Source organism: Hymenobacter convexus, from assembly GCF_030580955.1.
In the GTDB taxonomy this organism is placed as follows: Bacteria; Bacteroidota; Bacteroidia; order Cytophagales; family Hymenobacteraceae; genus Hymenobacter.
Genome location: NZ_JAUQON010000003.1, coordinates 286,316 through 398,562, shown reverse-complemented (window position 1 = coordinate 398,562; position 112,247 = coordinate 286,316). Strand labels below are relative to the sequence as shown.

General features: G+C 62.4%; 113 protein-coding genes and 1 tRNA gene (1 of these 114 cut by a window edge). 79 read left to right on the top strand and 35 right to left on the bottom strand.

The window, feature by feature from the left end; all coding sequences use genetic code 11:
* From Q4S41_RS08415 to Q4S41_RS08395, 5 genes are all read right to left on the bottom strand, one after another.
* A protein-coding gene (locus tag Q4S41_RS08415) for a glycoside hydrolase family 2 TIM barrel-domain containing protein (RefSeq protein WP_305030665.1) crosses the window boundary here: on the bottom strand, positions 1-1,754 show its 5' portion. The gene continues 727 nt to the left of window position 1, outside the view; 1,754 of the gene's 2,481 nt are visible here — the first part of the coding sequence; its start codon is at positions 1,752-1,754; its stop codon lies off the left edge, out of view.
* A gap of 160 nt (positions 1,755-1,914) precedes the next feature.
* On the bottom strand, positions 1,915-2,796 hold the full coding sequence (locus tag Q4S41_RS08410; protein WP_305030664.1) for an SDR family oxidoreductase: 882 nt from the start codon (positions 2,794-2,796) through the stop codon (positions 1,915-1,917).
* Positions 2,784-3,977, bottom strand: coding sequence for an alginate lyase family protein (locus tag Q4S41_RS08405; RefSeq protein WP_305030663.1), 1,194 nt, complete (start codon positions 3,975-3,977; stop codon positions 2,784-2,786). Before Q4S41_RS08405 ends, Q4S41_RS08410 begins: the two co-directional genes overlap by 13 nt.
* 154 nt (positions 3,978-4,131) lie before the next feature.
* Positions 4,132-5,559: a RagB/SusD family nutrient uptake outer membrane protein gene (locus tag Q4S41_RS08400; protein ID WP_305030662.1), complete on the bottom strand. Its 1,428-nt coding sequence runs from the start codon at positions 5,557-5,559 to the stop codon at positions 4,132-4,134.
* A 191-nt stretch (positions 5,560-5,750) separates the two neighbouring features.
* Complete coding sequence (locus Q4S41_RS08395) at positions 5,751-8,795, bottom strand: SusC/RagA family TonB-linked outer membrane protein (protein ID WP_305030661.1); 3,045 nt, start codon at positions 8,793-8,795, stop codon at positions 5,751-5,753.
* A 376-nt stretch (positions 8,796-9,171) separates the two neighbouring features.
* On the opposite strand from Q4S41_RS08395, the gene Q4S41_RS08390 reads away from it, so the two are divergent.
* Together Q4S41_RS08390 and Q4S41_RS08385 are read left to right on the top strand one after the other, a co-directional pair.
* Positions 9,172-11,958 (top strand): substrate-binding domain-containing protein, encoded by a 2,787-nt coding sequence (locus Q4S41_RS08390; RefSeq protein ID WP_305030660.1) that lies wholly within the window; start codon positions 9,172-9,174, stop codon positions 11,956-11,958.
* A 269-nt stretch (positions 11,959-12,227) separates the two neighbouring features.
* Positions 12,228-13,295, top strand: a complete 1,068-nt coding sequence (locus Q4S41_RS08385) for a LacI family DNA-binding transcriptional regulator (RefSeq protein WP_305030659.1) — start codon at positions 12,228-12,230, stop codon at positions 13,293-13,295.
* 68 nt (positions 13,296-13,363) lie between these two features.
* Here Q4S41_RS08385 and Q4S41_RS08380 read toward each other — a convergent pair whose 3' ends face one another.
* The 9 genes from Q4S41_RS08380 to Q4S41_RS08340 form a co-directional block, all read right to left on the bottom strand.
* Entirely contained in the window at positions 13,364-13,492 is a 129-nt protein-coding gene (locus Q4S41_RS08380; protein ID WP_305030658.1) for a hypothetical protein, read from the bottom strand.
* A 48-nt stretch (positions 13,493-13,540) separates the two neighbouring features.
* Positions 13,541-14,335: a DUF4468 domain-containing protein gene (locus Q4S41_RS08375; RefSeq protein WP_305030657.1), complete on the bottom strand. Its 795-nt coding sequence runs from the start codon at positions 14,333-14,335 to the stop codon at positions 13,541-13,543.
* 331 nt (positions 14,336-14,666) lie between these two features.
* The gene (locus Q4S41_RS08370) at positions 14,667-15,995 is read right to left on the bottom strand and encodes a hypothetical protein (RefSeq protein ID WP_305030656.1); all 1,329 of its coding nucleotides are present in this window, start codon (positions 15,993-15,995) and stop codon (positions 14,667-14,669) included.
* Positions 15,996-16,052: 57 nt separating this feature from the next.
* Positions 16,053-16,919: a DNA adenine methylase gene (locus tag Q4S41_RS08365; RefSeq protein ID WP_305030655.1), complete on the bottom strand. Its 867-nt coding sequence runs from the start codon at positions 16,917-16,919 to the stop codon at positions 16,053-16,055.
* Positions 16,920-16,956: 37 nt separating this feature from the next.
* Entirely contained in the window at positions 16,957-18,240 is a 1,284-nt protein-coding gene (locus Q4S41_RS08360; RefSeq protein WP_305030654.1) for a hypothetical protein, read from the bottom strand.
* A gap of 110 nt (positions 18,241-18,350) precedes the next feature.
* Complete coding sequence (locus tag Q4S41_RS08355; RefSeq protein ID WP_305030653.1) at positions 18,351-19,838, bottom strand: hypothetical protein; 1,488 nt, start codon at positions 19,836-19,838, stop codon at positions 18,351-18,353.
* A 211-nt stretch (positions 19,839-20,049) separates the two neighbouring features.
* Positions 20,050-21,204, bottom strand: a complete 1,155-nt coding sequence (locus Q4S41_RS08350; protein WP_305030652.1) for a DUF6932 family protein — start codon at positions 21,202-21,204, stop codon at positions 20,050-20,052.
* A 67-nt stretch (positions 21,205-21,271) separates the two neighbouring features.
* Positions 21,272-22,459 (bottom strand): RES domain-containing protein, encoded by a 1,188-nt coding sequence (locus Q4S41_RS08345; RefSeq protein WP_305030651.1) that lies wholly within the window; start codon positions 22,457-22,459, stop codon positions 21,272-21,274.
* 9 nt (positions 22,460-22,468) lie between these two features.
* Positions 22,469-22,933: a hypothetical protein gene (locus Q4S41_RS08340; protein ID WP_305030649.1), complete on the bottom strand. Its 465-nt coding sequence runs from the start codon at positions 22,931-22,933 to the stop codon at positions 22,469-22,471.
* A 170-nt stretch (positions 22,934-23,103) separates the two neighbouring features.
* Between Q4S41_RS08340 and Q4S41_RS08335 the strand changes: the two genes are divergently transcribed.
* The 10 genes from Q4S41_RS08335 to Q4S41_RS08290 all read left to right on the top strand — a co-directional run bounded on the left by Q4S41_RS08335 (position 23,104) and on the right by Q4S41_RS08290 (position 27,743).
* Positions 23,104-23,355 carry a hypothetical protein gene (locus tag Q4S41_RS08335; protein WP_305030648.1) on the top strand — a complete coding sequence of 84 codons (252 nt, stop codon included), beginning with the start codon at positions 23,104-23,106 and terminating at the stop codon, positions 23,353-23,355.
* A gap of 24 nt (positions 23,356-23,379) precedes the next feature.
* On the top strand, positions 23,380-23,676 hold the full coding sequence (locus Q4S41_RS08330; protein WP_305030647.1) for a hypothetical protein: 297 nt from the start codon (positions 23,380-23,382) through the stop codon (positions 23,674-23,676).
* Between the two features lie 4 nt (positions 23,677-23,680).
* The gene (locus tag Q4S41_RS08325) at positions 23,681-23,962 is read left to right on the top strand and encodes a hypothetical protein (protein WP_305030646.1); all 282 of its coding nucleotides are present in this window, start codon (positions 23,681-23,683) and stop codon (positions 23,960-23,962) included.
* Between the two features lies 1 nt (position 23,963).
* Positions 23,964-24,374, top strand: coding sequence for a hypothetical protein (locus Q4S41_RS08320; RefSeq protein WP_305030645.1), 411 nt, complete (start codon positions 23,964-23,966; stop codon positions 24,372-24,374).
* 2 nt (positions 24,375-24,376) lie between these two features.
* Positions 24,377-24,778 (top strand): helix-turn-helix domain-containing protein, encoded by a 402-nt coding sequence (locus tag Q4S41_RS08315; RefSeq protein WP_305030644.1) that lies wholly within the window; start codon positions 24,377-24,379, stop codon positions 24,776-24,778.
* Between the two features lie 26 nt (positions 24,779-24,804).
* Positions 24,805-25,143, top strand: coding sequence for a hypothetical protein (locus tag Q4S41_RS08310; protein ID WP_305030643.1), 339 nt, complete (start codon positions 24,805-24,807; stop codon positions 25,141-25,143).
* Positions 25,136-25,393, top strand: coding sequence for a hypothetical protein (locus tag Q4S41_RS08305; RefSeq protein ID WP_305030642.1), 258 nt, complete (start codon positions 25,136-25,138; stop codon positions 25,391-25,393). Before Q4S41_RS08310 ends, Q4S41_RS08305 begins: the two co-directional genes overlap by 8 nt.
* Before the next feature lie 272 nt (positions 25,394-25,665).
* Positions 25,666-27,054: a hypothetical protein gene (locus tag Q4S41_RS08300; protein ID WP_305030641.1), complete on the top strand. Its 1,389-nt coding sequence runs from the start codon at positions 25,666-25,668 to the stop codon at positions 27,052-27,054.
* A gap of 27 nt (positions 27,055-27,081) precedes the next feature.
* Positions 27,082-27,360 (top strand): hypothetical protein, encoded by a 279-nt coding sequence (locus Q4S41_RS08295; RefSeq protein WP_305030640.1) that lies wholly within the window; start codon positions 27,082-27,084, stop codon positions 27,358-27,360.
* Positions 27,348-27,743, top strand: coding sequence for a hypothetical protein (locus Q4S41_RS08290; RefSeq protein ID WP_305030639.1), 396 nt, complete (start codon positions 27,348-27,350; stop codon positions 27,741-27,743). Before Q4S41_RS08295 ends, Q4S41_RS08290 begins: the two co-directional genes overlap by 13 nt.
* Here the strand turns inward: Q4S41_RS08290 and Q4S41_RS08285 are convergent.
* Complete coding sequence (locus Q4S41_RS08285) at positions 27,641-28,150, bottom strand: hypothetical protein (protein ID WP_305030638.1); 510 nt, start codon at positions 28,148-28,150, stop codon at positions 27,641-27,643. The genes Q4S41_RS08290 and Q4S41_RS08285 overlap by 103 nt on opposite strands.
* Positions 28,151-28,348: 198 nt before the next feature.
* Between Q4S41_RS08285 and Q4S41_RS08280 the strand changes: the two genes are divergently transcribed.
* The 35 genes from Q4S41_RS08280 to Q4S41_RS08110 all read left to right on the top strand — a co-directional run bounded on the left by Q4S41_RS08280 (position 28,349) and on the right by Q4S41_RS08110 (position 60,161).
* Positions 28,349-28,999: a recombinase family protein gene (locus Q4S41_RS08280; protein WP_305030637.1), complete on the top strand. Its 651-nt coding sequence runs from the start codon at positions 28,349-28,351 to the stop codon at positions 28,997-28,999.
* 55 nt (positions 29,000-29,054) lie between these two features.
* Positions 29,055-29,567: a hypothetical protein gene (locus Q4S41_RS08275; protein ID WP_305030636.1), complete on the top strand. Its 513-nt coding sequence runs from the start codon at positions 29,055-29,057 to the stop codon at positions 29,565-29,567.
* A 43-nt stretch (positions 29,568-29,610) separates the two neighbouring features.
* Complete coding sequence (locus tag Q4S41_RS08270) at positions 29,611-30,099, top strand: hypothetical protein (protein WP_305030635.1); 489 nt, start codon at positions 29,611-29,613, stop codon at positions 30,097-30,099.
* A gap of 9 nt (positions 30,100-30,108) precedes the next feature.
* Positions 30,109-31,803, top strand: a complete 1,695-nt coding sequence (locus Q4S41_RS08265) for a hypothetical protein (RefSeq protein ID WP_305030634.1) — start codon at positions 30,109-30,111, stop codon at positions 31,801-31,803.
* Positions 31,803-33,605 carry a hypothetical protein gene (locus Q4S41_RS08260; RefSeq protein WP_305030633.1) on the top strand — a complete coding sequence of 601 codons (1,803 nt, stop codon included), beginning with the start codon at positions 31,803-31,805 and terminating at the stop codon, positions 33,603-33,605. Before Q4S41_RS08265 ends, Q4S41_RS08260 begins: the two co-directional genes overlap by 1 nt.
* A 244-nt stretch (positions 33,606-33,849) precedes the next feature.
* Positions 33,850-34,230, top strand: a complete 381-nt coding sequence (locus Q4S41_RS08255; protein WP_305030632.1) for a DUF5675 family protein — start codon at positions 33,850-33,852, stop codon at positions 34,228-34,230.
* Entirely contained in the window at positions 34,230-34,775 is a 546-nt protein-coding gene (locus Q4S41_RS08250) for a hypothetical protein (protein ID WP_305030631.1), read from the top strand. Before Q4S41_RS08255 ends, Q4S41_RS08250 begins: the two co-directional genes overlap by 1 nt.
* On the top strand, positions 34,775-37,054 hold the full coding sequence (locus Q4S41_RS08245; protein ID WP_305030630.1) for a hypothetical protein: 2,280 nt from the start codon (positions 34,775-34,777) through the stop codon (positions 37,052-37,054). The genes Q4S41_RS08250 and Q4S41_RS08245 overlap by 1 nt, the downstream gene beginning before the upstream one ends.
* A 4-nt stretch (positions 37,055-37,058) precedes the next feature.
* Positions 37,059-37,550 carry a hypothetical protein gene (locus Q4S41_RS08240; RefSeq protein ID WP_305030629.1) on the top strand — a complete coding sequence of 164 codons (492 nt, stop codon included), beginning with the start codon at positions 37,059-37,061 and terminating at the stop codon, positions 37,548-37,550.
* A 206-nt stretch (positions 37,551-37,756) separates the two neighbouring features.
* Complete coding sequence (locus Q4S41_RS08235) at positions 37,757-38,764, top strand: S49 family peptidase (protein ID WP_305030628.1); 1,008 nt, start codon at positions 37,757-37,759, stop codon at positions 38,762-38,764.
* On the top strand, positions 38,754-39,182 hold the full coding sequence (locus Q4S41_RS08230; RefSeq protein ID WP_305030627.1) for a hypothetical protein: 429 nt from the start codon (positions 38,754-38,756) through the stop codon (positions 39,180-39,182). Before Q4S41_RS08235 ends, Q4S41_RS08230 begins: the two co-directional genes overlap by 11 nt.
* A 63-nt stretch (positions 39,183-39,245) precedes the next feature.
* Entirely contained in the window at positions 39,246-40,250 is a 1,005-nt protein-coding gene (locus Q4S41_RS08225) for a hypothetical protein (RefSeq protein WP_305030626.1), read from the top strand.
* Between the two features lie 113 nt (positions 40,251-40,363).
* A complete protein-coding gene (locus Q4S41_RS08220) occupies positions 40,364-41,035 on the top strand; it encodes a hypothetical protein (protein WP_305030625.1) in 672 nt (223 codons plus the stop codon).
* A gap of 52 nt (positions 41,036-41,087) precedes the next feature.
* Positions 41,088-41,282: a hypothetical protein gene (locus tag Q4S41_RS08215; RefSeq protein WP_305030624.1), complete on the top strand. Its 195-nt coding sequence runs from the start codon at positions 41,088-41,090 to the stop codon at positions 41,280-41,282.
* Positions 41,283-41,509: 227 nt separating this feature from the next.
* Positions 41,510-41,728, top strand: coding sequence for a hypothetical protein (locus tag Q4S41_RS08210; RefSeq protein WP_305030623.1), 219 nt, complete (start codon positions 41,510-41,512; stop codon positions 41,726-41,728).
* Between the two features lie 73 nt (positions 41,729-41,801).
* Positions 41,802-42,521, top strand: coding sequence for a hypothetical protein (locus tag Q4S41_RS08205; protein ID WP_305030622.1), 720 nt, complete (start codon positions 41,802-41,804; stop codon positions 42,519-42,521).
* Complete coding sequence (locus Q4S41_RS08200) at positions 42,518-42,700, top strand: hypothetical protein (RefSeq protein ID WP_305030621.1); 183 nt, start codon at positions 42,518-42,520, stop codon at positions 42,698-42,700. The genes Q4S41_RS08205 and Q4S41_RS08200 overlap by 4 nt, the downstream gene beginning before the upstream one ends.
* The gene (locus Q4S41_RS08195) at positions 42,700-43,323 is read left to right on the top strand and encodes a hypothetical protein (RefSeq protein WP_305030620.1); all 624 of its coding nucleotides are present in this window, start codon (positions 42,700-42,702) and stop codon (positions 43,321-43,323) included. Before Q4S41_RS08200 ends, Q4S41_RS08195 begins: the two co-directional genes overlap by 1 nt.
* Entirely contained in the window at positions 43,308-44,045 is a 738-nt protein-coding gene (locus Q4S41_RS08190) for a GREB1-related protein (protein ID WP_305030619.1), read from the top strand. Before Q4S41_RS08195 ends, Q4S41_RS08190 begins: the two co-directional genes overlap by 16 nt.
* A 61-nt stretch (positions 44,046-44,106) precedes the next feature.
* Entirely contained in the window at positions 44,107-44,670 is a 564-nt protein-coding gene (locus Q4S41_RS08185) for a hypothetical protein (protein WP_305030618.1), read from the top strand.
* Positions 44,671-44,796: 126 nt separating this feature from the next.
* Positions 44,797-45,996: a DUF932 domain-containing protein gene (locus Q4S41_RS08180; protein WP_305030617.1), complete on the top strand. Its 1,200-nt coding sequence runs from the start codon at positions 44,797-44,799 to the stop codon at positions 45,994-45,996.
* A 78-nt stretch (positions 45,997-46,074) separates the two neighbouring features.
* On the top strand, positions 46,075-46,731 hold the full coding sequence (locus tag Q4S41_RS08175; RefSeq protein WP_305030616.1) for an AAA family ATPase: 657 nt from the start codon (positions 46,075-46,077) through the stop codon (positions 46,729-46,731).
* Positions 46,718-47,383, top strand: coding sequence for a hypothetical protein (locus tag Q4S41_RS08170; RefSeq protein WP_305030615.1), 666 nt, complete (start codon positions 46,718-46,720; stop codon positions 47,381-47,383). Before Q4S41_RS08175 ends, Q4S41_RS08170 begins: the two co-directional genes overlap by 14 nt.
* A gap of 138 nt (positions 47,384-47,521) precedes the next feature.
* A complete protein-coding gene (locus Q4S41_RS08165) occupies positions 47,522-47,722 on the top strand; it encodes a SymE family type I addiction module toxin (protein ID WP_305030614.1) in 201 nt (66 codons plus the stop codon).
* 57 nt (positions 47,723-47,779) lie between these two features.
* Positions 47,780-48,295 carry a hypothetical protein gene (locus tag Q4S41_RS08160; RefSeq protein ID WP_305030613.1) on the top strand — a complete coding sequence of 172 codons (516 nt, stop codon included), beginning with the start codon at positions 47,780-47,782 and terminating at the stop codon, positions 48,293-48,295.
* Entirely contained in the window at positions 48,282-49,778 is a 1,497-nt protein-coding gene (locus tag Q4S41_RS08155) for a terminase large subunit domain-containing protein (protein WP_305030612.1), read from the top strand. Before Q4S41_RS08160 ends, Q4S41_RS08155 begins: the two co-directional genes overlap by 14 nt.
* Positions 49,779-50,375: 597 nt before the next feature.
* Positions 50,376-50,678 (top strand): hypothetical protein, encoded by a 303-nt coding sequence (locus Q4S41_RS08150; protein WP_305030611.1) that lies wholly within the window; start codon positions 50,376-50,378, stop codon positions 50,676-50,678.
* A gap of 6 nt (positions 50,679-50,684) precedes the next feature.
* Positions 50,685-51,953, top strand: a complete 1,269-nt coding sequence (locus Q4S41_RS08145) for a hypothetical protein (RefSeq protein ID WP_305030610.1) — start codon at positions 50,685-50,687, stop codon at positions 51,951-51,953.
* A 30-nt stretch (positions 51,954-51,983) separates the two neighbouring features.
* Positions 51,984-52,928: a DUF6712 family protein gene (locus tag Q4S41_RS08140; protein WP_305030609.1), complete on the top strand. Its 945-nt coding sequence runs from the start codon at positions 51,984-51,986 to the stop codon at positions 52,926-52,928.
* A 2-nt stretch (positions 52,929-52,930) separates the two neighbouring features.
* Entirely contained in the window at positions 52,931-53,401 is a 471-nt protein-coding gene (locus Q4S41_RS08135; protein ID WP_305030608.1) for a hypothetical protein, read from the top strand.
* Positions 53,398-54,210, top strand: coding sequence for a hypothetical protein (locus Q4S41_RS08130; protein WP_305030607.1), 813 nt, complete (start codon positions 53,398-53,400; stop codon positions 54,208-54,210). Before Q4S41_RS08135 ends, Q4S41_RS08130 begins: the two co-directional genes overlap by 4 nt.
* 1 nt (position 54,211) lies before the next feature.
* Positions 54,212-54,715 carry a lysozyme gene (locus tag Q4S41_RS08125; RefSeq protein WP_305030606.1) on the top strand — a complete coding sequence of 168 codons (504 nt, stop codon included), beginning with the start codon at positions 54,212-54,214 and terminating at the stop codon, positions 54,713-54,715.
* Positions 54,716-54,725: 10 nt separating this feature from the next.
* A complete protein-coding gene (locus tag Q4S41_RS08120; RefSeq protein ID WP_305030605.1) occupies positions 54,726-55,226 on the top strand; it encodes a hypothetical protein in 501 nt (166 codons plus the stop codon).
* Between the two features lie 811 nt (positions 55,227-56,037).
* Positions 56,038-56,568, top strand: coding sequence for a hypothetical protein (locus Q4S41_RS08115; RefSeq protein ID WP_305030604.1), 531 nt, complete (start codon positions 56,038-56,040; stop codon positions 56,566-56,568).
* A complete protein-coding gene (locus Q4S41_RS08110; protein ID WP_305030603.1) occupies positions 56,568-60,161 on the top strand; it encodes a hypothetical protein in 3,594 nt (1,197 codons plus the stop codon). The genes Q4S41_RS08115 and Q4S41_RS08110 overlap by 1 nt, the downstream gene beginning before the upstream one ends.
* A gap of 68 nt (positions 60,162-60,229) precedes the next feature.
* Here Q4S41_RS08110 and Q4S41_RS08105 read toward each other — a convergent pair.
* A tRNA-Glu gene (locus Q4S41_RS08105) sits at positions 60,230-60,301 on the bottom strand.
* 316 nt (positions 60,302-60,617) lie between these two features.
* Here Q4S41_RS08105 and gap point away from each other — a divergent pair.
* From gap to Q4S41_RS08085, 4 genes are all read left to right on the top strand, one after another.
* Positions 60,618-61,625, top strand: coding sequence for a type I glyceraldehyde-3-phosphate dehydrogenase (gap, locus tag Q4S41_RS08100; protein WP_305030602.1), 1,008 nt, complete (start codon positions 60,618-60,620; stop codon positions 61,623-61,625).
* 132 nt (positions 61,626-61,757) lie between these two features.
* Complete coding sequence (locus Q4S41_RS08095; RefSeq protein ID WP_305030601.1) at positions 61,758-62,627, top strand: diacylglycerol/lipid kinase family protein; 870 nt, start codon at positions 61,758-61,760, stop codon at positions 62,625-62,627.
* Between the two features lie 144 nt (positions 62,628-62,771).
* The gene (locus tag Q4S41_RS08090) at positions 62,772-63,110 is read left to right on the top strand and encodes a translation initiation factor (RefSeq protein ID WP_305030600.1); all 339 of its coding nucleotides are present in this window, start codon (positions 62,772-62,774) and stop codon (positions 63,108-63,110) included.
* 46 nt (positions 63,111-63,156) lie between these two features.
* Positions 63,157-63,588: a DUF1622 domain-containing protein gene (locus Q4S41_RS08085; protein WP_305030599.1), complete on the top strand. Its 432-nt coding sequence runs from the start codon at positions 63,157-63,159 to the stop codon at positions 63,586-63,588.
* 81 nt (positions 63,589-63,669) lie between these two features.
* On the opposite strand, the gene kdsB is transcribed toward Q4S41_RS08085, so the two are convergent.
* Entirely contained in the window at positions 63,670-64,419 is a 750-nt protein-coding gene (kdsB, locus tag Q4S41_RS08080; RefSeq protein WP_305030598.1) for a 3-deoxy-manno-octulosonate cytidylyltransferase, read from the bottom strand.
* 181 nt (positions 64,420-64,600) lie between these two features.
* Here kdsB and Q4S41_RS08075 point away from each other — a divergent pair, with 181 nt between their 5' ends.
* The 9 genes from Q4S41_RS08075 to Q4S41_RS08035 all read left to right on the top strand — a co-directional run bounded on the left by Q4S41_RS08075 (position 64,601) and on the right by Q4S41_RS08035 (position 72,281).
* Positions 64,601-65,551: a LysM peptidoglycan-binding domain-containing protein gene (locus Q4S41_RS08075; protein ID WP_305030597.1), complete on the top strand. Its 951-nt coding sequence runs from the start codon at positions 64,601-64,603 to the stop codon at positions 65,549-65,551.
* A 175-nt stretch (positions 65,552-65,726) separates the two neighbouring features.
* Positions 65,727-66,479 carry a TIGR02757 family protein gene (locus Q4S41_RS08070; protein WP_305030596.1) on the top strand — a complete coding sequence of 251 codons (753 nt, stop codon included), beginning with the start codon at positions 65,727-65,729 and terminating at the stop codon, positions 66,477-66,479.
* Positions 66,480-66,508: 29 nt separating this feature from the next.
* Positions 66,509-67,195 (top strand): hypothetical protein, encoded by a 687-nt coding sequence (locus Q4S41_RS08065; protein ID WP_305030595.1) that lies wholly within the window; start codon positions 66,509-66,511, stop codon positions 67,193-67,195.
* A 151-nt stretch (positions 67,196-67,346) separates the two neighbouring features.
* Positions 67,347-68,093, top strand: a complete 747-nt coding sequence (locus Q4S41_RS08060; protein WP_305030594.1) for a hypothetical protein — start codon at positions 67,347-67,349, stop codon at positions 68,091-68,093.
* A 105-nt stretch (positions 68,094-68,198) separates the two neighbouring features.
* Positions 68,199-70,643, top strand: a complete 2,445-nt coding sequence (locus Q4S41_RS08055) for an endonuclease MutS2 (RefSeq protein ID WP_305030593.1) — start codon at positions 68,199-68,201, stop codon at positions 70,641-70,643.
* A 69-nt stretch (positions 70,644-70,712) separates the two neighbouring features.
* Positions 70,713-70,919: a hypothetical protein gene (locus Q4S41_RS08050; RefSeq protein ID WP_305030592.1), complete on the top strand. Its 207-nt coding sequence runs from the start codon at positions 70,713-70,715 to the stop codon at positions 70,917-70,919.
* Between the two features lie 276 nt (positions 70,920-71,195).
* A complete protein-coding gene (yiaA, locus tag Q4S41_RS08045) occupies positions 71,196-71,636 on the top strand; it encodes an inner membrane protein YiaA (RefSeq protein ID WP_305030591.1) in 441 nt (146 codons plus the stop codon).
* A gap of 42 nt (positions 71,637-71,678) precedes the next feature.
* The gene (locus Q4S41_RS08040; RefSeq protein WP_305030590.1) at positions 71,679-71,891 is read left to right on the top strand and encodes a CDP-alcohol phosphatidyltransferase family protein; all 213 of its coding nucleotides are present in this window, start codon (positions 71,679-71,681) and stop codon (positions 71,889-71,891) included.
* Positions 71,892-72,281 carry a hypothetical protein gene (locus Q4S41_RS08035; RefSeq protein ID WP_305030589.1) on the top strand — a complete coding sequence of 130 codons (390 nt, stop codon included), beginning with the start codon at positions 71,892-71,894 and terminating at the stop codon, positions 72,279-72,281.
* Positions 72,282-72,354: 73 nt separating this feature from the next.
* On the opposite strand, the gene Q4S41_RS08030 is transcribed toward Q4S41_RS08035, so the two are convergent.
* From Q4S41_RS08030 to murB, 4 genes are all read right to left on the bottom strand, one after another.
* Entirely contained in the window at positions 72,355-73,044 is a 690-nt protein-coding gene (locus Q4S41_RS08030) for a DUF4919 domain-containing protein (protein ID WP_305030588.1), read from the bottom strand.
* Positions 73,045-73,165: 121 nt separating this feature from the next.
* Positions 73,166-75,538, bottom strand: a complete 2,373-nt coding sequence (locus Q4S41_RS08025; protein ID WP_305030587.1) for a phospholipase D-like domain-containing protein — start codon at positions 75,536-75,538, stop codon at positions 73,166-73,168.
* 120 nt (positions 75,539-75,658) lie between these two features.
* A complete protein-coding gene (locus Q4S41_RS08020; RefSeq protein WP_305030586.1) occupies positions 75,659-76,657 on the bottom strand; it encodes a fibronectin type III domain-containing protein in 999 nt (332 codons plus the stop codon).
* A 120-nt stretch (positions 76,658-76,777) separates the two neighbouring features.
* Positions 76,778-77,815 carry a UDP-N-acetylmuramate dehydrogenase gene (gene murB / locus Q4S41_RS08015; protein ID WP_305030828.1) on the bottom strand — a complete coding sequence of 346 codons (1,038 nt, stop codon included), beginning with the start codon at positions 77,813-77,815 and terminating at the stop codon, positions 76,778-76,780.
* A 167-nt stretch (positions 77,816-77,982) separates the two neighbouring features.
* Between murB and Q4S41_RS08010 the strand changes: the two genes are divergently transcribed.
* Positions 77,983-78,423 (top strand): RNA 2'-phosphotransferase, encoded by a 441-nt coding sequence (locus tag Q4S41_RS08010; protein ID WP_305030585.1) that lies wholly within the window; start codon positions 77,983-77,985, stop codon positions 78,421-78,423.
* A gap of 83 nt (positions 78,424-78,506) precedes the next feature.
* Here the strand turns inward: Q4S41_RS08010 and Q4S41_RS08005 are convergent, their stop codons facing one another.
* Both Q4S41_RS08005 and Q4S41_RS08000 read right to left on the bottom strand, forming a co-directional pair.
* The gene (locus tag Q4S41_RS08005; RefSeq protein WP_305030584.1) at positions 78,507-79,106 is read right to left on the bottom strand and encodes a hypothetical protein; all 600 of its coding nucleotides are present in this window, start codon (positions 79,104-79,106) and stop codon (positions 78,507-78,509) included.
* Positions 79,107-79,274: 168 nt separating this feature from the next.
* Positions 79,275-80,684, bottom strand: coding sequence for a sugar MFS transporter (locus Q4S41_RS08000; RefSeq protein WP_305030583.1), 1,410 nt, complete (start codon positions 80,682-80,684; stop codon positions 79,275-79,277).
* A 127-nt stretch (positions 80,685-80,811) separates the two neighbouring features.
* Between Q4S41_RS08000 and Q4S41_RS07995 the strand changes: the two genes are divergently transcribed.
* The 10 genes from Q4S41_RS07995 to Q4S41_RS07950 all read left to right on the top strand — a co-directional run bounded on the left by Q4S41_RS07995 (position 80,812) and on the right by Q4S41_RS07950 (position 90,221).
* Positions 80,812-81,990 (top strand): THUMP domain-containing class I SAM-dependent RNA methyltransferase, encoded by a 1,179-nt coding sequence (locus Q4S41_RS07995; RefSeq protein WP_305030582.1) that lies wholly within the window; start codon positions 80,812-80,814, stop codon positions 81,988-81,990.
* Between the two features lie 57 nt (positions 81,991-82,047).
* Complete coding sequence (recQ, locus tag Q4S41_RS07990; protein WP_305030581.1) at positions 82,048-84,306, top strand: DNA helicase RecQ; 2,259 nt, start codon at positions 82,048-82,050, stop codon at positions 84,304-84,306.
* Positions 84,307-84,337: 31 nt separating this feature from the next.
* Positions 84,338-84,571 (top strand): DUF433 domain-containing protein, encoded by a 234-nt coding sequence (locus tag Q4S41_RS07985; RefSeq protein WP_305030580.1) that lies wholly within the window; start codon positions 84,338-84,340, stop codon positions 84,569-84,571.
* Positions 84,568-84,915: a DUF5615 family PIN-like protein gene (locus Q4S41_RS07980; RefSeq protein ID WP_305030579.1), complete on the top strand. Its 348-nt coding sequence runs from the start codon at positions 84,568-84,570 to the stop codon at positions 84,913-84,915. The genes Q4S41_RS07985 and Q4S41_RS07980 overlap by 4 nt, the downstream gene beginning before the upstream one ends.
* A gap of 4 nt (positions 84,916-84,919) precedes the next feature.
* Positions 84,920-85,630 (top strand): DUF2306 domain-containing protein, encoded by a 711-nt coding sequence (locus Q4S41_RS07975; RefSeq protein WP_305030578.1) that lies wholly within the window; start codon positions 84,920-84,922, stop codon positions 85,628-85,630.
* Positions 85,627-86,544: a hypothetical protein gene (locus Q4S41_RS07970; protein WP_305030577.1), complete on the top strand. Its 918-nt coding sequence runs from the start codon at positions 85,627-85,629 to the stop codon at positions 86,542-86,544. Before Q4S41_RS07975 ends, Q4S41_RS07970 begins: the two co-directional genes overlap by 4 nt.
* Before the next feature lie 25 nt (positions 86,545-86,569).
* Complete coding sequence (locus Q4S41_RS07965; protein WP_305030576.1) at positions 86,570-87,502, top strand: hypothetical protein; 933 nt, start codon at positions 86,570-86,572, stop codon at positions 87,500-87,502.
* An 88-nt stretch (positions 87,503-87,590) separates the two neighbouring features.
* The gene (locus Q4S41_RS07960) at positions 87,591-88,406 is read left to right on the top strand and encodes a hypothetical protein (RefSeq protein ID WP_305030575.1); all 816 of its coding nucleotides are present in this window, start codon (positions 87,591-87,593) and stop codon (positions 88,404-88,406) included.
* A gap of 117 nt (positions 88,407-88,523) precedes the next feature.
* Positions 88,524-89,345, top strand: a complete 822-nt coding sequence (locus Q4S41_RS07955) for a helix-turn-helix domain-containing protein (protein WP_305030574.1) — start codon at positions 88,524-88,526, stop codon at positions 89,343-89,345.
* Positions 89,346-89,495: 150 nt separating this feature from the next.
* Entirely contained in the window at positions 89,496-90,221 is a 726-nt protein-coding gene (locus Q4S41_RS07950; RefSeq protein WP_305030573.1) for a pirin family protein, read from the top strand.
* A gap of 73 nt (positions 90,222-90,294) precedes the next feature.
* Here the strand turns inward: Q4S41_RS07950 and Q4S41_RS07945 are convergent, their stop codons facing one another.
* Positions 90,295-91,200, bottom strand: coding sequence for a hypothetical protein (locus Q4S41_RS07945; RefSeq protein ID WP_305030572.1), 906 nt, complete (start codon positions 91,198-91,200; stop codon positions 90,295-90,297).
* Between the two features lie 201 nt (positions 91,201-91,401).
* Between Q4S41_RS07945 and Q4S41_RS07940 the strand changes: the two genes are divergently transcribed.
* A complete protein-coding gene (locus Q4S41_RS07940) occupies positions 91,402-92,394 on the top strand; it encodes a fasciclin domain-containing protein (protein WP_305030571.1) in 993 nt (330 codons plus the stop codon).
* Between the two features lie 84 nt (positions 92,395-92,478).
* Here the strand turns inward: Q4S41_RS07940 and Q4S41_RS07935 are convergent, their stop codons facing one another.
* The 6 genes from Q4S41_RS07935 to Q4S41_RS07910 all read right to left on the bottom strand — a co-directional run bounded on the left by Q4S41_RS07935 (position 92,479) and on the right by Q4S41_RS07910 (position 99,865).
* Entirely contained in the window at positions 92,479-94,329 is a 1,851-nt protein-coding gene (locus tag Q4S41_RS07935; protein ID WP_305030570.1) for a M2 family metallopeptidase, read from the bottom strand.
* Between the two features lie 93 nt (positions 94,330-94,422).
* Positions 94,423-95,364: a zinc-dependent peptidase gene (locus Q4S41_RS07930; RefSeq protein ID WP_305030569.1), complete on the bottom strand. Its 942-nt coding sequence runs from the start codon at positions 95,362-95,364 to the stop codon at positions 94,423-94,425.
* A gap of 55 nt (positions 95,365-95,419) precedes the next feature.
* Complete coding sequence (locus Q4S41_RS07925; RefSeq protein ID WP_305030568.1) at positions 95,420-96,718, bottom strand: hypothetical protein; 1,299 nt, start codon at positions 96,716-96,718, stop codon at positions 95,420-95,422.
* Positions 96,719-96,742: 24 nt separating this feature from the next.
* Positions 96,743-97,072, bottom strand: coding sequence for a low molecular weight protein tyrosine phosphatase family protein (locus Q4S41_RS07920; RefSeq protein WP_305030567.1), 330 nt, complete (start codon positions 97,070-97,072; stop codon positions 96,743-96,745).
* Positions 97,073-97,216: 144 nt separating this feature from the next.
* Complete coding sequence (locus Q4S41_RS07915) at positions 97,217-98,668, bottom strand: DEAD/DEAH box helicase (protein ID WP_305030566.1); 1,452 nt, start codon at positions 98,666-98,668, stop codon at positions 97,217-97,219.
* Positions 98,669-98,929: 261 nt separating this feature from the next.
* On the bottom strand, positions 98,930-99,865 hold the full coding sequence (locus Q4S41_RS07910; protein WP_305030565.1) for a YihY/virulence factor BrkB family protein: 936 nt from the start codon (positions 99,863-99,865) through the stop codon (positions 98,930-98,932).
* 107 nt (positions 99,866-99,972) lie between these two features.
* On the opposite strand from Q4S41_RS07910, the gene Q4S41_RS07905 reads away from it, so the two are divergent.
* Positions 99,973-100,512, top strand: a complete 540-nt coding sequence (locus Q4S41_RS07905; protein WP_305030564.1) for a DUF2062 domain-containing protein — start codon at positions 99,973-99,975, stop codon at positions 100,510-100,512.
* Positions 100,513-100,633: 121 nt separating this feature from the next.
* Here the strand turns inward: Q4S41_RS07905 and Q4S41_RS07900 are convergent, their stop codons facing one another.
* Positions 100,634-101,161 carry an NADPH-dependent FMN reductase gene (locus tag Q4S41_RS07900; RefSeq protein ID WP_305030563.1) on the bottom strand — a complete coding sequence of 176 codons (528 nt, stop codon included), beginning with the start codon at positions 101,159-101,161 and terminating at the stop codon, positions 100,634-100,636.
* Between the two features lie 619 nt (positions 101,162-101,780).
* Here Q4S41_RS07900 and Q4S41_RS07895 point away from each other — a divergent pair.
* The 4 genes from Q4S41_RS07895 (at position 101,781) to Q4S41_RS07880 (ending at position 105,174) form a co-directional block, all read left to right on the top strand.
* On the top strand, positions 101,781-102,482 hold the full coding sequence (locus Q4S41_RS07895) for a carboxypeptidase-like regulatory domain-containing protein (RefSeq protein WP_305030562.1): 702 nt from the start codon (positions 101,781-101,783) through the stop codon (positions 102,480-102,482).
* Between the two features lie 298 nt (positions 102,483-102,780).
* Entirely contained in the window at positions 102,781-103,203 is a 423-nt protein-coding gene (locus Q4S41_RS07890; protein WP_305030561.1) for a hypothetical protein, read from the top strand.
* A gap of 46 nt (positions 103,204-103,249) precedes the next feature.
* Positions 103,250-103,624 carry a hypothetical protein gene (locus Q4S41_RS07885; RefSeq protein WP_305030560.1) on the top strand — a complete coding sequence of 125 codons (375 nt, stop codon included), beginning with the start codon at positions 103,250-103,252 and terminating at the stop codon, positions 103,622-103,624.
* Positions 103,625-103,749: 125 nt separating this feature from the next.
* On the top strand, positions 103,750-105,174 hold the full coding sequence (locus Q4S41_RS07880; RefSeq protein ID WP_305030559.1) for an MATE family efflux transporter: 1,425 nt from the start codon (positions 103,750-103,752) through the stop codon (positions 105,172-105,174).
* Positions 105,175-105,184: 10 nt separating this feature from the next.
* On the opposite strand, the gene Q4S41_RS07875 is transcribed toward Q4S41_RS07880, so the two are convergent.
* Positions 105,185-106,435, bottom strand: coding sequence for an MFS transporter (locus Q4S41_RS07875; protein WP_305030558.1), 1,251 nt, complete (start codon positions 106,433-106,435; stop codon positions 105,185-105,187).
* Between the two features lie 79 nt (positions 106,436-106,514).
* Between Q4S41_RS07875 and Q4S41_RS07870 the strand changes: the two genes are divergently transcribed.
* Both Q4S41_RS07870 and Q4S41_RS07865 read left to right on the top strand, forming a co-directional pair.
* Positions 106,515-107,012 carry a hypothetical protein gene (locus tag Q4S41_RS07870; RefSeq protein ID WP_305030557.1) on the top strand — a complete coding sequence of 166 codons (498 nt, stop codon included), beginning with the start codon at positions 106,515-106,517 and terminating at the stop codon, positions 107,010-107,012.
* A gap of 213 nt (positions 107,013-107,225) precedes the next feature.
* Entirely contained in the window at positions 107,226-108,395 is a 1,170-nt protein-coding gene (locus Q4S41_RS07865; RefSeq protein ID WP_305030556.1) for an MFS transporter, read from the top strand.
* Positions 108,396-108,448: 53 nt separating this feature from the next.
* Here Q4S41_RS07865 and Q4S41_RS07860 read toward each other — a convergent pair whose 3' ends face one another.
* The 3 genes from Q4S41_RS07860 to Q4S41_RS07850 form a co-directional block, all read right to left on the bottom strand.
* The gene (locus tag Q4S41_RS07860; protein WP_305011082.1) at positions 108,449-109,204 is read right to left on the bottom strand and encodes a succinate dehydrogenase/fumarate reductase iron-sulfur subunit; all 756 of its coding nucleotides are present in this window, start codon (positions 109,202-109,204) and stop codon (positions 108,449-108,451) included.
* 156 nt (positions 109,205-109,360) lie between these two features.
* Positions 109,361-111,295 (bottom strand): fumarate reductase/succinate dehydrogenase flavoprotein subunit, encoded by a 1,935-nt coding sequence (locus Q4S41_RS07855; protein WP_305030555.1) that lies wholly within the window; start codon positions 111,293-111,295, stop codon positions 109,361-109,363.
* A gap of 100 nt (positions 111,296-111,395) precedes the next feature.
* Positions 111,396-112,154, bottom strand: coding sequence for a succinate dehydrogenase cytochrome b subunit (locus Q4S41_RS07850; protein ID WP_305030554.1), 759 nt, complete (start codon positions 112,152-112,154; stop codon positions 111,396-111,398).
* Positions 112,155-112,247: the final 93 nt, after the last annotated feature.

Sequence of the window (112,247 nt, the reverse complement as noted above, 5' to 3'; positions counted from 1 at the left end):
GGCATGGTTTCCTGCTCCTTGAGGTGCCAGTCGACGAGGTTGCAGAGGTAGGTTTCGCTCCAGTCGCCGTCCTTCGAGACGCGGGCGCTGCCGCCGAACAGGGAGGCGTCGCCGGCCCGCTCGTCGGCGCCCCGGCCGGCCGTGATTTTGGCCAGCGCGTTGTCGGGGTTTTCGGCGTGGCGGCCGGCATGGCTGTCGCCGCCCCATTCCACGTGCAGAAAGCGCTTCACGCCTTTGAATTCTTCTTCTGTCGCGGCCTTGTAATCGGTGTAGATGCCTCGGTACCAGCCCGCCCAGATGGAGGGCGAGTACACATCGGGAATGTCCTTGCAGAAGTCGCAGCGCCGGATGGCCGTGTAGCGCGAGGCGTCGAGCTGGTGGGCTAAGTCATTGAGGCTTTTCATGAAGGCGCGAATCCTCTCCTTGTCGAACTCGGGAAAATCGCCGGGCCAGTCGTTCTCATTGCCCAGCCCCCAGATGATGACGGCCGGGTGGTTGTAATGCTGCTGCACCATGTTGGTCAGCATGCGGCGGGCCTGCGCCTGGTACACCGGGCCGCCCAGCCCACCCCGGCACCACGGAATTTCCTCCCACACCAAAATGCCCAGCGAGTCGCACAGATTCAGCACGATGCGCGACTGTTGGTAGTGGCCGAGGCGGATGAAGTTGACGCCCATCTGCTTCATCAGCCGCATTTCCTGCCGAATCTGCGGCTCGGTCATGGCGGCGGCCACGCCGGCGTGGTCTTCGTGCCGGTGGGTGCCGCGCAGCAGCAGGCGCTGGCCGTTCAGCCGGTAGGGCCCGTGCTCCACAAACTCGCTGTGGCGAAAGCCCACCTTCTCGGTCTGCCGGAAGGCCTGCGGCCCGGTGCCCACCGTCACTTCCACCGTATAGAGCTGCGGCCGGTCGGGCGACCACAGCCGCGGGCTTTTTACCTTGAACTGGTGCAGGTCCAATTCGCCGGCTTTCACACTTAGCGTGCCTTCATATTTGCCCACGGCCTTGCCCAGTGGGTCGAGCAGGCGCACTGTAACTTTTGTATCGGCTGCGGCCGGGGTGTTTTCGAGAAAGGTGGCTTTGAGCGTGAGCAAGCCGTTTTTGCCAGCTGGGTCCACCTCTGCTTTAGCCGAAAGGTGCTCCAGCGCCACGGCCGGCAGGTATTCCAGATTTACGTAGCGGTAGAGGCCGCCGTAAATATTAAAGTCCGACAAGTCGGACGGTATCATCTCCAAATCGCGCGAATTGTCACAGCGAATGCTGAGCGGAATTTTGCCCTTGAACTGCTTCTGAAACGCTTCTATTTGTTGGAAATCGGCCACCGCTTGCGTGACGTCCACGGTCCATTCGTCGTAGCCGCCCACGTGGCTGCCCACTTTGGTGGTGTTGAGGTAGACTTCCGTTTTCTGGCCGGCGCCCTCGAAATGCAGGCGGGTGTGGCCGCCGGGGTAGGGGTTTTGCACCGCGAGTTGGATGCGGTACCAGCCGGGGCCCTGGTAGTAATTCACGTCCGGGTCCACGGCGTCGCGGGCGTTGAAGCAGTGAGGGAGGGTGACAGCTTGCCACAGTGGCACGCTTTCGGGGTTGCCGGCCACCACGGGGCGCACGGCCTCCCAGACGCCGCCCAGGTCCTGCCGCACAAATTCCCAGCCGGCCGTGAGGCGTCTACGCTGCTGGGCGCGCGAGGAAAGGGCAGTGAGCAGGAACAGCAGAATCAGCAGCAACTGAGGGGGCTGGCTGGTTCGGGGGAGGGGCATGGAGTTGGACTTGGAAAGATGTTTAGGTTGCGCGTACGGGGCGCCTCATCCCCTGACTCCCTCTCCTAAGGGAGAGGGGGCACCGGAATAGCTTCATACGAAAACCGTCTGGCTCCCCTCTCCCAAGGGGGAGGGGCCGGGGGTGAGGCGCCCGCCAGAACTACACCCCGCCGAAAATCGAAAAGCCGCCATCCACGCATATCATGGAGCCGGTCACGAACTGCGAGGCGTCGCTCAGCAGCCAGACCAGCGCGCCCTTCAGCTCGTCGGGGTGGCCGAAGCGCTTGAAGGGCGTTTGGCGGATAACCAACTCGCCGCGGGGCGTGAAGCCGCCTTCGGGGGTGGTGAGCAGGGCACGGTTTTGCTCGGTTAGGAAGAAGCCGGGCGCCAGCGCGTTCATGCGAATGCGGTCGCCGTAGCGGTTGGCCATTTCCACGGCAAACCATTGGTTATAGCAGTCCAGAGCCGCTTTGCCCATGTTGTAGCCCAGCACTTTGGTGATGGCCCGCTTCGAGTTCATCGAGGAAATGTTCACGATGCTGGCCTTGCCGGGCGCCTGCGCCAGCGCCTCGCCAAACACCTGCGTGGGCACAATGGCGCCCCACAAGTTCAGCTCCATCACGCGCTTCATGCCGGCCAGGTTCATCTGAAAAACGTCCTCGGCGGGGTCGAGCACGCCGTCGGCGCCGTTGCCGCCGGCTGCGTTCACCAGCCCATCAATGTGCCCGAACGTGTCGAGCACCTGCTGGCAAGCGACGCGGAGTTGGGCTTCGTCCAGCACATCGGCCACTAGCGCCAGGGCCTGCCCGCCCCGCGCGGTGATGGCATCGGCGCGCCGGTGGGCTTCGTCGGCGTTGCGGCCCAGGATGCCCACCGTACCGCCGGCCGCCACGATGCCGTCAATGAAAGCCTGGCCCAGAATGCCGGTGCCGCCGGTCACGACGACGACTTTGCCGCGGAGCGAAAAAGCCTCGTTTAGGCTGGCCGTGTCAGGATTTGCAAGGGCAGCAGCTTCGGGTAAAGTCTGGTTTAGTAGGTCCACGGAAGGGGAGTGAAAGTGGGGAATTTGGCGAAAACCGGGGCTGCGTTCAGGTCGGGGTAGGCGCGGGCAGCCTGGGCGTAGGCGTCGAGGGCCGGGGTGTTGGAAGTGCCGGCCACGTCGGCTTTCTCCATCTTTTTTTCGCCCAGCAGGTAGGGCCGGAACCACTCCACGGTAGGGCGCAGGCCGCGGCCATCGGGCGTAGTATAGTGCCACAGGTCGAGGCCGACGTGTGGGGCCATCAGGGCCAGGCGCACCCAGCCTTGCAGGTTCATGCTCACGTAGTTCCAGGGGCGGGTGCGGGCTAGCTCCAGGGGCTGGGCGCCGTCGGGGGCCAGCTGCACGGCCACGCGGGGCCAGGTTTGCTGCTGGAGGGTGCGTTTGGCCAGGGCGTCATCGCCGGTGAAGAGCGCGAAATCGACCACCTGTGTGTCGTAGAAGGTGCCGTGGTTGTTCTTGGCCTGGCCTTCGGGCAGCGCAATGGGGCTGGTGGTGAGCCAGGTGTTGAAGGCCTTAAACCAGGCTTTCAGGCCCGAAGTCAGGCTTGCATCTACGCTTTTGCTGTCGTTCATCAAGGCCAGCGCCTCCGGAATATTCACCAGATGGCGCGTTTCGATGATGCCAAAATTCCGGCCCGAATTGATGCCCGGAATGCCCTGCCCGAAGTTCAGGTTGGGGTTCATGCGAGTAGCAGGGTCCAGAAAAAACGTGCGCAGCTGGCGCGTGGCCTGCTGCGCGTATTTCTCCTCGGCCGAGAAATAATAGGCCAGGCTCAGCGCCTGCACATCGGTGCAGAGCTTGCTCAGGGCCTCGCTATCCTTCATAGCTTCGGCCTCGGGGTTGTGCAGGCCGTCTTTCTGAATGTAGGGCAGGCCGTTGGGCTTGCTGGGGTCGGGCCACCAGTAGGGCGCCTGCGAGATGTAGTCGTGCTTGTCGCCGCTAGGGGGCGTCTGGGGCTTGGTGGCAATGGTGTAGGGGGCAGTTTTCAGGGCGCGGTCGGCCCGGCTCAGCAGGGTCTTTACCTGCGCGGCTTCGGGCTGGTGGCCGGCTTTATAGGCCGTTTTGTAGGCGGCCATAGCGGCCGGGTCGAGCAGGATGAACGCAGCCGGCGCGGCGGTTGCAGCCGCGCGCGCCGGTGCGCTCATCACCCACCACAGCATTAGGAAAAGAAGGAAAGGACGCATTGCTTATGAGTTGGTTTTGTTCTGGCGCGGACGGGCGTACCCCACTCCCGGCCCTTCCCCGGTGGGGAAGGGTGCCGAAGGGTGCCAAACGCGAGTTCTTGTAATTGCTGAACGCACCCCTCCCCACCGGGGAGGGGCCGGGGGTGGGGTCCGGCTAGTTGTACCCCGGGTTCTGGGTCAGATTGGGGTTCAGCTGCAACTCGGGCTGCGGAAGGGGAAACAACACGTAGCGCGGGTCCACAGTGCGGTTGAAGATGGCGCGCTCGCGCTCGAACAGGCGGCCCAGACGCACGAGGTCGAACCAGCGGTGGCCTTCCTGCACCAACTCCCAGCCCCGCTCGCGCAGCAGCATGTCCACGAAGGCGTCTTTGGTGGTCACGCGGGTGGTGGGCCATTGCGCGATGCCGGCGCGCTGGCGCACCTTGTTGTAGCCGTCGTACTTCAGCGGGTCGTTGGGGTTGAGGGCGTTGCGGGCTTCCGATTGCAGCAGCAGCACGTCGGCGTAGCGGGTGATGAGGTAGTTGCAGCGCGAGTCGTTGATGATGCGCTTGTCGTCGCGGAATTTGTTGAAGTAGTAGCGCGCCAGCGTGGTGCTGCCGGCTTGGTTGCTGATGTTCCAGGCGCGGCGCACGTCGTTGGCGCGGTAGGAGCGCACGAGGCTGTCTTCCACCGTGAAGGTGCCCAGGCCGGCCAGCTGCGAGGGCAAAAACTGCCGCACAATGATGCTGCCCGTGTTCGGTGGCAAATCGAACTGAATGCTGAAGATGTGCTCCGGCCCGTTTTCCTTGTCGGGGTTGAACACGTCGCCGTACACCGGCAGCAACTGGTACACGTTCGAGCTGATGACGCGGTTGCAGGCGTCGAGGGCGCTCTGGTTGTCGCCGGGCTGGGCCGCGGTGGTGGTGGCGCGCGTCAGGTACACCTTGGCCAGCACGGCCGCCGCCGCGCCGCTCGACACGCGGCCCTTCTCGCCGGCCGCAATCCGGTCTTCGCGCAGGCAGTTGGCCTCGGCAAAGGTCAGGTCGTCGATAATCTGCTGGTACACCTGCGCCAGGGGCGTGCGCGCGGGCCGCAGGTCGTCGGCCGGGCCCTTCACGGTGGCCGTCAGCAGGGGCACGTCGCCGAAGCAGCGCACCAAATCGAAGTAGCCCTGGGCGCGCAGGAAACGGGCGTTGCCGATGATGTTGGCCTTGCGCGTGGCGTCCATGGCAATGGCCGGCACCTTCTCAATCACGTCGTTGGCCCGGTTTATCATCCGGTACGAGTTGGTCCACCAGCTGTTGATTTCGGTGTTGGTGGGCGTGTAGGTGAAGCGCGAGAGCTGGGCCCGCTCGTCGGTGCTGGAGCCCACGCGAATCAGCTCGCCGGGCAGCTCCGTGATTTGCCAGCCCGTGCGGCCGTAGTACGTCTGGGGCAGCAGCGCGTTAAACACGCCGTTGAGGCCGGCCACGGCGTCGCTTTCGTTCTGGTAAAAGTTCTCGGCGGCCAGGAAATCGGCCGGGTTTTCCTGCAGGAATTTCTCGCAGGCGCCCAGGCTCAGGCCGAGGGCCAGGATGCCGAGCAGGAGGATATTTTTTTTCATCGGGAGTTGATGGGAAAGTCGGGAGGGAGTGGAGGATTTGGCTGAAATGCCAGCAGGCTGTCATGTCGAGCGTAGCCGAGACATCTCGCGTGCAGCAGTAATCAAGACTTTTCGCACGATTGGATTACTACCACACGCGAGATGTCTCGGCTACGCTCGACATGACGTTCTTTCTAGCTCGACATGACGTGCTAGAAGCCCAGCCGCACCCCCGCAATGAAGGTGCGGGTGCTGGGGTAGGCGTTGTAGTCGGTGTTCAAACTCAGGTTGTCGCTGCCGAAGGAGTTCACCTCGGGGTCGTAGCCAGTGTATTTGGTGAACGTGAGCACGTTCTGGCCCGTGATGTACACGCTGGCCGACTTAATAACCTTGCTGAACTTGGGCAGCGTGTAGCCCAGCGTCACGGTTTTGAGGCGCAGGAAGCTGCCGTCTTCTACCACGTCGCTCACGATGCCGGTGCTGCGGCGCAGCGTGCTGCCGGCCCGCGGAATGTTGGTATTCGTGTTGGTCGGCGTCCAGCGGTTGATGACGGTTTTGAGCTTGTTGGTGGTCGTGATGCCCGATTCCAGCTCGTAGCGGTTTAGGTTCAGCACGTCGTCGCCCTGCACGCCCTGGATAAACACGCTCAGGTTGAAGCCGCCCAGCTTGAAGCCGTTGGTGAAGCCGTAAATGAACTTGGGCTGGGCCCGGCCGATAATCACCCGGTCGTCGGCCGTGATGGCCTTGTCGCCGTTCTGGTCCACGTAGCGCGGGTCGCCGGGCCGGGCGCCCGACCGGGTGCCGCTGGCCGTAATCTCGTCCGTGTTCTGCCAAAGCCCATCAAACTGGTAGCCGAAGAACGTACCGATGGGCTCGCCCACGCGCAGCAGGCTGGTGTTGCCCAGGCCCGAGCCCACAAACAGGCTGGAACTGGAGCTGCCCACGTAGCGCTCGTACTCGCCGTTGAGGTCGAGCACCTTGTTGCGGTTGGCCGAGATGTTGAAGTTCGTTGTCCAGGAAAACTGCTTGCTGTCGATGTTGGTCGTGGTCAGCGCGAATTCCACGCCCTTATTCTCCACGCTACCCGCGTTCAGCAAGATGCTGTTGTAGCCGCTGGTGCGGGGCGTCGAAACCTGCAGCAGCAAGTCGCTGGTCTTCTTATAGTAGGCGTCGGCCGTTACGATAATGCGGTTCTGCAGGAAAGCCATGTCGATGCCCACATTCGAGGCTGCCGTCGATTCCCATTTCAGGTTGGGGTTCGGAATGTTCAGCGGTACCAGGCCCACCAGGCGGGTGCTGCCCGAGGCGTAGGAGCCGGCATCGTAGCGGGCCAGCGACTGGTAGTTGCTGATTTCCTGGTTGCCCGTGATGCCGAAGCCCACCCGCAGCTTCAAATCGCTCAGGAAGCTCAAATCCTTCATAAACCGCTCGTCAATCAGCCGGTAAGCGAAGGCCGCCGAGGGGAAGTAGCCCCACTTGTTATTGGCCCCAAAGCGCGACGAGCCGTCGGCCCGCAGCGTGGCTGTGAACAAAAACCGCTCGAACAGGCGGTAATTGACTCTGCCAAAAAACGAAGCCAGCGTGTTCGACGGCTTGCCCGAGTTGGGCGTGAGCAAGGTCGAGGCCAAGGCCAAGTTGTCGGAGCCCAGCGTGTTGGTAAAGAAGCCATTGGCCGAGGTGCCGAAGTTGTCGCCGAAAAACTGCTGCTCGGTCACGCCCACCACCACGTTGAGGAAATTGTTCTCATTCAGCTTCTTGTCGTAGGTCAGCGTGTTTTCGTTCAGCCAGCTGTAGCGGTAGGTGGTGCTGCGCGTGGCCGAGCCGTTGGTGAGGCGCCCAAGGAAAATATCGGAGGGCCGGTAGATGTTGACCTGGTTGTTGTTGTAGTCGAAGCCACCGGTCACGCGGGCCGTCAGGCCGGGGATGATTTCATAGTTGGCCGCCACGTTGAACAGGCCGCGGGCGGTGGTGCGCTGGTCCTTCACCTTCTCGGCGTAGGCAATGGGGTTGCCCACGTCCTCCACATAGGGCAGGGGGCTATTGGAATAGGTGAAGGCGCCCGAGGCGTCGCGCACCGGCACGACAGGGCTAATGCGCAGGGCATCGAGCAGCACCCCGCCGTTGCTGCCACCCGAGGAGTTCACAAACGCCCGGTTCTCAAAGGTGCCGGCTACCTGGCTCGAAAAGTTGAAGCTCAGCTTGCTGCCGATTTTCTTATCGAGGTTCAGCCGCACCGTGGCGCGCTTGAAGCCCGAGTTAATCACCACGCCATCCTGGTCAAAATAGTTGAAGCTCAGATTATAGCGCGTCTCTTCGGTGCCGCCGTTGAAGCCCAGCTGGTAGTTACTCATGCGCGCCGGCCGAAACAGCTCCTTCTGCCAGTCGGTGCCCTCACCCAGCGAGTCTATCTGGCTTTGGCGGTAGGGCGGAGGCAGGGTGGTCGAGCCGGCGTTCACGTCGTTGAGGTACTGCGCAAACTCCCTGGCGTTCATCAAATCAAACTTGTGGCGCACCACCTGCACGCCGGTGTAGCCCTCCAGGCTCACGGTGCCCTTGCCCACTTTGCCCTTCTTGGTGGTGATGAGCACCACGCCGTTGGCTCCGCGCGAGCCGTAAATAGCCGTGGCCGAGGCGTCTTTCAGAATCTCCACGCTCTCGATGTCGCTGGGGTTGATGGAGTTCAAGTCGCCGGCGCCGGGGAAGCCATCCACCACAAACAGCGGCTCGTTGCCGGTGTTGATGGAATTGGTGCCGCGGATGCGGATGGACACGTTGCCGCCCGGCTCCGAGTTGGTCTGGGTCACCTGCACACCGCTCACGCGGCCCTGCAGAATCTGGTCGGCGCGGGTGATGGGCGTTTCGGCCACCTGCTCGGCCGAAATGGAGGCCACCGAGCCGGTGATGTCGCGCTTGCGCTGCGAGCCGTAGCCCACTACCACCACCTCGTTGAGGCCCTGGCTTTGCTCTTTGAGCTGGATATTCATCGAAGCCGAGGTGCCGACCGGCATTTCCACCGACTCGAACCCCACGAACGAGAACACCAGCGTGCCGCCAGTAGCCGGCACGTTCAACTCAAACACCCCGTCGGGGTTGGTGGTGCTGCCCGTGGTGGTGCCCTTCAGTAGCACAGACACGCCCGGCAGGGGCGTTTTGTCCGCCGCGTTCAGCACGCGCCCGGACACTTGCCGGGTCTGGGCCTGGGCCACAAACGTTCCCAGGAACGCCAGCAGCCCGATTAAGAGACGAAATTTATGCATAAGGTGGGATTTGGAGGTGAGTGAGGCCTTAATTGGGTTTAGTAAAGAAAGAAGACGCCTTGCCCGACTCAACACCCAAAAACCGGGTTTTTACGGAATCGTTTACGTAAAAACGACTGGTTATTAGCTGATGTTGAATGAGTTGAGTGCATTGCAAGTGCAAAAATTTCCTGATTCGCCTGCCCACCCAGTTCCTAGCGTTGAAGTCAGCACTTGCCATTGAGCGGCATATCAGTTGCCCTGGTCGCCTAAGCCGCGTCGTTGCCGGGGTTTTTGGCCGTGGCGCTCGCAGCCCGGTTCTGTATATTTGAAGAAGCGGCACCGCCCGCCTCATTTCAGGTTCGACCAACACCGCGTGACTTCCCTTTCCTCTCTGTTGCGAATTCGATGGCTGCTGCCCGTGCTGGCGCTGCTGGCCGGCTGCACCCAGCCGCCGCCCAAAACCTACCGCATTGGTTTCTCGCAGTGCAGCACCACCGGGCCGTGGCGCCAGGCCGTGCTGGCCGGCATGAAGCGCGAGCTGAGCTTTTACCCCGAAGTGGAGCAGCTGCGCATGCTCGACGCCCAGGACGACAGCCGCCGCCAGGCCCAGCAAATCCGTGACCTGCTGCGCAGCGGCATCGATTTGCTGATTGTGTCGCCCTACGAAGCGGGGCCCGTGACGCCCGCCGTGGAGGAAGCCTACCGCGCCGGCATCCCGGTGGTGCTGCTCGACCGCCGCACCACCTCCGAGGACTACACCGCCTACGTGGGCGGGGACAACGTGGAAGTGGGCACCACGGCCGCCCGCTACGCCGCCCGGCTGCTGCGGGAACGGGGCAGCGTCATTGAGCTGCTGGGGGCGCCGGGGTCGTCGGCCACGGCCGGGCGGCACCAGGGCTTCACGCAGGCGCTGGAAGCCTTTCCGAATATGCACGTGGTGGCCCAGGTGAACGGCTACTGGAACCCGACCACGCTGAAGCGGCCATTGCGCGCCGTCCTGAAAGCGCATCCGGAAGTGTCGCTTATCTTCTCGCACAACGACAACATGGGCCGCGCCGCTTCCGAGGTGCTGCAGGAGCTGGGCCGGGCCGGCAAAGTCCGCATTATCGGCGTCGATGGCCTGGCCCTGGACCTCGTGCAGCAGCGCGTGCTGAGCGCCTCGCTGCTGTACTCGCCGGCCGGCGAGGACGCTATTCGGCTGGCCCTGAAAATCCTGCACCACCAGCCCTTCAAGCGCGAAAATAAGCTCAATACCATCGTCATCGACTCGACCAACGTGCTGACGATGCAGCAGCAGAGCGACAAAATCCTGACGCAGCAGAACGACATCGAGCAGCAGCACAACCTGTTGCAAAACCTGCGCGCCACCTACTCCAACCTGCAAACCGCGCTTTATGGCCTGCTGGCTACGCTGCTGGGCGCGCTGGCCCTGGGTGCGCTGGCCTGGCGCTCGGCCCGCAAAAACCGGCTGATAAACCACCAACTAGCCCTGCAAAACGCCGAAAACGACAAGATAAACCGCCAGCTCATCAGCCAGAACGAGGAAATCAGCCGGCAGCGCAACCAGCTCGAAGCCCTGGCCGAGCAGGCCCGCGCCGACACCGAAGCCAAGCTGCGCTTCTTCACCAATTTCTCGCACGAATTGCGCACCCCGCTCACCCTCATTCTGGGGCCCGTGGAAGAGCTGCTGGCCGAAGGCGCCGCCCTCACGCCCACCCAGCGGCAGGACCTGGCCCTGGTGCGCCGCAATACCCAGCGCCTGGTGCAGCTGGTGAATCAGCTACTGGATTTCCGCAAAATCGAAGTGGGCAAGATGGCCGTGCGCGCCACTGAAAACGACCTGGTGGCTTTCGTGCGCGACATCGTGGAAGCTTTCGAGAAGCCCGCCCAGTTGCGCGGCGTGCGCCTGCAGTTCCTCCCTGCCGAGCCGGAGCTGCGCGCCTGGTTTGATGCCAACCTGCTGGACAAGGTGGTGCTGAATCTGCTATCCAACGCCTTGAAATTCACGCCTGACCAAGGGCAAATAACCGTCAGCCTGCAAGCCGCTGAAGACGGCCGCACCCTGCGCCTGAGCGTGGCCGACACCGGCCGCGGCATCAGCGAGGAGGACCGGGCGCACGTGTTCGAGTGGTTCTATCAGGGCGAACAGGGCGCGCCGGGCAGCGTGGCCAAAGGCTCGGGTATGGGCCTGGCGCTGGCGCACGGGCTGGTGCGGTTGCATCAGGGGCAGCTCAGTTTCAGCAGCCAGGCAGGGCAGGGCAGCACCTTCACGGTGGAGCTGCCGCGCGAGCTGCCGGCCGAGCTGCGGGCTGCTGGCGGCGTGGAGGCGCCAGCCAGCGCGATGGATGAGTTGGCACTGATTCCGGCCGATTTTGAAGCAAGTGATTCGGCGGTTGCTGCCGAATCCGAGCACCAAACCCTCATTTTGGTTATCGAGGACAATGCCGAGGTGAACGACTTCCTGGCCCGCAAGCTGCGCGGCGATTTCCGGGTGCAAAGCGCCGCCGACGGCCACACCGGCCTGCGAATGGCCACCGAGCTGATACCCGACCTCATTGTGTGCGACGTGATGATGCCCGGTCTCAGCGGCTTGGAGGTGGTAGCTCAGCTGCGGGCCGATTGGCGCACCTCGCACATTCCGGTGGTGCTGCTCACGGCCCGCAACGCCCCCGAACAGCTGCTGGAAGGCGTGCAGGCCGGCGCCGACCTCTACCTCACCAAGCCCTTCAACCCCGCCTTCCTGCTCGAAAGCGTGCGCACGCTGCTGGCCAACCGCGCCCGCCAGCGCACCCACACCCGCCGCGAGCTGGCCGTGGACGCCGCCACCGTAGCCGCCACCAACCCCGACCAGAAATTCCTCACCGACCTCACCGCCGCCGTCGAAGCCCACCTCACCAAAACCGACCTCAGCGTGGAGGACATCGCCCGCGCGCTGGGCATCTCGCGCATGCAGCTCTACCGCAAGGTGAAGGCCGTGCTGGGTACCGGCGTCACCGATTTTATCCAGAGCCTGCGCCTCACCAAAGCCCGCGAGCTGCTGCTCGACGAGCAGCGCACCATTGCCGACGTCGCCTACGAATTGGGCTTCTCGTCGCCGTCTTATTTCGCCACCAGCTTTCGGGCGCGCTACCAGGTGACGCCGTCGGAGTTTCGGGCCCTGCATGTGTCGTCGACACCGTGAAATAATTTCAAAACCGTTGTTATATAAACGAAACCGCACCCAGCAATGAATGCGGTTTTTTGCTGTATAAAGTGTTGGTATAAAACTGATTAGAATAAAATGTTTGTTTGAACAAGCTGTGTTAAAAATGAGGAAGGGCAAGGGGAGAAGGAAGCGGAATTTTACAAGAGCCAGCCACCAGCCGGCGTGGCCTTTCCACCTTCTTACTCACCCAAACGACGTGGCCGAATTGCATTTCGGCAGCGCCGCCTGGCTAACCCACCCTTTCCATGAGCACAGTCAACCTCAAGCAGCTGGCCAGTCGGCTGGGCCTGTCCTCGTCCACCGTGTCGCGGGCCATGCGCGACAGCTACGAAATCAGCCTCGCCACCCGCGAGCGGGTGAAGCACATGGCCCGGCAGCTCGACTACCAGCCCAACCCCTACGCCGGCAGCCTGCGCAACAACGTGACCAAAACCATCGGCGTCATCCTGCCCGAGGTCGACAACCACTTCTTCTCCTCGGCCATCAACGGCATCGAGGAAGTGGCCCAGCAAAACGGCTACCACGTCCTCATCTACCTGACGCACGACAGCGAGGAGCAGGAGAAAACGGTATCCAAGTTCCTCACCAGCGGCCGCGTCGATGGCATCTTGGTGTCGTTGGCCGGCGGCACGCGCAACATCAGCCACCTCGAAAAGCTCAAGAACCTGGGCGTGCCCATGGTGCAGTTCGACCGCGTGAGCCGCAAGCTCAACACCGCCACCGTGACCACCGACGACTACGCCAGCGGCTACAAGGCCACCGCCCACCTGCTGCGGGCCGGCTGCCGCCACATCGCGCATTTGCAGGTGTCGGCCAGCCTGTCCATCGGCTGCCGGCGCATGCAGGGCTACTCGGCTGCGCTGCACGACTACCACATTCCTTACGATGCCAGTCTGGTGCTCAACGGCAGCGGTACCAACGCCGAAAACCTGATGCGCATCCGGCACTTCCTGATGCAGCACCCCAAGGTCGACGGCATCTTCGCCTCCGTCGAGCGGCTGGCCCTGAGCAGCTACCAGGCCTGCCAGAGCATGGGCATTGGTATTCCCGACGACATCAAAATCGTCGGCTTTTCCAACATGGAAACCGCCGCGCTGCTGGCGCCCGCCCTCACCACCATCACCCAGCCGGCCCACGCCATCGGCCACGAGGCGGCCCGCATCCTGTTCCAGGCCATCACCAAAAACAAGCCCGTACTGCCCTCCCAGAGCCTGGAGCTGAAATCGGAATTGGTGGTACGGGCGTCCACCATGCCCGGTGGGGGTTTGGCGCAGCCCAAAACCATTATGGCCGACTACCGGCTTGCAGGCTAGGGAGTGGGCACGCTTCGGCACTTGCCCGGCCTGCCTGAGCAAAGCCGGCGAACGATGCCCGATTTCACCTACTTCATCGTACCCATTTCCCGGTCAATATCGTCGCTGGAATCGACGTCAGGAATGAGTTGATTGAGCACGGCGAGCAGCCCGATTAAAAGCAGCAGCCCAGGCAATAGCTTTTTCAGTAGTTGCATCAGATGGCGCTTGAGGTGCGGGCCGCCAGTGCCGTTTCCGCGCGGCGGTTAGAAGTCGCTGGGGTCTTTGGTGCCTTTTAGGGTCATGGCCGCCTGTAGCTCGCTGATGAGCTCTTTCGCGCCTTTGTCGGCATCGCGGCGCAGGTGGTCCCACTGCTTTTTACTCATGCCGAAGGGCAAATCCTCCTTTTCCAGCGGCCCGACCGACGTGGCCCGCAGGCGCACATCGGTGTGTTCCAAGTTGCTGAGCACGTACTTGTAGCGGCCATCTTTCACGTAAAGCGTGAGGGTGTGGCGGATGTACCCCGCATCGGCCGCCGCGCCCAGCACAGGCAGCGTTATCTGCATGGCGCCTTTGGCCACGAGGCGGCCGGCTTCCTTGTCCTGCATCTGAATCACGGCGTTGGCCGAGCGGTAGGCCTTGGCTACCCACTCGTGGGCCCGCACATAGAGCTGGTCTTTGCCGACACCGGGCACCTCCACCACGCCCTGGTAGGTGATGAGGTGCGTTTCGGCATCGTAGGGCAGGCGCGTGCCGTCGAGCAACTGGGGCGGGCCGGCGGGGGCGCTGGGGTCTATGAGCAGCTTGCTGGAAACCAGAAACAGAAACCCGGTCCGTTTCACCACCAGCCAGCGCGGCGAGAACTGCCCAACCACGGCCGCGTCCTCACCGGGGGCAAGAAACGAGGCCGACGGCCTGGCCGTGTCGGCGGCACTGCGGTAGAGGTAAGCCCGGTCATGGCCAACCCGGAAGGTTTTGGGCGCGCCCGATGCTTCCAGCTTCTGAGCAGCAGCAGAAAAGGCGAGTATAACGGGAAGCAGTGAAAAAGGTATAATTTTCATCGATTGGCTCAGGCGGTTGTGGTTGGCCCCGAATGGGACGGGAAGTTCGTCGCTAAGCAGTCAATACCTGGGCCAGGCCTATTTACACTAGCCGTAACGGGCGGGACCCGGAGCCCCTGCGGCCGAAAGCTTAACCGAAAGATAATAAAAAAGGCCCTCACGTTGCGGTGAGAGCCTTTTTAGTAGTCCGTAGGGGAAGAAACGGGTGCTACGCCAGGGCAGGGGAGGCGGCCTCATGTGCCCTGATTAAGCCGTAGGGCGGTTTTGGCGCGCAAGGCTTGGCGTGAGCTGGCACTGCGTAGCGGAAAAACTGCCGCAGATTCTGCCACACTCAGGCGGCCCGGCGCCGGGCCGACTTGCGCATGAATTCCTCCAGCAGGCGCAGCTGGTCGATGCCCACGTAGTGGTTGAAGGCTTCCTCGGTCTGGTGGCCGGTGGCCTGCATGATGAGCCGGGCCGAGACGCCCTGGTAGAGCTTGAGGGTGACGAAGGTTTTGCGGCCAATCTTGGTGGTGAGCTTCAGGCGGGTGATGCCGCAGAGCTGCTGCACGACGCGCAGGAACTCGTTGGCCCGGTAGCAGTCGGGCACCAACAGGTCGTGGGGGGAGCGGTGCTCGTAGCGGTTGGCCAGGGCCACGGGCGTGAACAGGTCGTCGTCGTAGAAGGGAATGTAGACGGTGACGCCGTTCTTGGCCGAGCCTTCCAGCACCAGCATCTGCCCGTTGACGTGCTTCCAGGCCGCGCGGTTGGCGTCGCTGATGCGCAGGCCGGTGTAGCAGCACTCCAGCAGCTTGTCGCGCGAGAGCTCGACGTGTTCCATCCAGCGCTCGGCGCTCCATTCCTCGCGGCGGTTGTCCTGGGCCCGCACCTGGCCGCGCAGCTCCAGCAGGCGGGCGCGGGTAGCGGCGTCGCGGAAGTTCAGGGCCGCGATGCGCCGCAGCTCGTCTTCGGTCAGGGCATCGACGCGGCCGCGCTGGCGCGGGGCTACAAACTTGCGGTAGTGGCGGTGCACCGGCAGGTCCAGCTCGTCCTCGACCCAGGCCAGAAACGACTTGAGGCGGTCGATGTGCTTGCCGAAGGTGTTGAGGCTCTGGCCCAGCTCGTCGAGGAAGTAGGTGCGAAAATCCTGGTAGAAGGCCAGGTCCAGGCCTTCAAAGCGCAGGGGCAGGCCCCGGGCCTGGGCGTACTGGGCGAAACGGGCGCGGGTGGCTTCGAGGCCGGCCACGGCTTTGGCCGAGAGGGCCTTGCCGGTGCCGGTGCGCGGCCGGCGGCTGTGCTCGGGTATCCAGCGCCGGAACAGCGCGTCAAAGCCGATGGCCTCGGTGGGAGCGGGGGCCGCCTCGGCCACGGGCTCCAGGGACAGGGCCGCCTCCACGGCCGCTTTAAGCTCTTCCTTGGGCAGCCGGCGGCCCTGGCGCGTGGCGGCGGCCTGAGCGTTACTGGCGGCTTCGGCGGCGCGGTTCAGGCGCGGGTTGATGGTTTCGTGCGGGGTGCCCTTGAGCACCTTCACCTGGTGCTGCTTCTCGTCCCAGTGCTCGGGCTTGACCACGGCGCCGGTGCCCACGCGCAGGCGGTTGCCCTCCCAGGTGATGGTGAGCTGGATGGGGACGGTGCCGTCAGCGGCCAGGGCGTCGAGGCGGAGCTGGCGGGTGATTTTCATAGTGGCTTACAAGGTAAACTGAGAAGTCAGCCCGTGTATAATCAGCCAAGCCTGCTGCTAGTGGTTTAGCAGGTTAAGTATCTCTTGCGTAGAGACCTCCGATGGGTTTGTAATATTTTCGGGCACTACTAATCCATCCGAGAAAAACATTACTTCCCCACCTTTTCTGCGTTCCTGGGCACTATAGGTCAAGCCGTACTGGAGCCGCCGGAAGTTTGGGTAAAGCTCAATAATTTTTGGCGTGTCGTCGTAAGAAACCAGCCACGGCTTATCCAATGCGCTTACCTGCGCTGCTACCGCCGCGTGGTCATCTTTGTCATAGGCGTTCGCATAGAGCCCCTGACCCTTCACATAGTACGGCGGGTCGAGGTAGGTCAAACTACGAACGTCCATGGTTGGCACGACCTCGGCGAGGAAAACAGAGGCATCAAGGTTGGACAGGTGGATAACATCCCGGTGGCGGGCTATTTTTTGGATTCTACGGATAAGCTCTCGCTTGTTGAAGCGAGCGTCAATCTTCCAGTTTCCGCTCTGGTCCTGCCCGCCAATGACGCCGCCCATGATGATGCCAGAACGGTTGGCCCGGTTGAGGTAGAAGGCGGCAAACCCGCGCTCCAGCATGGTCACATTCGGGTCAATAATGATTGACCGCTGACGCTTCCACTCCGTCATATCGAGCGTAGCATCGGTAATCAGCCTGTTCAGGCCTTCGGTTTCGTTGAGCACCGAATGCCAGAAAGCGTACACTGCCGGGTCTAAATCATTGATAAAGATGCGGGAAGCGTATTGCCCGAACAACAACGAAAAAGCTACGCTACAGCCTCCCGCATACGGCTCCGCATAGTCGCCATCCAGTAAATCGTTTACCTCGAAAAGGTATTTGACGTAGTTGGCAACTTTGAGTTTGCCACCAGGATAGCGCAACGGGGAAGGATAAGGTCGGGCAGACATAGCAATACGTTTATAGCCAAATGGCTTGGAACAAGGGTTGTATGCTGTTCCAGTATTTACGCAAGATAGGGCCTGTTGGGGTCATGTCTGGCCACGGTGTACAGTCCGGTATTGTCCTAACGTTGGAAGCGAAGAAGTTAGCTTTTTTGATGTCGGCTGACAAGGTTTCGCTTTGCTCCACGCTGAGCAATCCGACTGCGGTGGCGTGGGTGATAACTGCCTGAAGCTTGCCGGGGATGGATGCCGTTTTCTTAGTTGCTGGTCGCTTGTCAGCTTCGGGTACCTGATTTAGATAATGGCAAAAGCTGGCTTCGAGCAGGAACCGTAGCAAAGCCGCGCAGGCTTGGGGGTACGTATTAGCATCGGCGCGCTGGAGCTCTTGGTACATACCCATGGCATATTCCGGAACAGACGGCAGCAGGGCATCAACTGGGATGACGCTGCGACGCTCCCGCACGGGTTGTTTGCGGATTGGCTGGATTGCCGGGGCGGTATCCTCATCCGAATCAAGCACGGGAGGGGGTAGCGGCTTTTCTTTTTCACCGAGGTGGTGAGGTTGCACCCGCAGGGGAGACGCCTGCTCAACAAAGGGCGCGGCTTCCTCCAGGGAGTCAAAATACTTTTTGCGGTCCTGAGATAATGCCAGCATCGTCACATCAACGTGCTTGTGTAGCAAGTCCACCACCATGCGCTGGAGAGGCTTGATGACCTCGGCGTTGGGAGCCGTGGTGAGCAGGCGGCCTTCCCGATATTCGAGGCCCAACTGCGTGCGGATGTAGCCATCGGCTACCAGGCGGCGCAGGGTAGTAATCGGCACTCTGTTCAGGTTATCAATGTCGGCAGGGGTGAGGGTGCCGTGCTTGCGCACGAACTCTAGAATCTGCCACTCGCGCGACTCAAAGCCCCGCCAGGCATCGAAGCGCTGCTTATCGATGGCTTCCCAACCGTCCTGGCCTACGCCATTCATGTTGACCGAGTGCCGCCGGGCCACCCAAAGCGCGCCGTGCTCACGGCTGTCGAAAACGGCCAGCTCCACCTCGTCGATGGGGTCTTCGGCAAAATCATCGGCCAGCTTCTTTAGGCGGGTAAGGGTTTTGCCGGACATGGTGCCCTCGGCCAGTAAGGGCTCATGAAGCAGCTTCAGCGCCACCAGCCGCCGGTTGCCGTCGATGGAGATGTAGGGAAACTTGCGGTTCTCCGGTACCACCACCATAAACCGCTCGGCAGCACTCAGGCCATGCTCGGTAATATCGGCCGCAAGGTTGACAATTTTGTCGCCCTGCTGCTTTATCATGGCGCGGATGGCCTCACGCTGACCGGATTGTGGGTCTAGCCGGGGATTTAGCTCATCTAAACCTACCCTTTTAATTGGAGCAGTTACCTTTCGGATTGTTGGGCGGGGCATTAATTCGCTGGTGAGGTTATTGGGGCCCAGATGGCTTTCATCAATGGCTCCACATTGTTCCAGTGAGCACATAGGTCACCACTCAGAGGCGTATGTGCTGTATGCACATAAGAGTGCATCGTTCTAACACGAGGAGCAAGAAAATTTTCCTTCAACGTGCCTTCTTTAACCACTTCAGCTTCAGCGGTCCCTATAAGATTATTGTCAGCTGCATATTCGGCCACAGCCCATAGTTTATCGCCTAGCGAGGGGTCTTTCCCTTTGCTGTTTGAGACAGGGATGCTGGGATTACGAGCAAGGTAATCATCCGTACTCAATTCAATAAAGACACGAAGTAAAACGGCGCAGGAATTGCGCATAGTAACAGTATTGAGCGAGTTTTTAAGTTCGAGGTATATATCATATATCCGGTGTACTGGAATGGTTAAAACGCATTCTTGAGGAATGATTTGCGTTCTCTCATGAGTTGATTTTTTGGTATCCTTCGGCTTTTCCTCACCCTTCGGTTTCTCCTCGCCCTTGGGTTTTTCACCATCCTTCGGTTTCTCCTCGCCCTTGGGCTTAGTTTCAGCTTTTGGTTTTTTCTCGACCGGAAGAGCTTCGTTTTTTTCGCCAAGTCGGTGCGAAACGACCAGCGGTTTTGTTGTAGAGGGTAAATCAGCTTTTTTGAACGAGCGCAAGTAATTTGTTCTCAGCTTCTCATCTTCTAAGCTGGTTACTTTGATGCGTTCCTTTTTATTGGGCAAGGTCATGTCAAGCAGCATCTTTTTGAAGGGCTTGACAAACTCGTCATCTGAATGAGATGTGAATACATCCCCTTTCACTATTTCATACCCGAACATCTCTTTCGTGAGCGCGTTGGTGATGACTCGACGTAAGTTGGTGATGGGGAAATTGGCTAGCTGCTCAGCTTCGGCAGCCGTCAAATGACCGCGTTCACGCACGAACATGAGTATTTGCAGGTCAGCGCGGCCTTTGGTCTCATTGAGCCAGGCATCAAAATGCGCCCCTTCTTCCGCTCCCCAGTTGTCCTGGCCCCGACCTTGCAAGTTCCTGCCGTGGCGGCGAGCTACCCAAGGCGAACCCTCCCTACGGTCTGGGTAGATGGCAATTTCCACCTCCTCGATAGGGTTTTTGGCAAAGGTTGCGGCCTCGGCCTCAATAGTTGCTACCTGGGCCTTGGAGAGAATGCCGTCAGCAAGCGTAGGGTCATCCAGGAGCTTTAAGGCCAATAAGCGCCGATTGCCGTCAATAGAGATATAATGTTCTCCTTTGCCAGGTGCTTTAATTACCATAAGGCGCTCCGCAGCACTGAGACCAATGCTATTGATGTCCTTGGCAAGATTGACAACCTTAGTAGTCTGTAACTTAATCAACGCCTGAATGGCTTCGCGTTGGCCTTTTTGTGGAGCTTGACGGGGATTTAACTCGTCAATTTTGATGGTAGACGGATGTGTCCAGGCAGTTGGAATTTTCGGGCGGGCCATTGAGTGGAGGAAGAAGGTAGGCTGCGCCTTTACAAAAGCGCCTAGAATCTGTACTGTACAGATTCTAGGCGCTAAGTAACAAGGGTTTTGTGAACTCCCAAGCCCAATGCTTTCAAAATCTCATTGATATAGATTTAAAAAGAAACCTATTTTGATTTGGATTGGTGAAGAAATCTCAGTTCTGATGAGCCTTACTTCAAGTATCCCAAGACTACCGTCTTCTCATTTTGATGTGTTGCTCTGTATCGAGGGCATTCTTGTTGCCATTCAAAAAGGGCATCCACATTGTTTCTACAATATCCCTCTTGATGGTATTGTTGTGGTTGAATATAGAGTTTTCTATCTCAAATAGACTTGTACAAGGTGTTTGGAAGCCCGCTTGCCCTGAATCACCGAAAAGGGTATCCATCCCAATATATTTCTTTAATTCTGTCTGTGGCATTTGTTTGACCCATTCGTCACCCGGCGACCTCATATTCAAAATTCTAGCAACTGATTTCCCAATGTAGGGATTCCAATCAAAGGAGGAGGTAATGATGGACCCGGTAAGAATTACGCTATCAAAGCCAACGGGGGGATTGGCAAAGCCTTGTATGTATGATGTGATGATGTATGTTCCAAAAGAGTGTGCTAGTATGGAAATGGGCGCATCGTAGCGTTGCGATAATTCATAAATCCATTCTCTAAATTGGTCAACTACTGCTGCCCTCTTACCTGATTTGAATAACAAATCAGGTTTGTTAGTTTCGTAAGTATAAGGCGCAAAAATCCACCCTTGACTACTGGCTATAGGTGCTATTTCATTATTCCAAGGGCCATCGCTCAACAAGCCATGTATTGTGACCAAAATGCCTGTTGGCTCATTCAAATCAATCAGTCTTCTGTTGACGTAGGCCCGCTTCACAATTTCTATTGCGTGGTCATCCGGCTGGTGCTTAATTTCCCATACTTCGGAATTTGCGTATAAATCGACTTGAACGACTCCAACTTCCGCTCCATATCTATTTCGGGAAAAGAGATAGACGAAGGAGTCTAAGATTGCCCGGTGCTCAAGCGAACAAAATTGTATGTCCAACCGAATACTTCCAAGTGTGATTCTCTCAGTGCGAGAGGGAATAAACTCGTCCAATACAAAAGCCATCAGACAATCGATATCGCCCGGTAATTTTGAATCAGTGACAAATGAGCCGCCAAAAAATAAATATCTGGCATTCCGGTCTTTAGCAAAGTCTAATATATCACTAACCGATTTTGCAAACCCCTTTCGCTCTTCTCCACTACAAAATCTATCAATAAATTCATCACCCGAACATTGGTGAATGCCTATTGGGAGCTTCCCATTAACAAAATCTGGTAGTCTACTCATTGTATTTTCTTAAAAAGGGTTGAGTAAAGTGCTGGTTTTATGCAATGTATAGGGGTAGGTGAAGCGGCTAACTGCCTTTGACTGGCGCCACATCCCGACCGCGTAGTATTCGCTCCATGGTGCCAAAAGACGTTATTGGGTATTCGCTTTTCACGCCCTCCACAAGAGTGATTGTCTGTTTCATTTCAGCCCAGCCGTCAGATTTAAGAGGATAGGAAGCAGAATGATTGAGGAGGGCTTCTAGCTCTGTAGAAGTTGGTTCAGTCAGATAAAACGTCGCTTCCAAATCTGGACAGAAGCCTGACTTGTTGTAGGTGGTTCTGACTGGGAAAACGTAATTGTACGCAGGGACTAGATGCAGATTATCGTAATTGACTTTAGTAGAGGGAAACATGATGCCATCTACCTCCTTATGCTTAGTCACATATTGCAAAAGTAATTGTGGTACAATATATTCGGGTTTAAAATTGCCGACAGGATGCTGAGTTTTAATTGAACAGGCAATGAATAGTGGAAATAGTAGAATGTAGCGAGTAAGCAAGTCCATGCTGCGTTCGTTGCTCTTCCAATTGACTGCAAGACGGGCTAAAAATTGGAAGAGCCGTTCAATTTTAACAACGCGTAAATCCCGCTGGGCTTCGTAGCGACTGAAATATAGGTCTTTGAAGGGGTGCTGACTGAATTCTTCCCAGCACACGTAAACAGAACTGCCTAAATATAAAGCAGGCAGGCCAGGAATACTATATCGGCTTGTAGCGACTAGGTGCCGGTTTTCAAAAGGGTTGTGAAAGATATCCTTGCGAGTGAATCGACGCCCTGCACTTTGGCGGGCGCGATAGAAAACTTGCGCAGTAGCGGGAATCGTTTCAACAGATGTTCGTCTAATAAAATCAATTTTTGACAGCGCTGCATCAAAAGATTCATTGGCTTCGCGTAAGCTGCCACTGTAGTGGCATTTAACGGCTTGGATTAATCCATCGACCAATGCCCTAACGTCATCTAGTAGGTGAGGCATTACGCCAGCACCGTGGCCGTTAGCGATAATACCGACTGCCTGCAATTGCCTTAGTAAGGTTCTGTCACAAAAAGCCACATATGCCTCTAGTCGCTCTTCTAGGAATTCAGGAAAGTAGCTTCCTGGTGGTTGGCTGATGGGTAGCACTAATTCTTTTTGATTTGACCGCAACTCATTTATAAGTTGGTCAAATTTCCTCGTGGGTAGTCGGGTAGAATCAAGTTGGTTATCAGGCATCATTTTCGGCAGTCAGTTAGGTCGGTTATGCCCGCCCCGTAGCAGGGCCAGTGTTTCATCTTTGGCGGCGATGAGTTCCGTCTGCATGGCGAGTTGCTGTCTGAGCAACTCGTTTTCTTTTTTCAGGGCATCCCGCTCGGCCCGGGCATCGTCGCGCTCCTTCTCGCAGTCGGCCATCGTGTAGGTGTGGGCCGCTACGCCGTTGTTAACGCCCACGGCGATGCCGGTAACTTGGCTCTGGTTGATGGCTGCGGCCTCTGGATACTTGCTGAGTAGGGTATCCCAAGCATCTGGAGTAGCAGATTGAAAACCATTCTGCACACGGTTGATAAAGTCCTGACTGCGGCCAAGCTCTAGGCTGATGCCTCTGTCCGAAGTGATGCCACGGGCTTTCATAACCTGCCTAGCTACGGCCAGAAATTTTTCATCAAGGGCTGTCTTGGGTCCACGAGCCTTTTCAGCTTTGCTATTGGGCATGTAAAATTATGACGCTGTATATGTGCTATTTATAAATAATACATACATAAACACCATAATTAGGTGTACAGTATTTATAAATAGAACGTATGTTTGTGGTGTCTCCTGTACAGTAATCTACAGGCAAGGCAAGGAAGCAATAATTCCGGCAAACCACTCAAACACGCGCCATGACCGAGCGGCAAAAATTCCTGCACCTGTTGGCAGCAGTCATCGAAGACCTGCCCACCAGCGCCATCGATACGGCCGTGCGGGCCGGCTACGAGGCCACCACCACCATGCTGGCTAACGTGCGCATGGGACGGGTGATGAACCTGCCGCACCTGGTCAAGCTCATCGAGGTCGGCCTGCCCGAGTTTGAGATTCCCGAGTCGCTGCGGCCCGCTGCCCCAGCGCCGGCCGGTGTGCCTCTTTTCCGCTAGCAGTTCACCATTCCCCCGCATCTCATGCACCTCAACACCGACCCCGTTGCCCCGGCGGCCCCCGCCAAAAAGCCGTGCTGGCGCGACCTGCACGAGCTCACCACCAAGCACCTCAACCCGGCCCTTGTCACGCTGGTGCCACTTTCGGAGCTGGAGCGCCGGCTGAGCGAAATCGAAGCCGAGCACCCGCACCTGGTGGAAGAAACGCCCATCGTGTGGCAGCACGAGACCCGCCGCCGCGCCCGGTTTCAGCAGTTGCAGGTAGTGGGCCGCCGCCCGCTGGCCGAGTCCCCCGTCCTTCAAGGCTACTCCCGTGCTTAGGCCCGTGTCCCTTACCGATGCCCGCACCGGCAAGCGCGTGCGCGTGGTCGAGCTGCCCCAGGGCGCGGCTCTGGTGGAGCCCATCCTGGGCTACTGCTACCAGGCCGGCCACCTGACGGTGTACGTCAACGGCTCGATGCCGCTGGATTTGCGCACAGCCCAGGAAGAAGGCCACACCGAAGCCGAAATGTGGCTGGTGAAGGACTTGCCCACGGGTATCCGCGAAATCGACGTGACGGACTGCCGCCGCGAGTTTCAACTGCTACTCCCCCAAAAAGCCGCCTAAAATGGAAGCCCGCGCCCCCTACGGTTCGTTGCCGCCCGGCCCCCGCGACCTGAGCCCCCACGTGGCCCAGTGGCTGCGCGCGCAGGGCTTCCAGGTGTGGGAGCAGCCCACGCCCACGCCCAGCCTCTCGCTGGTGACCGGCACCTGGACGGGCCTGACGGGCGAGCAGTTCTCTTTTCAGTACGCTCACCACCACCCGCCCGCCGGCCCCGTCAGCTGGGCCGCGTGCAGCATGGGCGTGCTGCCGGCCGGGGCCCGGGAGGCCCAGGTCTGCTTTGCCAGCACCCAGGTGCGCCGCCTCAAGGAAGTGCGCCTGCTCGTGCTCGGCAACGACCAGTTCGACGCGGCCCGCACCCGCCTGAAGGCGGCCCGCGCCACCCTTACCCCATCCGCTAACCTTCCAAACGTCTAGCCGTGGCCCTGCTCGACCTGCCTACCCGCCAAGATTACGACGCCCTCCAAGCCAAGCTCGATGCCGTGCTGGCCTTCCTGCAAGCTCAGCGCCCGCCGGCCGCCGACGAGCTGGTGAGCGTGGAGCGGGTGGCCGCCTACACCCACTTCGACCGCCGCACGGTGGAGCAGTGGGTGGAGCAGGGCCGCTTTGACGGCCGGGGCAAGAAGGTGTACCTGCCGGCCTACCAGTTCTCGGGCCGGCTGCGCTTCAAGCTCGCCGAGGTGGAAGCCTTCGGGCTGGGCATCGGCGTGCTCAAGCCCTCGCTTCAGCCCGGCGGCCGGCCCGAGCCAGTGAAGGCGGCCCCCAAGAAATCCGCCAAATCCGCTGCCGTGGCCTCCGAGCAGGCCCTGCGCGTGGCCTAACCCTTTTTCCCAATCTCTCTCCGCTCATGATTACCGTCTACACCTCTGACCCCGCCGATAGGGGCCTGGCGGGCTTCGTGCTCGCCCTGGGCTTCAACTTGCAGCGGCCGGTGCGCCTGCTGCCGCTCACCCGCCTGCCGGCCCCCGACCCGCTGCGCCTGCAGGCCCTGCGCGTGGAGCGCACGGAGCTCATCGAGTCCATCGCGCAGGCTGAACACGATTTGGAGCGCCTGGCCTACGGCGACGTGCCGGCCGACGCGGGCCGCGAGAACGGGCTCAAAGCCGACCGGGATGCCCTGCACGCGCGCCTGCGGGCGGTGGAGGCCATGCTCCGCGTGGGGAAGGGAGGGCTGCACAATGGCTAAGCCCCGCCTGCCCCGCACCCTGGGGGTGCTGCTGCTGCTCGTGCTCGGGCTGGCCTGCCTGAAGGAGGCCGGCGTGGCCCCGGTGGCCCACTGGAGCTGGTGGGCGGTGACGGCGCCCGTGTGGGGGCCGTGGGGCCTGCTGCTCACGGGGGCGCTGCTGCTCGTGGGCTTTAAGGCCACCGATAAGGCCACCGATAAGGCCGCCGATAAGGCCACCGATAAGGCCACCGATAAGGCCAGCAAGCCATGAGCGCCGCGCCCATGCCCATTCGCCCGCCGCCACTGGCCCGGCCACTGCCGTTGCAGTAGCCCCGTCGTCTAACGAAGACCCGTTGGTTTTTTGCCTCACCAGAAGGTTGAAAACTATGTAGCCAACGGATGCCCGCATCGAGCCGGGCCGGGTGCGCACTGGGCTAGCCGAAACGCTACCCGGCGGCCGCGCAGGGCAGGGATGACAGCCCCGGCCCGGCGCGTGCCGCCACTTTTTCCATATCGCTCACTCACCCCCCGCACGTTCGAAGAATGTTGCCGATTCCCTATTGCCCGTCCCGGGCGCGCATTGCCCTGTCCGAGTTCATCGAGCAGCGCAGCGCCCAGCTGCCCAAAACCTGGCGCACCCGCACGCTCAAAGCCCGCACCCGCAAGGACGGCACCCTGGTGCCGGCCCGCACGGAGCAGTACGCCGTGCGCGGCAGTATCCTCTCCGACGGGGCCGAGAAGACGGCCTGGGCCTTCATCCGCCTGGCGCTAAAAGCGGTGGGGGAGGTGCGCCGGGTGCCGCTGCTGGCCGGGCCCGCCGAAGCCGAGCTCGCCGAAGCCGAGCCCACCCCGCCGCCGGTGGCCACCAACAGCGAGGCCATCTGCCGCACCAGCGTGCGGGGCAAGCGCGTAGCCGGGCGCACGGTGCGCAACCACCTGGCCGAGATGAAGGCCGCCGGCATCATCACCCGCATGCAGTTCCGCGGCCGCCAGCGCGACTACTACGTGTGGATAAACCCACTGTTCCTGTGGGAAGCCGGTGAAAAACCCGCCCAGACGGCCGAAAAACCGCGTTTTCAAAAAGCCGCTTTTTCGGCGCTTCAGCCGCCGGAAGGCACAAACTTTCCGCCTAAAGGAGTTCATGAACCCATTCAAGCTACTGAAATAGAAACCGGCGGGGTGGATAAATGCGCTGCGCAACGGGGCCGAGAGGAGCCAGCAGTCCATCAGGCTACACCGTCAGGCTACACGGGGCAGCCGGCCCACCCCGTGCAGGCCGCGCAAGCGACGAAACAGGGGGCGGGGCGCGCGGCTGACGTTGTCGAGCCTTTGGAAGCCAAAACCGCGCCCACAGGGCCCCAAGGGCCGAAAACACGGGTGGCCCAGCGCCAGCGCAGCATGGTATTAGAGTTCTGGTGGGCAGCGCAGAAGGAGTTATATGCCCCGTTAAACCAATTATTTACCGAGGAGCAAAGCCGCCTGGCCTGCAACGCCATCTACTTCGGCGTGTACGGCGGGTTCCCGTCCGACTGGCCCCTAACGCAGCAGGAGCGCTACCACGAGCAGGCCCTGGAGCGCCTGGGCCTGGCGGCCGGCTACTTCGCCCGCAACCCGCACAAGTACCCGCCCATGCCCTACGCCGAGCACGTGGAGGGGGCCGGCTACTTCGACGCGGCCAACCAGAAGGGCTTCGTCGGGACCATGGCCTGGTACGCCACCCACCTGGCCCATCGCGGCCAGCGCGCCCTGGCTGATGGGCTACGCCGGGCGAGGCGTGAGCTGCGCCAGCACGCGCTGGGCACGGCCCCCAAGCGGGCCCAGGCCAAAACCACGCTCGAGCTCTACCGCTACCACGAGGAGCGCCTGCGCAAGCTGAGCCCGCAGGCCCTGGAGCGCTTCTACCAGCACTTTGCCCGGCCCGCCGCGGCCTAATCGTTCACTTTCTTCACCTCAACCACCATGTCTACTGAGCTTACCGCCAGCTGGCAGCGCCAGCAGCCGCACACCAAGGCCATCGTCTACTTCATCTCCGGCCCGGGCCAGGCCGGCCGCACGTTCTTCGCCCGCGAGCTGTACTTCAACCGCCCGGTGGCCAACCCCCGCCAGTACGGCATCGAGGGGCTCAAGCGCATGATTGACAAGTGGGGGCCGCAGCTGGTGGCCAGCGCCCTCATCATCGATTTGGAGCGCAACGAGGAGATTCACAAGTTTCTCTCGCAGAAAGGGTGGGTGGCATGAGCCTGGCCCACCTCGACCAATGCATCGAGCTCGGGCGCGGCGAGGCCGGCGAGCTCTGGTGGGCCGTGGCCGAAGTCGGCCGCCGCAACCTGGCCCGGCTCAGCCGGCCGCTCGGGGCCCGGGTGGACGCGGCCGGCGTGGTGGTGGCGCTGCCCGCGCTCGAGCGCGTGGCCCGGCGGCTGAAGCGAATCGACGAGCGGGAGCGCAGCCACGTGGGCATCCCCAGCCGCAAGCCCAAGCGGTTCCGGCTGAAGGTGGACGAGCTGGCCGCCCTTATGCTCTATGTGTGGCCGGAGTCTGCGCCAGGCCACATGGGCCACGTGTCACTGGGCAAGGTGCAGCAGAAGTCGCTGAATCTGGAGCGCTGCATCAGCTGGCCGTAAAACGAGTGGTTTTTCGGCTGCGGCGCGGCGGGGCTGCGGTACCGCTCGCCGTAGAAGTAGTCGGACAACCGAATCTCGTGCTGGAACAGCAGGTCGGGGTTCAGGTCGTAGGTAGCCCGGAGGATGGTCTCGTCGGTTTTTCCATCCACAAAGCGAACCGTATGCCGGCCCGTGGGAAGAAACCCGCGCATGGCGAGGTCGGCCTGCTGCCAGAGCTGCTGCCAGTGCTGGGCGTCGTCGGGGTTGAGGTTGTTTACGGCAAAGCGGATTTCTGTGTGGGTGTAACCGTTCTCCTTCACCTCGGTGGTATCGGGGCTCTCAATCTCAAACTCTTTGGACTCGGTGCAGCTGGCCAGCAGCGCACCCAACAAGAGCAGGTGCCAACGGCGCCGGAAAGTAGTAGGCATAAAAATAAATTAGAAGACCCGCAGAAGAACGCTGGCAAATTTATGCGAAGAACTTTGTGATTCAAAGTTAAATTACCGACTGCTGGAAGCTCCTTGCGGCGTCGCGGCTGTCTCAAAAAAAGTATTGCCTGAAAACACCTTGAAAATGCCCGTTTCCAGGGCGTTTTTCCTTCCTAAAAATTGTCGCTCAAAAACCAGATGAATAACCTGACACAAGCCCCGGTGCCGGTGGCCCTCTTTGCCCGCGTGAGCAAAGAGGCCCAGGACTTCGGCCGCCAGCTCATCGACACCCAGGCCCACGCCGACCGCGCGGGCCTGCAGGTGGTGGCCACCATTGCCGAGAAGCTCAGCGGCTCGCGCAACAGCCGGGCCCGGCGGCCAGACCTCGACCAGCTCCTGAGCCTGGCTAAGTCCGGCCGCATCCGGATGGTGCTCGTCACGGAGCTAAGCCGGCTGGGCCGGCGGGCCCGCGAAACCCGCCAGGTGGTGGAGCAGCTGGCCGACCTGGGCGTGTCGGTGTTTGCCCTCAATATCCAGCTGGGCTACCTGCTGCCCGACGGGAAGGTGAACCCGATGGCGCGCCTGGTGATGACCGTGCTCATGGAGGTGGACGAGATGGAAACCGAGCGGCTGAGCCACCGCATCCGCTCGGGCCAGGCCGTGGCCTTCGCCGGCGGCGCGCAGAAGGGCCGGCCCGTGGGCACGACCCAGGACGCGGAGAAGCTGCTGGCCAAATACCCCAAGGTGGTCAAGCTGCTGCGCAAGGGCAACGTGGTGCGCGATGTGGCCGAAGCGGCGGGCTGCTCGACCAACACGGTGCTGAAAGTGAAGCAGGCACTTTCGTCCTAATTTTAGGGGTTTTAGCTCTTGACCTTTGATTATCCTTTACTTCTAATTCCTTTCCTTGAGCGCCTCGCCCGTCTTCGCCATTCCCGTGCGTGCCCACGTGCGGCAGTTTCTGCTAAAAGAGTTCGGACCCGACATCTGGCAAATCCACCAGAACACCTTTCTGGGGCGCACCGTGCGCATGAAGGTGGAAAAGCTGCCCTACCGCCAGCTCAACCGGCCGGAGGTGGCCACCGGTACGGTGGTGCGCCTGAGTTTGCCCACGGCCCTGAAGCACTACACGCTCACGCCCGAGTCGGCCAAGGAAGTGGGAGAGATGCTCGACAAGTTCTTCCAGCAGCAGATGATTCAGTTTGTGAAGGGCCAGGTGGCCGTCACCCAGAACGAGCGGGCCGCGCTGCGCTCCTTTTACAAGCTCTACGACATCAACCCCAGCGACTACGACCTGGAGGAAGCCCGCAAGGTGTGGCGCGACTACAAGGACCGGGTGCTGAAGGAGAACGGCCACTTCGCGCTGATGTACCTGGGCGGGGGCATGCAGCTGCGCTCCGACTACGCGCTGACGGACTAGTTGCGTCCTAAATGCCGGGGGCTCGGCGCTGTTCCTTTGGCAGATGGAACCCAACAAGCTCCCCGATTTTATTGACTACTTCCGGCAGCTGGCCACGGCCAACCTCTCGCTCAACGGCAGCTTCGTGCACGGCGCGGCCGGCCGCATCCTGAGCCAGTCGCGCAGCGGGCTCGATTACCCGTGTTTGTGGCTGGAAACGCCCTCGCTGGCCTTTGAGGAGAAGGACGGCACGGCCCCGCTGGGCAAGCGCCGGTGCGCGTGGGTGGTGCTCCAAAAAGTGCCGCACGACGACTACGAAGCCCAGGACGCGGGCTGGGCGCAGGCTGAGCACCTGGCCCTGCAGGTGCTCAGCCGCATGCTGCGCGACCGCAAGAAGCGCCGGTTTCATTTCTCGCTGAACACGAACCCGCTGGAGCCCATTGCCACCATCACGGTTGACAACGAAATCGGCTTCCGCCTGGAATTCGAGCTGGAGCAGTACGTGCCCGATTTGGCCTACAACGCGGCGCTGTGGGCGCCCGATACCCTTTAATAGCGCCTCATGCTCATCGAAGTAAACACCACGTGGACGGCCACCGGCAACGGCGGCGGCGGCAAAACCCTCGTCGGCACCGGCACGGCCTTCGACACGGACACCCACCAGATTGTGCCCTTCTACGAGTCGCGCAACGCGGCCCTGCTCGACCCGGTGCCGCCGGCCGTGCACCGCCAGGCCGGCGACGTGCTGCACGTGGAATGCGACGCCGACCTCTCGGCCACGGTGTGGGTCTACGGCGGTGGCACGGCGGTGAGCAGCCGCATCGAAACGCACAGCGCGCTGTACTGCGGCTGGAGCCCGCCCACCCCGCCCGGGCCCAGCTGCGCCCTGGGCACGGCCAGCCTCACCCAGGGCGGCACGCCGGCGGGCCTCACGCTCACGGCCCACTTCGACGGCGTGGCCGTGGGGGCCATGCGCTACGCGCTCGACGGCGGGCCGGAGCAGGCCGACCCTGAATTCGCGGTGCAGCCCGGCACGCGCACGGTGCGCCTGCGCGACACCGGCGTGGCGGGCTGCACGCGGTCGGTGACGGTGGTGGTGAGCGCGGCCCCGCTGCTGGTGGTGCCGGCCGGCGCGCCCACCGGCGTGGACTTCGTGGGCCAGCCGCTCTGGTACCAGCCCGCCGGCGTGCCGGCCGGGGCCCAGGTGCTGGTGCAGGTGTGGGTCGAAAGCGCCCACGGGGCGGAGGACTTCAGCCAGGTGTTTGAGTTTCGCAAGTGGGCCGATGCGCAGGGCCGGGTGGCGTTTCAGCTCGACGGCGTGCTCTGGCCCCGGCTCGCGGCCTGGGTGCCGCCGGCGGCCGCCGTGGGCGCGCAGCTCTGCCGCACCCCGCTGGTGAACTACTTCCTGCGCACGGTGGTGTACGCCGCCGGCCAGGCCCCGGCCTACACCACCGGGCCGCTGCGCACGGCCCTGCGCGGCGGCCTGCCGGCCGAGCGGCGCGACGTCGACTACTTTGCCTACCGCCTCGAAGCCTACGGCCAGCCGCCGTTTCTGAGCTGGCAGCCGGCGGGCAAGACGCTCACACCGGAGCAGCCGGAGTGGCTGTTCTGGCTCTGCCCGGCGGCCGTGCCTTCGGTGCTCACCATCCGGCGCTCCTACGTCCGGACGGGCTTCGCCGGCAGCCCGCCGCTGGTGGTGGACGAAACGCTGAACCTGGCCGGCGGCCGCGGCGCCCAGAACCGGCTCGTGGCCATTCCGGTGCTGCCCCGCGCCGGTACCGATTCGGTGAGCGTGTCGCTTTATGACCCGGCCGGCGATTTTGTGAGCGGCCTGGTCACCTATCAAATGGTCGACCCCACGCCGCGCACCCGCTACCTGCTGTTCACCAACTCGCTGGGCGGCTGCGACACGCTGCGCACCGAAGGCCGGCTCGAGGCCACGCTGGAGGGCGCGGCCGCGAGCACGGAGCTGGTGGCCACGCCCGGCGGCCCGGCGCCGGCGGCCGAGCGCCAGGCCTACGACGTGGTGGCCAGCCGCAAGCTCCGGCTGGCCACCGGCTGGCTGAAGGCCGGGCAGCTGCGCTGGCTGCAGGAGCTGGTGCTCAGCCGCGAGCTGTGGGAGTGGCAGCCCGGCCGGGTGCTGCCCCTTGACGCGGCCAAGCGCCAGCTGGCCTACTACTCCGACGAGCAGCCCCTGCGCGGGCTGCTGCTCGAATTCGACTACGCCTTCGCGCCCACCGCCTACGCCAATTTCTGATGCTCGAACTCACTTCCGCCGGCCGGCCCGTCGTCCTGACCCCCGGCACCAGCGCGCAGCTGGAGTACAACTCGCCGCTCTTCGACGAGGACACGATACGGGGCACCTTCTCGTATTCGTTCAACGTGCCGGCCCCGCCCAACGGGCCGCTCTACGGCTATCCGGAGCGGCCCGACGCGGCCGCCGAACCCGGCGGGCTGCTGCCGGCCGAACTGGCCGAAAGCGGGGTGCCGCTGCTCAGCGGCAGCCAGCGGGTGCGCTCGGCTTCGGCCAAGCAGTACAGCGTGGCCGTGGGCGGCGGGCTGAGCGGGGCGGGGCTGAGCGAGCGGCCGCTGAGCAGCTTTGCCTACGGCGGGCTGCGCGAAGTCGAGCGCCTGGTGCCCATCGACCCGGGCAGCCCGCTGCTCATGCCGGGCCTGGTGCGCCACGCCAACGAGGTGGTGGCCAATCCGGCCGCCTACGACTACGTATTTGCTCCGCTCCGGAACGAGTACCGGACCGAGGCGGAGAAAACGGCCAGCGTCACGCCCGACCCGCTGCCGTTTCCGCCCCGCACGGTGAACGTGTGGGCCGTGTACGGCGCGCAGCTGCTGGGCATGCCGGCCGGCGGCAGCTTCAGCTACAACATTGACCTGGCGCTGCCGGGCGCCGCGCAGTTTCAGCAATTCGAAATGCTGCCGGCGTACTGCCCCTACCCGAAGCTGCGCTACGTGTTGCGGGCCGCGCTGCAGGAGTGCGGCCTGGCCATTGATGCCGACGGGTTTTTGCCGGGCGAGCTGGGTGATTTGGTGCTGGCCGGCAACGCGCGCCTGGTCGACCGCGGCGACGTGGCCACGCTGCGCTTTTCGCTGGCCGACGTGCTGCCCGAGCTGACCTTTGGCGAGTTGCTGGCCGCCCTGCGCCAGGATTTGGGCATCGTGCTCTACCAAGACCGGCTGAGCGGGCTGGTGCGCACGGCGTACCTGTTTGAGCAGGTGGCCGCCGATGCCGCCTACCTCGACCTGAGCCACCTGCTGGCCGGCGCGGCCGAGGTGAGCGTGGGCGATGCGGCGGGCCTGACGCTCACGTATCTCATGGACAGCAGCGACGAGCTGACGAAGGATTGGCTCACCAAGCAGCCGGCGGCCACGCTCACGCTCGCGGCGGTGGCCACCGTGGCCGACTTGCCGGCCACGGCGCGGCTGGCCGACAATCCGCAGAACGGCCAGGCCCGCCTCGTCGAAGCCCTCGATACGTATTATAGCTGCACGCTGAGCGCGCGCAGCGCCACGGAGGTGAACCTGACCTGGGCGCCGCTGGTGCTGCGCCTGCCCAACGTGCCGGTGAACGGCGGCGGGGACGAGCAAGCGCAGCGCATCAGCTACACGGCCGTGTTGCCCACGTGGGTGTCGGGCCAAACCGATGCCGACCCGGTCCCCGCTATCTCGCAGCCCGTCTACCGGGCCGACGCGGCCGATGTAGCCCGCAGCTCCGCGCTGCACCTGCTTTTTTACAACGGCCTGCAGCCAACCGCCGATGGGCTGGGCCACTACCCGCAGCTTTCGCCCGACTCGGCCAGCGGCACGCTGAGCGTGCGCCTGAGTGGGCCGGCCGGCACCTACGCCCAGCTGCTGGCCGGCTGGCTGGCCGTGAAGCTGCGGGCCGCCGCCTACCAGCTGCCGCTGCGACTGAGCGCCGCCGACCTGGCCCGGCTCGACCTGGTAACGCCGGTGCAGCTGGCCGGCGTGCGCTACCTGGTGCGCAAGCTCTCGGCCACCGCGCCGCTGCGCAAGCCGGCCACCGTGGAATTGGTGCGGCTCTAAAAAGGGGGGAAGCAATACGGGTCGCCCGAAAAAAAGGGGGGGATGGGCGTAAAAATAAATTTGCCAGTTCTTCCCCAGAATTTGCCAGTTCTTCCCCAACCCCTCTCCGAGAGCGGAGGGTAGGGGGTGGGGTAGTTGCCAGCCGATGCCGGGGGCCGGGGTGGCAATTGCCAGTCGACCGGCCCGGCCGGTGCCCCCGGCCAGCGGCCTACGCACGGGTGCTGGATTGTGGCTACTTGGCCGCATGAAGAAAGCAGAACTGGAATTGCGGCGCCACGCGCCGGTTGCCGGCGGCATCCTGGGCGAGTTGCTGCTGAACGGAAAATTCGTGTGCTACACCCTGGAGCGGGTGGGCGTGGCCATTCCGGCCGACGTGTACCAGGTGAGCCTGGACGTGAGCCCCAAGTTTCACAAGCTCATGCCCCTGCTGGTGGGGCCGCACGTGCCGGCCAAGTGGGGCGTGCGCATGCACTGCGGCACCAAGCCCGCGCACACCGACGCCTGCGTGCTGGTCGGCCTGGCGCACATGCCCAACCGGGCCAGCATCTACAAAACGGTGGAGGCCTTCGAGCAGCTCATGGGCCTGCTCATCGGCTTCGACGCCCTTACGCTCACGATTCGCTGATGCTGCCGCTGCTCTCCATTCCCCCTGACGACTGCGTGAACGTGGGCGGCCTGCTCTCGGGCGTGCGGGTGTGGCCGGTGGGCAACGTACTCAGCTACCCCGAGCCCGTGGCCTGCGTGCTGCCGGCCCTGCCGCTGCGCCAGGCCGGCAACTATGCCGACCTGTACTTCCTGGCCGACTCGGCCGGCTACAGCGAGGAGCCGGCCGAGGACGCTCAGGGCGACTTCTACCAAGTGAAGCTGCCGCTGCTCATCGCCGGCGACGCGCCCGACGTGAGCGAGGCCGTGGCCCGGCTCTCCGGCGGGCGCTACCTGGTGGCTTTCCTCGACGGCAACGGCCGCACCAAGCTGGCCGGCACGCCCGAGTGGCCGCTCAGGCTGCTCATCGGCACGGAAACCGGCAAGAAGGGCACCGACCGCAACGCGCTCACCTTCACCTTCAGCGGCGTGCTGCCGGTGCGCGCCCCCTTTTACTTAGAACAGGAACTCCCGACGCCAGCTGCCCGCCGCGCCTGGTCGGCGGGCTTCCATTTTGGCTTTAGCTGATGTACCCCCACGACGAAGACGAGGCGCTGGCGATAGTCGCCCAGCAATTTCCGGACAACACGGACGGCCGCATCACGCCCGCGATGGCCCGCACGGGCCTGGCCGGCCTGATTGCCCACCTCAAAAACCAGCCGCCGAACTTCTCGCCGGGCGCCGACCTGCGCGTGCGCTTCGAGACGGCGGCCCAGCTGCTGGCCGCCGGCGGCGTGTCGGCCGGCGACTGCCTGGAGGGGGAGAACGACGCCAACTTCTGCCTGGGCATGCTGGCCTGGGTGGAGTTTCCGCTGCGCGGCGGCATGGGCGCTTCGTTCCGGCTCATGTTCGACGGCGACCCGGCGCGCACGCCCGGTGACAATGGCGTGTGGGCGTACCGCACCGGGCGGATGGTGGTGGGCGCGCGCCTGCAGGCGCGGTGGGTGCCGCTGAGCGACCCCATCTCCGGCGTGCCGACCTACGACTACCTGCAAACCATCGCCGGTGCCGGCGGCTACGATTTCAAGGTGGGCGAGCCGGTGCGGGACTTTGCCGGTACCTCGGCCGAATACTTCTTTGCGGCCCTGGCAGCCGGCACCCTGCCCGCGCCCACAGCAGCTGCCGGCGACCTGAACTGGCGGCGCATTGCGCCCGAGGAGGTGGCCACCGTGGCCCCGCCGTTCTTTTTGCGTATCAGCCAGGCCACGGCCATCGCGCTCGACGCCGACGAAGCCGTGCAGTCGGGCGTGCGCTACGCGGTGGAGACGGGGGGCCAGTACGTGGAGCTGGTGGGCACCGAGGCCAAACGGTTTGCGCACGTGGGCGTGCTCAACGGCGAGCCGGTGCGGGTGGATATCCACACCGGGGCCATTACGCCCGCCGGTTACGACGACACGGACGTGCGCGGGCTCATCGGCGGGCTTGATACGCGGCTCGGCGATGTGGAAGCCGATTTGGTGTTTCTGGAACAGGAGGTCACGGACTTGGCGGTCACCGTGGGGCCGCTCGATGACCTGCGAACGACCACCAAAACCAGTCTGGTCAGCGCCACCAACGAGGTGCTGGGCCGGATTCCCGTGGCGTATACCCGCTTGGGCTTCGCTTCCGACGGTTACCTGACCCAGGCCTACGCCACGACCATCCTGGCCACGAAGGCCGCCACGGCCTTTACGCCCAACTACCAGATAGAAGTCGCGGCCGGGGCCACGCTCTCCCCCGGGCTAAACGGGGGCAAGTCCTACACGCTGAACGAAACCAACGTGCAGCTCGACAATCCGGCCACCGACCCGAGCAGCTACGGCAAGGTGGACCTGTACCGCGTCATCGGCCAGCGGGCGGCGAAGCTGAACGCCACCGCGCCCGCCACCATCGACGGCAACCCCAGCGTAGCGTTTCAGCCGGGCGAGTGGTTTGTGCTCAAGCAGCAGGCCAGCGGCCACACCATCGTCATGCGCGGCAGCACCCTGACGCCCACGCCCGGCGCCGGCACGACCTACACCGCCGGCGCGGGGATTAACATCAGCCCGCAAAACGTCATTACGGCCACCGGCGGCGGGGGCATCGACTACGTGAACTTCGTGGCGCACGCCACCAACACCGTGCTGACCGTGGCCGACATGGGCAAGCACCACGTGTTCACCGGCACCGGCCAGTCGCTGTGGACGGTGGCGCTGCCGGCGGCGGCCGACGTGGCCGGCAAGCTCATCAGCATTCAGGTTGGCAACTCGGCCAGCGGCATGTGGGAGCTGCAGGCCGCCGACATCGACGGCGAACCCGCCCGGCGCATGTGGTCCCGCGAGGTGGCCCTGCTGTGGAGCAACGGCACGAGCTGGCGAAAGCTGGGTGGCCGTTCCATCCCGCTGGTGCTCACGGTCGGCTTTCCGGCCGGCAACCAAGCGCTGGGGGGGCAGCAAATTACCACCCTGAACTTCACGCAGAAGGTCAGCGGCAACGCCCCGGACGAGATGCTGTTCGCGGCGGGCCTGGCCATCCGGGCCTTGCGCAAGGGCCTTTACGAGCCGGCGCTCACGGCTTACTGCATCGGCAGCAGCCAGTTTCGGCCCATCCAGGCCATCGCAAGCGTCAACGGCGACTACGGCAGCGCGCGCTCGGTGAACACGCCCTGCCTGGTGGGGGCGGACGGCGCCGGCCTGTTCTACTCCTCGCTGAGCATGGCCAGCAACCCGCTGGCCCTGGATGCGGGCGACTACGTGAACATCCGAACCTACACGGACGCCGCCATCGAGGTGCAGAACTACGACGCGCTGCGGCCCCGCTTTTCCCTCAACGAAGTCTTAACCTGGTAGCCCCATGCCGCTCGTCCTTTCCGCCCCGCCCTTCATCGACCGCGCCATCCGCCCGCTGCACATTGGCCCGCTCGTCTTTCAGCGCGTGCAGCGCTACCTGACGCACTACCCGGTGCAAAACCCTCAAACCGGCGACGTGGAAGTCTATGTGGAGGTGTGGGTGCGGCATTTTTTCACCAACGCGGACGGCACGGCCGGCGCCGATGCCGGCGCCGTGGTGGCCAACTACAAAGCCACCTACAAGGCCCTCAATTCGGAAATCATCGACGTCCGGACCCAGGAGATTGTCTACACCCGCCACCGGGAAACCGACCAGGAGTGGGCTGACCTGCTGGCCAACGACCCGCGCCCGCTGGCCGAGCGCGGCAACGCCTTTGGCCAGCAGATGCACGCGCTGCCCAGCGAAACGCAGGTGGCCCAGCTGGAGGCGGCGATGGACGCCGCCGATGGCCCGCCCTGGTATCGCTTCGGCCACGACGAGGAGCCTGCCGCCTGATGCCCCGCACCTTCGCCACCTACCTGCGCGCGGCCGTGCTCGTGCTGCTGGCCATGGCCCTCGTGGCCGCCTGCTGGAAGTTGCCTCTGCGCTAAAACACCAAGCCCCGCCCCACCCGGCGGGGCTTTTTCGGGGGTGCAAAACCGTCCTATGGGCCGGCGGGGCAAAAGGCGAACATTGTATACCGCCACCAAAGCGGGCTATCCATGGAAGATTTGCTCACCAGTTCCGCTTGGGCGCTTGAATCAACGTATTACGGCCTGGCCAAGGAGCGCATCCTGGCGCGCCTGGCCCAGGGCCTGCCCGCGCTGGTGGCCGAAGAATCGAAGCCGCGCCGTTACCCCCACGTGGACAAGGACGGCTACGCCACGATGTGGCAGGCCGTGGCCGAAGCCATCGGGAACGGGGTGCTACACCCGGCACCCGCCGCCGGCCTGGCCGCGAGCCTGGGCCAGGTGCTGGCCGGCCCCCGCGGTGGTGGCTCGGCCAACACCAGCGGCTCGAAAGTGGCCGTGCTGCCGATTCAGGGCACCGTGCAGAAGCGCGGCGGCTACTGCTCCCTGGGCACGAAGGACCTGGTGGCCCAGCTCAACGCCGCCAACCGCGACCCCGAGATTGCCGCCATCGTGCTCGACATCGACTCGCCCGGCGGGCAGGTGGACGGCACCGAGGAGCTGGCCCAGGCCTGCGCGCTGAGCGCCAAGCCCGTGGTGGCCTACATCGACGGGCTGGGCGCTTCGGCCGCGTACTGGATTGCCAGCCAGGCCAGCTACATCTTCATCAACTCGGCCTCGACCGGGTACGCCGGCAGCCTGGGCGTGCTCTGCATGAGCATCAACCAGGAAGCCTTCCTGGAAAAGCAGGGCTACAAGGTTGAAATCCTGCGCTCCGGCCGCGCCGTGGACAAGGCCCGCCTCAACCCGGTGGAGCCGCTCAGCGACGCGGTGCGCGCCTCGGTGCAGGCCGACCTCGACCAGATTGGCGAAACCTTCATCGCGGCCGTGGAGAAGGGCCGCGCCGGCAAGCTGAGCACGAAAGAGGACGTCTTCACCGGCAAAGTCTACCGCGGCGCCGAGGCCAAAAAGCACGGCCTGGTCGATGCCATCGGCTCGCTGCAGGATGCCGTCAACAAAGCCGCGCAGCTGGCCCAGTCGGGCTCGGGCAAACTCGCTTCATCCATCACTCAAACCCTCCAATTACACAATGGCATTTGAATTTAAGAACATCCTCAGCGCCATGGGCCTGAAGAACAGCACCGACGCGGTGACGGAAGCCCACTTGCAGGCGGCTGATGACAAAATCGCGCTGCTCACCCAGGAGAAAGCCGACGCCGATACCCGCGCCAACGTGGCTGAAGCCGCTCGGGTGACGGCCCAGACCGCGCTCGACACCGCGACGGCCAGCCTCACCACCGCCAACGAAACCATCACGAAAGTGACGGGCGAGCTGGACGCCGCCAACAAGAAGGTGGCCACGCTCGAGGAGTGGAAGAAAAACCAAAAGGCCACCGATGGCCGCCAGGAAGACGACAGCAACGACCTCGACAGCGAGGACGAGGGCCCGAAAGCTTCGTGGGAAGTCGCCGCTTCCAAAGCCATTGCCAGCGCCAAAAAGCGCGTCGGCGAGAAATAGGCCCCCTGCCGTCAGTAGTCATTCATTCAATTTTTCACGTTTTCGCTTTACGGCATACTTCGCATGTCAGCAATTGATTTCTCGGGCTTGCCCGCCAAAATGCAGGGCTACACCCTGCGCGAGTCGGAGCAGCTGCTCACGACCATTCTCATTACCGGCCAGTCGTTTCTCAACTACATGGGGCTGTTCCCCGACGTGACCGACGAGCTGGCCCTGACCCAGATTTTCGTGTCGAGCGTGCTCCAGCCCGGCGGCAAGGACACCTTCGACCCGAAGGGCACGGTGGGCTTCAAGAACCGCATCGGCAAGGTGCGCGAGTGCAAAATCGACTACACGCTCAAGCCCTCGGATATCCTGGCCATGTGGAAGGGCTACCTGGGCCGCATTGCCAAGAGCAAGCAGGGCTCGGTGTACGACGTGCCGTTCCAGCAGTACATCATCGACAAGCTGGCCGAGCGCGCCAAGGAGGAAATGCACCTCGACGCCGTGTTCAAGGGCGTGTACAACAAGGACAAGAAAACCGCCAACCGCGTGTTTGACGGTCTGTTGCCCCTGCTCTCGAAGGCGGGCGTGGTGCCGGCCGGCAACATCTTCGCCGGCGTGCCCATCACCCAGAACAACGCCATCGACCAGCTCGAAGGCATTTCGGACAAGGTGCCCTCGCACCTGCGCAACCGCAACCTGGTGATGCTGGTCGAGCCCACCGCGGCCACGTTCTACAACCGCGACTACCGCAACACGTTCGGCGCCAACACGAACAACACCGGCGGCTTCTCGCACACCACAATTGACGGCACGACCATCACCATCACGCCCGAGCCCGGCCTGGCCGACACCGGCGGCGTCATCATCACGCCGGCCGACAACCTGGTGTGGCTGACCGGCCCGCTGGGCGGGGGCCCCAACTCGTTCCTCATCGAGAAGAGCAAGCGCAACGTGGACATCATGTGCGACTTCCAGGCCGCGCCCGATATCAGTATTGCCGAGTACGTGTGGTGCAACGACGCCGCGCTGGAATTCGGCCAGGCGCTGATTGCCGCCGAAGCGGCCGAGCCCGACCCGGCCTAAGCCAAACGGCCCCGGCTGCCCGAAGGGGTAGCTGGGGCCCTGGGCTTTTCAGTTCCCGCCGCGAAGCATCTCACCTGGTACCATCCCCCGCTTTCCATTCTTCTTTATCACTCATGAAAAAAATCCTGCAATTCGGCATGCTGTTCGGCATGTTGCTTTTCCTGGCCGCCACGATGTTCCCGCAGCACGCGCTGGCCGTGGCCCACGCCCTGCCCCACGGGCCGGCGCTGCTCACCTTCCTGGTGGGCACCAGCGGCAGCGCCCTGGCCTGCACCATTGTGCCCATTGAGGCCATCGTCCTCGACGAGTGCCCCAACCCCGGCGGCCTGACCGACCTGCACGTGATTCGTCGGCGCGACATCGAGACGTTCCCCGAGCCGGATGCCGACAAGGTAACCGTCAGCACGGCCATCGTGCCCAAAACCGGTTGCGGCTTCGTGCCGTGGGAATTCGCCCAGGACACCGGCGAGGTGAACCACAGCAGCGGCGGCGAGGTGGGCAACAAGAGCATCAAGCACGAGGTGAACACCTACGTGCCCCGGGGCTCGGCCGAAACCGATGCCGTGATTCAAGCGGCCCTGAACGGTGACTTCGTGGTGATTGGCCGCGACAGCAACGGCAACCAGCGCATCGCCGGCGACAAGCGCCGGGGCGTCATCTTCGACCACGACTACAAGAGCGGCAAGAAAGGTGGCGACAAGAACGGCACGGACTTCAAGTTCGCGGGCGAGGGCTTCACCCACGTGCCGTACTACTACACGGCGGCCATTCCGCTGAAGGCGTAAGCCAGGCCCCCAGGGCTGTTCAATTATTCCTCATTCGTAAACAAGTACTTACATGGCACTGACCAAGTATGAGCTGGTGAACACCAACGGCCTGAAGGGCCTCAACTACAAGGGCGACAACATTGCGTTCGACAAAATCACGGATGATCTGGCCGACGAGCTGGTGGGCAAAACCCACGTGCTGAAGGCCAGGTCGCCCAAGGCGGCTGCCAAAGCCCTCGCGGCCGCTGAGGAGGCCCCGAAGTAGGCCCAGCCAGTGTTTGAGCAAAAAGCCCCGCCCATCCCGGCGGGGCTTTTTGCTTTTATCTTCGCCCCCGCGAATTACCTGTTACCCTTCTTGCCAAAATGCCCCTCGGCCGTGCCTTCCCTGGAAACGGCCGGGGGAGCGCGCGGGTGCAAGTCCCGTAGTTTCTGGGGCGTTTTGGCGTCACAGGTAATTCGCAGCGATTCCTCCGGCTTTTCCTGGCGCTGCCCATGTCCCCCGCTCCCTTTTCCCGGTTGCCGCCCCTCGCGCAGGTGCTCACGGAGCACGGCATCAAACCCAAAAAACTGCGGGAAGGCGTGCGCCAGTACCTGGCGCTCATTGAGGAGTTGCTGGCCGAAACCGATGCGTTTGCCGAGCCCTACCAGGTGCTCGAGCTCAGCGACCGCCGGCAGGAGGTAGCCACGTTTTACGCCCTGCTGCTCGCCTGATTGCGTCCTACGGGCCGCCGGCTCCTTCGGCTAGCTTGGATTTCAACGAACCTGAAATCCAAGCAATCCAACGATGGGACAAGAACGAGAAGGGGTTATCAGCTGGCTCGAAGCCGGCGAGTCGGCCGACTACCGCGCCGGCGTGCTGCTGCTGCAGGAGCACGGCGGCCCGCGCAGCCTGGTCAGCATGCTGCTGCGCAAAGAGTCGGACTCGAGCCGCGCGAAGCTGCGCTACGAGCTGGTGAAGGTGGGCTGCGGCGGCCGGCTGGGCGACGTGCAGGAAGTGCTGAGCCACTTCGCGCAAGCGGTGCAGGGCGCGGTGGCCCCGGTGGTCGAGCCGCTGGCCGAGCAGCCCGCGCCCGAGGCAGTGCCCGAAGCCGTGCGCGCGGAGGTGGACGAGCTCACCCAGCTCATGCAGCGGGTGTACAATCAGCGGTGCCAGCTGAGCAACACGCTGGCCGACCTCGCGCCGGCCGAGGGCCCGCGCGTCGTGGGCGAAATCCTGCGCCTGCAAAACCAGTACAACGCCCTCTCGGAGAAACGCCGGCGCCTGGTGGCCGGCGAGGCCGTGGCCCTGGAGGCGGAGCAGCCCGCCCCTGAAGCCGCGCCGGTAGTGGACCGGGCCCAACTGGTGAAAGACCGCCAGAACCTGCGCTCGAACCTGAGCAAGGCCAAAAAGAAGCTCGAAAGCGCGACCTCGGCCGAGAAGCGCAGCGAGCTGGAGCAGAAAATTGCCCAGATGGGCGTAGAGCTGGCCCACCTCGAAATGCAGCTCTCGCTGCCCCAGGCATGAGAACCGGCCTCTTTGCCCGCATCGCGCTGGTAGTCGTCGGCCTTATGCTGGGGCTGTGCGTGCTCTCGTGCGTGATGCCCCCCCGCTTTCAGCAGGCCCCGCGCAAGTCGCGGCGCTATTATCAACACCGGCAGCGCGTGCACGAGCGTGAGCGCCGCCACCATTACCACCGTTCCTGATGGCCCATCCCCGCATGTGGCGGCCTGTCCAGCGCCGCCTCGACCAGCTCACGCCGCTCGAAAACAACCCCTTCGGCAAAATCACGGCCGAGAAGCGCCGCCGTCTGGAGCAGAAGCTGCTCGAACTCGGCACCTTTGAAGCGGCCACCGTCGACAACGAGGGCGTGCTGCTCACCTTCAACAAGCGCCACAACCTGCTGCTGGGCCTCTACGGCCCGAGCTACGAGGTCACGGTACTGGAGCCCACCGGCGAGCTCACGGACACCCAGCGCCGGAAAATCATCCTGGCGTCCAACGTCAACGAGGGCGAGTGGATTGATGACATTCTGCGCCAGGACTACGACGACGTGATGGCCGACGTGGGCGTGCAGCTGAGCGCGCTCGATGCCGAGGCCGAAGCAGCCACCGGCGCCGGCAAGGAGGCGGAGGCGGAGTTTCCGATTGTGGCCGAGTTTTCGGAGAAGTACGACGCCGTGGTGATTGTCTGCCGCAACGACATCGACGCCAACTTCGTGCGCGAGGTGCTGGGCCTGGCCAAGGAGCAGAGCTACAAAAGCAAGGAAGTGGGCCAAACCCGCGTCATCGACGCGAAAGTCTTCTGCGAGAAATGGAAGTCCCGATAGTCATTCCCTCGCACAAGCGGGCCGGCCGCATCCTCACCCTGGCGGTGGTGCCCTCGGCCATTCTCTGCATTCCGGAGAGCCAGCGGGCCGAGTACGCGCTGGCGCACCCGGACGCGGAGCTGGTAACGCACCCCGATAGCGTGGTGGGCCTGGCCCGCAAGCGCAACTGGATGTACTCTCACTTCGGCGACATGCTCCAGCTCGACGACGACATCACCGACTTTCGGCGCATGTACCTGCCGGCCGGCGAGAAGGTGAGCGTGGCGCCCGACCGGGTGCAGGCCATCGTGCAGGAAACCGCCTACGCCGCCAAACAGGCCGGGGCGTACCTCTGGGGCTTCACCAGCAACCCCAACCCGACGATGTACAAGAGCCTGGCGCCTATCAGCCTTACAGGCTACATCACCGGCTGCGCCACCGGGCTGCTGGCCGGCTCGAAGCTCTGGTACAACCCCGATATCATCTGCAACGAGGATTACTGGATTTCCTGCCTGAACGCCTACTACCACCGCATCATCTGGAAGGATACGCGCTACACCTTCATTCAGAAGGATACGTTCGTGGGCCAGGGTGGGCTGGCCGAATTCCGGAACATCGATGCGGAGAGGGCCGACTTCGAGCTACTGAAGCGCTGCTTCGGTGATGCGATTCAGGAAAAGAAGGATGGCAAGCTGGCTAAGCGGAAGCATCCGTTTCAGAAGACGATGAAGCTGCCGTTTTAAATTTAATTGTGCTGAATTAGCTAGGTTTGCGGGCATTTGACACTACCTGCATTTCAGTTTTATGCTTCTGCAAACAGCTTCATTCTTCCAAGTTGTAACGCCCCCTTTAATTGCCTTCTTAGGCACGCTACTAGTTGTAGCCGCCGCGATGTATAGTGCTACGGTGGCTATTAAAGGATGGACGGCTACTCATCAATTCACCGTTGACCGTGAAATTGAAGCTAAAAGAAGGGAACAGCGCATCGCCTACTTGATAAAAGCGTATCGCGGGTTGGCAAAATTCAGCCCGTATTTACGCTTGAATTTATTGCACCAAGTTAGGGGCGAGGTACAGGAAGCCATCGCAGATATACAATACTTAGGTAGCAAAGAACAAGTAGCCCTTGCCGTTAAGTTTACTGATGATGTTCGCAATTCTAAGCCCCTTGACCTAGACCCTTTAATGAATTCCCTACGCGACGAGCTTCGGAAGGAAATGGGTAAAGAAAAGGTTAGTGGTAACGTTAGTTGGATATTCATTAAAGACCCGGCACCAACACCGGCACCAACACCGGCACCAACACCGGCACCAACACCGGCACCAACACCGGTACAATCCCAAAATGACATAAAAAAAGCCCCGTAGTCTACACTACGGGGCTTTTTTTGCCAGAATCTTATTAGAAAATAAAGGTTGTTTGGCTTCTGTAACTGGTTCTGTATGAAGAACTTTATATCATCAGTTCACCACTTACACATCTCAAACAACCCCATGAAAAAGTTAACCGCAACCGCCGCCATCAAGACTGCTCTGGCAGCCGAAACCACCGCCCAGAAGCTCGACCTGCTGCTCGACTTCATCAATAGCCAGTACGAGAGCGAGGCGAACCTGCCCGCCGGCAGCAAGCTGGGCAAGACGCTCGACACCCTGCGCGATGAGTTGGCCGCTGAGGCCCTGACCAAGCTGGCCACCCGCCCCGGCCGCAAGCCGGCCGCCGCCCCGGCCGTAGTGGCCGAAGCCGCGCCGGCGGAAGCCGAGCAGCCCGCCGCCCCGCTCGACAGCGTGGCCCTGATGAACCAGGCCGAGGCTGACTTTGCCGCCAGCTGGTCGTCGCCCGCCGCTCCCGAGCGCGTGGAGCTGCCCGAGCCCACCGACGAAGACCTGGCCAATGAGTCGTTCGGCAACGAAGCGCTGGCCGAGGCGCTGGGTATCCTCGATGCCGCCGTGGTGCGGGAGTCGACGCCGCCCGCGCCGGTGCATCCGGTGGCCCCGGCCGAGCGCCAGGCCTTCCGCTCGGAAGCGCTGGAGCTCATCCTGAACGCGGCCGTGCCGGCGAGTACGAAAACGTACTCGCCCTTGAGCCACCTCGATTTGATTACGTCGGTGAAGGAGCAGCTCGACAAGCGCGGGCTGAAGGTGAAGGACGAGCGCTACCAGGAGAATCGCAAGGGCCAGCAGATGTTCGGCCACCTGACGGTGGAAGGGTTCAACGGCGAGCAGGATATGTGCTTGGGTTTCCGCAACAGCTACGATAAGAGCATGCAGGTGGGCGTAGTAGGCGGCTCGCGCGTGATTGTGTGCTCGAACATGATGTTCGCCGGCGACTTCAAGGCCCTGGCCATGCACAACGGCAACCTGGTGCAGGAGCTCAACACGATGCTGGGCAAGGCCGCCGACCGGCTGGAGGAGCACTACCGCAAGCTTCAGCTGGATTCCGACAAAATGAAGCAGGTGGAGGTCAACCCGCGCCTCATCCACGAAATCCTCGGGGAGCTGTTTTACTCCGAGTCGGTGGTGAGCGAGGCCCAGCTGCGCATCATCCGCGGCGAGCTGCGCGCGCAAACCAACTTCGGCGACGGCAGCCTGTGGGACATCTACAACCACACCACCGAGGCGCTGAAGACCACGCCCAGCGGCCTCATCATCGGCCGGCACATCGAGGCGCACCAGTTCTACATGCAGCGCGCCTAACCCCTCATTATTAACCATGTACCTGTGCCTCCGGCCGCTCAGCGGTCGGAGGCCTGGCTACGCCTTTGCCCTAACTCAATGAGCAAGTACGATTTAAGAACCAAGAAAGGCTACGACTTCTTCGAAGTGTCGAGCGCCCTGCAAAAGTGCATCCGTCGCGGGATGGAAGAGGAGGCCATGTATTGGGCCGTGGAGCTGTTCAACTCTTCCTACCAGGAGTACGTGTGGAAGCGCCTGCGCATCATGGCCAGCGAGGACGTGGGCCTGGCCGTGCCCGGCATCGTGGCCGAGATTCAGGCCCTTTACCAGCACCACAAGCTGCAGGCCACCAAGAAAGAGGACAAGAACCAGCCCGAGCGCCTGTTTCTCACCCACGCCGTGCTGCTGCTCTGCCGCGCGCCCAAGAGCCGCGTGGTCGACCACGCGCTGCTCTACCACTGGATGCGGCACGAGCACGTGCACCTGGAAGTGCCCGACTTCGCGCTCGACAAGCACAACGAGCGCGGCCGGCGGCTGGGCCGGGGGTGGCGCCATTTTTTCTTTACTGGCACGCTGCTGGCCGACTCGGGCAGCGTGCCCGGCGAGCACGAGTACCGGCAACTGGCGATGGATGCCGTGGGCAGCCCGGCGCCGTCGATGTTCCATGGCGAGACGCCGCCTGAGCCGGCTGCCCCGGTTAAAGTGCTGAGCTTGTTCCCCGAAGACGACGCCCCCGTGCCCGATGCCGAAGGGTGACCAGAAGAAGCGGGTGATGCGCAAGCGCACCCTCGACGAGCCGGGGTACTACGCCTTCGCCTCGGTAGTCGGCCAGCAGCGGCACTTCAACGTGCAAACGGCCAAGCTGCTGGCCGCCTACGGCCTGGAGCCCCTGAGCCTGCTCGATGGCCAGGGCCGGCCCCAGCCGCCGGCGCTGCCCAGCGAGCAGATACTGGAGTGGATAATCGAGCAGAGCCATTGCCCCATGACGCAGCTGCGGGCCTTCGTGGAGGTGGGCGGTGATGAGCAGCCCGACCTTACGCCCTGGGGCCGCATTGCCGGTGGCCTGGTGAGCACCACCGAGGCCAGCCTGCGCCGCTGGGGCGACGCGAACCACTTCACGCCGCAGTTGCTGCGCAGCTACTGCGGGCCGGAGGGCATGCCCCTCGACGTGCAGGCCCAGGTGCTCAGCCACGGAGGCCCGGAGCTGAGCCCTGATGACCTCTGGCAATTCATCGTGGCCCATCCCCGTGGCGCGCACACCTACCAACCCCAAACCCTGGGCCACCGGCTGGCCGAGGCCTTCGGGCGTAGCGCCGGCTTTCGGCTCACCATGCGCTACGCCACCGATTTGCTGGGGCTCATGCAGGGCCGGCAACCGGCGCCACCAGGGGAGGAGCCCCCCTTTTAAATATCGAAAGGCCCGGCGGGGGCCGGGCCTTTCTATCAGTTCACACATCGGCATCTCAACTCCGATGAATGAGCAGCGAAGGTAGGGCAATTACCCTGAAAACACATCAGTTCATCCCATTACAACATCTCAAAAACCATGAAGTGCAACCGTAAAATCAAGATTGAGCGCCGCTGGCGCGCTGGCAAGTGGAAGGTCGTGACCCCGATTGCCCAAATACTGCTCAAGGGCAAATGGCTCGAAGCCGCCGGGTTCGAGGCGGGCCACCAAGTCGATGTAGAGGTGAGTAATGGCTGCTTGGTGCTGCGGGCCATTGGCCTGCCCGTGCTGGCCGGCTAAAACCGTCCTACTGCTGCCTTGGGCGGGGTTGCTACTTAGGTGGCAACCCCGCTTTTTATGAAAAAACTCGGCAAACCCGACAAACTCGATAAGTACCGCTCGCACCTGGTCGATGGCCTTGACCTCAAGCCCGACGAGTTGGAAATGCTCGCTAAGTATCGAAAGGCCCACGGCCTGCTCTGCCTGGGCTTCGGCCGCAACCAGGTGCTGGCCACGTTGGAAAAGGAGTTCGAGCTGAGCCAGCCGCAACTCTACGCTATCGTGCGCGACAGCATCAAGCTCTACGGTAGCATTGAGGAGGTGGACAAGAAGGGCCAGCGCGTCATTTCCCACGAGAACTACAAGCTGCTGGGCAACCTGGCGAGAAAAAACGGCGACATCGGCGCGGCCATCCGCGCCCAGGAAAACGCCGACAAGCTGCTGGGCCTCTTCGAGGCCGAAAAGACGGCACTCGACCCGAAGGCCTTCCTCATTCCGGTGCCGATGGACTTCAGCACCGACCCGGCCGTGCTGCGCGAGCAGGAATCGACCGAGGACACCGATTACGAGGACGTGAGCGATGAAGCGGAGTAGTTTCGAGCAGGAGCGCCGGCGCGTCTACGTTAACGAAAAGCAGCGGCAGTTTCTGGCCGCCCGGCAGAAGCGCCGCAGCTTCGTGGGCGGCCGGGGCTCGGGCAAAACCACCGTGGCCGGCCACGAAACGCGGGTGCAGATGAACTACCTGCCCCGGGCCAAGGGCTTTCTGGCGGGCCTGACCTACACCCAGCTGCTGAGCAACACCCTGCCGGCGATGGAAGGGGCCTGGCAGGCCCACGGACTGCGCGAGTACGACCTCAAATCGGGTTTCGGGCACTACGTGAAGGGCAAGCGGCCGCCAGCCGAGTGGATTAAGCCCTACCAGCCCCCCAGCAATTATGAAAACGTCATTTCGTTTTTGAATGGCTACACCATCCAGCTGCTAAGCATGGACCGGGCCGAGCTGGCCCGGGGCGGCAACTACGACTTCGGCCACATCGACGAGTCGGCCCTGATGAAGGAGGAGCACGTCAATAAAATCCTGCGCCCGATGATTCGGGGCAACATCTACCGCTTTAAGGACGAGCACCACCAAACCTTCTGCGATTACACGTCCGTGCCCTGGCTGCCCTCGGGCCAGTGGGTATTTAAAACCGAAGACCTGGCCCAGGAAGACCCCGAAAACCACTTTTTTCTCGAATCCACGGCCTACGATAACGTCCACGTGCTGGGCGAGAAGTACCTGCGCGATTTGCGCAACGGCATGACGCCCCTGGAGTGGGACGTGGAGGTGATGAACAAGCGCCTGACCAAGCTGCCCAACTCGTTCTACCCCAGCTTCTCGGAGGAAAAGCACGGGGTTTGGAAAACGTACACCTACGTGCACGACGACGAAACCGGGCTCACGCTCAGCATCGACTCGGACCGCGACCCCAAACGGCTGCTGGAGCTGAGCTTCGACTTCAACGCGGCCTTTACTTCTCTTATCGTGTGCCAGGAGCACGGCAATGAGTTCCGCGCCCTCGATGCGTTATGGGTCAAGCAGAGCAGCACCACCGTGCTCGATGCGCTGGTGGATAAGTTCTGCGACACCTACGAGAGCCACGAGCGCAAGGAGCTGCTCCTCTACGGGGACCGCAACGGCAACAACAAGCAGGTAGGCTCCAACCTGACGCTCTACCAAACCATCCAGCAGGGCCTGGCGGCCCGGGGGTGGAAATCGACCCTGATGGTGCAGGGCCTCGACCCCGACCACCGCCTCAAGCACATTGCCATCAACCAGTTGCTGGCCGAGAACAACCCGCGCCTGCCCGTCATGCGCTTCAACCGCAACAAGTGCAAGTTCCTCATCATCTCCATCCAGCAGTCGCCCATCAACCCCGACTGGACCAAGAACAAGAACTCCGAGAAGAGCAGCATCGACCAGGAGCGGGCCACTCACCTCTCGGACTGCTTTGATAACATCGTCTACCGCAAGTACGGCCACCTCTTTGGCCAGGCCCAGCGCTTCGAGCCCGTGTACTTCTTGGGGCGGGAGTAACTTGACAAATAGTTAAGGAGTAGATTCCGCTATCAGCATTCTCACTAGCAACAGGATAGCCAGGCCATATCCCAATAGTGGAACTGAAGCCCAAAGCCATTTGCCTTGTCTGGCCCAAATGATAAATGCTACTAACTCGGCGGCGGCAATCAGCAGTAACAGGGGCAACCCATTAGGCAAATTGAGTACGGCGTCTATCAAGAACCAGTGCATGAGCGCAGATAGTATCAAAGCGCCAAGGCCTCTGGTGGCCGGTATCATCCAGCTTTGAATGCGTCTCTGTAACATAGACACAAGGTAATCCCAATTAAGCAGGTGGCAATTGCCACCTGCATCAATCAACAAACGGCCCTGGCATTAGTGTCAGGGCCGTTTTTGTGTCCTGACCCACCCCCATACCCCCGTTCATATATTCCTCAAAATGGCCGTTTTGGCAATTGCCCAGCGCTAAAGGGCGCGCTCTCTCGCGTGGGTCACGCAATAAAAAAACGACCGCCGGCCGGGCGTTGTGCCTGGTTTTCTGGCTTGTAGGTCGAAAACAGGCAATAATTTATTTCCGTCCTACCCGCCGGGAGGTGAAAACGGCAATTTGAGTCCATGCAAGGGATTCATATACGGACGGTGCTGGCCGAAATCGACCAGCACGAAGCCAGCGGCCAGGGGCGGGCCTTCTCAATCGGCTACTACAAAACCAGCGGCACCAAGGGCAGCAAGGCGGCCGTGCGCAAGGGCGGGCTCTCGGGCGTCGGCCCGGCGGCCAGTGCCACCAGCGGCGGCTTTCGCTACAAGGTGAAAGAGAAAGGCACGCTGCAGCTGGTGGACTGCGCCACCAGTAAATCCTTCGCGCTCAAAATCTGCCTGCTCACCCATTTCAACGGGCAGCGCATCCTGCACGGCTAAGCACTTATGAGACGGGACATCAAAGAAGTAGGGGCGGGGCTCTTCATCCTGCCCGGCGCGCAGGCCCTGGTCGAGCTCACCAAGAGCGATAAGGCCCAGGACGTCAATTTCGGGGCCGCGCCGCTCACCAGCGGGGGCCTGAAGATTGCGCCCTGGGGCAAGGATAACCTCCAGCCGCAGCAGATGCTGGAGCTGATTTACAACAACCACCTCAAGCCGCAACTCATCACCACGGCCCGGGATTTTCTGCTGGGCTCGCGGGTAGGGTGCTTTTCGCGGACGGTGAAGGAGGGCAAAATCGTCGTTGAGCCGGTGATTGACACCGAGATGGAGGAGTGGTTCGAGTCCATCGATGGGGACGCGGCCATGCAGAGCCTGGCCTACAACCTCGAAGGCTTTGCCAACTACTTCTCGGTGCTCTCGCTGGCCTCGAAAAACTACGTGGAGGGCATCCAGAGCTTCGACGCCACGGTGGTGCGCGCCCTGGTGACGACCAAGGCCCGGCCCGACCGCTACGCCCTGCACCACGACTGGCGCAATTTCCGCGCCGACGAGGCCCAGGTGCTGCCGGCCTACGACCCGCTCAGCCCGAGCAAGTACGGCGAGTGCCTGCTGCACGGCCGCGACTGGACGCCGGGGCAGAAATACTACGACATGCCGCCCTACTGGGGCACGCGCAAGTGGACGGAGGTGAGCAACAAAATCCCGCGCTTCCACAGCGCGGGCCTCGACAACGGCTACAACCTCAAGTACCACATCAAAATCCCGCAGGGCTATTTCGACCAGTTTGGCGACGCCGAGAAGCAGAAAGCGGCCGAGCGCGAGCTGATGGGCAGCATGAACGAGATGCTGGCCGGCGTGGAAAACGCGGACAAGGCCTTCGTGTCCAAGTTCGCCGTGGACGCGATGGGCAAGGCCCTGCCGGGCTGGGAAATCGTGCCCATCGAGAACAAGATGAGCGATAAAGCCTACGATTCGGTGAATACGCAGGCTAACATCGCCCACACCTCCGGCCACGGCATTGACCCGAGCCTGGCCGGCATCGACACCGGCGGCAAGTTCGGCGGCTCGGGCTCCGAGAAGCGCATCAGCTACCAGCTGCACATCGCCCTGCGCACGCCCACCAAGCGCAAGATTCTGCTCCAGACGCTCAAAGCGGCCCACAAAATCATGGGCTTCAACCCGGCCCACCAGTTCGGCTTCGAGGACGTGGACCTGACCACGCTGGCCGAGAACCCCACGGGGCAGCAAAAGGTGGCCAACAAGGCCATGTAGGCCCCAAAACTTAACTTATAAGGTAAGATTATGCTATTCAATACGGTAGCGGAATTGAAGGCCCACCTGGGCACCGTGCACAAGAACATGAACCTGGAGACGGTGCTCAGCTTCGTGGGCCAGGCCGAGGCCCTGTACCTGGTACCGGTGCTGGGCGAGGGGCTGGTCGAGCAGCTGGGCAGCCTGCCGGCCGAGAGCCCGCCGGCCCAGCTGGTGGCGCTGCGCAGCAAGTTCCGCGACGCGCTGGCCTACTACGTGGTGCTCGAGGCGGCCCCGTTCCTGAGCGTTTCGTTTGGCGAGCTGGGCATGCTGGAGGTGGCCACCGACAAGGCGGCCCCCTCGCGCCAGTGGGTGTACAACAACTTCATCGAAGCCGCCGCGGCCGCCGGCGACAAGCTGCTCGACGTGGCCCTGGCCTGGCTCGATGCCCACGCCCAGGACTACGCCGACGAGCTGGACTCCAGCGAGTATCGCAGCCGCAAGCAGCTGCTGGTCGCCTCAGCCGCGCAGCTGGGCCAGTACGTGGCCACCGGCGGGAGCCGGCGCTTCTTTCTGGCCCTGCTGCCCACGCTGCGGCAGGTGGAGGAGTTTGAGCTGAGCGACGTGCTGGGGGAGGAGTTGCTGGAGCAGCTGCGCGAGGGGCTGGCCGGCGGCGAAACGCCCAGCGCCGACACGCTCAGGCTGCTGGGTCTGGTGCGGCCCTTCGTGGCCCACCAGGCCTTTGCCAACGGCATCCTGAGTTTGAACGTGGCCCTGACCGGCACGAGCCTGCGCCTGCTCTCGGATAACGAGTCGATTCGTCAGCGCCAGGCCGCGCCGGCCGAGGTGGTGTCGGCCCTGAGCCAGCAGGCCCAGGCCGCCGCCACCAAGTACCAGGCCCGCCTGCAGGAATACCTCGACGCGCGCAGTCCGGCCGCCGCGCCCCAGCTGGTGCAGGTGCGCGACAACGGCGGCTCACCCACTTTCTGGGTCTGAGCATGGCACCGCGCTTTTTAACCCTGGAATTTCTGGCCGTGGTGGCCGCCGGCGTCAGCGGCTTTGTCGACGTGCACATCTGGAGCCCGGCGTACTCCTACTACTCGCTGCTGGTGCTGGTCGTGCTCGACGTGGTGACCAACAACCTCGTGGAAGGCAAGCGGCTAGTGCCGCGCAACCTGGCCCTGCGCCTGCTGGCCTACACCGTGCTGCTGGCCTTCGCCCACGGCTTCGCGGAGCACGAAAAGGGGCTGTTTTTCCTCTCGCAGCTGGCCATGGCCCCCTTTGTCATCGTGCACATGCGCCGGCTGATTATCAGCTTCGGCAAGCTCGATTTGGTGGAGCCGGCCGTGGCCGACTTGCTGCAAAAGCGCATCACCCGCGCCGCCGATGCCGCCGCTGAAGCCGCGCCGGTACCGGCGCCCGCGCCTGCGGCCCCAACCGAAGAAACCGCCTTACCCGTTGCCCCATGATTCGCTTTCGCCTCGATGGCCGCCCCCATTGCCTGCCCGAAACCTGGGCCGAGCTGACCGGGCCGCAGCTGCTCTCGGCCGCGCCCTACCTGGCGGCCGACACCGTGGCCAACCGCCTGGCCGTGGTGCGCGCCTGGTGCCCGAAGGTGCGCGAGCGCGACGTGCGCCGGCTCACGCCCGACCAGCTCTGGGACTTGTGCGCCCAGGTGGGCTGGGCCTGGAAGCTGGAGCAGGCCGGCCTTACGGAGTTTGCCCACCGCGGCCGCACTTACCTGGTCGTAGAGCCCAACCTGACCGATGCCGTGCTGGTGGAGTACGCGATGGCCAGCGTGTACTTCCACCTCTTTGCCCGGCCCAAAGCCCCCCAGGCCACGGCTCTCGACCAGCTGGTGGCCACGCTCTGCCGGCCAGCCGCCGCCGGCGTTGACGAGAACGACCCGGCCTGGGACGGCCAGCGCCGCGAGCGCTACAACGGCAAGCTGGCCGAGGCCCGGGCAAAGGAACTGGCCGACCTGCCGCTTTCGCTGAAAATGGTGGTGCTGCACCGCTTCCTGGCGGCCGAGCGCTTCATCCAGCGCAACTACCAGGACTTGTACGAGAAGCCCGCCCCGCAGCCCGAAGGCCCCCCGGCGGCCGCTGGGCCCGCGCCGAAAGGCGACGGCACGCAGGTGCTGGAAATCCTGGCCGAGCTAGCCGAAACCGGCACCTACGGCACCTACGAGCAGGTTTGCCACACCCGCCTGCACACCGTCTTTTTCAACCTGGCCAAAAAGGCCCGCCGCCGGCGCGAAGCCGAAAAGCAATCCTAGTATGATGAAAACCGCAGCACGGGGCATTGCCCTCATCAAGGCCAAGGAATTATTCCGGGCCAAAGCCTATATCTGCCCCGCCGGCAAGTTCACCATCGGCTACGGCCATGTGATTCTGCATGGCGAGGAGCACTTGACCCATACCGTCCTCACTGAGCCGGAGGCCGCAGCATTGCTCGCCAAAGACTTGGTGTGGTACGAGAAGGCAGTCAACGCGGCCGTGAAGGTACCGCTTACCCAAAACCAGTTCGATGCCTGCGTCACCATGTGCTTTAATATCGGCACCACAGGCTTCAGTACGTCGAATCTGGTGAAGCAAATCAACGCCAAGGCCTCAGAAGCCGTGATTCGCCCTTACTGGCTGGTATGGAACAAAATGGACGGTACCCACAACCATAAGGACGATGATGGCGACGGCCTAGTGGATGAGCCTGGCGAGAAGCAGGTAGCTGCCGGCCTTGCGGCCCGCCGGCTGGAGGAAGTAAATCTGTTTTTTACCAAGTAAACCTACGCCGATGAGAACGACCCGCTTACTTGCTGCTCTCACGCTGAGCCTGGCCTGCTGCACCGCCGGCCGTTCGGTGCAGGAGCCCCCACCGCCGGCCACGGCGCGGAGCACGCCGGTGGCCCTCGACTCGCTGGCCGGCCTGCCGCCCTACCTGGTACCAGCTCCGGCCGGCAGCACCCCGCGCCAGAAGCGCCAGTGGCAGAAGGCCCAGGCCGCCAACCTGGCCCGCGCCGGCGTGCTGCCCACCAAGCTCAAAAACAGTAGCCTGGCCCAGGGCCCGGGTGCGGTGGCCACCACCGTCACCCGGTCCCGTGCACCGGTGGCCACGGGTGCCGGCAGCGCGACGGATAACCGCAAGGCCGGCCAGCGGGGCGGGGCCCCCGCGATTGGCGACGGTGCCCACGCGGAGCTAACCACCGAGAGTGGCCTGAGCTACTGGTGGCTGCTGGTGCCGGTGGCGGGCCTGCTTTGGTGGAAGCGCAGGTGGCTGGTTGGACTGTTGGGTTGACAAGTTTTAGCGTTGCAACCAAGTTTACGAAACTCATCTACATCGAGGGTTTCGTAAACTTTAATTTGTAGACGAGTTTCTTAAACTCCGAATTGGCTCAAATGGCCTGTTAGCAGTCTTTTGCCGAGTTGCTGGTGTAGTTTAGGAAACGGAGCGTATTTTTCGTTTGTGAATGTATGGTTGCTCTTTTGTTTCTGGCTCTTACCGCTGTGGGGCGAGGCTCCCCCTCCGTGGCCGCGTAACCGTGCCACAGGCCAGATAGAAGTGAGCGGCGTGTTACCGTGGCCGGCGTCCGACACGCTGTCGCAGTTGCACCGGGTACGGCACTGGTACCAAAACAAGCTGACCGAAGATTCTCCGACCGTCCTCGACAGCTTGCGCCGCGCAAACCCCTACGTCCTGACGTACGGCGGGGTCCCAGCCAAGCTGCATTTCTCGTTCCCGCAACCGCATGGGGCGGCTCACCTCCAGGCAGACGTGCAACTCACCCACACCCCGCAGGGGCTACGCTACCGTTTCACCAACTTTCGGTACATCGTGGCGTCCGATATCAGCGGGGCAAACTTTGACCTGGAGTCCGCCCTCACCAATTCTCACCTGGATTCGCATTCGTTGGCGCAGTTCCGCGAGCGCGTTATGGCTGCGACTACTTGGTGAGCGGACAACCCGAGTCTTCGCATCGTTGGGACTAAGTACATCAAAACGGTAATTCAAATAAACGAGCCATTCGAATAAATATGAAAAGCCCCGCCCACCCGGCGGGGCTTTTTTCGTCCTATGCCCCGCCGGCGCGTGCCCACATCTTGAGGGCATGAGTGAGTATTCCGCCGATTTTCAGCGCATCCTCGACGAGGAGCTGGGCAACTACGCCACCCGGGCCCTGGCCGCGCTGGCGGATGCCATCCAGAAAAAGGGCCTCGTGTTCACCGAAGAGCTGCTCCAGTCGCTGCGGTCGGAAGTCGTGGCCGCTTCCGCTCGCCACGTGGCCAGCATGGGCGTGGCCTTCGAGCAGTACGGCCGCATCCGGGATATGAAGGGCATCAACCGCACCAAGGCCCCGCCGCTGGAGGAGATGGAAGCCTACGTGGAAAAGGTAGGCCTGGACAAGTTCAATTACGTGCCGGGCTACCGCTACGGCCAGTTTCCGCTCACCAAGGCCGTGGCCCTCAACCGCATTGCCTGGGGCATCGCCCGGGCCAAGCTCCGCGACAACAGCCAGGTCAGGCCCAAGGCCTGGTTTGCCAAAACTTTTTACTCCAGCCTCAACGGCCTCATCGACGCCGTGACCACCCGCTACGCCGCCCAAACCGGTACGCACATCGCCGCCAGCATCCGCCTCTAATGGGACAAGTAAGACAGGACAACGTCCAGATTAAGCTCGAAATCGACGGCTCGCAGTCGCGCACCGAACTCGACAACCTCACCCGCAAGGCCCTGCTGCTGCAGGACGGCATGAAGGGCCTGAAAAAGGGCACCGAGGAGTACGTGAACGCCAACAAGGAGCTGAGTACGGTGAACGCCCGCATGGCCGAGCTGCGCCAGCAAATCGGCCTCACCTCGCTCACCATCCCGCAGTTGGGCAACTTGTCGCGGCAACTCAACCGCGAGTTGGGCCAGCTCACGCCCAACACGCAGTCGTTTATTGACAAAGCCCAGGAGCTGGCCCAGGTGGACGCGCGCCTGGCCCAGGTGCGCCGCGAAGCCAAGGGCGTGAAGGACGAGTTCGACAACGCCGGCGGCGGCTTCACCGATTTTCTAAAAAAGGCGGTGGCCTTCAGCGGCATTCAGCTGGGCGTGCAGGCCGTGCTCAGCGGGCTCCGGCAGCTGGGCTCGGAAAGCATCGACGAGTTTGCCCAGGCCCAGGGCGCGGCCGCCCAGCTGGAGGCCTCGCTCAGCAGCACCGGCCACGCCGCCGGCCTGACCAAGCAGGAATTGCTCGAGTTGAGCACCGCGCTGGAGGGCAAAACCATCCTCGACGGCGACGCCATCACGCAGGCCCAGTCGGTGCTGCTCACCTTCACCAAGATTAAGAAGGGCGTGTACGAGGAGGCCCTGCCAGCGATTGTGGACATGGCCACCAAGCTCGGCGGCGACGGCCCGGCCGACCTGAAGGGGGCCACCATTCAGGTGGGCAAGGCCCTGAACGACCCGATTAAAGGCATCACGGCCCTGAGCAAAGCCGGCGTGTCGTTTTCGGAAGACCAGAAGGCGATGATTAAGTCGCTGGTGGAAACCGGCGACGTGGCCGGCGCGCAGGCCATCATCCTGCAGGAGCTGAAAACGGAGTTTGCCGGCTCGGCCGAGGCGGCCGCCAAAGCCGGTACCGGGCCGCTGAAGCAGTTCGAAATTCAGGTGGGCAACGTGAAGGAGGGGCTGGGCGAATTGATTGTGGACGGATTGCAGGCGCTGCGGCCGGTGCTCACGGCGGGCGTGGCCCTGTTTGCGTTCTTCATCGAATTGCTGAATGGCACGCCGGCGTTCATCAACGAAAACAAGGCCGCGCTGCTCGGCCTGGGCGTGGCCATCCTGACGCTGAACGCGGAGCAGGTCATTCTCAACAGCCTGGTGCTGGCCCAAACCGTCATCGAGAAAGGGCGGGCGGCCGCCACCATTGCCAGCGCCACCGCCCAGCGCCTGCTCAACGCGGCCATGACGGCCAACCCCATCGGCATCGTCATCGCGGCCGTGGCGCTGCTGGTGGGCGGGTTTATCACGCTCTACGATAAGAGCGAGAAGGTGCGCGAAACCATCGCGGGCCTGAGCGCCACTGCGCAGGCGGTGTTTGCCAGCATCAAAAACATCGTCGTTAATCAGTTGGGCTCCGTGGCCACGTTGCTGGCCGGCATTTTCACCTTCAACCCCGTGCTGATAAAAAAGGGGCTGGATGAGTTGGGGCCGGTGCTCCGTAAAGCCGGCACCGATGCGGCCAATGCTTACCACACCGGCTATGCTGAGCAGGAGAAAAAGGAGCAGGCCGCGCAGGCGGCACGGGCCAGCCAGCAACGGGCCGAACGGGCTAAAAAGGTTCAGGAGGCCGCGAAGAAGTCAGCCGAGGAAGAAATAAAAGCACGTTTGGAATCGCTGAAAAACCGCGAGGCCAACATCAAGGCGGCTCTGGCCCTGGTGGCCGCCGGCTCGGCCGAGGAGCTGCGGCTGAAAAAGCTGGAGGTGGCCACCAGGCGCGACATCGAGCTGCTCGATGAGAAGAAAACCGCCGGCGACAAGAAAGTGATTCGGGCCGAAGCGCTGCGCGACCTGCGCCAGCTGCAGGACGAGTACGATAAGAAAACCCGGGACGCGGCCGAGAAACGGGCCAAAGAGCAGGCCGAGGTCGAAAAACGCCTGGCCGACCTCAACGCCGCGCTGCTCACCGACGAAACCGAGAGAAAGATTCAGCAGCTCAACGCCGCGGCGGAAAAAGAGAAGGCCACGGCCAAGGGCACGGCCGAGCAGATGGCCGAGCAGCGCCGGCTCATCGAGCAGAAGCTGGCCGGGGACGTGGCCGAGGTGCGGCGCCAGGCGGCCCAGAAACGGGCCGAGGAGGAACTCGACCTTGAGAAGCGCCGCAACGCTCTTATCAAAAACGAGTGGGAGCGCCGGGCGGCGGAGCTGCGCACGGCGGCCGCCGGCGAACTGCTGAAGGTGCTCGACACCGACCGCACCGCGGCCGAGAAGCGCCGGCTCATCGAGGAGAAGCTCCAGCTGGACTTGAAAGCCCTGGGGGAGCAGCGGGCGCGGAACGAGCAGGAAATCGCCGCGCGCATCCTGGCCATCGACGAGGACATTGCCCTGCAACGGATTCAGCGCCGCAAGCAGCAGGGCGACTTGTTCAACGCCGACCGCGACAAGGCGGCCGGGGAGGAGCGCGACCTAAAAAAGCAGCAGCTGCAGGAGCAGTACCAGCTCGACATCCAGAACGCCAACCTGACCAACGAGCAGCGGCTGGCCCTCAAGCGCAAGCTCGATGCCGACATGCGCAAAATCGACGAGGACTACTTGGACTGGTCGAAAATGAACGACGACCAGAAGCGGGATTATGCTTTTGGCGTTGCCAGCGCGGGGATTCAGGCCATCGCGGACTTTCAGAAAATTGCCAGCGACAAGGAATTGACGCAGGTGGAAAAGAATAAAACCTCACGGCTCAAAACCCTCGACCGCGAATACAAAGCGGGCATCATCAGCAAGGAGGAGTACGAGTTGCAGAAAACCAGCATTGAAACCAAGTCGGACGAGGCCACCCGGCGCATCAAGAACGAGGCCGCGCAGAAAGAAAAGGAAGCCAACATTGCCGACTCCATCGTGCAAGGCATCCTGGCCGTGCTCAAAGCCGGCGGCCCGCTTACCCCAACGGGCGCGATAACCGCCATTTTTGCGGCCCTGGCGACCGCTAAAATCATTGCCACGCCCACGCCGGAGTATGCCAAGGGCGGCATCGTCGGCCGGGCCTGGGGCGCGGTGAAGCGCTTCGCCACCGGCGGCCGCATCAACCCCGTGGCCGGCGTGCCGAGCGTAGGCCAGCTGCACAGCGGCGGCGGCATCCGGATGGTGGACGGCGCCACCGGCCAGCACCTGGGCGAGTGGGAGCGGGGCGAGCCCTACATGATTCTGAGCCGCGACACCTACGCCAACAACCGCGAGCTGGTGGACGCGCTGCTCGATACGAGCCTGCACCGGGGCGGGGCCCCGGTGCGCCGGCGTGATGGCGGCGGCTTCTATGCCGAGGGGGGCACGCCCGGCGGCCCGCTGCCGGGCGCGGGGGGCTCAACTGGTGCCGGCGGCAGTCAGGACGTGGTGCAGGCCATTGGCCGAGTGGAGCAGGCCGTGCGGGAGCTGCCTTCGCGGCAGCGAGTAGCCTGGGAGGGCGAGGACACAGCCAACGTGGAGGAAGCCCTCCAGGAGCGGCAGCAGGTGCGCGCCGGATTCGCCATCAAATAAATCTGCCACAGAAACTGCCACAGAGAATAAAGAAAAAGGCCCTCACGCTACCGTGAGGGCCTTTCTTGTAGTCCGTAGGGGAATCGAACCCCTGTTGGTAGAATGAAAATCTACTGTCCTAACCCCTAGACGAACGGACCGTTGTTCGTTTTGATGATGCAAAGGTACGGCGTTCGGCCTTTCGTGCAAGTATCGGGCCTGAAAAAAATGGCTTGCGAAGGGAAATGGCCTGTTTTTCAGGCGGAAAAATTTGCGGGCTGTTAAAACCAGGCCGCCTGCCCGAGGGCCGAAACTCCATTCAGGCCTTTCCGGTTACCATAGCCCGTAGGGGAATCAAATCCCAGTTGGCCCGCGTCGCGCAATGCGGCTGCAACCCGCGCCATTCTACTATCTTCGCCCCACTTTTAAACCAGTCGCCGGTATGGCGGCTGTCACTTACCACCTTTCTGTTTCACCATGGCTAAAATTAAAGTCGCCATCAACGGCTTCGGCCGCATCGGCCGCCTCACTTTCAAATCGCTGCTGGGCCGCGACAACGTGGAAATCGTCGCCATCAACGACCTGACCGACAACAAAACCCTGGCCCACCTGCTGAAGTACGACTCCGTGCATGGCCGCTTCGACGGCACCGTGAGCTACGACGAGGAAAGCCTGACCGTGAACGGCGTGAAAATTGCCGCCCTCGCCGAGCGCGACCCCAAGCTGCTCCCCTGGGGCAAAATGGGCGTTGATGTGGTGCTCGAATCGACCGGCCGCTTCGTAGACGAGGCCGGCGCCGGCCAGCACCTCACCGCTGGTGCTAAGAAAGTCGTGATTTCGGCCCCCGCCACCGGCAACATCCCGACCGTGGTACTGGGCGTGAACGAGGACATCCTCACCGGCTCCGAAACCATCCTGAGCAACGCCAGCTGCACCACCAACTGCTTGGCGCCCATGGCCAAAGTGCTTGACGATGCCTTCGGCATCGAGAAAGGCTACATCACCACGGTACACGCCTACACCTCGGACCAGAACCTGCAGGATGCCCCTCACAAGGACCTGCGCCGCGCCCGCGCCGCCGCCTACAGCATTATCCCCACCAGCACCGGCGCCGCCAAAGCTGTGGGCCTGGTGCTGCCCAAGCTGAAAGGCAAGCTCGACGGCCTGGCCATGCGCGTACCCGTGCCGGACGGCTCGATGACCGACCTGACCGTAATTCTTAAGAAGGAAGTGACCAAGGAGGAAATCAACGCCGCCCTGAAAGCGGCCGCTGAGGGCCCCCTGAAAGGCATCATCGAGTACGTGACCGACCCGATTGTGAGCATCGACATCGTGGGCAACCCCCACAGCTGCATCTTCGACTCGGAGCTGACCTCGGCCAATGGCACGCTGGCCAAGGTAATTGGCTGGTACGACAACGAAACCGGTTATTCGACCCGCACGGCTGATTTGATTCAGAAGCTGGGTGAGCAGATGAACGGTTAATTGCCGGCCTCGTAAATAGGACGCCGCTTGCTTCGCCATTTGTGGCGGGGCGGGCGGCGTTTTTCGTACTTGGCTCCGCGGTTTGCCCCGTCTTTTTTCATTGATTCGCTTGGCCTTCGCCGAGCGTGCGCCATGCCCAAAACCTGTTTTATTCTTAACCCCAAAGCCGGCCCCAGCCGCCGCCACGACATGCCGGGCCTCATTGCTCAGCACTTTGGGGCGCGGGAAGCGAGCTACGAAATCCGGCAGACCGAATACGCCGGACACGCCGTAGAGCTAGCCAAACTGGCCGCCGCTGAGGGGTTTGCGGTGGTGGCAGCGGTAGGCGGCGATGGCACTGTGAACGAGGTGGGCCGGGGCCTGCTGGGCACGGCGGCCGCCCTGGGCATCGTCCCACAGGGCTCGGGCAACGGCCTGGCCCGCCACCTGAAGGTGCCGCTGGGCCTGCCAGCGGCCCTGCGCCGGTTGGCGACGCCCGATTTTAGCCGCATGGACGTGGGTGTGATGAACGGTCACCCGTTTTTCTGCACGGCTGGCTTGGGGTTCGATGCCCACGTGAGCCAGCATTTTGCTCAGGCCGGCTCGCGCGGCCTGAGCACCTACCTGCGCGTGACGCTGCGCGAGTACCGGCGCTACCAGTCGGTAGCCGTGGAAGTAGACCTAGCTGGCCAGCAGCTGGCCACCAACTGCTACGTGCTGGCCTTCGCCAACGCCTCCCAGTACGGCAACAACGCCTACATCGCGCCCCTGGCCGACCTGCGCGACGGCCTGCTCGATGTCTGCCTGATTGACGCGCTGCCCGCCATGCGCGCCTTTCGCGTGAGCCTAGCCATGGCTCTGGGCAACCTGCCCCAAACCAAGGCGGCCGAGTATTTTCGGGTGCCGCAAGCGCGGGTGCGGGCGGCAGCGCCCATCGGCTTCCACGTAGACGGCGACTACTTGGGGCATGCTACCGAGTTTGCCGTGGAGCTCATGCCGCTGGCGCTGGCCGTAGCGGTTTGATTTGCTGATATTAGGAAATGTCATTCTGAGCGTAGCGAAGGACCTTATCACGACTGACATGCAATATTCATTCTATCGTGATAAGGTCCTTCGCTACGCTCAGAATGACAAAAAATGATTGATTTAAGTAAGAATTAACTGGATATGAAAAAGCCCAGCCGCACCGGAGTAGTCTACTCCACTAACCCCGATTTCACTTACCAATCTGATGAAGAGGCCGCCGCAACCACGCTGCCGCCCCAGCAACAGCAGCTGCGGGTGCAGCTGGATAAAAAGCAACGCGGCGGCAAACAGGTGACGCTCGTGACCGGCTTCGTGGGCACCGATACGGACTTGCAGGCCCTCGGCAAGCTGCTCAAAACCAAGTGCGGCGTGGGCGGCAGTGCCAAGGACGGCGAAGTGGTGGTGCAGGGCGACTTCCGCGACAAGGTGCTGGAAGTGCTGCTCAAGGAAGGCTACAAGGCCAAAAAAGCCGGCGGCTAAATTCTGATAGCCGTACTGCTTATTTACTTCTTAACCGCGTTTGTCCATGTTCCTCCTTCAATTTCCTGCCCTGCCCGAAGCGGCCCGCGACGTTACTTCCGTGCACGGGCAGGCCGAAAGCGGCGTCATCAGCGCGGTGCTGTGGCTGAAGCTGGGCGTCGAAACGGTGGGCGCCACTATCATTGCGCTGGGCATTCTCAGCGCGGGTTGGCTGCTGGTGAAAGCGTTGGCCAAGCGTGAAACGGCCGATTTTACGGCCATTCGGCTGGCCCTGGCGCGGTACCTGGCCCTGGCGCTGGAGTTTCAACTCGGGGCCGATATTCTCTCCACCGCCATTGCCCCCAGCTGGGAACAGATTGGCAAGCTGGGCGCCATTGCCGTGATTCGGACGGCGCTGAACTACTTCCTCTCGCGCGAAATGCGTGAGGAGCGGCACGAGGCCACGCCCGAAAGCCACGTCGTGGAGCGGGCAGATTAGGCTGTAGCGGGGACTCTGTAAGTCCGCGCGTTGCTGGCAGTTTTGATAACAGCGCCCAAGCGCGGACTCGCAGAGTCCACGCTACGCTTTCAACCGCACGCGGGCTCGCTCGGCGTCTTCGGGCGTGTCGATGCCGAAGGCTTCCAGCTCGGTTTCGGCGCACTGGATGCGGAAACCGGCTTCGAGCCAACGCAGCTGTTCCAGGCTCTCGGCCGCTTCGAGGGGCGACACGGGCAGGCGCGTGAGCTGCTCTAATACCGTGGGCTTGTAGGCGTAGAGGCCCAGGTGGCGCAGGTAGCGGTGGTGCGCCAGCCACTGCTCGGGCTCGCGGCCGCGCTGGTAGGGGAGGGGGTGGCGGCTGAAATACATCGCATGCCCCAACTGATTGAGCACCACTTTGGGCAGGTGCGGGCTGAATAATTCTTCGTCGGTCAGCACGGGTTTTACCAGCGTGGCGATGTCGGGCGCGCTGGTGGCATCGGTAAATAAGTCGGCCAGGGCGTTGATTTGGCCGGGGTGGATGAAGGGCTCGTCGCCCTGGATGTTGACGATGCAATGCACGTCGGCGGGGCTGCCGAGCTGCTGGAAGGCTTCCCAAAGGCGGTCGGTGCCGCTGGGGTGGTCGGGGCGGGTGAGCACGGCCTCGCCGCCGAAGTCCTGCACGTGCTGCTGGATGCGCAGGTCGTCGGTGGCCACCACCACGCGGGCCAGGTTGGCCTGCCGGGCCTGCTCCACCACGCGCTGAATCATGCTGCGCCCGCCGAGGTCGACGAGGGGCTTGCCGGGCAGGCGGGTGGAGGCAAAACGGGCGGGAATCAGGCCAAGAACCATGCGGAGCGCAATAAGAAAATCCGGAGAAAGCACCAAAATTAGGAGGCAAAGAATGGCTTTCGGGCGAAATGCTTCGGTGAAGCGGCCAATTACCCGCCGGTTTTTGCGTTATTTTGCCTTAGCTGCCCGCCCTACTGGTATTTCGGGAGCGGTGTGGAGCTGATTTTGCAAGGTTGATTTTATGACTGTAATCCTTTCGCTGTTCACGGTACTGGCCCTTGGCGGCCCGGGCAAGGGCACTGCCGCCAAAGGCACGCCCACCGATTCTATTGGCGTGGAGATGCGCGGCGGCCAGCGCTTCGTGAAGCACCGCGTGGGCGCCGGGGAAACCCTCACCGCCCTCACGCGCCGCTACCACGTCACGCTGGCGCAACTCACGGAAGCCAACCCGCAGATTAAAAACGGCCTCGGCATTGGCCAAATCGTGTACGTGCCCCGCCCGGCCGCCGGCAAAGCCGCGCCCGTCGCTGCCAAGGCAACGGCCGCGACTGGGGTTCTGCCCGCCCGCCACACGGTGGCCAAAGGCGAAACCCTGTTCGGCATCGCCCGCAAGTACCAACTCACGCCCGACGAGTTGATTCGCCTGAACAAGCTGCCCGCCGGCGGCACAGTGCGCGTGGGGCAGCAACTGGTACTCTCGGGCAGCAGCGCGGCCGAGCCAACCGCCGCGCCGGTGCGCCCGGCCGAGGTAGAAGCCGTGCCCGCCACCACGGTGGCCAAAACGCCCCCGCCGGCCCCCGACAAGCCCGCCCAGATTGCCACCGTAACGCCCGCGCCGCCCGCTGAAAAAGAGAAAGAGGATAAAAAGGAAGAGCGGGAAGAAAAGGCCGACCGCACCCCCACCCGCGCCGGCGAGTTGCTCTCGCGCGTGGTGGAAAGCGGCCTGGGCGCGCCCATCGAAAACAATGTGACCGACAAGTACCTCGCCCTGCACAAAACGGCCCCGGTGGGCACTATTATGCAGGTGAAAAACAGCGGCAACGGCCTCTCGGTGTACGTGCGCGTCATCGGCAAGCTGCCCGATACGGGGGAAAACAACAACATTCTGGTGCGCCTCTCGCCCCGCGCCGTGCAGAAGCTGGGCACCGCCGACGCCCGCTTCCGCGTCGAGACAAACTACATTCCGCAATAGGGCGGGGTAGTTTTTCGGATAAAATAAGTAGAACGTCATGCTGAGCGCAGCCGAAGCATCTCTACCGCTGTAGTAATCCTTTCGATTGGGTTAGTGTTGCGGTAGAGATGCTTCGGCTGCGCTCAGCATGACGTTCTTTTTGTGCCTTACAATCCGCTAAATTTCTGCTTTCCCTTTGAACATTGCCCAGCTCCGCCGCCAGCTCGATGCCCAGTACGAGCGCTACAACCGGCCCGAATTCATCAAAAACGACCCCATTCAAATCCCGCACCGCTTCACCCTGAAGCAGGATATTGAAATTTCGGCGCTGTTTGCGGCGCTGCTGGCCTGGGGGCAGCGGCCCACCATCATCAACAAGTGCAACGAACTGCTGCGCCGCATGGACGACGCGCCCTACCAGTTCGTGACCCAGCACCAGGACGAGGACCTCAAGCGGCTGTTGGGTTTCTGCCACCGCACCTTTTGCGACACCGATTTGCTGTACTTCGTGCATTTCCTGCGCGATTGGTACCGGCAGCACGACTCGCTGGAAACCGCGTTTCTGGTGGGCCACTCGCAGCGGGAGCGGCTCATCAACTTCCACCAGCGCTTTTTCAGCCTGCCCGATGCGCCCCAGCGCACGCGCAAGCACGTGGCCACGCCGGCCCGCAAGTCGGCCTGCAAGCGCGTTAACATGTATCTGCGCTGGCTGGTGCGCCGCGACGACAAAGGCGTGGATTTCGGCCTCTGGACGCGCCTTTCGCCCGCCGACCTCATCATGCCCATCGACGTGCACGTGGAGCGCCAGGCCCGCCCGCTGGGCCTGCTCACCCGCAAGCTCGTGGACTGGGAAGCCGCCGAGGAACTGACGGCGAACCTGCGCCTTTTGGACCCGAGCGACCCGGTGAAATACGACTTCGCGCTGTTTGGAGCGGGGGTGGATAAGTAATTTTTACCTATTAAACCTGCCCATAGGCAATGAAACAGGAGTTCGAATTAACCCAAACCAATACCCTACTGCTGCTACTGGTATTCTTCGGCGGGCTGGCGTTAGTGGGCCTGGTGGCCTTTGAAGGCGGCAACCTGTTGGGGGTTGAGGCGAATGGAACGCTCGAAAAAGCCTGGTACATCGGCATTGTGGGGGCGGGGCTGGTGGGGCTATACCGGGCCTGCAAAGCCGCCGGCGCCATTCCCACGCGCGTCACCGTCGGCCCCGACCGGTTGGTGGTGCTCAAGACCCGTGCCAGCGAGGAAGTACAGGTGCCCTACGCCCAGGTAGCCGCCTACCGGGCCCAGAGTTTCAACGGCAGCGAAGAGCTGCGCCTGACGCTCAAGGACGGCAGCCGCTACAAGGTGTCCGTGAATTCTCAATTTTACGGCGAACAGCCTTTCGGCGCGATGGTGGCGGCTTTCGAAGCGGCGCTGGGTGCCTACCCGCAGCCGGCCGGCCCGGCGCACGCGGTGGTGCGCGAGCCGACGTTTTTTGAAAAGCCGATTTCGACCGTCGTGCTGGTGGCTTTCACGGCGTTGCTGGTGTGGGCCGCTTGGATGATACTGACGAACGACCGGCGGGTGCACTCCGCAAGACTGATTGGCGCGCTCGGCGGCTACGTTACCTACGTGGCCGCCTGGCTGGCGGCGCGGGAACGGCGCAAGGGAAAGTAAGTGGACCTGAGCGCAGCAAGCGGGGTGCCTTAGCGCAGCGGGTGAGGCGGCAGTAACAGACGTATCATTAGCCGGGTGCCGACGGCTTCAATTTGCATTTTCCCTGATAACCAAATAATTTGGCAGCCCTCTAAATCTCAATGGTTTTTACATGAGCGCGCATGTTTCCGCAGCTGCTAACCCAACTTCCAACCATCCCGCCACACTGCGCAGCCACCTTGTGCTGGTGCGCATGGGGCTGATGATATTCGGTATTCTGCTGCCGGCGTTCGGCCTGCCGGTACTCATCGGGGCCTGCTTGTTTTTGAGCGACGGCAATATGGCCTGGGGCGGCGGCCTGCTACTCACCAGCCTGCTGATGATGGCCGCGGCCTGGCCGCTGCTGCGGCGCAGTATGCTGCCCGTGCTGGCCACGCTCACGCCCAAAATCCTGCGCCTGGAGCCCCGCGCCCGCAGCATTGCCTACGGCCTGCAGCCCATTGACTACCCGCTGAGCGACATTGCGGGCTACGGCGAGCTGGCCTCGCAGGGCGGCGACCATATTAAGATTTACCTCAATCACGGCCCCATGCTCCAGCTGGCCGACCGACCCAAAAAAGCCATTCCGGCTGCTGAGGCCCACCTGCCCGGGCTTGTGGATGCCCTCACCCTGGGCCGAACGCTGCAAGGCCAAGTGCTGGAAACCGGCGCGCCCGCCGAAAGCCTGCACCGCCCCAATTTCTACCAAAGCGGGCTGGGCCGGGCGCTGGCCTGGCTGTGCTACGGGCTGATGGCGCTGGGCGTAGTGCTGCTTTTCGTGCCCGGCGTGGACTGGACGGTGGGGCTGCGGCTGTTCACCTTCACCGGGCTCTACATTGGCTTGTACCAGCGCAACCAGCGGGCCGCGGCTGGGGCCTGAGAAGTGCACGCGCTGCCGGTTTGCTAACATCCCGGAAATCTTCCCGGGCACTTCGTTGTTTACCTTCGTGGAGCTAATTCCGCCCCGAACCGAACGACTCACTACTTGCTTTTACCCCAACACTTCGAACAAAAAATCGGCTTCAGCACCCTGCGCGAGCAGCTCGAAGCCAATTGCCTCTCGGCCTTGGGCCGGCAGTACGTGGCCCGCATGGAGTTCCAAACCAAGCACGAGCCGCTGCTGAAACTGCTGCAGCAAACCGACGAATTCACTTACCTGCTGCGCTCCGGGGCCGATTTTCCGGCCTCGCACTACCACGACGCCAAGGTGCACCTCAAGCGCGCGGCCCTGCCGGGCGCCTACCTCGACGTGGCCGCATTTTTTGAAGTGAAGATGAGCCTGCGCACCATCCGGCAGGCGCTCACCTTCTTCACGCAGGCCGACGAGGACCAGTACCCCACGCTGCGCCTGCTGGGCATCGGCGTGCAGGTCGACCGCAATTTGCTGGCCAACCTCGACAAAGTGGTGGACGACGAGGGCGGTGTGCGCGACGACGCCAGCCCGCTGCTGCGCCAGATTCGGCAGGAGCTCATAACCCGCCAGGGCCAGCTACGCCGCCAGATTGCCGGCATCCTGCGCCAGGCCAAGAATGAAGGATGGATTCCGTCCGATGCCGAGCCAACGATACGCGGCGGGCGCCTGGTGCTGCCCGTCATTGCCGAATTCAAGCGCAAGGTAAAGGGCCTGATTCACGACGAATCGGCCTCGGGCCAGACCGTGTACATCGAGCCGGCCGAGGTGTTTGAGCTCAACAACGACATCAAGGACCTCGACAACGCCTACCACCGCGAGCTGATTCGCATCCTCACGGCCCTGACGGACCAGCTCCGCCCGCACATTCCGGATTTGCGCAAGGCCTATTCCTACCTCGGGCTAATTGACTTCATCCGGGCCAAGGCACGGCTGGCCGTCACCCTCGACTGCCAGCTGCCGGTGTTGCACAACAAGCCGCTGCTGAAGTGGCACGGCGTGCGCCACCCGCTGCTACAGCTGGCCTTCGCGCAGCACAAAAAAGACTCCGGCGACGCCCGCCAGGTGGTGCCGCTCGATTTGGAGCTGAACCACGAGCAGCGCATTCTGGTGATATCCGGCCCGAACGCGGGCGGCAAATCGGTGAGCTTGAAAACCGTGGGCCTCGTGCAGTTCATGCTGCAGATGGGCCTGCTCATTCCCTGCGCCGACAACTCCGAAGCCGGTGTGTTCGAGGATATTTTCCTCGACATTGGTGATGAGCAGAGCTTGGAAAATGACCTGAGTACCTACTCCTCGCACCTGCTGGCCATGAAGCAATTCCTGCTGCTGGCCGGCAAGAAAAGCCTGGTCCTGATTGACGAATTTGGCACCGGCACCGAGCCCAGCCTGGGCGGCGCCATCGCCGAGGCCGTGCTCGACCAGCTGAACCGGGCCCGCGTGTACGGCGTCATTACCACGCACTACACCAACCTGAAAAACTTCGCCGAGCGCACCCCGCACCTCGTGAACGGCGCCATGCGCTATGACCCCGAGAAGCTGCAGCCGCTTTACCGCTTGGAAGTGGGCAAGCCGGGCTCGTCGTTCGCCATTGAAATTGCCCGCAAAATCGGCCTGCCCAAGGAGGTGGTGGAGCGCGCCACCCAGCTGGTGGGCAAGGACAAAATCCGCTATGACCGCCTGCTCGAAGGCCTCGAAAAAGAGAAAACCGAGCTTGAACAGCGCACCGCCGAGGCCGCCAAGGCTGAGCGCCGCCTCAAAAGCGCCGCCAAGGAATACCAAGACCTCAAGCAGCACCTCGAAGACACCAAAATCGAAACCCTGCGCACCGCCAAGCAGCAGGCCAAGGCCCTTCTGGTGAACACCAACCAGCAAATCGAAGCCACGATTGGCGAAATCCGGCGCGGCAACGCGGAGAAGGAAGTCAACAAAGCGGCCCGCGAGAAGCTGGAAACCTTCGTAAAAAAGGAGCTCCAGATTGAGCCGCCCAAGCCTAAAGCCACCCGCGAACGGGCCGTGGCCGGGGCCGTGCAGCCCGGCGACAAAGTGGCCCTGTTCGGGCAGGACGGTTACGGCGAGGTCGTCAGCGTGAAAGGCCAGACGGCCGAGGTGATGTTCGGCGGCATGAAAACGCTGACCAAGCTCAGCCAGCTCGAAAAGCTGGGCCGCGCCGAAATCCGCGAGCGGGAGCAGGCCGCCAAGGCCAAAGCCGGCCGCCTGGGCGGTGGCGGCACCGGCGGCGGCAACAGCGTGAACATCACCGACCGCATGGCCGGCTTCAGCCCCACGCTGGACCTGCGCGGCGAGCGCGCCGAAGACGCCCTCACCAAAACCATGAGCTTCGTGGACGACGCCGTGATGCTGGGCATGCCCGAAATCAAGTTCGTGCACGGCCGTGGCAACGGCGTGCTCCGCCAGGTGGTGCGCGACTACCTGCGCTCGCAGCGCGCCGTGGCCAGCGTGGCCGACGAGCACCCCGATAGGGGCGGGGATGGCGTTACTATCGTGGTGCTGAAGTAGATGGCGGGCCGCAACGGGAAAGCCGAACGAGTACTGGCCGGTCTTTTTGGGTTGGCTGTGAGCTTTATTATGCTGACGAAAAGCCTGCAGGTGCTGGGCGAGGCAATTCGCCTGCGGGCCGCCTTGCCCAGCAACCCCGGCCTGCACCCGGAGGTGAAGGAAGCCTTTATCACTTTTGCGCTGGAATTGACCTTCGGACTTTTCCTCGGTTGGTGGGGCATTTCAAAATTTCGGCGCCAACCCTCGACAACGAAAGTGCACGAAGACAAAGCTTAAAAACCCCGCAGAGCATTAGTTGCTGCGGTCGAACCAGCGATAAGCGGATTTTTATAATGTCCTTATTAAAACAAGAAGCCCATGTCTTATTCAGGCCTGGGCTTCTTGTTTTACATGTTTCACTCGGTAGTCTGATGGTAAGTACCCAGTTTGAAAAGTCAGATATTACCAAAAATCACCTGGTAGTCGGGGGCCGCTTGCCCGTACGTTTGCTTGGCATTGCCAAAAGCCGCTGAGTAGCTCTCGGCCGCAGTCATCACCTTCCCCACAATCACCATGCAGCCCCAAAGCTCCAGCCCGTCCGTTCCGCAAACCTCTCCGGCCTTCATTGCTGCCTCCTGGGTAGCGCTGCTCGTGGGCGTGGTCGCCTTCAACGTCGGCTTGTGGAATGCCCAAATGGCCCTTAACGAAAAAGGCTACTACTTCACTGTGCTCATGTACGGCCTCTTTGCCGCCATTTCGGTGCAGAAAAGCGTGCGCGACCGCCTCGAAGGCATCCCCGTCACCAACCTCTACTATGGCATCAGCTGGGTGTCGGTGCTGCTCACGGTGCTGCTCCTCACGGTGGGCCTCTGGAATGCCACGCTCACGCTGAGCGAGAAAGGCTTCTACGCCATGTCCTTCGTGCTGAGCTTGTTCGCGGCCATCGCGGTGCAGAAAAATACCCGCGACACCATGCGCCAGGGCCGGCCCGAGCAGTCCGACCTAGGCCAGTAGTACATCCGGCTGCTGGTCCGCTCACTTCGTTTGAAATCGGCCGTGAAGTACTTTCCACTGGCGCTCATTTACTCCCGGCTGGCCATTGGGGCGCTGCTGGTGGCCCTCAGCTACTTAGGCGTGGCGCACTTTGCCGCGCTGGCCGTGGGGCTGCTCACGCTGGGCGTGCTCACCGATGTGTTCGATGGCATCGTGGCCCGGCAGCTGAACATTTCGACCGAAAAGCTGCGCCGGCTCGATTCGGCGGTCGACTAGGTGTTTTGGGCGCTGGTGCTCGTGGCCACGTATCTGGCTTGGCCGGGTTTCTTTGCCTACCACGCTGGCAGACTGTGGACACTGCTCGGGCTGGAAAGCCTGACGTATGCCGTGAGCTACTTCAAATTTCGCAAGGAAATCGCCACGCATTCGTGGGGCGCCAAGGCTTGGGTATTGGTTTCCGCTGCCGCCCTCGTCCAGATTTTGAGCACCGGTGACTCGGGGCTGCTGTTCGGCATTTCCTTTTACCTCGGCGCCGTGAGCCGGTTGGAAATCATGGCCATTCTGCTGCTGCTGCCCCGGTGGACGAACGATGTGCCGACCTGGTATCACGCGCTATTGTTGCGCCGGAACCAGCCCATCAGGCGCTACAAGCTTTTGAATGGATGATGAGTTGCCAATCATCGCACTTGCCAAATGGGAAAATCTGCCGCAATTGTGCGGCAGTCCTTCGCTTGCGCAACTAATCTTTGAGTTGGTTGCCCAAATAATTTAGCGGCTGGCTGACGTTGAAATAGATGTCCCTGCCTTCGAAATGCTGCGGGCTGCCGGCCGCCGAGGCTTCCGCCACAGGTTTCAGCGTGAAAATATCGGTGGTACCCGCCCGCGACTGGCCGCTGTAATCCAGATTGAAGTAACCCAGCAGCGTGTACTCGTCATCCACCGATGCCACCACGAAGGCCGTGGCTGGGCCATGCCCGTCGCCGCTGCTACGCAAGGCTCTGAGCAGGCCAAAGTAGCGGTTGGCGTAGCGCTGGGCGAGCCGGCGGCCGCTGGCCTGGCTGGCGCACACTATCATCTCGGTGTTGAGGCGCAGGTTGAAGGGCTGGGCGCGGAGGTCCTTGGCGCCCAGCGCCAGGGCTTCGCGGTACTGCTTGGCAGCGAAGGCTTTGGTAAAGGATTCGGAAGCTTCGCCGGCGCCTTCCGGGTTGTAGCCCGCCTGGAAAACCTGTCCGTAGTACAGGTAGTGGTAGTCTTTCGCCTGCAAGGTCGAGTCCGAAGCCTGGAGCCGCGTCAGCTGTTTGGGGAAATAATAGGGCGAGCCCGGGTTGGTAGTTTCGCGCTTGATTTCATCGAAATCAACGTTGGATATCTTTTGAGCCAGCGTACTAAAGGTGCATAGCAGGCCGGCGAGCAGCAGCAAAAGTTTCATGGTAGCAAAGGTTGCGTTTTGAGCCTGAAACGTAACCACGGCGCAATTAATCAAAGTACGCACACAAAAAAGGCGGCCTCCCAGGGGGAGGCCGCCTTTTTAAAGAAAGCGGTGCGGGGGCTTATTGCACCACCACGCGGCTCACCTGCGTCGATTCCGGCGTCGTCACCTGCACCATGTACAGGCCCGATTTCAGTGCCGAGGCATCGATGTTCAGGTCGGTGCCATTCAGGGGCTGGGTCTGGGTGAGCACCACGCGGCCGGTCACGTCGCGCAGCACCACGGTGGCGGTGCGGGCGGCCGTGCTGGCCAGACGCAGGTTGAAGCTGCCCTGGGTCGGGTTGGGGTACACCTGCAGGGTGCTGGCCTGCACCGTGCCGGCCCGGGTGGCCAGCGTGAGGCGGCATACCGTCACCCCGGCCGCGGTTTGCTCCGACACGCGGGTAGCGAATTCCTGGTAGTACTGGTTCACAATGCGGGCGTCGTGGATAACGAGCGTATTTTCGTCGTTTTCGTTATCGGCCGAGTTGGTCCAGTTGTGCGAGCCCAGGAAGATGGTGGGGTCCGATTGGGCGTTGCCCGCGTCCACCAGCAGGTACTTGTGGTGGAAGATGTAGGAGCCGCGCTTCAGAATCATGCGGTTGCCGATGGCCGAGCGAATCACGCGGAAGTTGTTGCCCGAGCCGTCGGTGGCGCTGGTGTCGTTGGTCACGCCCTCGGTGCAGGCGGCGATGCCGCGCAGCTGCACCCGGTCGCGGATGGCGCGGCCGATGTCTGAACGGGTGATGAGCATCGACGCGAAATGCATGTCGTTATCAGCCGTCTGCACCGTCTCGATGAGGTGGCCGTTCACGTTGTCGGTCGGCGAAAACCACGATTCTACCTGGCGCCCGCCAATGTTGAAGTAATGCGGCGTGTTGTCGGTTTTGCGGTTGCCAAACAGCAGCGTACCGGGCGTGAGGGTGTTGCTGCCCCACATCTCGTTGAATTCCATGGTGTAGACACGGGCTAGGCTCTGGTCCTGCACGGCAATGGCCGAGTTGCGGTCGGTAGCGAGCTGGGCAGCCGTCCAGTTGGTCGAGCCCGTCCACACCCAGGGGCAGTTGGCCACGCTGGTGTCGGCGTCAATCACCACAAATTTGTTGTGCATGATGGCGCTGCCGCTGCTGCCGGCCTGGGCCGGGCGGCCCTGGCGCGGAATCACGGCGTTGAGGCTGTTGATGCTCAGGTTGGCGTTGTCGTCTTCGTAAATCACGCGCACCTTCACGCCGCGGGCCCGGGCCGCGTTTACGGCATTGAGAATGACGGCGTTGTTCCAGTTATAGATGGCGATGTCGAGGGTTTTGCGGGCCTTGTTGATGTAGCTGGCCAGCGTGTCGGCGATGTGGCCGCTGGGCAGGTACACGGCGTTGTTGTTGGGCATGGCCAGGGTGTTGTCCACGGCGTTGTTGAAGTACACGCGCATCTTGCCGGTCGAGAGCGAGGCCGTAATCATGGGCACCACGCGCGACTGCGACTGGCCCACGCTGTTCACCGAAATGGCTTGCACGTAGTACACCGTGGCGGGCTGCAGGCCGGTCAGGGCCAAGCTGTGGGTGGTCACGCTGGCCGCGTTGGTCACGGTCTGAAAGCCCGTGGTGGGCGAGGTGCTGTAGCTTAGCTGGGTGTTGCCGGCGTTCTGGGTGATGAAGTTCACGGTGAAGCCGGTCGTGCTAATGTTCGAGGTCGTGGGCGTGCCGATGAGGTTCGGCGTCAGGCCCTGGATAAAGTCTGCGTAGAGACGCGGCAGCAGCTGGTAGCCGGTGGTGGTGTTCACCGTGCCGGTGTTGGCCGTCATGTGCTGGCTAATCAGGCCAATGGCGTCGTACAAGCCCGTCGGGGCCGGCTTGCCGATGAGGCCGTAGGGGCCGGTGCTGGCGGCGTTCACGTAGAGCGGCGTGGCGGCGTTGTTGTTGATGCGGTAGCCGGCCGAAACAGAGGCGAACGACGTCACGGCCGCGCCCGTGCTCGTGTTGATGGACGTAATGCCGTTGATGCGCACCAGCTGGCCCTCGTACTGCTCGGCAAAAGCTGGGGTGATGCTGCCGGCCGGAAATGACACCGGCACCACCGGCCGGTTGCCGGAAACGATGGTGACGCTCGTGAGCGGGTCAATTTCCAGGAAGCCGTAAAACTGCTTTAGCTGGCCCGTTACCACAATGCTGTCGCCGGGCTGCACCGAGTTCAGCACGGCTGCTACGGCCGCCGAGGTGCCGGCCGCGCCGGTGGTGCCGCCATAAGCCGCAATGCCGGCCGTGCCGTCCTGGAAGTAGCGAATGGACCCCAGTTCCGGGCCGTTGGTGGCGATGCCGGTCACGGTGACCGTGGCTCCAGCCGTGGCATTGGTGGTGGGCTGCTGGGCACGCGCTGCCGCAATGGTAATGGGAGCCTGAGCCGCGGCGGGCCGCCAAATAGCCGCGCATATCAGCAACGCCAACAGGGTAAGTTTATTCATAAATGAAGGAAGTGTTAGGAAACGGTTAAAGTGAAAAAGATGAAAAGCCGAACTACAAAGATGCTGAATTTCAGCGAAACGAACCGCCGAATGCACCGTTGGCCGGCCCAACACTGCCCCTTAATTTTTAGTGCCAACGCGGACGCGCTTGCCGCCGCTGGTGATAAACGGCACGGGCGGGGCCGTTTCGGTGCCGGAGGCGTTGCGCGAGCTCACCTCCACGTAGTAAGTGGTGCCCGGAATCAGGTCGGTGAGGGTGAGGCTGTGGTGGGTGGTGAGGGCCGCGTCGGTGCGGCTTTCCTTCAGGTCCTGGGCGGTGAGGCCGTAGCGCACGCGGGTGTCGCCGGGGTTCAGCGTGGAGTACACCACCGTGAAGCCCGTGGGGCTCACGTTCACGGGCACGGGCTCTTCGGTGAGGCGCGGCAGGCCGCCGCCGAGCACCATGTCGGAGGCCAGGCGCGGCAGCAGCTGGTAGCCGCCCGTGCCGCTGGGCGAGTACTGGCTGAGCACCCCGCGCAGGTCAAACGGCTCGGTGGGCGGCGTGGCGTCCACGAGGCCGGCGGGGCCGGTGCTGGCGGCACCCACCCGCACCAGCGTGCCGGTTTGGCCGTTGAGGAGGTAGTTGGCGTTGCCGGCCAGGGTGGTGGCAGCGGTGCCGGCAGGCGTGGCCAGGCGCGTCACGCCCGTAATTTCCACCAGACGACTCTCGTTGGCTTCGTCAAAAACAGTATTGGCCTGCGCCACGGGCACCTTCAGGGCGCGCAACCGTACCCCGCCCGCCAGCTTGTGGAACGAGGCCACGGGGTCCATTTCCAGCAGCCCGTTGTAGAGCTTGAGCTGGCCCGTGACCTGGATGCTGTCGCCGGCGTGCAGCTCGCCGTAGCCCGGCAGCTTGGCCGGCTGGGCATACAAGGCCAGGCCGGCCTCGGCGTCCTGGATGTAGCGGATGTTGCCCATCTCGGTGCCGTTGAGCACCACGGCGCGCACCGTCACGGTGCTGCCCGCGCCCAGGGCCCGGGCGGCTTTCACGGTGAGAACGGGCGGGGTGGCTGGGCCGGGCGTGGCCTGGGCGTTGGCAAAACCGGCGAATAAGCCGGCGAAAAGTAGCAGCTTGGTCATAACTAGAATTGAAGAATATGTAGACCGAAAAAAGAAGCGCGTATGCAAATCTCGGGATAAATTCTTCATTTCCTGCTGCTCAGGACTATAAAGTTATGGTTGAAACATAGTTATATTATATCACAAAATATTAACTTCCGGGTGCAGCTCGATGCCGAACTGCGCCCGCACCGAGGCAATGATTTCCTCGGCCAGCTGGCGCACTTCGCTACCGGTGGCGCCGCCGTGGTTCACCAGCACCAGGGCCTGGCGGGCGTGTACGCCGTGGGTGCCCTCGCCGGGGCCGCGGCGCAGGCCCTTCCAGCCGGCCCGCTCGATGAGCCAGCCGGCGGGCACTTTCACGCCGCCGGGCACGGGGTAGCCGGGTAGTTCCGGATACTCGCTTTTCAGGTGGTCGAACCGGGCCTGCGAGATTTCGGGGTTCTTGAAAAAGGAGCCGGCGTTGCCGATTTCGGCCGGGTCGGGCAGCTTGCTGCGCCGGATGTGCACCACGGCGCGGCTCACGTCCTGCGGCGTGGGCTCGCCCTCGATGCCCAACTCGGCCAGCGTTTCGGCAATGGCGCCGTAGCGCACGTTGGGCCGGGGCTGGCGGTGCAGGCGCAGCACCACGGCCGTGACTACAAACTGGCCCTTTAGCACGTTTTTGAACACACTTTCGCGGTAGCCGAAGCCGCATTCGTCGGCCGTGAACACGCGCAACGCGCCGGTGCTGATGTCGACGGCTTCGAGGTGGTCGAAGGTGTCGCGCAGCTCGGCCCCGTAGGCGCCGATGTTTTGCAGGGGCGAGGCGCCCACCGTGCCGGGGATGAGCGACAGGTTTTCGAGTCCGCTCAGGCCCTGGTCGAGACTATATTCCACCAGCCCGTGCCAGCTTTCGCCGGCCCCGGCCCGCACCAGCACGGTGTGCGTGTCGGCGTCCTCATAGGTGATTTCGAGGCCGCGAATCTCGTTTTTCAACACCGTACCCGCGAAATCCTGGGTGAAAAGCAGGTTGGAGCCGCCGCCGAGGATGAGCTTTTCGGCCGCCTGCACCTCGGGCAACTTTAGCAGCGCGCGCAACTCGTCGGCCGAGGCGAAGCGGGCGAAGTAGCGGGCCTGCACATCGAGGCCAAAGGTGTTGTAGGGGCGGAGGGAGACGTTTTCTTCGAGCGTTGGCATCATGCCGCAAAGGTAGGGGCGGGGCTTGGGCACGAGGTGCATGTTCCGAATGCTTCGGCGACCTTTGCCCGTATGGACACCCAGCGAGCCTCCCGCCTCAGCAAGTTTCTCAGCTACCACCTGCGCCACCATCCCGAGGGCCTTTACAGGACGGCGGCTGGGTGCCCGTGGCGGAACTGCTAGCCGCTTGCGCCGCCCACGGCACGCCCCTGAGCGAGGCGGAATTGACTGAAATTGTGGCTGGCAACGACAAAAAACGCTTTGCGTTCGATGTCGGCGGCACGCGCATCCGGGCGCAGCAGGGCCACAGCGTGGAGGTCGATTTGCAGCTGGTGCCGGCCATGCCGCCCGCGCTGCTCTACCACGGCACGGCCCCGGCGGCGCTGCCCGCCATCCGCTCGGCGGGCTTGCAGAAAATGGCGCGCCACCACGTCCACCTTTCGCCTGATGCTGAAACCGCCCGCCGCGTGGGCGCCCGGCGCGGCCAGCCCACCATCCTGACGGTGGATGCGGCCGCGATGCACGCGGCCGGCGTGCCGTTCTACGAATCCGGCAACGGCGTGTGGCTGGTCGAGGCCGTGCCGCCGCAGTATCTGGGCGGCCTGTGAAGTAGCGCGGACTTTTAGTCCGCGTTTCGAAACGACCCTGGTGGCGCGCAGACGCGGACTAAAAGTCCGTGCTACGTACAGGCCTACCGCAAGTAATGCGCGGCCATGATGATGCCGTAAATCCAGCAGGTATAGAGCGAGGCGTACCAGAAGCCTTCCCAAAGGCTGGCACCCAGGCGGCCCCGGCAGCGGTTCGAGTTTTTAAAAACCAGCCGCAGCGCCCGGAAAAACACCCAGTACAGCAGGGCGGCGAAGATGAGAATGCCCGTCCAGAGCAGCGCACCCACCAGCCAGATGACGAACACGGCCAGGATGGCCACCACCACGGCCATCGCAATGGCCGCCAGAATGCCCAAAATACCGTGGCCTTCGGAAAAATCGAAATTGGGCAACGACTCCAGCCTGCCGGTGCCGGGGAAATTTTTGCGGCTGATGCGGTCGGTGAGGCGGCCCACGTCGTCGCGCAGCTTCACGCCGTGGTAGAGGCCCACGGCGGTGAACAGGAAAAAGGCGCCGAACAGGATACTGGTCGAAATCAGCGAATTGGCAAACAGCGTGCGGTGCTGCCCGAGCCCCAGCAGCCACACCGCCACCGTGGTAACCACCACCACGGCCAATGAAACCAGGGCCACGTTGCCGGCACTGAGCAGGCGGTAGGGGCGGGGAGCGGGCGGGGTGGTCATGCGGCAGGGCAAGAGGGTTAAATTAAAGCACGTCATGCTCATCTGGCGTCCGCGCAGTCGAAGTCTCTCCTCCACAACAGTAATCAATTGCCAGCGCGGTAGAGATGCTTCGACTGCGCGGACGCCAGATGAGCATGACATGCTTTTTTATTGTTCCGTTGCCCAGACCTACCGCACCCGGTAGCCACTCACGGCATAAAACAGCAGGTACAGGTAGCACAGCGCCGGCACCACGAAGGCCACCCGCAAGCCGCCGCCGTGCGTGGCCAACCAGCCCATGAGGAGGGAAATAATGGCACCGCCCACGATGCCCATGATGAGGTAAGAGGAGCCCTGTTTGGTGAATGGCCCCAGCCCTTTGATGGCCAGCGGAAAAATGACGGGCCACATGATGGAGTTCATCAATCCGCAGAGTACGATGAGCCAGAGGGCTGTTTCGCCGTGCAGGGCGATGGAGCCCAGCACCAGCAGGGCACCCGTGGCGCAGACGCCCACCAGCAGGGGCCGGTCGGGGTAGCGGCGCAGCAGGGGGATGCCGGCAATGCGCCCGACCATCGTGCCAAACCAGTAGGAAGCCACCATCACGGCGCCCACGGCCGCTGTGAAGCCGTGGGCCGTATCGATGGGCAGCGGGCGCTGGCCGATAACGAGCAAGCCGAAGTTGGTGATGGCGTTGAGTTTTTGCACCAGTTCCTGCGTGAATGGGCTGAGCTGCAGAATGTGCTGCGCCTGGCCGTAGCGAATCAGGAAATCGCCCAGGCCCACTTCAACGCCGACATATAGGAAAATAGCCCCGATGCCCAGCACCAGATGCCGGAAATCGAGCGCCGATTTCCGGCCCGCCAGCAGGGCCGTGTCGTCGGCGGTAGCTTCCTCATCGGCCGGAATGCTTTCGATTTTGGGCAGGCGCACCAGGAAGAAAAGAATGGCCAGGGCTGCCAGAAAAGCGGCGAGCCCCAAATAAGGCGTTTTGACCAAGGCCGCTTCCTGGGCCAGACGCTGGCTGACGGGCAGGGCGGCCAGCTGCTGCTTGAGGAGCGACGCGCTGCCGAATAGCAGCAGGCCGCCCACCAGCGGCGAAAGCGTGCCGCCCAGCCCATTGGCCACGCCCACAATGCTGACACGACTGGCCGCCTCGCGCGCCGGGCCCAGCACCGACACATACGGGTTGGCCGCCACCTGGAGCAGCGTGACGCCCGCCCCCAGCAAGCTCAGGCCCACTAGAAACAGGCTGAACGCCTGAGCATTGGCAGCCGGAACAAAAACCAGCGCCCCGGCGGCCATCACCAACAAGCCCAGCACGATACCCCGCTGGTAGCCAATCCGGTTCAGCACCCAGCCCGCGGGCAGCGACATCAGGAAATAGGCGGCAAAAAAGGCCGAAGGCACCAGCGACGACTCAAAATCGCTGAGATGACATACCTCCTTGAGGTAAGGCATGAGCACCCCGTTGAAGTTGGTGACGGCCCCGAACAGGAAGAACAGGGTGGTCATCAGCATCATCGGCCCGGCGTAGGAGCGGGCGGGGGCAGCGGTGCTGGCGGCGGGAGCGGGGGAGGAAGCAGGAGCGAGGGCCATAAGCGCGAAGCGCCTGCTTTCGCCTGCGCCGGGTGGGATTGTTGACGGGTTTGATGGCGCAAGCTAAAGCATGCGCTACACTTTCTGCCGACCTTTGCGGACGCGGACTAAAAGTCCGCGCTACTTTATGCACCTCACCGCCACCACCCAGTTCGGCCTGGAAGAACTACTCGCCGACGAGCTTTACGCCCTCGGGGCCGACATCACGCACGTGGGTTCCCGCGCTGTCGAGTTCATCGGCGACCACCGTTTGCTGTACGAAGCGGCGCTGTGGAGCCGGCTCTCCATGCGCCTGCTGCGCCCCTTCGCCGCCTTTTACGCCGCCGATGAAAAGGCCCTGTACCGCGAAGTAAGCCGCATCGACTGGCAGGATTTCATTGGCCCCGGCCAGACTTTCGCCATCACGCCGGTGGTGAACCGCTCCACCTTTGAGCACTCGCTCTTCGTGGCCCAACTCACCAAGGATGCCATCGTGGACCAGTTCCGGGCCCGCACCGGCGAGCGGCCCAGCATCGACACCCGCCAGCCCGACATCCGCCTGCACCTGCGCATGACGGAAAACGAGGTCATTCTCAGCCTCGATGCGGCCGGCGACTCGCTGCACCGCCGCGGCTACCGCCAGCACACCAACGAAGCTCCCCTGAACGAGGTGCTGGCCGCCGGCCTGGTGATGCTTTCCGGCTGGGATGGCAAAAAGCCCCTCATCGACCCCATGTGCGGCTCGGCCACCATCCTCACCGAAGCCGGCCTCATCAGCCAGCGCATCGCGCCCGGCCTGTTCCACCAGGGCAAGTTCGGCTTCGAAAACTGGTACGACTTCGACCCCCAACTCTGGGAGCAGGTGCGCGAAGAAGCCAAAGCCCAGCGCCTCGAAGAGCCCCAGGCCTACCTCGCCGGCTCCGACCTCGACCCCAAAGTCATCGACATGGCCGCCGCCAACATCACCGCCGCCGGCCTCGAAGACTGCGTGCGCCTCTCGGTGCGCGACGTGAAAGACGCCGCCGCGCCCGCCAAAGAAGAGCCCGGCATCGTGCTGATGAACCCGCCTTATGGCGAGCGAATAGGGGAGGAGGCCCAGATGGCGGCCTTGTACAAAACGATTGGCGACACGCTGAAAACGGGTTTTCAGGGCTATGAGGCCTTTATTTTTACCGGCAATCTGGAAGCGGCCAAGAGCGTAGGGCTGAAGCCGGCGCGGCGGATTCCGCTGTTTAATGGGCCGATTGATTGCCGGCTGCTGAAGTATGAGCTGTACCGGGGCTCACGGCGTGAGCCAAAGCCGGCCGAGGCACCCACCGGAAACTAATCTGCTTGGAACTTCCGGCCTCGTCACGTTATTTTAACTAGTTATTCTTCCCGCATTATGTCTGATACCTTAACTACCGCTCCAACCAACCTGCTGCCCGCCGCCCAACAGGCCCTGAAACGGTACTACGGCTACGACAATTTCCGCCCCATGCAGGGCGACATCATCCAGAACATCCTCGGCGGGCGCGACACTGTGGTGCTCATGCCCACGGGCGGCGGCAAGTCGGTCTGCTTTCAGATTCCGGCAGTGGTGAGCGAGGGCACCTGCGTGGTTGTCTCGCCCCTCATCGCCCTGATGAAGGACCAGGTAGAAGCCCTGAAAGCCAACGGCATTGCGGCGGCCTACATCAACAGCAGTGTGGGCCAGAGCGAGTCCAACGACATTGCCCGAGCGGCCGTGAGCGGGCACCTCAAGTTGCTCTACGTGTCGCCGGAAAAACTGCTGAGTGACGGGTTTCTGCAGTTTCTCAATCGGGTCAATATCAGTATTTTCGCCATTGACGAGGCGCACTGTATTTCGAGTTGGGGCCACGATTTTCGGCCCGAATATACCCAGTTGGGCCAGCTCCGGAACCACTTTCCCAACACGCCAATCATCGCCCTCACGGCCACGGCCGACCGCCTGACCAAGCGCGACATCATCACCCAGCTCAACATGCGCGAGCCCCGGGTATTTCTCTCCAGCTTCGACCGGCCTAACATCAACCTGATAGTGCGCCCCGGCCAGGACCGGGTGGGCTCCGTCATCGACTACATCGGCCGCCACCCGCAGGACCCCGGCATCATCTATTGCCTCTCGCGCAAAACCTGCGAAACCATCTCCCAGAAGCTCCTCGCCAAAGGCATCAAGGCTGCGCACTACCACGCGGGGATGACGCCTTTGCAGCGCGGCAAGGTGCAGGAGGCGTTTTTGCAGGATGATATTCAAGTAATAGTGGCCACCATTGCCTTCGGCATGGGCATCGACAAGAGCAACGTGCGCTGGGTGATGCACTACAACTTGCCGAAAAACATCGAGGGCTACTACCAGGAAATCGGCCGGGCCGGGCGCGACGGCGCCCCTTCAACGGCCATCCTGTTCTACAGCTTCGCCGATGTGATGCAGATGCGCGAGATGGTGACCAAGGACGTGCCCGCGCGCCAGGCCCAGCTCAACACCGCCAAGCTGGAGCGCATGCAGCAGTTTGCCGAAGCCGCCAGCTGCCGCCGCAAAATCCTGCTCAACTATTTTTCCGAAACGCTGGCCCAGGACTGCGGCAACTGCGACATCTGCCGCAACCCGCCCACCACGTTCGACGGCACCCTCATTGCCCAGAAAGCCCTCTCGGCTGTGGCCCGCAGTCGAGAGAAAGTGGCCATCAACCTGCTGATTGACATCCTGCGCGGCATGCGCAACCAAGCTGTGCTGCAAGGCGGCTTCGACCAGATTAAAACCTACGGCGCGGGCCGCGACCTGCCCTATCTGGATTGGTACAGCTACATCCACCAGATGCTGAACGACGGCCTGTTCTACATCGCCTATGAAGAAGGCTACGCCCTGAAAATCACCGAGCGGGGCCACCAAGTGCTCAAAGGCGAGCTCACGCTGCCGCTCCGCAAGTTCCAGCCCAGCGAAAAGGCCGAAAAGCCCACCCGCGCCAGCAAAAAAGCCGCCAACGCCGCTTCCACAGCCGCCGTGGGCACCCCCGAGGCCCAGTTGTTCGACAAGCTGCGCAAGCTCCGCAAAGCCATTGCCGACGAGCAGGGCGTGCCACCCTACGTGGTGTTCAGCGATGCCACGCTGCAGGAAATGGCGGCCGAGCGCCCCGTGAGCCGCGTGGGCATGCTGGGCGTGTCGGGCGTGGGCATGAAGAAGTTCGAAACCTACGGCGAGGCCTTCATCAAGCTCATTCTGGAGCACGGCGGGGGCGGGCAGTACGTGCCTTCCGATTCGGACAGCATGTTCAGCGAGCCCGCCCGTCCGCGTCTGGCCAAGGCCGAGGCGGCCGCCACGGCTGAGAAACCCGTGAGCGACTCCGAGGACGCTACCATCCAGTTCCACCAGATGGGCCTCACGCCGGAAGACATTTCCGAGCGCCGCGGCCTGGCCCTGAGCACCGTGAAAACGCACCTCTACAACGCCTACGCCAAGGGCCGCGAGCTGCGCATCCACGACTTCGTGAGCGATTCCGAACTGGCCGAAATCCTCACCGCCCGCGCCCAGCTTGGCAACGACGTAACTCTGCGCGACCTTTTTGACCACCTGCGCGAGAAGTACGACTACTTCCAGCTGCGCATGGCCGCGCTGTACCACAAGCGCCTGCGCGGGCAGTAGCGCAATTGCCAATCTTTTTAAGTTGATTGTTATGGCCACCGCTAACGCTCGAATTACTGCCAGCCACGAAATCATGCTGGGCAAGCCTGTCATCCGGGGCACGCGGCTCACGGTGGAGTTGCTGCTGCGCAAGCTTGCGGAAGGGGCCACGACGGCCGACTTACTAGCAATGTATCCGCAGCTGGAAGCCGCTGACGTGCAGGCGGCTCTGGAATACGCGGCAGCTATGCTTGCCAAGGAAGAAATCATTGGTTTTGCGGCGTGATTCTGGCCGACGAAAACATCGACCACGGCATCATCGCGGCCTTGCGGGCCGCAGGCTATGCGGTCGATTCCATCTATGAATCGCACCGTAGCTTCAGCGATGCAGCGATTATTGAGCTGTCGCGAAATCCGCCGCGCATCATTCCGACCGAAGACAAGGATTTCGGTGAATGGGTTTTCGCGCATGGTATCCGCGACCTTAACGTGATTTTCCTTCGTTACTCCTTTCGGGATACTGCCGCACTGCTGGCGACGTTGCTGGAATTGCTGCGCACCCGGCTGCCTGATTTACAAGGCGCTTTTACGACTGTGGCTGTGCATAAAATCCGCATCCGCCCGCTTTAAAACCATGTCGCAACCTGTTGTATCCGGTGCCCAAAGCTTCGGGCCGCGCCGCCTGCTCCTTGCCCTCGCGGCCCTGCTCATCGCCGCCTTCGCGGGCCTGATGCTCACCAAAACGCTGCCCTACTACACCTTTGAGAAGGGCATCCACTTCCTCACCACCAAGAGCGACGAAACCAACGACAACCCGGTTTTCCGGTTGGGGTTCTACGTGCACATCACCACCAGCCTGGTGGTGCTGGTGCTGGGGCTGCTGCAGTTTCTGCCGGTGCTGGCGCGGCGCGGGCCGGGGCTGCACCGGGCGCTGGGCAAGGGGTACATCATCGGAATATTGGCGCTGGCGGCACCGTCGGGCCTCATTCTGGCGCGGTTTGCCAATGGCGGGCTGGCGGCGCAGGTCGGCTTCACGCTGCAATGCCTGGTGTGGTGGCTGTGCACCTGGAAGGCCTACCGCGCCGCCCGCCAGCGCCAGTGGCCCCTGCACGTCGACTGGATACTGCGCTCCTTTGCCGTAACGCTGGCCGCGCTGGCCCTGCGCGGCGAGAGCTACGTGATGTACTACGTGTTCGAAACCAAGCCGATAGAAACGTACCTGACGGTGACCTGGCTTTCGTGGGTGGGCAATCTGGTGCTGATGGAGCTGCTGCTGGAAGCGGGGTTGGGGCGGTATTTCCTACGGGAGTTTATGCCGGAGCTACGCAGTAAATTGGCAGCATGAGAAAGAGATTTTGCCTGTTTCTTTTATTAATAGCAACGGCTTGTCAGCAGCAAAAACCTGCTGCCCATACAGTCAATGCTGCAACATTGCGCGCCGCTTCCCAGGCAGCAGCAAAACCAGCGTTAGATTCTTCATCTGCAACGATTGCACCAGTCGTTGCAGATGAAGCTTCACTGACACCAGAGATGGGTGCTGCGTTCCGGCAGGTGGACGTAAGCAAGCTGTTTCTAGCCCCGGAATCGCAGTCAGAAGGCTTCAAAATGGCACTTGATGGTTTTTTCGGAGCCGACCCACAGCGGCTTTCGCTGGCCATACTGCAAGCTACCCGCGACAGCCTGCGCCCCGAACTAATTCACGTAACTGGCAAAGCCCGTAACCGAAAACAGATTTCCAGCTTTTCGGGAGAGATTCACTTCACCCAATTGGCCGATTATTTTGACCAAGGTTTTCTACTCTCGCAGGGCGGGGATGAATTCAGTCAAGATACTACGAAAGAGGGCGGGCCAGTTATCAACGCCAACGCTTATTCAGCATCCGCAACTTTTCGCTTCGTCGGCAATGCCCCTGCTACCTATGTGCTGACTGGACAAGCACTGCTGGATTTCTGGGTGAGGAGTGATGGGAAAGTTGGCATGATGTACACGCCTGGCGAGGGAATGGTATTAGAAAAGGCGCCCACGAAAGGCAGCGGGTTAGTGTTTACAGGCAATTGGCAAGAGCCAGCCGGCAAATCTGCTCGGCCGTTTCTGGTGAGCCTGAATATTTTCCTGCAATCTCCCGACCTGATAAAAGATTTTGGCATCGGAGACCGGAATTCGCAGGTGAATTCTAAATATGCCAAATTAGGTTGGAGTACTTATTGGGAAAACGACGAATGGTGGGCCGACTCGCCCAAGCCCAAGCTCAGCCTGTAGTTCATCAACCGCCATCTGAATCGCCATGGAAAAGTCGTTTCGCTCATTGGCCCTGGCCTGCACCGCAATCGGCTTGCTGGCCGCTGCTTGCCAGCCCCAGGCCAAACCGCACGCGGTGGCGCACTCCCGGCCGGAAACCAAGGCGGGTATAGCTGCAAATGCCCAGCCAGCCACTGCTGCACATTTGCCCGTGGTCACTCACCTGGGGCCGGATGAGGCCAGCGCCGAAGACCGAACCCGGGTCGAAATAGGCGCGCCAGTACCCAATATTTCAGCATTTCTCACCGCCAACAACCTAGCCCCGCTGTGGCAGGCCGATTTTGGCCAGCGAGAAAACGATTACCCCCGACCTACCGTTCTGGACGGTTTTTACGGGGCCGAGCACCGCCACATTGCGTTCATCTTTGATTCAGTGGAGCCCGATACCGCGCAGGTCGGTGCGTTTCGGGTGCGAGGCCGTTCGCGCTTCCGCAAAAGCATCACGCCCTTCGCGGGTGCCATCACGGTGGTGGGCATCCGGTCGATGAAAGCTTTTTTGGACCTCGATTCGGCCGAAGTGGCGCAGGCCCGCAGCTACACCGCCACGGCCCGCTTTGTGCTGCATGAAGACAGCACGGCCACGGGAGCCGGCACTTTCCAAGGCACGGCGCACCTTGATTTTTACCGACTGGGAACCGGCAAGCTTGACCTTTTGCAAACCTTTCCTGACAAGGCATTTCCATCCGGGGGAGGGGGCCTGCTGTTCCGGGGGCAGTGGCGGAGCCGGCGCACGGGGCGCCAACAGGCGGTCGCGTTTGCCAATTATTCCCAATCCGTTGTGCCCGATGCGATGTCCGATTTGTACCTGGGGGACCGGGGCGAAAACATCAACCCCAAGTACGCCGGGCTCGACTGGAGCGAAGCTTGGGAAAACGAGGAATGGTGGGCCAAATCGCCCAAGCCTTCCCTCAACCTTTGATAATAAAACGCCGCCCAGCCACGTTAGAACCTCAGAAGCGCCATCTAGCAATATAGCCGGCCTTTCTTCACCGTTTTTTCTGGGTTCTATGCGTTACTTCCTGTTGCTGGCGGCGCCTGCGCTGCTGCTCGGCGCGGCCCGGCCTTCGCGCCGGCCAGCCCCAGCCCCGTTGGCCCCGCCGCCTACTACTGCCCCGGCGCCCCTGGCCGCCCCCGGCGCGGTGCTTTCCAACGCCGCGCGGCAGGCCCTGTTGGCCCGCATCAACCTGGGCCGCCTGTGGCAGCACCAGCCTCAAAAAGGCACCGAGGACGTGCTCAACGGCACATTCGGCTACGACGGGCGGCGGCTGGAGTTTGTGTTTCTCAGTGTGCAGCCCGATGCCAAGAGCCCCGGCCGCTACTTAGTTTCCGGCAAGTTTCGTTGCTACGGCGACGTCACGCCGTTTCGGGGCAGCATCGAAGTGCAGCAGGTGCAGCGCCTGCCCGCCGAACTGGCTCGCGAATTTGAGCGAAGCGAAACCCTTGCCGCGCCAACCTATTGCGCCACCGGCAGCTTTGCCCTGCGCGCCAGCAGCGCGCAGGGCCTGGGGGGCCGATTCGACGGCCGTATAGCCCTCGATTTCTGTTTGGATAAAGGCGGCCGCGCCGAATTGGCCCGCTACACCCTGAACCCGGCCACCCGCCGCGGCGGCCTGCTCTTCGACGGGGCCTGGCGCGAGGCCGACAACACCGATGCCGTGCCCGCGCTCTGGAAACAGGATGTCGCCGTGATTCAGCAGGTGCTGACGCGCTTCGAAATCGGTGACCGCGACGCCCACATCAACCCTCGATACGCCCGCGTGGGCTGGAATAATTTCTGGAAAAACGACGAATGGTGGGTCGAAAAATCATTAGCGCGACGCTAAAGTGGTGGGCAGAAAATTATTAGCTAAGTGAATTAGTATCTTCGCGCTTGCGTTGCTAACTTCACCAGCCGAATCTGCGTTAGCATTGAACGCTATTCCCGGCTGCTGCCCTCCCCGATGATTAATACCAACCTCAAGTTTTGCCGGCGCGAGCTCGCCCTCACGCAGGCCCAGATGGCCGATAAACTCGGCATCAAACGCTCCCTGGTGGGGGCCTACGAAGAAGGCCGCGCCGAGCCCCGCCTCGCCACCCTCGTCAACATGGCCCGCCTGTTCGGCATCACGCTCGACCAGCTGGTAACCACCGACTTCAGCAAGAAGAAAAACGCTAAAATCATCGGCACGGCCCCGGCCCCCGAGGCCGGCGCCGAAGCCGACGACCAGCCCGAACCCCCCACGCCCGCCGGCGGCAAGCTGCGCGTGCTGGCCTTCACCGTCGACCAGGACCAGAACGAGAACATTGAGCTGGTGCCCCAGAAAGCCGCCGCCGGCTACCTCAACGGCTACGCTGACCGCGAATACCTGGAGGTGCTGCCCAAGTTCCGCCTGCCCATGCTTTCGAACACCGGGACGTATCGCGCCTTCGAAATCGCCGGCGATTCCATGCTGCCCATTGCCAGCGGCACCGTCATCGTGGGCCGCTACGTGGAGGACTGGGCCAGCATCAAGGACGGCACGCCGTGCATTGTGGTGAGCTCGCGCGACGGCATCGTGTTCAAGCGCGTGTTCAATAAGATGCGCTCCGGCGCCATGTTCGTGCTGCACTCCGACAATCCGCACTTCACGCCCTACGACGTGAAAGTGGACGACGTGCTTGAAATCTGGGAAGCGAAGAGCTACATCAGCAGTACGTTCCCCATCGCTGAACTGTCGCTGGAGCGCGTGGCCAGCCTCGTGCTGGACTTGCAGCAGCAAGTCGCGCTGCTGAAGAAAGCTTGAGTAGCATAATGGGCTGCTCGAACTGGCGACAGAATAAATAACGGTCATGCTTCGGCTGCGCTCAGCATGACCGTTCTGGTTTGAAGAAGAACGCCAACTTCCGGCCCGGCTGGCGCGTATGGGAGGCACTCCCATTCCCCAAGCTTTTGCATGATGCTTAAATACATTTCTTCGGCCGACCGCCACCACGCTGCCCCGGCCGCCTGGCTCAGCAGCTACTTCCTGTTCTCGTTTGCCGATTATTTCGACCGCGACAACATGCATTTCGGCCCTCTGCGGGTGTTCAACGACGATAGTGTGGCGGCGCAATCGGGTTTTCCGCAGCACCCGCACTCCGAAATGGAAATCGTGACGCTGGTGCTCGACGGCGAAATCACGCACCAGGACACGATGGGCAACAAAACGACCATCAAGGCCGGCGAAGTGCAGCGCATGACCGCCGGCACCGGCTTGGCCCACTCCGAATTCAACCGCCAGGACAAGCCCCTGCACCTCTACCAGCTGTGGTTCATCCCGGGCCAGAAGGGCCTGGCGCCCAGCTACGAGCAGAAGGACCTGGGCTTCATCGGCGGCGATAAGAATAAGCTCGTGCCCCTCGTCACCGGCCAAAAGGTGCTGGAGGACGTGGTGTACATGAACTCGAATAGCACCGTGTACTGGGCCAACCTCGCCGAAGACAAGGAAATCGAATTCAAGACATTCCCCATCCGCCTCACCTTCATTTACGTGAAAGAGGGCGTGATTTTCGTGAACGGTACCGAGCTTGGCCCCAACGACCAGGCCCGCATGACGGGCGACGACGTGGTGCAAATCCGGGCCGGCAAGGATGCTCAGTTCATCCTCATCGACCTGCCCGCGAGCGAATCCAACTATTAGGCACGCTCCCGCCAGTGCATAAAAAAGCCGGCCCCGAAGCCGGCTTTTTTATGCCCCAGTGGTGGAGTGGGCATTAAAAATTATAGCTCACGCCGGCCGAGTAGCCGGTGGATTTGCCAATGTTGCGGCCCGCGACATACGTGCTGATGCCCAACGACAGCCCAAAACCATTGGCAATGGGCCGGTAGCCGCTGGCGCCTAGGCGCACGTAGTTAACGCGCGTGGAGGGGAAGAAGCCAGTAAAGCCCTGCTCCGAAATGTCGGTGCCGCCGTTCGATTCCTGAAACGAGGCGTAACCTTCGAGGTAGGTCTTGGGGCCCGCGTAGCCCAGTTTGGCCTCCCCGATGAGGGCGTGCGGCACCAGGCCGGTGCGCAGGCTGTAGCCCACCTGGGCCGTAGCAAATACGCCCGAAGCCGTTTTGAGGTGCGCCACGCCGGCCGTTGAATACTTGGTGGCGCGGTTGCCGATGGCAATGATGTAGCCGTAGCCGGTGTTCGTCTGGTAGTTGCTCACCGGGGTGCTGAAGCTCACCACGCCCAGCAAATCGAGGATGCTGCTGCCGATTTCGCGCGAGTACACCTTGAACTTGAACAGGGCGTTGACGTCCTGCAGGCCCTGGCGCACGTTGGTATAGCCTTGGTCGGAGTAGAGGGCGTTGAGGTCGCTGATGACGGTGCCAGGTGCCCGACCTTTCGATTGAATAAAGGGCAGGCTGACCACGGCGTCAATTTTGTCGGTGAGGCCATAGGTGCCGTAGAGGTTGACGGAGTTGATGCGGACTTCCTGAAAAATGGGCACGCCATCAATTTTCTCCGGTGCCAGAAAGACCCGTGTGTAGCTCTCGGTAGTGCCCGACACCGCTATTGAACCATGGCCTTTGCCGGCCATAAAACCACTCACCAGGCTCTGGGCGCGGCCTGCCGAAACGGTGCCAATTGCAAATAAGGTACTGAGTGCAAGTGTAGAAAGCTTTTGCATAAAATTGAATTTATTCAATAAATAATTACCGTGTCTATTTGCTAGATAAAACGGACGGCAATTATTTGAAAGCGCAATCTACGGGTAGGAAATAGCTTCCGGATTTACCTTAGCGCAATCCAAAGGCATTTTAAAATCGTTTATAGTCAACGATTTGGGCTAAACTGTTCTTCTGGCTCGACCAATACATTCTTTTACACGATGAAAAAATATTTTCCTCTCAAAGCCGGTGCATTGATACTGGGCCTACTGGTGGCCGGATGTGCAAAAAACAAAGAAGTAGAGCCTACCATTACCAACATTGCCGTTACCAATCCCGACTTCCAGACGCTGGAAGATGCGGCCATTCGCGGCAACGTAGCGGTGCTGCTTGGCAACAAGAACGATGCTGACCCATCGGGCAACTTCACGGTGTTTGCGCCCACCAACGCGGCCTTCGCCCGCCTGGGCCTCAACTCGGCTGCTGACCTCACGGCTTTGCAACAGCCATTTCTGCGCAGCACGCTATTTTATCACGTGTACAGCGGCACGCTGCCGGGCAGTGCGCTCACGTCGGCCAGCACCTCGGCCTCGGCGCTGGGCATCACGCGGCGCATCATTCAGCGGGCCGACGGGAGCAAGTACATCAACGGCTCGAAGATTCTGGGCACGGACGTGGCGGCGGCCAATGGCCTGATTCATCCCATCGATAAGGTGCTGCTGGCCACGGGTGTTGATGTACTCAGTTCGGCTCTGGCCCTGCAGAAGGGTGACGTATTTGTGAAACCCGAGCTGACGTTCCTGGTGGAGGCCGTGGTGTATTGCAACCTGCAGTCGGCCCTCACGGGCACGCCGGGCAGCCCCAAGCTGACCGTTTTTGCGCCCACTGACCAGGCTTTCAAAGACCTGGGCACCCTGCTGAATGTGCCGCTCAACGTGCCCGCCGACATCCGCAAGCTGCCGTTGGCCACCGTCACGGCCGTGTTGCTCAACCACGTCATCATCGGTGGCACGCAGGGTGGCAAGTTCACCCCGGAACTCCCCGAGAGCTCGACCATTGCCGCTGCCGGTGGCCCCATTGCCCTCGGCGCCTTCAGCAACGGCGTGCTCACGGCCAAAGGCAACGGCAACACCGCGCCGGCCAACATGGTGATTCCCGACGTGCAGTGCACCAACGGCGTGGTCCACGTCATTGACCGCGTGTTGCTGCCGTAATGGCTGCAAAGCCTTATCACAGCGAAACTAAAAAGGCCGGCTTCAATCAGAAGCCGGCCTTTTTAGTTTCTTGAATTGGTGGGCCTACATCGTGTATTTCCGTCCTTTGTTCTGGGCTTTCAAATAAGCCATCAGGGGCTGGAAATAGTCGACCATGGCGCGGGCCGAGAGGTCTTCGCCGGTTTTTTCCTTCAGGACTGCGCGCCAGTCGCGGCTGGAGCCGGGGCGCATGATGTCGCGCAGGAACAGGCCCACTTCCTGGTTGCCATAATAGTTGGTGGCGTGCGGGTCCTGGTGCAGGATGTTTTTGGCGATGTGGTCGTGGAGCTGAAACAGGATGACGTAGCTCAGCGCGTAGTCGTAGTACTGGGCGGGGTCGTCGTTGATGTGGGTTTTGGTGGCGGGGTCGAGGTAGTTTTCGCCGCGCTCAGTGGGCGGCACCATGCCCTGGTACTGCTTGCACAGGGCCCACCACTTGGCGTTGAGCTGGTCGGCGGGCAGCTTGTCGGCGTAGAAGCTGTTTTCCCACTCGCTCATCACGCCTGAGGCGAAAGGAATGAAGGTGACGTAGCTCAGGGCCTCCTGCAGGAGTTGCTGGGTCTGGTCGGTTTTGGTGCTGGCCGGAATCAGGCCCAGGCCCACCAGAAAAGGCTTCTGCTTGGCCGCCAGGCCCATCATCGAGCCAATGGCCTCGTGGTAGGCGCGGTTGGCGCCCTGGCGGAGCAGCGGCGGTACGTCGGGGTTGGAGTAGGTTTGGTAGTAGAAAATGTGACCCAGCTCATGGTGGGCAGTTTCGTACCACTCGGTGTTGGCCTCCACGCTCATCAGGCTGCGCAGGTCCTGGTTGAGGTCCATGTGCCAGGCCGAGGCGTGGTTGTTTTTCTTGTAGGTGGCGTTTTTGGGCAGTGGGTAGAGGCTGCTTTTCTCATAAAATGAAGCCGGCAGCGCCGGGAAGCCCAGGCTCTGGTAGAACCGCTCGCCCTGCTTCACCTGCCACTCCGCGCCTTTCTTGGCCAGCACGGCGTCGAGGTTCAGCCCTTTCACGTCCACCAACGCGCCCCAGTCCTGGCCCCAGCGGTTAGGCAGCCAGTGGGCGGGCAGGTAGTCGGGCACCTGCTTCACCTTGTATTTTTTGGCCAGCTCGTAGCGGGCGTAGGTGTGCAGCTCGCGGTAGAGGGGACGCAGCTCGTCGTTGATTTTGCGCACCAAGGCCATCATTTCGTCCCGGGTCAGGCCGTAGTCGCTGGCCTGGTAGGTGAAATAATCGGGGTAGCCCAAGGCCTGCACCGTTTGGTTGCGGAGGTCGCGCAGGTTGAGCAGGCCATCTTTCAGCGTGGGGCCGATGGCCTTGCTGGCTTCCCAGATTTGCTGGCGCTTCTGCGGGTTGGTTTCCTTGCGCAGCAGCTCGTCGATATCGTTGGTGATGACGGATTTGCCAGCGTATTTGTAGTCAAACCCGTAGAGCTTTTCCGTCTGAGCGGCTTCGGCGCTGATACGCTTTTTCACCACATCGGCCACGGTTTGCGGGTTGTTGGCGGCGTTATAGAGGGCCGTTTCCAGCTGCTTGACCTGAAGTGGCGTCAGGGCGCTTTTGTGCGTCAGCAGCTCGCGCAGCTGGCGGATGTTCTCGGCGCTGCCCGTGAAGGCGGCCATGCGCTGGTTGGCGCGGGTGGTGGCGCCGGCGTTGCTGGTGTCGCCGGCCACAATGTGGGTGTTGGAGCGCCATTCGGCCTCGCTCGACGCCGTGTAGAGGCGCACGTATTCGGCATTGTAGCCATCCAGAAACTGCTGGGCCTGGGCGCGGTAGTCGGGCGGGGCCGGGGCGGTAGGTGGCGGGGCCGGAGCGGCGGGCGCGGTAGCGACGGGAGCTTTCGCGGTGGGAGCGCAGGCAGCCAGCGTGGCGGCGGCCATGAGGGGAAGCAAATGCTTTTTCATAGGGCAAAGAAATGCATTTTGCCGGAGGAAAAGCAGTAAGAACGTCATGTCTCGGCTGCGCTCGACATGACGTTCTTACTCAACCCGAGCGCCCTACGCCGCCTGCGCCTGCCCGAGATGACAGTCTTTATACTTCTTGCCGCTGCCGCAGGGGCACGGGGCGTTGCGGCCAAACTTGCGGCGGCTGCGCAGGGTTTTCAACCACTCGCGCGGGTCGGTGGCGACCTGGAGGAAACGTTTTTTGGGGTTTTGGCGGAAAACCCGGCTTAGCAACTTGTAGAGCTCGGGGTGGTTTTCCGCCAGCTTCTCGGGCTTCTCGAAGAAATATTCCGTCACCACCGCGAAGAACTCGGCTTCGTTGGTGGCCGCGTAGGGGTTGATTTCGGATTTGCCGGCCTGGATGGCGGCAATTTCGCGCTGCATCACTACGGCCCAGGGGTGCAATAGCTCGGGCGGCAGGGCGGCCTGGGGCACGCCGTCAATCACCCCGTCGGCCTCGTCCAGCAGGTGCGCAAACTCGTGGATGCCCACGTTCTGCCGGTCCACCGCGTCGCGGAAGCCCTGCTCCAACGACGCCTTCGACAGACGCATGTAGTGCTGGTTCTGGAAGCCCTGCACCGAGCCCAGCAGGGTGCCCTGCAAGGGTTGCACCTCCTGGTCGGGCGCGTCGGGCAGCTTCCAGGCATCGGGCACGATGAGCACCTCGCCCAAGTGGCTGTATTCCCACTCCGGAAAGCCGAACACCGGAATCAGGGCCGAGGCCGCTACCAGCAGGCGCGTGGTGTCGTCCACCTCAGTTTGCACGCCGGTGATGCGCGTGCCGGCCAGAAAAACCTGCACCTGCTTCTCAAACCGGACTTTTTCGCTCTTGCTGAGAGTTAGGTAGAAAGCCACCCGCTCGGCCAGAATCTGGCGCCAGGCCGCTGGAAACGCGGCCGCAACGGCCTCGGCGCGGCGGCGCGAGTCGGCGGTGGCGTATTGGTAAAACGCGTACAGAATAGCCGCCAGCACGGCCAGGGAAATCAAATAGGGCATGGGCCGGTAGTACGGCTGTCCCGGTTGGGGGTTGGGTTAGAGGTTGGTCCAGGGGCTATTCGGCGGCACGTTTGGTGGCCTCATCCGAATTGCGGCCCAGGCGGTAGCCCAGGCCGGCGCGCAACGCGAAGTTGGAGCCGAAGAAAGCCGTGCCGTAGCCCTGGGCATCGTCGTTGTAGTCGCGGTAGAGCTGCACGTCCACGCTGGTAGTGAAGCGGTGGCTCCGAAAGCCCAGCCCGATGTTGGGCAGGATAACGGCCTTCGCAAAAGGCACATTGGTGGCGGATGCCACCACCGGCGTGCCCGAAAGGGTGGTGATGCGCGGCATTATCGTTTTGTTCAGCTCATACCCAAAGCTGACCAGCCACTGCCGCTCGCGCGGAGCCGGAATAAAAAAACGCACGCCCAGCCGCGCGCTGCCCAGCAGGCCCTTGTAGGTATAAACGGATTTGGAGTACGAGTAATTGCTGTATTCCACGTTGGAGCTTTTGAACGAGCTCAGCGTCAGCTCACCGAAGATGGCCGCCGTGCGGCTGGGCTGCAACACCTCGGCGTAGAGCCCGCCGAAGGGATGCACCGCGCAATCGACGCAGGTCCCGGCCAGCTCCGCCGCGTTGCTCTCGGTGCGGTTGTAGCGCACCCCCGCCAGCACGCCGCCCTGGAAAGCCAGCCGCCGCCGCGGCGTGGCTTCGGCCAGCAGGTTGTGCCCGGGCTGGTGCGCGGGGCTGCACGCGGCGTTGTAGGCCAGCACCACGGCCGACAGGCCTTCGACGGTGAAAGCGGCCTTTTGAGCCGCCAGGGACACCGTGGGGCAGTCGCCAAAGTACACACCGAGCTGCCCGCGGTAGTTGTTGCCATTCACCAGCGTCCACACCCCATCGGAGCCCTGCCGCAGGTATTTGCGCTCGCTCAGGTCCAGGGCCGGGCGGTCGGGGCGCAGCACCACGTAGTGCACGATGTCGGGCAGCACCACCCGCACCAGCGAGGCCGTGCCCTCCACCAGCACCTCGGCCAGCAGCGAATCGGTTTGGATGGCCGGGCGGTTTTCGCGGGGCAAATGGCCTACCACGGCCTTGGCGGCGTGGTCGATGGGCAGGCGCAGGAACCGGAAGTAGCGGCCCTTGGTGAAGCGCGCCGCCCGCAGCTGGTGCGGCAGGTAGGTTTCACTCGGGCTTTGGGCCGAACGCCGGAAGCGAATAGAAGGCGGCGGCTCTTCCCAGAATCCGTTTTCGATTTCGCCCCGCAGGGTATCGCCCACGGTACGCACCACGTAGCCCGGCTCGAACGTCTGGGCCAGGGATTGATAGGAAAAGCCCGCAAAAGCAAGCAGTAAAAACGGTAGACGACGCAGCATGAAAAACGTTGAGGTAAAATGAACTCACGAAAATAATGGCAAATGCGCAGGTAGCCGCCCGCGCAACAAGGCAATCAGCGCCGCGTCCCCAAACGGATACTTGTCCGGAATGCGCAGCACCACGAGGGTTTTGCCGCGCAGCTCCGCTGCATATTTTTCGCGCAGCCGGTCGGCGTGGCGGCGCTCCATCACAAAAATAATTTCGGCCCAGCCCAGGTGGCCGGCCGTGACGCGCACCCGGGCCCCCGGCTCGGTGCCGGCCGAGCGGGCTTCGTAGTGCGGATGCTCATCAAAAAGCCGCTCGGCGGTGAGACTGCGCCACTTGTTCTGGCTGCAGATGAAAAGGAGGCGCATGGAGGAATGGGTAGCTAAAAGAACGTCATGCCGAGCGCAGCGCAGCATCTTGCCCGCCACTAGTAATCCAATGATTGGAATTTAGTGACTGCGGGCAAGATGCTGCGCTGCGCTCGGCATGACGTTCAGCGGGGAGGTTCTTTCTTAGCGAATCAGCGCCACTTTCACCTTCTTGCCCTTCACCTTAGCCCCTTGCATATTCGCCAGCACTTCTTCGGCCTGGGCCTCGGGCACGGCCACGAAGCTGTGGTGGTCGAAAACTTCGATGCGGCCCACGGCGTCGCGCTCCAGGCCGCCCACGCTCACGAAGGCACCGGCCAGGTCGCCGCGGCTGATTTTTTCGCTCTTGCCGGCCGATACGTGCAGCGTAACCGTGCTGGGGCGCGGGGCCTTGGGCGCCGCGGCGGGCAGGGCCGGCGGGCGCATCCCGGCCCATTGCACGTTGCGGGCCGTGGGCCACTGCTGAATCTTCTGCTGCTCGTGGGGCGTCACGAGCAGGTGGGCGGTGCCCACGGCGCCGGCGCGGGCCGTGCGGCCGGCCCGGTGCTGGAAGGTGTCGGTTTCGTGGGGCGGGTCGAACTGCACCACCGTGTCGAGGTCGTTCACGTCGAGGCCGCGAGCGGCCACGTCGGTGGCCACCAGCACGGTGGCCGAGCCGTTGCGTAGCTTCATCATGCTCTTATCGCGCTCGGGCTGCAACATTTTGCCGTGCAGGGCCTCGGCGGCCAGGCCCCGGCCGCGCAGGAAGCGGGTGAGCTCTTCTACCCGGTCGCGGGTGTTGGCGAACACGAGCGAGCGGCCGGCGGTGGGCTGGCTGATAATGTGATAAAGGGCCGCCGGCTTCATGTCGGCGGCGCTGAGGACGTGGCCGAGTAGCACGAGGCTCTCGGGCAGGGTGGTGGCGTTGGAGCCGCCCACGTTCATCACGCGGGGCCGCGTCAGGTACTCGCGCACGAGGCTCAGCACCTTATCCGGCATGGTGGCCGAGAACAGGAGCGTCTGGCGGCGCTGCGGCAGGCGGCTGATGATGGTGGCCATTTCCTCTTGGAAACCCAGCTCCAGCAGCTTGTCGGCTTCGTCCAGCACCAGCACTTTCAGGCGGTTGGGCACAATGGTGCGGCGCTCCAGGTGGTCGAGCATGCGGCCGGGCGTGGCCACTACCACGTGGGGCATCTGCTGGAGGCCTTTCACTTCGTCGCGCATGGCGTGGCCGCCGTAGTAGCCGGCCACCCGCAGGTTGGGGATGTGCTTGCCGAGGCGCTGCAGGGCGTCGCGCACCTGCAGCACCAGTTCGCGGGCGGGCACCAGCACCAGCGCCTGCATGGTGGCCGAGGTAGGGTCGACCTGCTGGAGCACGGCCAGGCCGTAGGCGGCGGTTTTGCCCGAGCCGGTGGGGGCCTGCCCGGCCACGTCCTGCCCTTCGAGGGCGGGGGCCAGCACCAGCTGCTGCACGGGGGTGGGCTGGGTGAAATTCAGCTCGGCCACGCCCGCCAGCAGGGCGGGGGAGAGGGCGAAATCGGCGAATTGCAGGTTGGGCTCGGTGGTTTTGGGCGCTTCGGCAGCGGCCCCGGCGGCGGAGGTATCGGGAGTATTCACGGGGCAAAGGTACGGCGGCTGGCAGGGTGGGCGTTTGTCATTGCGAGGGGAGCGTAGCGCAACGCGGCAATCTGTCCTCTCTATGCGACCAGCCTTGAGAAGTGACGAAGCATTTTTCAAAAAGACTACGCCTTTTAGACGGCAGAAAGCCCTGTTACTATCCAGTGCCGGGCATTCTGGTAGAAGGAGGTGTCTGGCTTTGTCAGAGCGGATTGCCGCGTTCCGCTGCGCTCCACTCGTAATGGCAAATGACTTCCCCGATTACTCCTCCACGTTCACTAGCCGGTAGCGCACGGCCGACTTCTTCGGCCGGATATCGAGCCCAATCCGGTGCGCGTAGGCTTTGGTGAACGCCGCCCCGAAGTAGAATATCATGGCGCAGTAGAATACGAACAGCAGCACCAGCACCAGGCTCGACGCCGGCCCGTACACCGGCCCCAAATCCCGGGCCACCAGCAAGTGGCCCAGCACCACTTCGCCCAGGCTGATGAGAAAGGCCGTGAGCGCCGCCCCGCGCGTGACGGCCCGCCACGGCACTTTGGCCAAGCTCAGGGTGCGAAACGTGACGCCGAACCACGCCGCCAGAATCAGCCAGGCAATGACACCGTTCAGGCCCCGAACAACGAAATAGGCAAACGTGGCATCGAACTCATGAATGCTTTCGGCGAAGAGGCCCAGCGCCGAATCGGTGCCGAAGGCCAGCAGCGAGAGCCCCGCCGTGGCCAGCAGCACGCCCGCCGAGCGCGCCCGCTCGCGCAGGGCCTGCGAAAACTTGCCGGTGCCGCGCTTCGGCCGGATTTGCCAAAGTTGATTAAGCGAGTGCTGGATGATGGTGAACAGCGTGGTGGCCACGAAGAGCAGGAAGCAGAAGCCCGCCACCGTCACCAGCCGGCTGCGCATGGGGTCGGCCACGTTCATCACAATCTGCGCCACCAGCCCCGCCGCCGACGCCCCCACCAGGTTGCTGATTTTGGCCAGCAGCAGCTGCCGCACCATGGAGGTGGAGTAGAGCGAGCTCAGCAGCTGAATGAGGATGATGAGGATGGGCGGCAGCGCAAACGACGTGAAAAACGCCGTGGCCGCGCCCAGCCGCAGCGGGTCGTTCTGGCCCAGCTCGCGGGCGGCCCGATGCAAGAGAATGGGAAGCTCGCGCCACCACGGGCCCGGCAGCTCCGGCGAAGAACCTAACTTTGTCATAAATGCCCAAAAGGCAACATTTCGGGGCGCTGCCGTATGAGGAAGCCTGCCTGAACGAAGGTACGGGCCGCCGCCGGGCCTGGCGCAGGCCTTCCTCACTTTTCTTTATGTCAATTCCCGAACCCTCGCCGTTGCCGTTGGCCCCCGCGCCCGCCGCGCCGCCGCGCTCCTGGCTACGCCGCCGCTTGCTCGACCCGTTGCTCGATTTGCTCAAGGCCGGTCTTACGCCCTCGCAGCTGGCCCTCACCGTGGCCCTGGGCGCGGCCGTGGGCGTGGTGCCGCTGCTGGGCGTGACCACGGTGCTGAGTGCCGCCGTGGCCCTGCGCCTGCGCCTCAACGTGGCCGCCATGCAGCTCGTCACGCACCTCATGACGTTCTTTCAGCTGGCCCTGCTGATACCGCTGCTGCGCGCCGGCGCCCGGCTGCTGGGCCAGGGAGCGCAGGTAGAGCACCTTACGCTGCCGGCCTTGCGCCAGCTCATCGAGCACGAGGGCTGGCAAGCCATCGGCAAGCTGCTGTGGCGGGCCGAGCTGGGCGCCCTGCTGCTGTGGGCCGTGGCCTGCGTGCCGCTGGTGGCGGTAATTTATTTTGTGCTGCGGGTGGTGTTTCGGCGGGTGCTGGCGAAGCAGGACGTGGGCGCAGGTTGAAACTGTTTGTCATCCTGAGCGCAGCGAAGGACCTTCTCACGTTATAACAACTGGTTCTGCCGGGATAAGGTCCTTCGCTGCGCTCAGGATGACAGCCGAATCAAAGTTGACTCCCCCTGTGTTAAAATGCCAGCAGCGCTGCGGCCTGCTCGCGCAGCAGCTGCCGGGAAAGGTCGTGGTTGAGGCCGTCCTCGGCGTTTAAGTCCTGGTTGATGAAGGGCAGGCGCACGCGCTGGGGCAGCACGGCCGTGCCCAGGTACATCAGCACATCGGAGAGGTGGGCCATGGCCAGCAGGCCGCCCTGGCCGCCGCTGCTCAGGCCCACGAGGGCGGCTTTTTTGCCGGCAATGCCGCCGGGGTAGGCTAGGCCGTCGATGAAAGCCTTGAGCACGCCGGGGAAGGAAGCGTTGTATTCGGGCACCACAATGACCAGCTTCTGGCCGACATCGAGCATGGCCGCCAAGCGGTTGAATTCGGGGTGGCTGCCCACGTTGGCATAGAGCGCCGTAGCTACAAAATCGGCGGGCAGCTCGGCCAGGTCGAGAATCTGGCTTTCGGCGCCCAACTCGCTGAGCACGCGGCGGTAGTAATTGGCAATGCGGCGGGCCCGCGAGTTGGGCCGGTTGGTGCCGGCGAGTATCGTTATCAAAATGCAGTGGGGTTGCGGGTTCGGTTTGCTGCTAACCCCGAAGGCCTGCCATTGGTTACGCCGCCGTCCCGGAGCCCGCCCGAGCGCGAGTGCATCTGCCACGCAAGATGAGAGCAAGGATGCGCGAGAAGAGCTGAAGCAACTGGCGCCCTTCACCGTGGCAATGTATGCAGTTTATGCCACTTGCGGGTTCTACTTATCGCCCCTTTCAAGAGTCTAATTATTTCAGCAAATTGTCCGAATTGCAAGGCTATAAATATCAATAATACCAGATTATCGTTTGTTAAAATATCTGTTAAAAAATATTGCTGCTAATACGCTGCCATTAAAATTATTGTTGGATTAATTAAATTTTATTAATTGCCTTAGCTTCGTAGAATATGGCCATTGGTGAGTGATAAAAGGCTTTTGCTTGGAAAAAATTAACCTGAGCTGTAACTATTTTGTGCAATATTATTTAATTTTTAACTGGCGATAATCCGGTTTGGTAGTTTATAAATTCTGTTTTGTCGAAAAGAAATTAATTGCATTATTTTTCTATCGTAGCATTGTCAATCGGTACAAGATTGATGCCTGTGCTGCCCGCCATATTCTTTTCCACAGACCCATTTACTTATTTATGGCATTAACCGCACACCCTTTTCATCCGGTAACCCAGGAGCTTCTCCCGGGCTACCGCGACGCCTACCTCCGGGGCGACCTTTCAGTGAAAAACACCGACCTCGTCGATGCTTATCTGAAGGCCAACCCCGAGAAAGGCGGCGAAGCGTTTCAGCGCTTCCATACCCTCCAAGCCAAGGGCCACGACGTGCGCCCGGTGGGCTGGCTGCAGCATCAGTTTGAGCTTGTCCGGACCGAACCCAAGCGTTTCCGGCGCCGGGCGGGCTCCATTGTGGCCGTGGCCGCGCTGCTGAGCGGCGCTGCCTTTGCGGGCAACAACCTCCACCGCACTGCTGGCATCGGCCTGCCGGCCGGTTCCGCCGTGGTGGCCCCCGCCGAGGCCGCTACCACGGCCGAGGCTACCGCCACGGCTGCCCGCATGACCACCGTGTCGGGGCGGATTCTGGACGAGAACGGCCACCCGCTCATCGGGGCCACCGTGCTCGACAAGGCCCGCGGCCGGGGCGTGAGCACCGACGCCCAGGGCAACTATTCATTGACCGTGCCCGCCAACCAGGCCTCCCAGTTGCAGGTGGGCTACGGCGGCTACGGCGAGGCCGACCTGCACGTGCAGGTGAAGGGCTACAGCGTGCAGAACGTGACGCTGGTGCCCCAGGCCAAAACCACCAAAACCAAAAAACACCATTGGTGGCAGTTTTAAGTAGCTGATTTCCTTTCGGGACACTCTGTTGTGGCGGCAGCATGCTCTGAAAATATCGGCAGTTTGGCAACGCGGCCCCCGGGCCGCCCGCCGCGCTGCCGAGGTAGCTGGGGCAGGGTCCCAAGTGGCAAAGCCTTTGTACGCAAGGGGTTCGCCGCCGGGGACGGGCCTTGTATCGCCGAGTGCTTTCCCGAATAAACTGCTTCCCCCCGCCTGCGGGGGGAAGCAGCGGGGCCGGCCGCTGGCCGGCCCGGGTGGCATCGTCGGCGCACCGGCCACCTCTTTGCTTCACATCCTTATGAACATTCCTTTTTTCAATCGACTGCCGCTAAAAAAAGTGACTGTGGCCACCGACGATGAAATGGCAAAACGCTCCAAACAAGTAATCGAAGGCCTGCTGCACGACCTGCCCGACCTGCTGATGGCTTGTGTGGTGAACGCGCAGTCGGGGCGGGTGGTGGCGTCCTACACGGTGAGCGCGGCTTATAATCCCAATCAAATCAGCCTGCGCAATGCCAAGCTCCTGCGCATCATGGACGAAGCCCTGGCGGCCAAGGCCTGGGTGGGCGGCCCGCTCACCGACATCTCGGTGATGTTGGAAGACCAGCTGCACCACCTGCGCCCCATGAACGGCGGCAAGTGGTACTGCTTTCTGGCCGTGCACACGGCCGATGCCAACCTGGGCATTGCCAAGGAAATCATGCGCCGGCACGCGGCTTAATCGTTATTTTTCTTTTTCTCAACCCAACAAACCCAATCCCCATTCAATGTCAACCGTTACCGTATCCCCCAAGCAAACCATCAAAGACATCATGGCCGAGCTGCCCACGCTGCTGGCCGTAGCCGTGGTAGAAGTTGAAACCGGCATGCCGCTGGCTTCGCACGCCAACGTGGCCGATTTCGACATCGAAACCGCTGCCGCCTACAACACCGAGGTGGTGAAAGCCAAGCTGAAAGCCATCAAGGCCCTCAACCTGAACCAGACCGTGCAGGACATCCTGCTGACGCTGACCGACCAGCTGCACCTGCTGAAGCTGTCGCCCACCGGCGACAAGTTCATCTACCTGGCCGTGAACTCGCGCGACACCAACCTGGCCCAGGCGCGTCAGATTATGAAAATGTACTCGGCCAGCCTGAACTAATTCACGGCTTTTGGCTCTGGGGCAGCCCGCCGGCGGTTTCGCTGGCGGGCTGCTTTTTTGTTGGGCGTTGCAGAAGCCAGCCAATGTTGCAGCCAAACCCCCGCGCTGCCCGTACTGAGGGCCCTATGTACGCACCTGCCGCCGCCAGCTCCCGCCCCAACCTCACCCAGGGTTCCATTCTCAAAGCGCTGCTCACGCTGGCGCTGCCCATCGTGTTCGGCAACCTGCTCCAGACCGGCTACCAGCTCGTGGATGCCTTTTGGGTGGGGCGCCTGGGGGCCGGGGCCGTGGCCGCCGTGGCCGTGAGCTTCCCCGTCAACTTCCTGCTGATAGCGCTGGGCTCGGGCTTTTCGGTGGCCGGCTCGGTGCTGGTGGCCCAGAACTACGGCGCCCGCAACCTGCCCATGGTGAACCACATTGCGGCCCAGGTATTGGTGCTCGAAACCGGGCTGGCGCTGGTGCTCACGGCGGTGGCGCACTGGGGCTCGCCGCGCATTCTGCGGCTCATCGGGGTGGGACCCGACATCTTCGCGCAAGCCGACCAGTTTCAGCGCATCCTGTTTTTGGGGTTGGCCTTCAACTTCGGCTTTCTGATGTTCCAGGCCCTGATGCGGGGCGTGGGCGAGGTGCGGATTCCGCTTTACATCAACATCAGCACCCTGGCGCTCAATTTCCTGCTCGACCCGCTTTTCATCTACGGCTGGGGGCCGGTGCCGGCCTTCGGGGTGTCGGGCGCGGCCGTGGCCACGCTCATCACGCAGGCCCTAAGCATGGCGGTGGGCATGGCGGTGCTGCTGCGGGGCCGCTCGGGCATCCAGCTTTCCTTCAAAGGGTTCAAGCCTGATTTCGCCCTGATGGGCCGGGCGGTGAAACTGGGCGTGCCCTCGTCCATCGAGTTGTCGGCCCGGGCGCTGGGGCTGTCGGTGATGACGGTGCTGGCCGCTTCGTTTGGTACCACCGTGCTGGCCACCTACGGCATTGGGTCGCGCATTCTGGCGCTGGGCATCATCCCGGCGCTGGGCATTTCGCTGGCCTGCTCCACGCTGGTAGCCCAAAATATTGGCGCCCGCAATGTGCCCCGCGCCGTGCGCACGGCTAATTATGCCATTGGTATCAGCTTCGGCGGGCTGCTGGTGGTGGGCCTGCTGGGCTATCTGGCCGCCGAGCCATTGGTCCAGTTCTTCCTGAAAGGCGACGAGGCCGTGAGCCGCGACGCCGTGGAATTTGTGCGCATTGCCGTGTTTAGTCTGTGCTTTACGGGCGCGCAGCAGTCGGTTTCAGGGGCTTTGCGCGGGTCAGGCAACACCCTGTCGGCCATGATGCTAACCATAATCGGGGTGTGGGTTTTTCAGTTTCCGGTGGCCTGGTACCTATCGCAGCACACGGCGCTGGGCTTCCACGGCCTGTGGTGGTCGTTTGTGGTGGCCAATGTACTGGCGGCGGTGCTGGCGCTGCTCTGGTACCTGCGCGGCGACTGGAAGGGCAAGGACCTGGCCGACCCCTTGCAGCACAGTGCCAACGTGGTGGCGCAGTTCGAAGACAAGCCATAGTTCGCCTGGGCTATTGGGTTTCTGCTGTAGTTGTTGCGCCTACAGCGCCGGTTTCGTCGCGCGCCGCCAGCCACGCCACCGCCGCCAGGCACAGGGCAAACCACGCCCAGGGTAGCCGCAAATCGAGCACTGAAAGCCCGCCAAAAACCAGCGCCGTGCTGAAGCTGGCGAAGGATTGAAATGCTTGGTTCAGCCCAAAAATCTCGCCCCGGTCGGCCTCCGTGGTGTGGCGGGCCAAGCGTCCTTCCAACAACCCCTGGATGAGCGAAAGCGTGAGGCAGTCGGCTGTTACCAGGGCATATAGCGCGGTTTTGGAGGTGCCCATCAGGCCATAGCCGGCCAGCACCGGTACGCCTAGCGCCGCCAGCCACACAATGGCCCGGCGCTGGTTGATGCGGTCGGCGAAGTAGTTGTAGAACACGAAGTTCAGCCCCACGCTCAGCGCGCCGAAATACATGAAAAAGTAGGAAATGCCCCGCGCATCGAGCCGCAACGGCCCCAGGCTGGCAAACGGCACAAAGTAGAAATAATAGCCCGTGCTGAGCGTGAGGGCCACCTGCGTGAGCACAATGCGCCGAATGCCGGGGTTCTGCCGGTTCTTTTCGCGCAACCGCGCCCACAGCGTGAGCGGGTTGATGGCCAGCGCCAACTCGGCCCGAAGCTCGGCGCCGCGCACGCCGCTACGCTGCCGGTGCGTCTCGGGCAGCCAGAGGCTCAGCAGCACGTTGAGGGCCGCCAGGGCCACGGCCAGCCGCACCACGTAGGTGGCCTGCTGCGTCGGCGGCACCTGCAGGAACGTTAGCATCAGCCCCGCCGCCATCGGTCCCAGCACGAAGCCCAGCGAAATAATAGCTCCTTCGATGCCCAGGTTGCGAAACAGCTGCTCGGGCTTCGAGATGTCGGTGATGGCCGAGCGCACCGTGGCGTACATGCCGTTGGTGAGGCCGTCGGAAACCCGGTTCACGAAATACAGCCCTGTCCGCACCGGCAGTAGCAGCGCGTTGGCCAGCAGCGTGCCCACCGCCGAGAGGATGAATATGGGCCGCCGCCCGTAGCCATCGCCCAGCCGGCCCAGCAGCGGCGCCGAAAACAGCTGCACCCCCAGAAACACGCCTGTACCCACGCTCAGCCACAGCTGCGGCTGGTGCAGGCCGCGCACAAACTCGGGCAGCACCGGCCCCACGGCCGCCCCCACAATGACGTCGAGCAAAATGATGGCGTAAAGCAGCGGCAGACGACGGTCGGAGGGAAGCAGGGGCACGGGGCAAAAGTAGGCGTGCGGGGCGGGCGCGGGGCTGCGAGGTGCGTTCCTGCCGCAAAAATCGCCCTACATTTAGCGCATGGATAGAACCGTACGCATCATCAAAGCCAGTGGCCACAAGGTGGCCGAAATTACTTTCAACTACGATGGGGTGCGCCAGGCCACGGCCCGCATCACCCAATTTGGGCAGCTCCGCGACGACGACGACCCGGACGACGAAGACCTCAAATCGGTGTACGAACTCTACAGTCACGAATCCTATCTGAAATACCAGGAGTTCGACTCCATCGATAAAATCAAAGCCTTCGACCGCGACTACGCCAAAAACAAGTTGCGCAACCACCTCACCGAGCCCATCGCCCGGTACACCTTCGAGTACGATGCCGACCCGGTGCTGCTCCGCTACGTCCTGACCACGAACCGCGGGGTGACCGGTATGGTCAACATCCGGTTCAGCTTCATCAACAACACCAAGGATGTCGCTTTTTTGTCGGGCCAGCACCCGCGCTTCGACATGGAGCTGTCATCGAAGCCTGGAAACCAACTACAGCTGCATGGCGCGCCTGATGCATTATGAAGACTCCATCCTGTCCGGCTGCGACGTGCAAAAACTCGACCCCTGGTATTAAGGGCTGGAAATAAGCTGGCCCACTCCCTTGCTCCGGCAGGGGTGGGGGGCGGCCTTTTCCGGCTGCCCGGGGCCACCCGAACTGCCCATGAGCTACCCCGTACAACCCGGACACCCCATTTGGTGGTAAGCAGTGGGCTAGGTCGGTGTTTTTTTGTGGTTATGAGTGAAGTGTTGACAGCCCCCGGGGTTTCGCCGCGGCGGGCGCGGGTGTCCATTGCGTTGTTCTTTTTCGTGTCGGGCTTCGGGTTTGCTACCTGGGCCTCGCGCATTCCCATCATCCAGCACCGGCTCGGGCTCGACGAAGCGCAGCTGGGCGCCGTGCTGCTGGCCCTGCCCGCCGGCCTGATGATGACCCTGCCCGTAACCGGCCACCTGCTGCAGCGCTTCAGCAGCCGGCAGGTGATGATGGTGGGCGCCGTACTCTACAACCTCGCGCTGGGTTTGCTGGGTTTTGCGGCGCACACCTGGCAGCTGGCGGCGCTGCTGTTCTGCTTCGGCTGCTCGCGCAACCTGCTCAATCTGTCCGTCAATGCCCAGTCAGTGGGCGTCCAGACGCTCTATTCACGCTCCATTATTGCCACGTTTCACGGCATCTGGAGTGTGGCGGGGTTTGCGGCGGCCGGCGTGGCCACGCTGCTCATCAAGAATAACGTGCCGACGAGCTACCATTTCGTGGCCGTATCGGCAGCGCTTACCGGGCTGGCACTGGCCTTCTTCCCAGGCACGCTGGCGCTGCCGCCCGCGCCGCCCGCCAAACGCTCGTTCTTTTCCTGGCCCGAAAAGCCGGTGCTGAAATTCGGGCTCATTGCCTTTGCCTCCATGGCCTGCGAGGGTACGCTCTACGACTGGACCGGCGTGTATTTCGCCCAGGCCGTGCACGCGCCCAAAGAGCTGGCCCCCATCGGCTTCACCCTCTACATGGTGGCCATGACCACCGGCCGCTTTCTGGGCGACAGGTTGGTGACTCGCTTTGGCACCAAGCCCATTCTGCAAGGCAGCGGCTTGCTAATGAGCGCCGGCCTGCTGCTGGCCGCCACCTTTCCCACTGTGTTGCTGGCCGGGCTGGGCTTTGTGCTGGCGGGCCTGGGCGTGTCGTGCGTGGTGCCGCTGGTGTTCAGCCTCGTGGGCCGCGCCAACCCATTGCGCGCCGGCGCGGCCATTGCCTCGGTTTCCACGGTGAGCTACTTCGGCTTCCTCATGGTACCACCTTTGGTGGGCTTTGTGGCGAAGGCAGCCAGCCTGCGCTGGTCGTTTGCGCTGGTGGCGCTGCTGGGTGGCCTGGTGGTGTGGCTGGTGCCAAAGTTGCGTGAGGAAGCGCAACAGGCATAAAAAAAGCGCGACGGCTGCCCATCGCGCTTTCTCAACCTGCTGATTCAACCAGCTTATGCCAGGTTGTTCGAAGAAGCTTTAGCTGCCAGGAACTCGCGGTTCAGAATGGCAATGTTTTCGAGCGAGATGCCCACCGGGCACTCGGCCGCGCACGAGCCGATGTTGGTGCAGGCGCCGAAGCCTTCCTTGTCCATCTGGGCCACCATGTTTTCGACGCGGGTTTTGCGCTCCACCTGGCCCTGGGGCAGCAGCGCAAGCTGCGACACCTTGGCCGACACGAACAGCATGGCCGACGCATTTTTGCAAGCTGCCACGCAGGCGCCGCAGCCAATGCAGGTAGCCGCCTCGAAAGCCCGGTCCGAAATTTCCTTCGGAATCGGAATCTCGTTGCCGTCGGGCGCGCCGCCGGTGTTCACGCTCACGTAGCCGCCGGCCTGAATGATGCGGTCGAACGCCGAGCGGTCTACGCTCAAGTCCTTGTTCACCGGGAAGGAGGACGCGCGCCAGGGCTCGATGGTGATGGTGTCGCCATCCGAGAACTTGCGCATGTGCAGCTGGCAGGTGGTGGTGCCCTTCTCCGGGCCGTGCGAGCGGCCGTTGATGAACAAGTCGCACGAACCGCAGATGCCCTCGCGGCAGTCGTGGTCGAAGGCCACCGGGTCCTGGCCGCCGCGCAGCAGGTCCTCGTTCAGCACGTCGAGCATTTCCAGGAAGGACATATCGGGCGAAATGTCCTTTACCTGATAATCCACAATTTTCCCCTGGGCCTGGCGGTTGGGCTGCCGCCACACTTTCAGGGTCAGGTTCATCGGTTTAGCGTTGGGGTTGGAACCGGCCATTTTCTTATTTGTCGTTTGTCATCCTGAGCGCAGCGAAGGACCTTATCACGCTGGTACTCGTTGGGTTAGTAACTTAATTGATGCGCGCGTGATAAGGTCCTTCGCTGCGCTCAGGATGACAGATTATTACTTGTAGCTGCGCTGGGTCAGCTTCACGTTTTCGAAGGTTAATTCTTCCTTGTTGAGCTTCTCAGGCTGGTTTTCACCCTGATACTCCCAGGCGGCTACGTAGGCGTAGTTTTCGTCGTCGCGCAGGGCCTCGCCCTCGGGGGTCTGGTACTCTTCGCGGAAGTGGCCGCCGCAGCTCTCGTTGCGGTTCAGGGCGTCGTCCACCATCAGCTCGCCGAGCTCGATGAAGTCAGCCACGCGGCCGGCTTTTTCCAGCGCTTGGTTCATTTCTTCGCCGGAGCCCACCACTTTCACGTCGCTCCAGAAGTCTTTCTTCAACTTCTGAATCTCGGCCTTGGCGTGGGTCAGGCCCTCAGCGGTGCGGGCCATGCCGCAATACTCCCACATGATGTGGCCGAGGATTTTGTGGAAATCATCGGGGGTGCGGTTGCCTTTGATGCTGAGCAGCTGCTCGGTGCGGGCCTGCACACCAGCCTTCGCCTCGGCGAAAGCGGGGTGGTCGGTGCTCACCGGCTTGGGCGGCGTCTGGGCCAGGTAATCGCCAATAGTGTAGGGGATTACGAAGTAGCCATCGGCCAGGCCCTGCATCAGGGCCGAGGCGCCGAGGCGGTTGGCGCCGTGGTCGGAGAAGTTGCACTCGCCAGTGGCGTAGAGGCCGGGCACAGTGGTTTGCAGGTTGTAGTCCACCCACAGGCCGCCCATGGTGTAGTGCACCGCCGGATAAATCCGCATCGGCTGCTTGTAGGGGTCCTCGTCGGTAATTTTCTCGTACATGGCAAACAGGTTGCCGTACTTCTGGCTCACCGCGTCGGCGCCCGTGCGCTTAATGATTTCCGAGAAATCGAGGTACACGGCCAAGCCGGTGCTGCCCACGCCACGACCTTCGTCGCACATCATTTTGGCGTTGCGCGAGGCCACGTCACGCGGTACGAGGTTGCCGAACGCGGGGTACTTGCGCTCCAGGAAGTAGTCGCGGTCGTCTTCGGCAATGTCCTGGGGCTTGATTTCGCCTTTGCGCACGCGCTCAGCCATTTCCACCGTTTTGGGTACCCACACGCGGCCGTCGTTGCGGAGCGATTCCGACATCAGCGTGAGCTTCGACTGATAGTCTCCGCTGACGGGGATGCAGGTGGGGTGAATCTGGGTGAAGCAGGGGTTGGCGAAGTAGGCGCCTTTTTTGTGGGCGCGCCAAGCGGCCGTCACGTTGCAGTACATGGCATTAGTGCTCAGGTAGAACACGTTGCCATAACCACCGGTAGCCAATACCACGGCGTGAGCCGAGTGGGTTTCAATCTCGCCGGTAATCAGGTTGCGCGTCACGATGCCGCGGGCCTGACCGTCGATTACCACCACGTCGAGCATCTCGGAGCGGGTGTACATCTTCACTTTGCCGTAGGCAATCTGGCGGCTCAGGGCCGAGTAGGCGCCCAGCAGGAGCTGCTGTCCGGTCTGGCCGCGGGCATAGAACGTGCGGCTCACCTGGGCCCCGCCGAAGGAGCGGTTGGCCAGCAGGCCGCCGTATTCGCGGGCGAAGGGTACGCCCTGGGCCACGCACTGGTCGATGATATTCACCGACACCTGGGCCAGGCGGTACACGTTGGCTTCGCGGGCGCGGTAGTCGCCGCCCTTGATGGTGTCGTAGAACAGACGGAATACGGAGTCGCCGTCGTTTTGGTAATTTTTAGCGGCGTTGATGCCGCCCTGCGCGGCGATGGAGTGCGCGCGTCGGGGCGAGTCGTGGTAGGTAAAGGCCTTCACGTTATAGCCCAGCTCGGCGAGCGAAGCGGCGGCGGCGCCACCGGCCAGGCCCGTGCCGACCACAATCACGTCGTATTTCCGCTTATTGGCGGGGTTCACGAGCTTGACGTTGAACTTGTGCTTCTCCCACTTTTCGGCGAGAGGGCCTTCGGGAATTTTGGAATCCAACTGCATAAAGCGACGGAGTGAGGGAGTGATATTCAGCAAGTAAACAGTTGAACGCGCCGGGTGTTAGGCGCGGTCGATAGTTTTCCTGCGCGTCAGCAAATGAAAATTAGAAAGCGGCGGCTACGCTTTGTAGCACGGCCGGAGCATTGGCAGCCAATTCGCCCTGCGCGTTGGTGAACAGGAAGAAGTAGAGCGGCATGGACGCGAAACCGGCCGAAACCAGCACGGCAAAGGCGTAGCCGATGTACTTAATGGCCGGAGTGTACTTGCGGTGGTTCAGGCCCAGCGTCTGGAAGCCGGAGCGGAAGCCGTGCCACAGGTGGTAGCCGAGGCTGATTTGGGCGGCCACGTAGAGCAGCACGTACCACCAGATGTGGAACGAATCGACCACGGCCATGTAGAGGTTGTCGTAGTCGCGCGTCAGCGGGTCGGCACCGCCCATCTTGGGGATGTCGCCGGCGAAACGGGCGCGCCAGAAGAAGTTGTAGAGGTGCACCAGCAGGAAAATCAGGATAATGGTGCCCAGGATGCCCATGTTGCGCGAGGTCCATTCCGAGTTTTGCTCAGAGTGGTTGCTCACGTAGCCCTGGCTGCCGCGGGCGGCTTTGTTGCGGCGCGTCAGCATCAGAGCTTCGTAAATGTGGAAGCCAAAACCCAGCACCAAACCCCACTCGATGGTGCGAATGATGGGGTTGGTGCCCATGAAGTGCGAGTAGGTATTAAAGGCCGCGCCTCCGTCGTGCTTGAAAAGCTGCAGGTTGCCAATGAGGTGAACCACCAGGAAAGTGCACAGAAACAAGCCCGAGAGGGACATGATAATCTTTCGGCCGATGCTGCTGGTGAATGTTTTAGTTATCCAACTCATAAAGTAGCCAAACTTGGAACGTGGGAGGGTGTGTTTTGAGGGCTCAAAGGTAGCCCCCACTCGCTAACCGGGCAACGGACGCGTAGTTTACTT

Bases quoted from the DNA above. Each gene is read 5' to 3' on its own strand.
- Q4S41_RS08405 (WP_305030663.1), bottom strand. From the start codon at position 3,977: ATGCGTCCTTTCCTTCTTTTCCTAATGCTGTGGTGGGTGATGAGCGCA.
- Q4S41_RS08400 (WP_305030662.1), bottom strand. From the start codon at position 5,559: ATGAAAAAAAATATCCTCCTGCTCGGCATCCTGGCCCTCGGCCTGAGC.
- Q4S41_RS08395 (WP_305030661.1), bottom strand. From the start codon at position 8,795: ATGCATAAATTTCGTCTCTTAATCGGGCTGCTGGCGTTCCTGGGAACG.
- Q4S41_RS08385 (WP_305030659.1), top strand. From the start codon at position 12,228: ATGAGCACAGTCAACCTCAAGCAGCTGGCCAGTCGGCTGGGCCTGTCC.
- Q4S41_RS08380 (WP_305030658.1), bottom strand. From the start codon at position 13,492: ATGCAACTACTGAAAAAGCTATTGCCTGGGCTGCTGCTTTTAATCGGG.
- Q4S41_RS08375 (WP_305030657.1), bottom strand. From the start codon at position 14,335: ATGAAAATTATACCTTTTTCACTGCTTCCCGTTATACTCGCCTTTTCT.
- Q4S41_RS08370 (WP_305030656.1), bottom strand. From the start codon at position 15,995: ATGAAAATCACCCGCCAGCTCCGCCTCGACGCCCTGGCCGCTGACGGC.
- Q4S41_RS08360 (WP_305030654.1), bottom strand. From the start codon at position 18,240: ATGATAAAGCAGCAGGGCGACAAAATTGTCAACCTTGCGGCCGATATT.
- Q4S41_RS08355 (WP_305030653.1), bottom strand. From the start codon at position 19,838: ATGGCCCGCCCGAAAATTCCAACTGCCTGGACACATCCGTCTACCATC.
- Q4S41_RS08350 (WP_305030652.1), bottom strand. From the start codon at position 21,204: ATGAGTAGACTACCAGATTTTGTTAATGGGAAGCTCCCAATAGGCATT.
- Q4S41_RS08345 (WP_305030651.1), bottom strand. From the start codon at position 22,459: ATGATGCCTGATAACCAACTTGATTCTACCCGACTACCCACGAGGAAA.
- Q4S41_RS08340 (WP_305030649.1), bottom strand. From the start codon at position 22,933: ATGCCCAATAGCAAAGCTGAAAAGGCTCGTGGACCCAAGACAGCCCTT.
- Q4S41_RS08335 (WP_305030648.1), top strand. From the start codon at position 23,104: ATGACCGAGCGGCAAAAATTCCTGCACCTGTTGGCAGCAGTCATCGAA.
- Q4S41_RS08330 (WP_305030647.1), top strand. From the start codon at position 23,380: ATGCACCTCAACACCGACCCCGTTGCCCCGGCGGCCCCCGCCAAAAAG.
- Q4S41_RS08320 (WP_305030645.1), top strand. From the start codon at position 23,964: ATGGAAGCCCGCGCCCCCTACGGTTCGTTGCCGCCCGGCCCCCGCGAC.
- Q4S41_RS08310 (WP_305030643.1), top strand. From the start codon at position 24,805: ATGATTACCGTCTACACCTCTGACCCCGCCGATAGGGGCCTGGCGGGC.
- Q4S41_RS08305 (WP_305030642.1), top strand. From the start codon at position 25,136: ATGGCTAAGCCCCGCCTGCCCCGCACCCTGGGGGTGCTGCTGCTGCTC.
- Q4S41_RS08300 (WP_305030641.1), top strand. From the start codon at position 25,666: ATGTTGCCGATTCCCTATTGCCCGTCCCGGGCGCGCATTGCCCTGTCC.
- Q4S41_RS08295 (WP_305030640.1), top strand. From the start codon at position 27,082: ATGTCTACTGAGCTTACCGCCAGCTGGCAGCGCCAGCAGCCGCACACC.
- Q4S41_RS08285 (WP_305030638.1), bottom strand. From the start codon at position 28,150: ATGCCTACTACTTTCCGGCGCCGTTGGCACCTGCTCTTGTTGGGTGCG.
- Q4S41_RS08280 (WP_305030637.1), top strand. From the start codon at position 28,349: ATGAATAACCTGACACAAGCCCCGGTGCCGGTGGCCCTCTTTGCCCGC.
- Q4S41_RS08270 (WP_305030635.1), top strand. From the start codon at position 29,611: ATGGAACCCAACAAGCTCCCCGATTTTATTGACTACTTCCGGCAGCTG.
- Q4S41_RS08265 (WP_305030634.1), top strand. From the start codon at position 30,109: ATGCTCATCGAAGTAAACACCACGTGGACGGCCACCGGCAACGGCGGC.
- Q4S41_RS08260 (WP_305030633.1), top strand. From the start codon at position 31,803: ATGCTCGAACTCACTTCCGCCGGCCGGCCCGTCGTCCTGACCCCCGGC.
- Q4S41_RS08255 (WP_305030632.1), top strand. From the start codon at position 33,850: ATGAAGAAAGCAGAACTGGAATTGCGGCGCCACGCGCCGGTTGCCGGC.
- Q4S41_RS08250 (WP_305030631.1), top strand. From the start codon at position 34,230: ATGCTGCCGCTGCTCTCCATTCCCCCTGACGACTGCGTGAACGTGGGC.
- Q4S41_RS08245 (WP_305030630.1), top strand. From the start codon at position 34,775: ATGTACCCCCACGACGAAGACGAGGCGCTGGCGATAGTCGCCCAGCAA.
- Q4S41_RS08240 (WP_305030629.1), top strand. From the start codon at position 37,059: ATGCCGCTCGTCCTTTCCGCCCCGCCCTTCATCGACCGCGCCATCCGC.
- Q4S41_RS08235 (WP_305030628.1), top strand. From the start codon at position 37,757: ATGGAAGATTTGCTCACCAGTTCCGCTTGGGCGCTTGAATCAACGTAT.
- Q4S41_RS08230 (WP_305030627.1), top strand. From the start codon at position 38,754: ATGGCATTTGAATTTAAGAACATCCTCAGCGCCATGGGCCTGAAGAAC.
- Q4S41_RS08225 (WP_305030626.1), top strand. From the start codon at position 39,246: ATGTCAGCAATTGATTTCTCGGGCTTGCCCGCCAAAATGCAGGGCTAC.
- Q4S41_RS08220 (WP_305030625.1), top strand. From the start codon at position 40,364: ATGAAAAAAATCCTGCAATTCGGCATGCTGTTCGGCATGTTGCTTTTC.
- Q4S41_RS08215 (WP_305030624.1), top strand. From the start codon at position 41,088: ATGGCACTGACCAAGTATGAGCTGGTGAACACCAACGGCCTGAAGGGC.
- Q4S41_RS08210 (WP_305030623.1), top strand. From the start codon at position 41,510: ATGTCCCCCGCTCCCTTTTCCCGGTTGCCGCCCCTCGCGCAGGTGCTC.
- Q4S41_RS08205 (WP_305030622.1), top strand. From the start codon at position 41,802: ATGGGACAAGAACGAGAAGGGGTTATCAGCTGGCTCGAAGCCGGCGAG.
- Q4S41_RS08200 (WP_305030621.1), top strand. From the start codon at position 42,518: ATGAGAACCGGCCTCTTTGCCCGCATCGCGCTGGTAGTCGTCGGCCTT.
- Q4S41_RS08195 (WP_305030620.1), top strand. From the start codon at position 42,700: ATGGCCCATCCCCGCATGTGGCGGCCTGTCCAGCGCCGCCTCGACCAG.
- Q4S41_RS08190 (WP_305030619.1), top strand. From the start codon at position 43,308: ATGGAAGTCCCGATAGTCATTCCCTCGCACAAGCGGGCCGGCCGCATC.
- Q4S41_RS08185 (WP_305030618.1), top strand. From the start codon at position 44,107: ATGCTTCTGCAAACAGCTTCATTCTTCCAAGTTGTAACGCCCCCTTTA.
- Q4S41_RS08180 (WP_305030617.1), top strand. From the start codon at position 44,797: ATGAAAAAGTTAACCGCAACCGCCGCCATCAAGACTGCTCTGGCAGCC.
- Q4S41_RS08175 (WP_305030616.1), top strand. From the start codon at position 46,075: ATGAGCAAGTACGATTTAAGAACCAAGAAAGGCTACGACTTCTTCGAA.
- Q4S41_RS08170 (WP_305030615.1), top strand. From the start codon at position 46,718: ATGCCGAAGGGTGACCAGAAGAAGCGGGTGATGCGCAAGCGCACCCTC.
- Q4S41_RS08165 (WP_305030614.1), top strand. From the start codon at position 47,522: ATGAAGTGCAACCGTAAAATCAAGATTGAGCGCCGCTGGCGCGCTGGC.
- Q4S41_RS08160 (WP_305030613.1), top strand. From the start codon at position 47,780: ATGAAAAAACTCGGCAAACCCGACAAACTCGATAAGTACCGCTCGCAC.
- Q4S41_RS08155 (WP_305030612.1), top strand. From the start codon at position 48,282: ATGAAGCGGAGTAGTTTCGAGCAGGAGCGCCGGCGCGTCTACGTTAAC.
- Q4S41_RS08150 (WP_305030611.1), top strand. From the start codon at position 50,376: ATGCAAGGGATTCATATACGGACGGTGCTGGCCGAAATCGACCAGCAC.
- Q4S41_RS08145 (WP_305030610.1), top strand. From the start codon at position 50,685: ATGAGACGGGACATCAAAGAAGTAGGGGCGGGGCTCTTCATCCTGCCC.
- Q4S41_RS08140 (WP_305030609.1), top strand. From the start codon at position 51,984: ATGCTATTCAATACGGTAGCGGAATTGAAGGCCCACCTGGGCACCGTG.
- Q4S41_RS08135 (WP_305030608.1), top strand. From the start codon at position 52,931: ATGGCACCGCGCTTTTTAACCCTGGAATTTCTGGCCGTGGTGGCCGCC.
- Q4S41_RS08130 (WP_305030607.1), top strand. From the start codon at position 53,398: ATGATTCGCTTTCGCCTCGATGGCCGCCCCCATTGCCTGCCCGAAACC.
- Q4S41_RS08125 (WP_305030606.1), top strand. From the start codon at position 54,212: ATGATGAAAACCGCAGCACGGGGCATTGCCCTCATCAAGGCCAAGGAA.
- Q4S41_RS08120 (WP_305030605.1), top strand. From the start codon at position 54,726: ATGAGAACGACCCGCTTACTTGCTGCTCTCACGCTGAGCCTGGCCTGC.
- Q4S41_RS08115 (WP_305030604.1), top strand. From the start codon at position 56,038: ATGAGTGAGTATTCCGCCGATTTTCAGCGCATCCTCGACGAGGAGCTG.
- Q4S41_RS08110 (WP_305030603.1), top strand. From the start codon at position 56,568: ATGGGACAAGTAAGACAGGACAACGTCCAGATTAAGCTCGAAATCGAC.
- gap (WP_305030602.1), top strand. From the start codon at position 60,618: ATGGCTAAAATTAAAGTCGCCATCAACGGCTTCGGCCGCATCGGCCGC.
- Q4S41_RS08095 (WP_305030601.1), top strand. From the start codon at position 61,758: ATGCCCAAAACCTGTTTTATTCTTAACCCCAAAGCCGGCCCCAGCCGC.
- Q4S41_RS08090 (WP_305030600.1), top strand. From the start codon at position 62,772: ATGAAAAAGCCCAGCCGCACCGGAGTAGTCTACTCCACTAACCCCGAT.
- Q4S41_RS08085 (WP_305030599.1), top strand. From the start codon at position 63,157: ATGTTCCTCCTTCAATTTCCTGCCCTGCCCGAAGCGGCCCGCGACGTT.
- kdsB (WP_305030598.1), bottom strand. From the start codon at position 64,419: ATGGTTCTTGGCCTGATTCCCGCCCGTTTTGCCTCCACCCGCCTGCCC.
- Q4S41_RS08075 (WP_305030597.1), top strand. From the start codon at position 64,601: ATGACTGTAATCCTTTCGCTGTTCACGGTACTGGCCCTTGGCGGCCCG.
- Q4S41_RS08065 (WP_305030595.1), top strand. From the start codon at position 66,509: ATGAAACAGGAGTTCGAATTAACCCAAACCAATACCCTACTGCTGCTA.
- Q4S41_RS08060 (WP_305030594.1), top strand. From the start codon at position 67,347: ATGAGCGCGCATGTTTCCGCAGCTGCTAACCCAACTTCCAACCATCCC.
- Q4S41_RS08050 (WP_305030592.1), top strand. From the start codon at position 70,713: ATGCTGACGAAAAGCCTGCAGGTGCTGGGCGAGGCAATTCGCCTGCGG.
- yiaA (WP_305030591.1), top strand. From the start codon at position 71,196: ATGCAGCCCCAAAGCTCCAGCCCGTCCGTTCCGCAAACCTCTCCGGCC.
- Q4S41_RS08030 (WP_305030588.1), bottom strand. From the start codon at position 73,044: ATGAAACTTTTGCTGCTGCTCGCCGGCCTGCTATGCACCTTTAGTACG.
- Q4S41_RS08025 (WP_305030587.1), bottom strand. From the start codon at position 75,538: ATGAATAAACTTACCCTGTTGGCGTTGCTGATATGCGCGGCTATTTGG.
- Q4S41_RS08020 (WP_305030586.1), bottom strand. From the start codon at position 76,657: ATGACCAAGCTGCTACTTTTCGCCGGCTTATTCGCCGGTTTTGCCAAC.
- murB (WP_305030828.1), bottom strand. From the start codon at position 77,815: ATGCCAACGCTCGAAGAAAACGTCTCCCTCCGCCCCTACAACACCTTT.
- Q4S41_RS08005 (WP_305030584.1), bottom strand. From the start codon at position 79,106: ATGACCACCCCGCCCGCTCCCCGCCCCTACCGCCTGCTCAGTGCCGGC.
- Q4S41_RS08000 (WP_305030583.1), bottom strand. From the start codon at position 80,684: ATGGCCCTCGCTCCTGCTTCCTCCCCCGCTCCCGCCGCCAGCACCGCT.
- Q4S41_RS07995 (WP_305030582.1), top strand. From the start codon at position 80,812: ATGCACCTCACCGCCACCACCCAGTTCGGCCTGGAAGAACTACTCGCC.
- recQ (WP_305030581.1), top strand. From the start codon at position 82,048: ATGTCTGATACCTTAACTACCGCTCCAACCAACCTGCTGCCCGCCGCC.
- Q4S41_RS07985 (WP_305030580.1), top strand. From the start codon at position 84,338: ATGGCCACCGCTAACGCTCGAATTACTGCCAGCCACGAAATCATGCTG.
- Q4S41_RS07975 (WP_305030578.1), top strand. From the start codon at position 84,920: ATGTCGCAACCTGTTGTATCCGGTGCCCAAAGCTTCGGGCCGCGCCGC.
- Q4S41_RS07970 (WP_305030577.1), top strand. From the start codon at position 85,627: ATGAGAAAGAGATTTTGCCTGTTTCTTTTATTAATAGCAACGGCTTGT.
- Q4S41_RS07965 (WP_305030576.1), top strand. From the start codon at position 86,570: ATGGAAAAGTCGTTTCGCTCATTGGCCCTGGCCTGCACCGCAATCGGC.
- Q4S41_RS07960 (WP_305030575.1), top strand. From the start codon at position 87,591: ATGCGTTACTTCCTGTTGCTGGCGGCGCCTGCGCTGCTGCTCGGCGCG.
- Q4S41_RS07955 (WP_305030574.1), top strand. From the start codon at position 88,524: ATGATTAATACCAACCTCAAGTTTTGCCGGCGCGAGCTCGCCCTCACG.
- Q4S41_RS07950 (WP_305030573.1), top strand. From the start codon at position 89,496: ATGATGCTTAAATACATTTCTTCGGCCGACCGCCACCACGCTGCCCCG.
- Q4S41_RS07945 (WP_305030572.1), bottom strand. From the start codon at position 91,200: ATGCAAAAGCTTTCTACACTTGCACTCAGTACCTTATTTGCAATTGGC.
- Q4S41_RS07940 (WP_305030571.1), top strand. From the start codon at position 91,402: ATGAAAAAATATTTTCCTCTCAAAGCCGGTGCATTGATACTGGGCCTA.
- Q4S41_RS07935 (WP_305030570.1), bottom strand. From the start codon at position 94,329: ATGAAAAAGCATTTGCTTCCCCTCATGGCCGCCGCCACGCTGGCTGCC.
- Q4S41_RS07930 (WP_305030569.1), bottom strand. From the start codon at position 95,364: ATGCCCTATTTGATTTCCCTGGCCGTGCTGGCGGCTATTCTGTACGCG.
- Q4S41_RS07925 (WP_305030568.1), bottom strand. From the start codon at position 96,718: ATGCTGCGTCGTCTACCGTTTTTACTGCTTGCTTTTGCGGGCTTTTCC.
- Q4S41_RS07920 (WP_305030567.1), bottom strand. From the start codon at position 97,072: ATGCGCCTCCTTTTCATCTGCAGCCAGAACAAGTGGCGCAGTCTCACC.
- Q4S41_RS07910 (WP_305030565.1), bottom strand. From the start codon at position 99,865: ATGACAAAGTTAGGTTCTTCGCCGGAGCTGCCGGGCCCGTGGTGGCGC.
- Q4S41_RS07905 (WP_305030564.1), top strand. From the start codon at position 99,973: ATGTCAATTCCCGAACCCTCGCCGTTGCCGTTGGCCCCCGCGCCCGCC.
- Q4S41_RS07895 (WP_305030562.1), top strand. From the start codon at position 101,781: ATGGCATTAACCGCACACCCTTTTCATCCGGTAACCCAGGAGCTTCTC.
- Q4S41_RS07890 (WP_305030561.1), top strand. From the start codon at position 102,781: ATGAACATTCCTTTTTTCAATCGACTGCCGCTAAAAAAAGTGACTGTG.
- Q4S41_RS07885 (WP_305030560.1), top strand. From the start codon at position 103,250: ATGTCAACCGTTACCGTATCCCCCAAGCAAACCATCAAAGACATCATG.
- Q4S41_RS07880 (WP_305030559.1), top strand. From the start codon at position 103,750: ATGTACGCACCTGCCGCCGCCAGCTCCCGCCCCAACCTCACCCAGGGT.
- Q4S41_RS07870 (WP_305030557.1), top strand. From the start codon at position 106,515: ATGGATAGAACCGTACGCATCATCAAAGCCAGTGGCCACAAGGTGGCC.
- Q4S41_RS07865 (WP_305030556.1), top strand. From the start codon at position 107,226: ATGAGTGAAGTGTTGACAGCCCCCGGGGTTTCGCCGCGGCGGGCGCGG.
- Q4S41_RS07860 (WP_305011082.1), bottom strand. From the start codon at position 109,204: ATGAACCTGACCCTGAAAGTGTGGCGGCAGCCCAACCGCCAGGCCCAG.
- Q4S41_RS07855 (WP_305030555.1), bottom strand. From the start codon at position 111,295: ATGCAGTTGGATTCCAAAATTCCCGAAGGCCCTCTCGCCGAAAAGTGG.
- Q4S41_RS07850 (WP_305030554.1), bottom strand. From the start codon at position 112,154: ATGAGTTGGATAACTAAAACATTCACCAGCAGCATCGGCCGAAAGATT.